Annotated in this window: 117 protein-coding genes, 1 tRNA gene and 2 pseudogenes (2 of these 120 only partly in view); 48 read left to right on the forward strand and 72 right to left on the reverse strand. The window is 70.1% G+C overall.

Going from position 1 to position 111,708, the window contains the following annotated elements:
• Positions 1-1,195, reverse strand: partial view of a sensor histidine kinase gene (locus tag FCL41_RS16170; RefSeq protein WP_137064676.1) — the 5' portion only. It extends 542 nt beyond the left edge of the window; 1,195 of the gene's 1,737 nt are visible here — the first part of the coding sequence; it begins with the start codon at positions 1,193-1,195; its stop codon lies off the left edge, out of view.
• 158 nt (positions 1,196-1,353) lie between these two features.
• Here FCL41_RS16170 and FCL41_RS16175 point away from each other — a divergent pair, with 158 nt between their 5' ends.
• A complete protein-coding gene (locus tag FCL41_RS16175; RefSeq protein ID WP_137064675.1) occupies positions 1,354-2,499 on the forward strand; it encodes an acyl-CoA dehydrogenase family protein in 1,146 nt (381 codons plus the stop codon).
• 331 nt (positions 2,500-2,830) lie between these two features.
• Positions 2,831-3,127: a hypothetical protein gene (locus tag FCL41_RS16180; RefSeq protein ID WP_137064674.1), complete on the forward strand. Its 297-nt coding sequence runs from the start codon at positions 2,831-2,833 to the stop codon at positions 3,125-3,127.
• A gap of 49 nt (positions 3,128-3,176) precedes the next feature.
• Here the strand turns inward: FCL41_RS16180 and FCL41_RS16185 are convergent, their stop codons facing one another.
• From FCL41_RS16185 to FCL41_RS16195, 3 genes are read right to left on the reverse strand one after another with little or no spacing between them, the layout of a single operon-like run.
• Positions 3,177-4,217, reverse strand: a complete 1,041-nt coding sequence (locus FCL41_RS16185; protein WP_137064673.1) for a glutathione synthetase — start codon at positions 4,215-4,217, stop codon at positions 3,177-3,179.
• Positions 4,214-5,416, reverse strand: coding sequence for a peptidase MATCAP family protein (locus tag FCL41_RS16190; RefSeq protein WP_137064672.1), 1,203 nt, complete (start codon positions 5,414-5,416; stop codon positions 4,214-4,216). The genes FCL41_RS16185 and FCL41_RS16190 overlap by 4 nt, the downstream gene beginning before the upstream one ends.
• A gap of 3 nt (positions 5,417-5,419) precedes the next feature.
• Positions 5,420-6,205 (reverse strand): N-formylglutamate amidohydrolase, encoded by a 786-nt coding sequence (locus tag FCL41_RS16195; RefSeq protein ID WP_137064671.1) that lies wholly within the window; start codon positions 6,203-6,205, stop codon positions 5,420-5,422.
• A 139-nt stretch (positions 6,206-6,344) separates the two neighbouring features.
• On the opposite strand from FCL41_RS16195, the gene FCL41_RS16200 reads away from it, so the two are divergent.
• Positions 6,345-7,079, forward strand: a complete 735-nt coding sequence (locus FCL41_RS16200) for a VIT1/CCC1 transporter family protein (protein WP_137064670.1) — start codon at positions 6,345-6,347, stop codon at positions 7,077-7,079.
• Positions 7,080-7,093: 14 nt separating this feature from the next.
• Positions 7,094-7,657: an RNA 2',3'-cyclic phosphodiesterase gene (thpR, locus tag FCL41_RS16205; RefSeq protein WP_137064669.1), complete on the forward strand. Its 564-nt coding sequence runs from the start codon at positions 7,094-7,096 to the stop codon at positions 7,655-7,657.
• Between the two features lie 15 nt (positions 7,658-7,672).
• Here thpR and FCL41_RS16210 read toward each other — a convergent pair whose 3' ends face one another.
• The 5 genes and pseudogenes from FCL41_RS16210 to upp all read right to left on the reverse strand — a co-directional run bounded on the left by FCL41_RS16210 (position 7,673) and on the right by upp (position 14,641).
• Positions 7,673-8,359: a potassium channel family protein gene (locus FCL41_RS16210; RefSeq protein WP_239021687.1), complete on the reverse strand. Its 687-nt coding sequence runs from the start codon at positions 8,357-8,359 to the stop codon at positions 7,673-7,675.
• A gap of 9 nt (positions 8,360-8,368) precedes the next feature.
• The gene (locus tag FCL41_RS16215) at positions 8,369-10,675 is read right to left on the reverse strand and encodes a hypothetical protein (protein WP_137064668.1); all 2,307 of its coding nucleotides are present in this window, start codon (positions 10,673-10,675) and stop codon (positions 8,369-8,371) included.
• Between the two features lie 120 nt (positions 10,676-10,795).
• On the reverse strand, positions 10,796-12,283 hold the full coding sequence (gene pntB / locus FCL41_RS16220; protein WP_137064667.1) for a Re/Si-specific NAD(P)(+) transhydrogenase subunit beta: 1,488 nt from the start codon (positions 12,281-12,283) through the stop codon (positions 10,796-10,798).
• Position 12,284: 1 nt separating this feature from the next.
• Positions 12,285-13,817 (reverse strand): Re/Si-specific NAD(P)(+) transhydrogenase subunit alpha, encoded by a 1,533-nt coding sequence (locus FCL41_RS16225; RefSeq protein ID WP_137064666.1) that lies wholly within the window; start codon positions 13,815-13,817, stop codon positions 12,285-12,287.
• Between the two features lie 183 nt (positions 13,818-14,000).
• A pseudogene (gene upp / locus FCL41_RS16230) lies at positions 14,001-14,641 on the reverse strand (uracil phosphoribosyltransferase).
• 122 nt (positions 14,642-14,763) lie between these two features.
• Here upp and FCL41_RS16235 point away from each other — a divergent pair.
• Together FCL41_RS16235 and tadA are read left to right on the forward strand one after the other, a co-directional pair.
• A complete protein-coding gene (locus tag FCL41_RS16235; RefSeq protein WP_137064664.1) occupies positions 14,764-15,270 on the forward strand; it encodes a tRNA adenosine deaminase-associated protein in 507 nt (168 codons plus the stop codon).
• Between the two features lie 3 nt (positions 15,271-15,273).
• Entirely contained in the window at positions 15,274-15,735 is a 462-nt protein-coding gene (tadA, locus tag FCL41_RS16240) for a tRNA adenosine(34) deaminase TadA (protein ID WP_275403744.1), read from the forward strand.
• Between the two features lie 86 nt (positions 15,736-15,821).
• Here the strand turns inward: tadA and FCL41_RS16245 are convergent, their stop codons facing one another.
• On the reverse strand, positions 15,822-16,166 hold the full coding sequence (locus tag FCL41_RS16245) for a hypothetical protein (RefSeq protein ID WP_137064663.1): 345 nt from the start codon (positions 16,164-16,166) through the stop codon (positions 15,822-15,824).
• 89 nt (positions 16,167-16,255) lie between these two features.
• Here FCL41_RS16245 and FCL41_RS16250 point away from each other — a divergent pair.
• Positions 16,256-16,345: transfer RNA gene (locus FCL41_RS16250), tRNA-Ser, on the forward strand.
• Positions 16,346-16,471: 126 nt separating this feature from the next.
• Here FCL41_RS16250 and FCL41_RS16255 read toward each other — a convergent pair.
• Complete coding sequence (locus FCL41_RS16255) at positions 16,472-17,401, reverse strand: calcium-binding protein (RefSeq protein WP_137064662.1); 930 nt, start codon at positions 17,399-17,401, stop codon at positions 16,472-16,474.
• A gap of 448 nt (positions 17,402-17,849) precedes the next feature.
• Between FCL41_RS16255 and FCL41_RS16260 the strand changes: the two genes are divergently transcribed.
• The 3 genes from FCL41_RS16260 (at position 17,850) to FCL41_RS16270 (ending at position 21,013) form a co-directional block, all read left to right on the forward strand.
• The gene (locus FCL41_RS16260) at positions 17,850-18,278 is read left to right on the forward strand and encodes a DUF4234 domain-containing protein (protein WP_137064661.1); all 429 of its coding nucleotides are present in this window, start codon (positions 17,850-17,852) and stop codon (positions 18,276-18,278) included.
• Between the two features lie 135 nt (positions 18,279-18,413).
• On the forward strand, positions 18,414-19,394 hold the full coding sequence (locus FCL41_RS16265) for a formylglycine-generating enzyme family protein (RefSeq protein WP_137064660.1): 981 nt from the start codon (positions 18,414-18,416) through the stop codon (positions 19,392-19,394).
• A 41-nt stretch (positions 19,395-19,435) separates the two neighbouring features.
• Positions 19,436-21,013, forward strand: a complete 1,578-nt coding sequence (locus FCL41_RS16270; protein WP_137064659.1) for a sulfatase family protein — start codon at positions 19,436-19,438, stop codon at positions 21,011-21,013.
• 28 nt (positions 21,014-21,041) lie between these two features.
• Here FCL41_RS16270 and FCL41_RS16275 read toward each other — a convergent pair whose 3' ends face one another.
• Positions 21,042-21,305 (reverse strand): metal-sensitive transcriptional regulator, encoded by a 264-nt coding sequence (locus FCL41_RS16275; protein ID WP_137064658.1) that lies wholly within the window; start codon positions 21,303-21,305, stop codon positions 21,042-21,044.
• Positions 21,306-21,365: 60 nt separating this feature from the next.
• Positions 21,366-23,630, reverse strand: coding sequence for an SCO7613 C-terminal domain-containing membrane protein (locus FCL41_RS16280; protein ID WP_137064657.1), 2,265 nt, complete (start codon positions 23,628-23,630; stop codon positions 21,366-21,368).
• A gap of 159 nt (positions 23,631-23,789) precedes the next feature.
• Here FCL41_RS16280 and FCL41_RS16285 point away from each other — a divergent pair, with 159 nt between their 5' ends.
• The 3 genes from FCL41_RS16285 to FCL41_RS16295 all read left to right on the forward strand — a co-directional run bounded on the left by FCL41_RS16285 (position 23,790) and on the right by FCL41_RS16295 (position 26,269).
• A complete protein-coding gene (locus tag FCL41_RS16285; RefSeq protein ID WP_137064656.1) occupies positions 23,790-25,190 on the forward strand; it encodes an MBL fold metallo-hydrolase in 1,401 nt (466 codons plus the stop codon).
• Position 25,191: 1 nt separating this feature from the next.
• Positions 25,192-26,004, forward strand: coding sequence for a sulfite exporter TauE/SafE family protein (locus FCL41_RS16290; protein ID WP_137064655.1), 813 nt, complete (start codon positions 25,192-25,194; stop codon positions 26,002-26,004).
• Positions 26,005-26,071: 67 nt separating this feature from the next.
• Positions 26,072-26,269 (forward strand): hypothetical protein, encoded by a 198-nt coding sequence (locus tag FCL41_RS16295; RefSeq protein ID WP_137064654.1) that lies wholly within the window; start codon positions 26,072-26,074, stop codon positions 26,267-26,269.
• A 22-nt stretch (positions 26,270-26,291) separates the two neighbouring features.
• Here the strand turns inward: FCL41_RS16295 and FCL41_RS16300 are convergent, their stop codons facing one another.
• From FCL41_RS16300 to FCL41_RS17570, 4 genes are all read right to left on the reverse strand, one after another.
• Positions 26,292-26,522, reverse strand: coding sequence for a biotin/lipoyl-binding carrier protein (locus tag FCL41_RS16300; protein WP_137064653.1), 231 nt, complete (start codon positions 26,520-26,522; stop codon positions 26,292-26,294).
• Between the two features lie 79 nt (positions 26,523-26,601).
• Entirely contained in the window at positions 26,602-28,137 is a 1,536-nt protein-coding gene (locus FCL41_RS16305) for a hypothetical protein (protein WP_137064652.1), read from the reverse strand.
• A gap of 9 nt (positions 28,138-28,146) precedes the next feature.
• Complete coding sequence (locus FCL41_RS16310; protein WP_239021886.1) at positions 28,147-28,758, reverse strand: carbon-nitrogen hydrolase family protein; 612 nt, start codon at positions 28,756-28,758, stop codon at positions 28,147-28,149.
• The gene (locus FCL41_RS17570) at positions 28,665-28,934 is read right to left on the reverse strand and encodes a hypothetical protein (protein WP_239021688.1); all 270 of its coding nucleotides are present in this window, start codon (positions 28,932-28,934) and stop codon (positions 28,665-28,667) included. The genes FCL41_RS16310 and FCL41_RS17570 overlap by 94 nt, the downstream gene beginning before the upstream one ends.
• A 109-nt stretch (positions 28,935-29,043) precedes the next feature.
• On the opposite strand from FCL41_RS17570, the pseudogene mobA reads away from it, so the two are divergent.
• From mobA to FCL41_RS16325, 3 genes and pseudogenes are all read left to right on the forward strand, one after another.
• Positions 29,044-29,560: pseudogene (gene mobA, locus FCL41_RS16315) on the forward strand (molybdenum cofactor guanylyltransferase).
• A gap of 25 nt (positions 29,561-29,585) precedes the next feature.
• Positions 29,586-30,569, forward strand: a complete 984-nt coding sequence (locus FCL41_RS16320; protein WP_137064649.1) for an NAD(P)H-quinone oxidoreductase — start codon at positions 29,586-29,588, stop codon at positions 30,567-30,569.
• Positions 30,570-30,618: 49 nt separating this feature from the next.
• Positions 30,619-31,287: a bacterial proteasome activator family protein gene (locus FCL41_RS16325; RefSeq protein ID WP_137064648.1), complete on the forward strand. Its 669-nt coding sequence runs from the start codon at positions 30,619-30,621 to the stop codon at positions 31,285-31,287.
• A gap of 65 nt (positions 31,288-31,352) precedes the next feature.
• On the opposite strand, the gene FCL41_RS16330 is transcribed toward FCL41_RS16325, so the two are convergent.
• The 4 genes from FCL41_RS16330 to serS are packed head-to-tail and all read right to left on the reverse strand — an operon-like array spanning position 31,353 to position 35,058.
• Positions 31,353-31,982, reverse strand: coding sequence for a hypothetical protein (locus FCL41_RS16330; protein WP_137064647.1), 630 nt, complete (start codon positions 31,980-31,982; stop codon positions 31,353-31,355).
• A gap of 32 nt (positions 31,983-32,014) precedes the next feature.
• A complete protein-coding gene (locus FCL41_RS16335; RefSeq protein ID WP_137064646.1) occupies positions 32,015-32,866 on the reverse strand; it encodes an HAD family hydrolase in 852 nt (283 codons plus the stop codon).
• Positions 32,867-32,870: 4 nt separating this feature from the next.
• On the reverse strand, positions 32,871-33,782 hold the full coding sequence (locus FCL41_RS16340; protein WP_239021689.1) for an HAD family hydrolase: 912 nt from the start codon (positions 33,780-33,782) through the stop codon (positions 32,871-32,873).
• Complete coding sequence (gene serS / locus FCL41_RS16345) at positions 33,775-35,058, reverse strand: serine--tRNA ligase (RefSeq protein WP_137064645.1); 1,284 nt, start codon at positions 35,056-35,058, stop codon at positions 33,775-33,777. Before serS ends, FCL41_RS16340 begins: the two co-directional genes overlap by 8 nt.
• A 34-nt stretch (positions 35,059-35,092) precedes the next feature.
• Between serS and FCL41_RS16350 the strand changes: the two genes are divergently transcribed.
• Positions 35,093-36,667, forward strand: a complete 1,575-nt coding sequence (locus FCL41_RS16350) for a bifunctional phosphatase PAP2/diacylglycerol kinase family protein (RefSeq protein ID WP_239021690.1) — start codon at positions 35,093-35,095, stop codon at positions 36,665-36,667.
• Positions 36,668-36,706: 39 nt separating this feature from the next.
• Here the strand turns inward: FCL41_RS16350 and FCL41_RS16355 are convergent, their stop codons facing one another.
• Positions 36,707-37,108, reverse strand: coding sequence for a DUF4446 family protein (locus tag FCL41_RS16355; protein WP_137064644.1), 402 nt, complete (start codon positions 37,106-37,108; stop codon positions 36,707-36,709).
• Between the two features lie 76 nt (positions 37,109-37,184).
• Here FCL41_RS16355 and FCL41_RS16360 point away from each other — a divergent pair, with 76 nt between their 5' ends.
• Positions 37,185-38,042, forward strand: coding sequence for a prephenate dehydratase (locus tag FCL41_RS16360; RefSeq protein WP_137064643.1), 858 nt, complete (start codon positions 37,185-37,187; stop codon positions 38,040-38,042).
• A 119-nt stretch (positions 38,043-38,161) separates the two neighbouring features.
• On the opposite strand, the gene FCL41_RS16365 is transcribed toward FCL41_RS16360, so the two are convergent.
• Positions 38,162-40,381 (reverse strand): M4 family metallopeptidase, encoded by a 2,220-nt coding sequence (locus tag FCL41_RS16365; RefSeq protein WP_137064642.1) that lies wholly within the window; start codon positions 40,379-40,381, stop codon positions 38,162-38,164.
• Positions 40,382-40,575: 194 nt separating this feature from the next.
• On the opposite strand from FCL41_RS16365, the gene FCL41_RS16370 reads away from it, so the two are divergent.
• The 4 genes from FCL41_RS16370 (at position 40,576) to FCL41_RS16385 (ending at position 44,121) form a co-directional block, all read left to right on the forward strand.
• The gene (locus FCL41_RS16370) at positions 40,576-41,088 is read left to right on the forward strand and encodes an acyl-CoA thioesterase (RefSeq protein WP_137064641.1); all 513 of its coding nucleotides are present in this window, start codon (positions 40,576-40,578) and stop codon (positions 41,086-41,088) included.
• Positions 41,089-41,149: 61 nt separating this feature from the next.
• A complete protein-coding gene (locus FCL41_RS16375) occupies positions 41,150-42,808 on the forward strand; it encodes an alpha/beta-hydrolase family protein (protein ID WP_137064640.1) in 1,659 nt (552 codons plus the stop codon).
• An 11-nt stretch (positions 42,809-42,819) separates the two neighbouring features.
• Positions 42,820-43,272, forward strand: coding sequence for a GNAT family N-acetyltransferase (locus FCL41_RS16380; RefSeq protein ID WP_137065343.1), 453 nt, complete (start codon positions 42,820-42,822; stop codon positions 43,270-43,272).
• Between the two features lie 33 nt (positions 43,273-43,305).
• Complete coding sequence (locus tag FCL41_RS16385; protein ID WP_137064639.1) at positions 43,306-44,121, forward strand: class I SAM-dependent methyltransferase; 816 nt, start codon at positions 43,306-43,308, stop codon at positions 44,119-44,121.
• Between the two features lie 18 nt (positions 44,122-44,139).
• Here FCL41_RS16385 and FCL41_RS16390 read toward each other — a convergent pair whose 3' ends face one another.
• From FCL41_RS16390 to FCL41_RS16400, 3 genes are all read right to left on the reverse strand, one after another.
• Positions 44,140-45,288, reverse strand: a complete 1,149-nt coding sequence (locus FCL41_RS16390) for an acyl-CoA dehydrogenase family protein (RefSeq protein ID WP_137064638.1) — start codon at positions 45,286-45,288, stop codon at positions 44,140-44,142.
• A 102-nt stretch (positions 45,289-45,390) separates the two neighbouring features.
• Complete coding sequence (locus tag FCL41_RS16395; RefSeq protein WP_170970162.1) at positions 45,391-45,798, reverse strand: nuclear transport factor 2 family protein; 408 nt, start codon at positions 45,796-45,798, stop codon at positions 45,391-45,393.
• Between the two features lie 27 nt (positions 45,799-45,825).
• Positions 45,826-46,755, reverse strand: a complete 930-nt coding sequence (locus FCL41_RS16400; RefSeq protein ID WP_212723051.1) for a methylenetetrahydrofolate reductase — start codon at positions 46,753-46,755, stop codon at positions 45,826-45,828.
• Between the two features lie 139 nt (positions 46,756-46,894).
• On the opposite strand from FCL41_RS16400, the gene FCL41_RS16405 reads away from it, so the two are divergent.
• On the forward strand, positions 46,895-47,575 hold the full coding sequence (locus tag FCL41_RS16405; RefSeq protein WP_137064636.1) for a GNAT family N-acetyltransferase: 681 nt from the start codon (positions 46,895-46,897) through the stop codon (positions 47,573-47,575).
• A gap of 158 nt (positions 47,576-47,733) precedes the next feature.
• Here the strand turns inward: FCL41_RS16405 and FCL41_RS16410 are convergent, their stop codons facing one another.
• Together FCL41_RS16410 and FCL41_RS16415 are read right to left on the reverse strand one after the other, a co-directional pair.
• Positions 47,734-48,933 carry an SGNH/GDSL hydrolase family protein gene (locus FCL41_RS16410; protein WP_138868075.1) on the reverse strand — a complete coding sequence of 400 codons (1,200 nt, stop codon included), beginning with the start codon at positions 48,931-48,933 and terminating at the stop codon, positions 47,734-47,736.
• Between the two features lie 62 nt (positions 48,934-48,995).
• On the reverse strand, positions 48,996-50,000 hold the full coding sequence (locus FCL41_RS16415) for a hypothetical protein (protein ID WP_137064634.1): 1,005 nt from the start codon (positions 49,998-50,000) through the stop codon (positions 48,996-48,998).
• Positions 50,001-50,036: 36 nt separating this feature from the next.
• Between FCL41_RS16415 and FCL41_RS16420 the strand changes: the two genes are divergently transcribed.
• The 9 genes from FCL41_RS16420 to FCL41_RS16465 all read left to right on the forward strand — a co-directional run bounded on the left by FCL41_RS16420 (position 50,037) and on the right by FCL41_RS16465 (position 57,798).
• The gene (locus FCL41_RS16420) at positions 50,037-50,528 is read left to right on the forward strand and encodes an FBP domain-containing protein (protein WP_137064633.1); all 492 of its coding nucleotides are present in this window, start codon (positions 50,037-50,039) and stop codon (positions 50,526-50,528) included.
• 47 nt (positions 50,529-50,575) lie between these two features.
• The gene (locus FCL41_RS17575; protein WP_239021691.1) at positions 50,576-51,505 is read left to right on the forward strand and encodes a GNAT family N-acetyltransferase; all 930 of its coding nucleotides are present in this window, start codon (positions 50,576-50,578) and stop codon (positions 51,503-51,505) included.
• A gap of 94 nt (positions 51,506-51,599) precedes the next feature.
• Positions 51,600-52,436: a hypothetical protein gene (locus FCL41_RS16435; protein ID WP_137064632.1), complete on the forward strand. Its 837-nt coding sequence runs from the start codon at positions 51,600-51,602 to the stop codon at positions 52,434-52,436.
• 106 nt (positions 52,437-52,542) lie between these two features.
• Positions 52,543-54,006 carry an APC family permease gene (locus FCL41_RS16440; RefSeq protein WP_217496785.1) on the forward strand — a complete coding sequence of 488 codons (1,464 nt, stop codon included), beginning with the start codon at positions 52,543-52,545 and terminating at the stop codon, positions 54,004-54,006.
• 65 nt (positions 54,007-54,071) lie between these two features.
• Complete coding sequence (locus FCL41_RS16445; RefSeq protein ID WP_137064630.1) at positions 54,072-54,482, forward strand: TOBE domain-containing protein; 411 nt, start codon at positions 54,072-54,074, stop codon at positions 54,480-54,482.
• Positions 54,483-54,489: 7 nt separating this feature from the next.
• Positions 54,490-55,251, forward strand: a complete 762-nt coding sequence (modA, locus tag FCL41_RS16450) for a molybdate ABC transporter substrate-binding protein (protein ID WP_137064629.1) — start codon at positions 54,490-54,492, stop codon at positions 55,249-55,251.
• The gene (locus FCL41_RS17580; RefSeq protein ID WP_137064628.1) at positions 55,248-56,060 is read left to right on the forward strand and encodes an ABC transporter permease; all 813 of its coding nucleotides are present in this window, start codon (positions 55,248-55,250) and stop codon (positions 56,058-56,060) included. Before modA ends, FCL41_RS17580 begins: the two co-directional genes overlap by 4 nt.
• The gene (locus tag FCL41_RS17585; RefSeq protein WP_137064627.1) at positions 56,057-57,121 is read left to right on the forward strand and encodes a sulfate/molybdate ABC transporter ATP-binding protein; all 1,065 of its coding nucleotides are present in this window, start codon (positions 56,057-56,059) and stop codon (positions 57,119-57,121) included. Before FCL41_RS17580 ends, FCL41_RS17585 begins: the two co-directional genes overlap by 4 nt.
• Before the next feature lie 107 nt (positions 57,122-57,228).
• Positions 57,229-57,798 carry a hypothetical protein gene (locus FCL41_RS16465; protein WP_137064626.1) on the forward strand — a complete coding sequence of 190 codons (570 nt, stop codon included), beginning with the start codon at positions 57,229-57,231 and terminating at the stop codon, positions 57,796-57,798.
• 27 nt (positions 57,799-57,825) lie between these two features.
• Here FCL41_RS16465 and FCL41_RS16470 read toward each other — a convergent pair whose 3' ends face one another.
• Positions 57,826-58,041: an amphi-Trp domain-containing protein gene (locus FCL41_RS16470; RefSeq protein WP_137064625.1), complete on the reverse strand. Its 216-nt coding sequence runs from the start codon at positions 58,039-58,041 to the stop codon at positions 57,826-57,828.
• Between the two features lie 137 nt (positions 58,042-58,178).
• On the opposite strand from FCL41_RS16470, the gene FCL41_RS16475 reads away from it, so the two are divergent.
• From FCL41_RS16475 to FCL41_RS16490, 4 genes are all read left to right on the forward strand, one after another.
• Complete coding sequence (locus FCL41_RS16475; protein WP_137064624.1) at positions 58,179-58,898, forward strand: hypothetical protein; 720 nt, start codon at positions 58,179-58,181, stop codon at positions 58,896-58,898.
• Positions 58,895-59,491, forward strand: a complete 597-nt coding sequence (locus tag FCL41_RS16480; RefSeq protein ID WP_137064623.1) for an RNA polymerase sigma factor — start codon at positions 58,895-58,897, stop codon at positions 59,489-59,491. The genes FCL41_RS16475 and FCL41_RS16480 overlap by 4 nt, the downstream gene beginning before the upstream one ends.
• Before the next feature lie 288 nt (positions 59,492-59,779).
• The gene (locus FCL41_RS16485; RefSeq protein WP_137064622.1) at positions 59,780-60,394 is read left to right on the forward strand and encodes a LysE family translocator; all 615 of its coding nucleotides are present in this window, start codon (positions 59,780-59,782) and stop codon (positions 60,392-60,394) included.
• Positions 60,395-60,442: 48 nt separating this feature from the next.
• Positions 60,443-60,919 (forward strand): GNAT family N-acetyltransferase, encoded by a 477-nt coding sequence (locus tag FCL41_RS16490; RefSeq protein WP_212723050.1) that lies wholly within the window; start codon positions 60,443-60,445, stop codon positions 60,917-60,919.
• Positions 60,920-60,922: 3 nt separating this feature from the next.
• On the opposite strand, the gene FCL41_RS16495 is transcribed toward FCL41_RS16490, so the two are convergent.
• The 14 genes from FCL41_RS16495 to FCL41_RS16560 form a co-directional block, all read right to left on the reverse strand.
• Positions 60,923-61,393 carry a VOC family protein gene (locus tag FCL41_RS16495; RefSeq protein ID WP_137064621.1) on the reverse strand — a complete coding sequence of 157 codons (471 nt, stop codon included), beginning with the start codon at positions 61,391-61,393 and terminating at the stop codon, positions 60,923-60,925.
• The gene (locus tag FCL41_RS16500; protein ID WP_137064620.1) at positions 61,393-61,848 is read right to left on the reverse strand and encodes an SRPBCC family protein; all 456 of its coding nucleotides are present in this window, start codon (positions 61,846-61,848) and stop codon (positions 61,393-61,395) included. The genes FCL41_RS16495 and FCL41_RS16500 overlap by 1 nt, the downstream gene beginning before the upstream one ends.
• Positions 61,849-61,885: 37 nt before the next feature.
• Positions 61,886-62,767 (reverse strand): hypothetical protein, encoded by an 882-nt coding sequence (locus FCL41_RS16505; protein ID WP_137064619.1) that lies wholly within the window; start codon positions 62,765-62,767, stop codon positions 61,886-61,888.
• A 1-nt stretch (position 62,768) separates the two neighbouring features.
• Complete coding sequence (locus tag FCL41_RS16510; protein WP_239021692.1) at positions 62,769-63,296, reverse strand: SigE family RNA polymerase sigma factor; 528 nt, start codon at positions 63,294-63,296, stop codon at positions 62,769-62,771.
• 127 nt (positions 63,297-63,423) lie between these two features.
• The gene (locus FCL41_RS16515) at positions 63,424-63,660 is read right to left on the reverse strand and encodes a hypothetical protein (protein WP_137064618.1); all 237 of its coding nucleotides are present in this window, start codon (positions 63,658-63,660) and stop codon (positions 63,424-63,426) included.
• A gap of 82 nt (positions 63,661-63,742) precedes the next feature.
• A complete protein-coding gene (locus tag FCL41_RS16520; protein WP_239021693.1) occupies positions 63,743-64,618 on the reverse strand; it encodes a sigma-70 family RNA polymerase sigma factor in 876 nt (291 codons plus the stop codon).
• Positions 64,619-64,669: 51 nt separating this feature from the next.
• On the reverse strand, positions 64,670-65,311 hold the full coding sequence (locus FCL41_RS16525; protein ID WP_137064617.1) for a dihydrofolate reductase family protein: 642 nt from the start codon (positions 65,309-65,311) through the stop codon (positions 64,670-64,672).
• Positions 65,312-65,332: 21 nt separating this feature from the next.
• Positions 65,333-65,698: a YciI family protein gene (locus FCL41_RS16530; protein WP_137064616.1), complete on the reverse strand. Its 366-nt coding sequence runs from the start codon at positions 65,696-65,698 to the stop codon at positions 65,333-65,335.
• A gap of 138 nt (positions 65,699-65,836) precedes the next feature.
• On the reverse strand, positions 65,837-67,429 hold the full coding sequence (locus tag FCL41_RS16535) for an ABC transporter permease (protein ID WP_137064615.1): 1,593 nt from the start codon (positions 67,427-67,429) through the stop codon (positions 65,837-65,839).
• Positions 67,426-68,361, reverse strand: a complete 936-nt coding sequence (locus tag FCL41_RS16540; RefSeq protein WP_137064614.1) for an ABC transporter ATP-binding protein — start codon at positions 68,359-68,361, stop codon at positions 67,426-67,428. Before FCL41_RS16540 ends, FCL41_RS16535 begins: the two co-directional genes overlap by 4 nt.
• Before the next feature lie 64 nt (positions 68,362-68,425).
• The gene (locus tag FCL41_RS16545; protein ID WP_137064613.1) at positions 68,426-69,589 is read right to left on the reverse strand and encodes a glycosyltransferase 87 family protein; all 1,164 of its coding nucleotides are present in this window, start codon (positions 69,587-69,589) and stop codon (positions 68,426-68,428) included.
• Between the two features lie 14 nt (positions 69,590-69,603).
• Positions 69,604-70,644 (reverse strand): alcohol dehydrogenase catalytic domain-containing protein, encoded by a 1,041-nt coding sequence (locus FCL41_RS16550; RefSeq protein WP_137064612.1) that lies wholly within the window; start codon positions 70,642-70,644, stop codon positions 69,604-69,606.
• Positions 70,645-70,872: 228 nt separating this feature from the next.
• Entirely contained in the window at positions 70,873-72,351 is a 1,479-nt protein-coding gene (locus FCL41_RS16555) for a DUF3352 domain-containing protein (RefSeq protein ID WP_170970161.1), read from the reverse strand.
• 263 nt (positions 72,352-72,614) lie between these two features.
• A complete protein-coding gene (locus FCL41_RS16560) occupies positions 72,615-74,249 on the reverse strand; it encodes a sulfatase family protein (RefSeq protein WP_170970160.1) in 1,635 nt (544 codons plus the stop codon).
• 164 nt (positions 74,250-74,413) lie between these two features.
• Between FCL41_RS16560 and FCL41_RS16565 the strand changes: the two genes are divergently transcribed.
• The 3 genes from FCL41_RS16565 (at position 74,414) to FCL41_RS16575 (ending at position 77,068) form a co-directional block, all read left to right on the forward strand.
• On the forward strand, positions 74,414-74,941 hold the full coding sequence (locus FCL41_RS16565; RefSeq protein WP_137064609.1) for an RNA polymerase sigma factor: 528 nt from the start codon (positions 74,414-74,416) through the stop codon (positions 74,939-74,941).
• Positions 74,941-75,678 (forward strand): hypothetical protein, encoded by a 738-nt coding sequence (locus FCL41_RS16570; RefSeq protein ID WP_137064608.1) that lies wholly within the window; start codon positions 74,941-74,943, stop codon positions 75,676-75,678. Before FCL41_RS16565 ends, FCL41_RS16570 begins: the two co-directional genes overlap by 1 nt.
• 220 nt (positions 75,679-75,898) lie before the next feature.
• Positions 75,899-77,068: a hypothetical protein gene (locus FCL41_RS16575; RefSeq protein WP_137064607.1), complete on the forward strand. Its 1,170-nt coding sequence runs from the start codon at positions 75,899-75,901 to the stop codon at positions 77,066-77,068.
• A gap of 397 nt (positions 77,069-77,465) precedes the next feature.
• Here FCL41_RS16575 and FCL41_RS16580 read toward each other — a convergent pair whose 3' ends face one another.
• Complete coding sequence (locus tag FCL41_RS16580) at positions 77,466-78,191, reverse strand: hypothetical protein (protein ID WP_137064606.1); 726 nt, start codon at positions 78,189-78,191, stop codon at positions 77,466-77,468.
• 277 nt (positions 78,192-78,468) lie between these two features.
• Between FCL41_RS16580 and FCL41_RS16585 the strand changes: the two genes are divergently transcribed.
• Positions 78,469-78,912, forward strand: a complete 444-nt coding sequence (locus FCL41_RS16585; protein WP_137064605.1) for a DUF488 domain-containing protein — start codon at positions 78,469-78,471, stop codon at positions 78,910-78,912.
• On the opposite strand, the gene FCL41_RS16590 is transcribed toward FCL41_RS16585, so the two are convergent.
• Positions 78,909-79,763 carry a hypothetical protein gene (locus tag FCL41_RS16590; RefSeq protein ID WP_212723049.1) on the reverse strand — a complete coding sequence of 285 codons (855 nt, stop codon included), beginning with the start codon at positions 79,761-79,763 and terminating at the stop codon, positions 78,909-78,911. The two genes, FCL41_RS16585 and FCL41_RS16590, sit on opposite strands and share 4 nt — an antisense overlap.
• Before the next feature lie 332 nt (positions 79,764-80,095).
• A complete protein-coding gene (gene dnaB, locus FCL41_RS16595) occupies positions 80,096-81,514 on the reverse strand; it encodes a replicative DNA helicase (RefSeq protein WP_137064604.1) in 1,419 nt (472 codons plus the stop codon).
• Between the two features lie 494 nt (positions 81,515-82,008).
• On the opposite strand from dnaB, the gene FCL41_RS16600 reads away from it, so the two are divergent.
• On the forward strand, positions 82,009-83,349 hold the full coding sequence (locus FCL41_RS16600; protein WP_137064603.1) for an MATE family efflux transporter: 1,341 nt from the start codon (positions 82,009-82,011) through the stop codon (positions 83,347-83,349).
• Positions 83,350-83,421: 72 nt separating this feature from the next.
• On the opposite strand, the gene rplI is transcribed toward FCL41_RS16600, so the two are convergent.
• From rplI to rpsF, 4 genes are all read right to left on the reverse strand, one after another.
• Entirely contained in the window at positions 83,422-83,868 is a 447-nt protein-coding gene (gene rplI / locus FCL41_RS16605; RefSeq protein ID WP_137064602.1) for a 50S ribosomal protein L9, read from the reverse strand.
• Between the two features lie 14 nt (positions 83,869-83,882).
• Positions 83,883-84,119 (reverse strand): 30S ribosomal protein S18, encoded by a 237-nt coding sequence (gene rpsR, locus FCL41_RS16610; RefSeq protein ID WP_101525917.1) that lies wholly within the window; start codon positions 84,117-84,119, stop codon positions 83,883-83,885.
• A gap of 100 nt (positions 84,120-84,219) precedes the next feature.
• The gene (locus FCL41_RS16615) at positions 84,220-84,825 is read right to left on the reverse strand and encodes a single-stranded DNA-binding protein (RefSeq protein WP_137064601.1); all 606 of its coding nucleotides are present in this window, start codon (positions 84,823-84,825) and stop codon (positions 84,220-84,222) included.
• Between the two features lie 117 nt (positions 84,826-84,942).
• A complete protein-coding gene (gene rpsF, locus FCL41_RS16620; RefSeq protein WP_135833554.1) occupies positions 84,943-85,233 on the reverse strand; it encodes a 30S ribosomal protein S6 in 291 nt (96 codons plus the stop codon).
• Positions 85,234-85,462: 229 nt separating this feature from the next.
• Here rpsF and FCL41_RS16625 point away from each other — a divergent pair, with 229 nt between their 5' ends.
• From FCL41_RS16625 to FCL41_RS16635, 3 genes are all read left to right on the forward strand, one after another.
• On the forward strand, positions 85,463-86,260 hold the full coding sequence (locus tag FCL41_RS16625; RefSeq protein WP_137064600.1) for a deoxyribonuclease IV: 798 nt from the start codon (positions 85,463-85,465) through the stop codon (positions 86,258-86,260).
• Positions 86,261-86,453: 193 nt separating this feature from the next.
• A complete protein-coding gene (locus FCL41_RS16630) occupies positions 86,454-87,626 on the forward strand; it encodes a lipid II:glycine glycyltransferase FemX (RefSeq protein ID WP_275403746.1) in 1,173 nt (390 codons plus the stop codon).
• Between the two features lies 1 nt (position 87,627).
• Positions 87,628-88,704 (forward strand): alanine racemase, encoded by a 1,077-nt coding sequence (locus tag FCL41_RS16635; protein ID WP_137064599.1) that lies wholly within the window; start codon positions 87,628-87,630, stop codon positions 88,702-88,704.
• Positions 88,705-88,723: 19 nt separating this feature from the next.
• On the opposite strand, the gene FCL41_RS16640 is transcribed toward FCL41_RS16635, so the two are convergent.
• From FCL41_RS16640 to FCL41_RS16725, 18 genes are all read right to left on the reverse strand, one after another.
• Entirely contained in the window at positions 88,724-89,347 is a 624-nt protein-coding gene (locus FCL41_RS16640) for a DUF4241 domain-containing protein (RefSeq protein ID WP_170970159.1), read from the reverse strand.
• A gap of 16 nt (positions 89,348-89,363) precedes the next feature.
• On the reverse strand, positions 89,364-89,558 hold the full coding sequence (locus tag FCL41_RS16645; protein WP_137064597.1) for a hypothetical protein: 195 nt from the start codon (positions 89,556-89,558) through the stop codon (positions 89,364-89,366).
• 122 nt (positions 89,559-89,680) lie between these two features.
• On the reverse strand, positions 89,681-90,403 hold the full coding sequence (locus FCL41_RS16650; protein WP_170970158.1) for a pentapeptide repeat-containing protein: 723 nt from the start codon (positions 90,401-90,403) through the stop codon (positions 89,681-89,683).
• A gap of 92 nt (positions 90,404-90,495) precedes the next feature.
• Positions 90,496-90,894, reverse strand: coding sequence for a hypothetical protein (locus FCL41_RS16655; protein WP_137064595.1), 399 nt, complete (start codon positions 90,892-90,894; stop codon positions 90,496-90,498).
• Entirely contained in the window at positions 90,884-91,447 is a 564-nt protein-coding gene (locus tag FCL41_RS16660; protein ID WP_170970157.1) for an RHS repeat-associated core domain-containing protein, read from the reverse strand. Before FCL41_RS16660 ends, FCL41_RS16655 begins: the two co-directional genes overlap by 11 nt.
• 175 nt (positions 91,448-91,622) lie before the next feature.
• Positions 91,623-92,018 carry a hypothetical protein gene (locus tag FCL41_RS16665; protein WP_137064590.1) on the reverse strand — a complete coding sequence of 132 codons (396 nt, stop codon included), beginning with the start codon at positions 92,016-92,018 and terminating at the stop codon, positions 91,623-91,625.
• Between the two features lie 93 nt (positions 92,019-92,111).
• Positions 92,112-92,501, reverse strand: coding sequence for a hypothetical protein (locus FCL41_RS16670; RefSeq protein WP_137064593.1), 390 nt, complete (start codon positions 92,499-92,501; stop codon positions 92,112-92,114).
• Positions 92,502-92,759: 258 nt separating this feature from the next.
• Positions 92,760-93,233, reverse strand: coding sequence for a hypothetical protein (locus FCL41_RS16675; protein WP_137064592.1), 474 nt, complete (start codon positions 93,231-93,233; stop codon positions 92,760-92,762).
• A complete protein-coding gene (locus FCL41_RS16680; RefSeq protein WP_170970156.1) occupies positions 93,233-93,868 on the reverse strand; it encodes an RHS repeat-associated core domain-containing protein in 636 nt (211 codons plus the stop codon). Before FCL41_RS16680 ends, FCL41_RS16675 begins: the two co-directional genes overlap by 1 nt.
• A 140-nt stretch (positions 93,869-94,008) precedes the next feature.
• A complete protein-coding gene (locus FCL41_RS16685) occupies positions 94,009-94,404 on the reverse strand; it encodes a hypothetical protein (protein WP_138868076.1) in 396 nt (131 codons plus the stop codon).
• Positions 94,405-95,588: 1,184 nt separating this feature from the next.
• Positions 95,589-96,482 carry an RHS repeat-associated core domain-containing protein gene (locus FCL41_RS16690; RefSeq protein ID WP_137064589.1) on the reverse strand — a complete coding sequence of 298 codons (894 nt, stop codon included), beginning with the start codon at positions 96,480-96,482 and terminating at the stop codon, positions 95,589-95,591.
• A gap of 157 nt (positions 96,483-96,639) precedes the next feature.
• Positions 96,640-96,942 carry a hypothetical protein gene (locus FCL41_RS16695; protein WP_137064588.1) on the reverse strand — a complete coding sequence of 101 codons (303 nt, stop codon included), beginning with the start codon at positions 96,940-96,942 and terminating at the stop codon, positions 96,640-96,642.
• Between the two features lie 146 nt (positions 96,943-97,088).
• The gene (locus FCL41_RS16700) at positions 97,089-97,721 is read right to left on the reverse strand and encodes an RHS repeat-associated core domain-containing protein (RefSeq protein ID WP_239021888.1); all 633 of its coding nucleotides are present in this window, start codon (positions 97,719-97,721) and stop codon (positions 97,089-97,091) included.
• A 63-nt stretch (positions 97,722-97,784) separates the two neighbouring features.
• On the reverse strand, positions 97,785-98,000 hold the full coding sequence (locus FCL41_RS16705) for a hypothetical protein (RefSeq protein WP_170970152.1): 216 nt from the start codon (positions 97,998-98,000) through the stop codon (positions 97,785-97,787).
• 238 nt (positions 98,001-98,238) lie between these two features.
• Positions 98,239-98,499, reverse strand: a complete 261-nt coding sequence (locus tag FCL41_RS16710; protein ID WP_137064585.1) for a hypothetical protein — start codon at positions 98,497-98,499, stop codon at positions 98,239-98,241.
• Between the two features lie 267 nt (positions 98,500-98,766).
• Complete coding sequence (locus FCL41_RS16715) at positions 98,767-98,997, reverse strand: hypothetical protein (RefSeq protein ID WP_137064584.1); 231 nt, start codon at positions 98,995-98,997, stop codon at positions 98,767-98,769.
• Between the two features lie 285 nt (positions 98,998-99,282).
• Positions 99,283-100,686 carry a glycosyltransferase family 87 protein gene (locus FCL41_RS16720; RefSeq protein ID WP_239021694.1) on the reverse strand — a complete coding sequence of 468 codons (1,404 nt, stop codon included), beginning with the start codon at positions 100,684-100,686 and terminating at the stop codon, positions 99,283-99,285.
• A 27-nt stretch (positions 100,687-100,713) separates the two neighbouring features.
• Positions 100,714-102,966, reverse strand: coding sequence for a transglycosylase domain-containing protein (locus tag FCL41_RS16725; RefSeq protein WP_137064582.1), 2,253 nt, complete (start codon positions 102,964-102,966; stop codon positions 100,714-100,716).
• 93 nt (positions 102,967-103,059) lie between these two features.
• Here FCL41_RS16725 and FCL41_RS16730 point away from each other — a divergent pair, with 93 nt between their 5' ends.
• The 3 genes from FCL41_RS16730 (at position 103,060) to FCL41_RS16740 (ending at position 105,757) form a co-directional block, all read left to right on the forward strand.
• Positions 103,060-103,722 carry a PadR family transcriptional regulator gene (locus FCL41_RS16730; protein WP_137064581.1) on the forward strand — a complete coding sequence of 221 codons (663 nt, stop codon included), beginning with the start codon at positions 103,060-103,062 and terminating at the stop codon, positions 103,720-103,722.
• Between the two features lie 29 nt (positions 103,723-103,751).
• Entirely contained in the window at positions 103,752-104,834 is a 1,083-nt protein-coding gene (locus FCL41_RS16735; protein ID WP_137064580.1) for an inositol-3-phosphate synthase, read from the forward strand.
• 146 nt (positions 104,835-104,980) lie between these two features.
• Positions 104,981-105,757 (forward strand): hypothetical protein, encoded by a 777-nt coding sequence (locus tag FCL41_RS16740; RefSeq protein ID WP_137064579.1) that lies wholly within the window; start codon positions 104,981-104,983, stop codon positions 105,755-105,757.
• A 65-nt stretch (positions 105,758-105,822) separates the two neighbouring features.
• On the opposite strand, the gene FCL41_RS16745 is transcribed toward FCL41_RS16740, so the two are convergent.
• From FCL41_RS16745 to FCL41_RS16755, 3 genes are all read right to left on the reverse strand, one after another.
• Positions 105,823-106,806 carry an RNA polymerase subunit sigma-70 gene (locus FCL41_RS16745; RefSeq protein WP_137064578.1) on the reverse strand — a complete coding sequence of 328 codons (984 nt, stop codon included), beginning with the start codon at positions 106,804-106,806 and terminating at the stop codon, positions 105,823-105,825.
• 27 nt (positions 106,807-106,833) lie between these two features.
• Complete coding sequence (locus tag FCL41_RS16750; RefSeq protein WP_212723048.1) at positions 106,834-107,316, reverse strand: VOC family protein; 483 nt, start codon at positions 107,314-107,316, stop codon at positions 106,834-106,836.
• 156 nt (positions 107,317-107,472) lie between these two features.
• A complete protein-coding gene (locus FCL41_RS16755; RefSeq protein ID WP_137064577.1) occupies positions 107,473-107,952 on the reverse strand; it encodes an SRPBCC family protein in 480 nt (159 codons plus the stop codon).
• 150 nt (positions 107,953-108,102) lie between these two features.
• Between FCL41_RS16755 and mgtA the strand changes: the two genes are divergently transcribed.
• The gene (gene mgtA, locus FCL41_RS16760; RefSeq protein ID WP_137064576.1) at positions 108,103-110,796 is read left to right on the forward strand and encodes a magnesium-translocating P-type ATPase; all 2,694 of its coding nucleotides are present in this window, start codon (positions 108,103-108,105) and stop codon (positions 110,794-110,796) included.
• A 9-nt stretch (positions 110,797-110,805) separates the two neighbouring features.
• Here the strand turns inward: mgtA and FCL41_RS16765 are convergent, their stop codons facing one another.
• On the reverse strand, positions 110,806-111,708 hold the 3' portion of the coding sequence (locus FCL41_RS16765; protein WP_137065335.1) for a CCA tRNA nucleotidyltransferase. 516 nt of this gene lie beyond the right edge of the window; 903 of the gene's 1,419 nt are visible here — the last part of the coding sequence; the start codon falls outside the window, past its right edge; its stop codon occupies positions 110,806-110,808.

Consider the following 111,708-nt stretch of genomic DNA (forward strand, 5'->3'; position numbering starts at 1 on the left):
CCTTGCCGATGGCCACCAGCGACCGCGCCCAGTCCCGGGGGATGTCCGGGAAGCCCTCGAGCAGCTCGAGGTGGCCGAGGATGACACCGATCGGGTTGCGCAGCTCGTGCGACATCGTCGCGATCAGCTGGCTCCGGTAGTCGTCGAGGCGCACCAGCTCCTCGCTGAGCTCCTGCTCACGGTCGTGGGCGCGGGCGTTGAGCACCGCCCGACCCAGGTCACGTCCGACGTCGAGGGCGGCCACGCTCTCGCTGGCCGTCCAGCGCCGGGTGTCGAAGGAGCGCACGATGACCAGCGTCCCGAGGAGCCGACCGGCCCCGCTCACCGGCACGAGCACGCATGTCCCGATCTTGGAGGCGTCCAGCAGCTCCTCGATCACCCTCACGTGGTCGGCGGCGAGGACGTCGTCCTCCCACACCTGACCGGGCTCGAAGACGATGACGGTGTCGTCGCGCCAGGCCTGCTCGACCATCCGTTCGAGGGCCTCGAAGAGGAAGTGGCCCCCGCGCATCTCGTCGGGGATCACGTCATAGGTGCCCGACTCGCGGAGGTGCACCTGGAAGTCGGTGGCCCCGAACCCTTCGCGCAGGGTGGTCTGCGCGAGCGCCAGCAGCTCCTGCAACCCCATCGCGTTGCTGGCCTGGCGGATCAGCTTGCGGGTGAGCTCGGCGAAGCGCACGCGCTGCAACAGCTCCTCCCGCTCGACCGCGTTGACGACGGCGCGGAAGGCCAGCTGCAGGCAGTCGGACAGCGTCAGGAGCATCTCCGCCTGCGGGCGCCGCCCGTCCTGGGGCTCGTCGAGGTGCACCACCGCCCGTAACCGATCGTCCTCGTCACGCAGCTCAGCCACGAGCACGTCGCCGACGCGCCACGCGTCCGGGCCCGCCACCTCGTCGACGCTCCGGGGGTGGTGACGTTCGAGCAGCGCGTCAGACTGCGGCGTACGCCAGTCGCGCGCGACGAAGGTGAACGCGCCGTACCTCGCTCCCACCCTGGCGATCGCGGCCACCGCGTCGTGGGGCCGGGCCCGGCCGACGAGGCGCTCAGCAGCCTCCGGATCGCCGTGGACGGCGACGACCTCGAGCATCCGGTCGGCGCGCAGCACCTCGATCACGCAGACCCTGAAGGGAGTCAGGTCGGCGATCGCTGCAGCGAACTGGGTCAGCGCCTCGCGATCGTCGGAGCTGCCCCACATGTCCGTCCGCGCGCGGTCGCCCGCGGTCGCAGTCGGTCGCCACCGGTCCATGAGGCACCCCCGTCGTCCCCTATTTGTGCCGCCCCTCACATCAAACAGCGCAAACAGGTGGTTGCCCACCCTTCGGACCCGGCGAATTTCTGGTTACTCTTCAGTACATGACGCGCGAGATCTACAACGAGGACCACGAGGCATTCCGAGCATCCGTCAAGGAGTTCCTCGACCGTGAGGTCGTCCCGAACCTCGACAGCTACACCGAGAACCACGGCCTCACCCGCGACTTCTGGCTCTCCGCGGGCGCCCAGGGCTTCCTCGGCCTGGAGATCCCCGAGGAGTTCGGTGGCTCCGAGGCCGGCGACTACCGCTTCAACGCCGTGCTCACCGAGGAGCTGGCCAAGGTCAACATGACCCTGCCGAGCTGCCTCGGCATCCACGCCGACATCACGGTGCCCTACCTGGTGCACCTGACCAACGACGAGCAGAAGAAGCGCTGGCTGCCGCAGGCCGCCTCCGGCGAGCTGCTCACCGCGATCGGCATGACCGAGCCCGGCGGCGGCTCCGACCTCGCCAACCTGAAGACCACCGCCGTGCGTGACGGCGACGACTGGATCCTCAACGGCTCCAAGACCTTCATCACCAACGGTGGCTCCGCCGACCTGGTCCTGGTCGCGGCCCGCACCGCCCCGGAGAAGAAGGCGAAGGGCATCTCGCTCTTCGCCGTCGACACCACGCTGCCCGGCTTCTCCGTCGGCCGGGTGCTCGACAAGGTCGGCATGGACGACTCCGACACCGCCGAGCTCGCGTTCGACAACGTGCGCGTCTCGAACGACGACCTCGTCGGCCCCCTCGACACCGGATTCATCTCGATGATGCAGTTCCTGCCGCAGGAGCGCCTCGGCTCAGCGATCACCAACCTCGCCCACGCCGCGCAGATCCTCACCGAGACGATCCAGTACGCCAAGGACCGCAAGGCCTTCGGCGTCTCGATCGGCTCCTTCCAGAACACCCAGTTCCTGCTCGCCGAGCTGACCACGAAGATCGAGGTCACCCAGGCCTACGTCGACCAGTGCGTGCTCAAGCACACCCGCAGCGAGCTCACCCCCGTCGACGCCGCCAAGGCGAAGTGGTGGACCTCGCAGGTGCAGTCGGAGGTCCTGGACCACTGCGTCCAGATCCACGGCGGCTACGGCTACATGAACGAGTACCGTGTGGCCCGCGCCTGGCGCGACGCCCGCGTGACGAAGATCTGGGCCGGCTCCAACGAGATCATGAAGATGCTGATCGGTCGCGACCTCGGTCTGTGACCCGGAGGCTCCCGGCCTCCCGCGGTCTGCTTGACGACAGGGCCCCGTACGCCACGGCGTACGGGGCCTTGTCACGCGTGTGGCACCCCCCGTTTCCGGTCCCGCACCCCCGGCGGCCCCGCTGGCAAGACGCGTGGCCCGCGGAACACCCACGTGCTTGGGTAGTCATCCACGCATCTCGGGAGGCGCCACATGCGACGGACCATCGGCCGGGCCACGTCCGGGCTCGCCTGCACGACACTCGCCCTCTCCCCGCCTGTCAAAGGAGGCGCGTGAGGAGGTCGTCGCCGACTACGACGGCCAGCGCGGCCTGCAGAGCAACCGTCACTTCATGAAGGACGCCGAGGCCTGGATGCGCTCCGGCGTCAAGGCAAAGGCCCGCGCTCCCCGTGAGGTGGCCGTCGAGGTCGTCGGGGTGGTCGACGCCGGCGCCGACCAGCTCCTGCTTGCCGCCGTCCGCGTCGACGTGGTCCGGCGCGACGGTCGCTGGGAGCTCGCCAGCGTCTCCGGACCCGCCGTGCGCGGCCCCTTCGACTCCGTCCTCGACACCGTGGCACCCCGGCTCGAGGGTCGGCACTGGCGTCAGCTGCCCCGCACCGGCAACGAGACTCCCGCCGACGAGGAGTAGTCGGGGCGCCGGCCGGGACCGACCGACGCCCCCGCTCCACCTTCGGAGGTCAGCTGGTCGCCAACCGCCGGTTGTCGATCTCCGGGTAGTGGAGTCGCGTGGCGACCTTGCGCTCCAGGTCCTCGATGATGCGCGGAGCGAAGTCCACGCCGTTGAGCTCCTGGGCGCTGCCCAGGCCACCGGGGCTGAAGACGTTGATCTCCATCAGCTTGTCGCCCACGATGTCGAGGCCGACCAGGAACATCCCGTCGGAGACCAGCTTGGGCCGCACGACCTCGACCAGCTCGAGCATCTCGTCGGTCACCTTGACCTTGACCGCCTTGCCCCCGGCCGACATGTTGGAACGGATGTCGCCGCTGGAGTTGACGCGGCGGAAGGCGGCGTACACGCCGTCGACCTCGAGCGGACGTCCGTTCATCACGAAGAGCCGCACGTCGCCGTTGACCGCGTCGGGCAGGAACTCCTGCGCGACCACGTAGCCGTCGCGCGCAATGGCCTCGATGATCTGGTTGAGGTTGGGCGACTCCTTGTCGTCGATCAGGAAGACGCCCGCACCGCCCGAGCCCTGCAACGGCTTCAGGACGGCCTTGCCCCCGAGGTCGTCGACGAAGGCGTTGATCTGCTCCTCGTCGCGCGAAATCAGGGTGCGCGGCCGCACGGCTTCGGGGAAGTGCTGGAAGTACGCCTTCGACAGCGCGTCGGCCAGGCTCGTGGGGTCGTTGACGACCAGCACCCCGGTGCTCGCGATGAGCTGGCCGAAGGCGACGCCGGCGTTGTTGGCCCACGGGGCCGACTCGGCGTCGTCCGCCGGGTCGTTGCGCAGCATGACGACGTCGAACTCCTCGAGCGCGATCAGCTGCTCCACGTCAGGACGTTGCACGTCGGCGAGGTGCTTCTTGGCCGAGCGGTAAGTGGCGGCGTCGCCGGCCCGCGCCTTCGCGGTGAGCGTGCCGTCGGGCTGGTAGGAGAAGTCGCCGATGCCCATGAACCACGCCTCGTGACCCATCTGTCGTGCCGCGACCGCCAACCGGTTGGTGGTGTAGTACTCCTGCTCGGTCTCGATCGCGTTGACCACGAATCCGATCTTCATGCGTGTCCTTCCACTAGTTGGCTCAGGTCTTCCACCCCTGAGGCCCACCCGAGTCGCTCGGTCGACGTCGGGTCGTCCAGGTAGCGCGGCAGCAGCCGCGGCGGTACGAGCGCTTCGCGCTCGGTCAGCTCGGCGATGAGCGGCAGGTCCTCCAGCGAGAACTTGCCCAGCCAGAGCAGGTCGAGGTCGCCATCGTCGGCGAGGTGGGCCAGCAGGTCGACGACGCCGCGCAGGTAGATCGCGTCCTTCGTCGTCCCGCCCGCCCGGAAGACGCGCATCACGGTGGTGAAGGCGCTGCCCTGCGGCACGCCCGCGGTGACCAAGGCGTCGTACGCCTCGGCGAACGACGCGCCGTCGACCATCCGGTGCACGGTGAGGACGCGGTCGGCGAGCTGACGCAGCCGAAAGGGCGTGAGGCCGCCGCAGGCCACCTCCCCGAGCACGGCGAGGCCCTCCTGGGTCTCGTCGTAGCCCGCGAGCCCGGTGCCCAGCACCTTGACCGGCTGGGCGTGGCCGTTGACGTGGGTGACGAGGTGGGTGCCCACCTCGTGGTGGAGCAGGGCGGCGGCGCGGTTGCGCTGCACCACGCTCTCGGGGCCGATCAGCAGCGTGTCCCCGGAGACCATGACGCCGTTGACGTCGGGACGGATCTCGGCGTGCATCTCGATGCCGGGCGCCTGCTCGCGGTAGTAGGCGATCTCCTCGCCTGCCAGGGCGCAGAACTCCTGCGCGTCGAGCGGGTCGGAGGGGGGCTCGACCGACGTGATCCCGGCCAGCACGCGCTCGGCGTGGTCGCGCAGCGACGGGGAGACGCCCCCGTAGAGCTCGATGCTGAGGGCGCGGAAGTCGGCGCTGCCGCGCGCCTTCAGCATCTCGAGCTGCAGGTCGAGCTCACGGTGCTTGGCGCGCAGCAGGTGGCCCAGGGTGCGGTCCTCGACGGTGGTGACGTCGATGCGGGCGAGCTGCTCCGCCAGGACCGTGGGTTCGTCAGCCAGCTCGCGGTAGGTGAAGACCGGCTCGCTCACCCGGCCGGCGAGGAACTCGCGCTTGACCTCCTCGCCGTCGACCGGCGTGATGTGGAGCAGGAAGCTGAAGCTCTCCGAGACCTGCGCGAGGGCGCGGTCGACGGCGAGGTCAGAGCTCGAGAAGGCGCCCGTCGGCGCGGTCGAGGAAGCGCCCGTCGGCGCGTCGGGGGTCATCACTCAACCGAGCTCGGCCAGGGACTTCTCGAGCACCGGCACCGTCGCGGTGAGCGCGGCCCGGAGCTCCTCCAGGTGGTCCTCGCGGAGCTCGCCGGTCCACTCGTCCATCCAGGTCTTCTTGAACTCCAGCGCGAGCACGCAGCCGACCCCGGGATAGCGGGTGTGGACGAACCACGCCAACGCCCGTCCCTTGAAGGCGACGTTCTCGCGGGCGTCGACCCGGTGGCCGCCCACGACCTGTTCGCTGAGGGCGCGGCAGAAGGTGTCCACCAGCGGCCCGAAGATCTCCTGGTTCACGCTGCCCGTGCCGACGTTGACCTCAGGGTTCTCCCCGATGGGCGCGCGCTTGCCGTCCGCGCCGTCGCGCCGGTGGTTGTACGAGTGCACGTCGAGCAGCACGAAGGGCCCGCGCTCGGCGACCTTGTCGAGGCGGCGGCCGAGGGCGGCGTACACCTCGTCGTAGACGGCCAGGCTGCGCTCGGTCAGCTCCTTCGAGAGCGGCGGGTTGCGCCACACGTCGAGGCCCCAGCAGTCGTCGGGCTCGCGGTAGACGGCCTCCTCCCGCGGGCGGTTGAGGTCGACCTCGAAGCGGGAGCGGTGGGTGACCATCCGGCTGGGGATCACCGAGGCGATCCGGTCGGTGTAGGGGTCCTCCTCCCGCAGGCGGGTCGCCTCGTCGAGCACCATCTCGGGGCGGAGCTCGGGGCGTACGTCGTGGCCTGCATGCACCGAGGTGGCGACCACCTGACCGTCCCAGGGGCCAACGAACTGCACGATCTCGTCCATGGGAGGCCACCTACCCCCGACGGGGTGAGGTTGAATCCTCAGCCAGCGCAGCCTCGCCGTCAGCCAGCGCAGCCTCGCCGTCAGCCAGCGCAGCCTCGCCTTCGTTGCAGGACCGTGGGTTCAGGACGACCATGAGGACGTGACCTTCGAGATCGGCACCGACGAGAACCCGCAGCACTGGCACGCCGACCTGGCGGGTGGGGTGTCCGGACGCCTCAACTGGTTGCGCGCGGCCGTGCTGGGCTCCAACGACGGCATCATCTCGACCGCAGGCGTGGTGATGGGTGTCGCGGGCGCCACGTCCGACGAGTCCTCCATCCTCCTGGCCGGCGTCGCGGCGCTCACGGCGGGTGCGATCAGCATGGCGGCGGGTGAGTACGTGTCGGTCTCCACGCAGCGCGACTCCGAGAGGTCGATCCTCGCGATGGAGAAGCTCGAGCTGGAGCGGATGCCCGAGACCGAGCGCGAGGAGCTCGTCGAGATGCTCCGCGACAAGGGGCTCACCGAGGCGACGGCCGAGCAGGTGGCCACCGAACTGCACGAACACGACGCGTTGGCGGCGCACGCCGAGGTCGAGTTCGGCATCAACCCGAACGACCTCACCAACCCGTGGCACGCGGCCTGGGCGTCGATGATCTCCTTCACGCTCGGCGCCCTGATCCCGCTGGTGCTGCTGGCCCTCCTGCCCGAGTCCGTACGCCTGCCGCTCACTGTCGTCGTGGTGGCGGCAGCGCTCGCGGTGACCGGGGCAGTCAGCGCCCACCTGGGCTACAGCCCGAAGGGCCGAGCGGTCCTGCGCAACGTCGTCGGCGGCCTGCTCGCCATGGGCATCACCTACCTCGTGGGGATGCTCTTCGGCGTGACGGTGGGCTGACCCGAGGGCTGCCCGTGCGCTGCTTCGTCGCCGTCGTCCCACCCCCCGTCGCCCTCGACCACCTGGACGACTTCCTGGAGCCGCGCCGCGCAGCCGCTGACTTCCGATGGACCGCTCCCGACCAGGTGCACCTGACCCTCGCCTTCATCGGCGACCTCGCCGAACGCCGTCTCGACGACCTGGTCGAACGGTTGGAGCGGGCGGCGAGCAGGCGGCGTACGACGTCGACGGCGATCACCGGCGGAGGCGCCTTCCCCCACGCAGCCGGCGCGAAGGTGCTGTGGGCCGGGCTCGACCTGGACGAGGACGACGCGGTGGAGGTACGCCGGATGGCCGACGGCGCCCGGGCCGCCGCCAACCGCGCAGGGGCGAAGGTGGCCGGGCAGCGCTTCCGCCCGCACCTCACCGTGGCGCGCTGCGGGCGGCCCACCGAGGTGAGCAGCTGGGTGAAGCTCCTGGACGCCTACCGCGGACCGGAGTGGACGATCGACGCGTTCACGCTCGTCGAGTCACACCTCGGCGAGGGGCCGCGTGGCCGCCCGCGGTACGAGGTCGTGGCTGACTTCCCGCTCGGGTGAAGGGCAGGAGCGGCGTCAGCTGCTGCGGCGCAGGACGGTCAGCCCGACCAGGCGCGAGACCACCATCGCGACGTAGAAGACGCCGATCACCTGCTCGACCATGACGAACGACCGGGCGTGGTCGACCACCGGATAGACGTCCGAGAGCCCGACGCTCGTGAGGGTCGTGAACGACAGGTAGAGCAGGTCGAACCACGCCAACGGCTCGGTGCCGTCCGGGCTGGTGGCGCCGACGAAGGAGCCCGGCCACACCACCTGGACGGCCGCGTACAGGTAGGCGAACGCCCAGGCCACCACGGTGAAGGCCGCGCCGGTGGCGAAGAGCTCGTCCTTGGTCACCGTGTCGTCGTGGAAGAGGTGGCGCAGCATCGACCACGACACGAAGAGGTAGAAGGGCACGTGGAAGGCCGCCGAGACCAGCACCACCGGACCGGAGTCGGGGGCCATCGCCTCGGCCACAGCCAGGCCCATCGCCGGCAGTCCGAGCAGGATCGCCACCCAGGTGAGCATCTGGGTGCGCCGCACGACCATCACGGCCGCGAGCACGGCGACCATCTGGAAGACCCCGGCCACCGCCCGCCCCACGGTCGACTCGTCGAGGCTCGGGTAGGAGAGCACCACCAGCAGCTGGGCGGCGAGCAGCACGGCCGAGGGATAGCGGGCCATGAGTGCCGGCAACGTACGCCGCTGGTCGGTGTCCACGTCGCGATCCTAGGGCCGAGCGTCCCTCAGGTTGCGCGCCATCTTCATGGTCATCACCATCTCCCCGAAGTCGGCGCGGGCCTTCGCCCGGACCTCGCGGGGGGTGATGACCCCGTTGTCCGCGAGGCGCACCAACCAGGGCTCGAGGTTCTTGGCCCGCACCAGGTAGCGGCCCGGAGCAACCGGCTCGACGTCCCAGTCCGACAGGTCGTGGGCCAACGAGAGGTGGGCGCCAGTGAGGAGTTGGATGCCCTGGACCTCGGGCACCCTGCTGCTGAGCAGGTGCGGAGCGATCCACGCCGGAGTCGTGAGCGCCGAGTGGAGCGGTGACGCCACCTGGTTGACCACCACCGCGCCATAGGTGATGTCGTCGACCCACGTGAGGAGACGGTCGGTGGCGACTGCGGCCTGCGCGAAGGGGTCGAGGTCCTCCCGCGCCTCGGCCCATCCACAGGTCGCGAAGTCGTGAAACTCCACTCGTGCGCCCTGCCCCTGCATCCGGAGGCGTGGGCTGTCGCCCTCGAGGTCGCGAGTGAGCACGTCGAGGGCGTCCTCGGTCGTGTAGGGGATCTGGACCACCCCCGCGGTGGACCCAGGTCCCGTCCAGGCGACCGCTGCCGTGAGCAGTCGCCGCGTCACCGCCGGGGCGACGCCCCAGCGAGGCAGGATGCCGCCGTGGCCAGGCCTGCGGTCCCACTCGAGGAATGGCTGCTCCGGCACGAAGGACATCACCGTGCACGCCGCCACCGGGGAGGGCGTGAGGTCCTCAGCCGTCGGAACCTCTGAGGGGCCGACGTGGGCCACCACGCCTGAACGCTCCAGCTCGGCCACCACTGCTGCCAGGCGCGCAGAGAAGTCGCCGTTGACCAGCATCCAGGTGCCACCGGCTGTGGGGCGTACGTCGACCCGGTCGACAGGGACGCCCTCCGCGTCGAGCGGGTAGGGCCGGGTCTCGGCGGCAGCCGCCACGGCGTCCTCCACGACAGCCGCTGCGGCACGCCGGTCAACTCCCTCGACCGTGACCCGCAGGTCGACCCATCCGTGACGGGCGCGGCCGCGTACGCCCGTCCAGTCGACCTCGACGCGACCCTGCCCCGGCTCGGGGGTCGAGTCGTGCCATGGCACGAAGGCGGGTTCGGGTGGGCTCTCCTCGTCGTCGTCCTCCGCGCTCAACCAGTGCGTCGAGTCATCGCCGGGGCAGAAGAGGTCAGCCCGGCAGGGGTCGCCGGGAAAGGGGCCGTACGTCCGTCCCGTGCGCGGCGTGACCTGGGACACGCGGGGCAGCACGGCGGCACCGAAGTCCGCCCGCGCCCGCGCCAGCACCTCGGTCGGCGGCCCCTCGGGGGCGAACCACGGGTCCAGGTCCCGGGCCTCGACGAGGAACCGGTCGGGGGCCACCGGGCGTACGTGCCACCCGGTGAGGTCGCTGGCTCGCTCCAGCTGGGCGAGGTTGAGCAGCTGGATGCCCTGCGCGTCCGGGATGTGGGAGCCCCAGAGCCCGGGGTGCTGACGCCAGTACCCGTGCGGACCGTCGCCGAACTCCGTCGCGCCGGGGAAGACCTGACGTACGCAGCCGTAGTCGAGCTCCAGCGCCGCCTCCACGAGTCGGTCGCGGGCGGCGTCCACCAGCGTCGTTGACGGTGCGGCTCGATCGAGGTCGGTCAGCGCCATGCGCCCGAAGGCGTCGAAACGCACCAGACGGCGCATCGCGCCCAGGTGCTCCGGCCACGCGGCGAGCAGGAGGCGCAGGGGATTGCGCTGGAGCTGGAGCGCCGTCACCTCGGCGGCGTCGGCTGCGGTCACAGGGACGGACGAGACCCGGCCCACGGTCATCGGGCGGCCGGCGGCCGCGACCCAGGCGGCGGCCTCCCGCAGCAGGCGTGCGGTGGTGGCGGGGTCGAGGCCCCACACCGCCTTGGGTCGACCGTCGGGGTAGGCGTCGAGGGGAGCCGGGCCAAGCGCGTACGCCATCACTGCCGCTGGGAAGGCCACATCGCTCAGGGTCTGGGGCGTGGGGTCCACCGGCGCTACCGTGATCCGTACGTCGTGCCCCCGCTCAGCCAGCCAGGCTGCCATCCGGTCGGGGGCCTTCGCGCCGTCGTTCACGCTGGCCAGCCAGACGTACGTCCCGCCGCTGGTGGGCAGGACCTGCCCGTACGTGTCTCCCGCCTGCGCCAACGCCTTGGCCACGAGGTCGGCGGCGGAGTGGCGATCGAGTCCGGGGACCGTCACCCACAGGTCGATGCCGACCCGATCCTGGCTGCTCCGTCGGTACTTGCGTTGGGCGATCGCTTCCTTGTCCACCATGTGGGTCATGCACGCATCGTGGCGGAGGGAGGCCTCCGTCGCCACCGGTTCTGCGCAGTTGACGTCAGAACGCGAACGAGGCCCCCACCCGATCGGATGGGGGCCTCGCCCTGACTCACGTGGCGCCGGTCAGGAGAGCGCCTTCACGATGTCCTCGACGCGGTCCTTCGCGTCACCGAAGAGCATCCGGCTGTTCTCCTTGAAGAAGAGCGGGTTCTGCACGCCGGCGTAGCCGGTGGCCATCGAGCGCTTGAAGACGATGACCTCCTTGGCCTTCCACACCTCCAGCACCGGCATGCCCGCGATCGGGGAGTTGGGCTCCTCGATGGCAGCCGGGTTGACGGTGTCGTTGGCGCCGATGACCAGCACGACGTCGGTCTCGGCGAGGTCGTCGTTGATCTCGTCCATCTCGAGCACGATGTCGTAGGGCACCTTCGCCTCGGCGAGCAGCACGTTCATGTGGCCCGGCAGGCGACCCGCGACCGGGTGGATGCCGAAGCGGACTTCGACGCCCTTGGCCTGGAGCTTGCGGGTCAGTTCCGCGACCGGGTACTGCGCCTGCGCCACGGCCATGCCGTAGCCGGGCGTGATCACCACGGAACGCGCGTTGGCCAGCACGTCGGCAGCCTCCTCCGCGAGGATCTCGCGGTGCTCGCCGTAGTCACGGGCCTCACCCTGCACACCGCCGTCGGAGCCGAAGCCACCCGCGATCACGGAGACGAACGAGCGGTTCATCGCCTTGCACATGATGTAGCTGAGGATCGCACCCGACGACCCCACCAGCGCGCCGGTGATGATCAGCAGGTTGTTGCCGAGCATGAAGCCCGCGGCCGCCGCGGCCCACCCGGAGTACGAGTTCAGCATCGAGACCACGACCGGCATGTCGCCGCCGCCGATGGCCGCCACGAGGTGGAAGCCGAGGAAGAGCGCGAGCACGGTCATCACGACGAGCGGGATGGTGCCGAGGTGCTCGTTGGCCTCCCCGTCGACGTTCATGAACCAGACCATCAGCGCCAGCGAGAGGACGATGACGGCCAGGTTGAGCCAGTGGCGCGCCGGCAGCACCAGCGGCGCCGACTTCATCTTCGCGCTCAGCTTGAGGTTGGCGATGATCGAGCCGGTGAAGGTGACGGCACCGATGAAGACGCCGAGGAAGATCTCGACGCCGTGGGCGCCACCCGCATCCTCCGGGTGGGCGAAGTAGGTGTTGAAGCCGACCAGGACGGCCGCCAGACCGACGAACGAGTGGAGCAGCGCCACCAGCTCGGGCATGCCGGTCATCTCGACCGTCTTCGCCTTGCGGGCGCCGATCACCGCACCGATGGCGATCGGGACGAGGATCAGCAGCAGGGTCAGGCCGACCCCGTGGCCGGCCTCCAGGTCGAGGCCCAGGGACGCGGCGGCGTCCTCGGCCTCCTGGCCGATCTGTGCCTGCTGGAGCGCCAGCAGGATGGTCGCCACCAAGGCGATGCCCATGCCGGCGATGCCGGCCTGGTTGCCGCGCTTGGCGGTCTCGTGCTTCGACAGGCCGGCGAGGGCGACGATGAAGAGGACACCGGCGACGACGTACGCGCCCTGGATCAGGCCCGAGAGCTTCTCGGAGGTCAGGAAGTCCATGTCAGTCCTTCCTGAACATCTCGAGCATGCGGACGGTCACCAGGAAGCCACCGAAGATGTTGATGGAGGCGACCAGGATCGCCACCACCGCCAGCACCGTGACCAGCAGGTTGTCGTTGCCGACCTGCAGGATCCCGCCGACCAGGATGATGCCGGAGATGGCGTTGGTCTCGGCCATGAGCGGGGTGTGCAGGGCGTGCGCCACGTTGGAGATGACGTAGTAGCCGACGAAGACCGACAGCATCAGCACGGTGAACTGCTCGATCAGGGTCGAGGTGGAGAACATCGCGACCGCACCGAAGAGCACCGCGGCGGCGGCACCGGCGTACACCTTGGTCCTGGGGTCGACCGGCTTCTTCTCCGGCTTGGCCGGGGCCGCCTCCTCGGGAGCGGCGGCAGGCGGCGCGGCGGAGACCTGCACGGGCGGCGGTGGCCACATCGACTCGCCGTCGAGGGTGACGGTGATGCCGCGCTGGACCACGTCCTCGAAGTCGAGGGTGACCTGACCGTCCTTGCCGGGGGTCAGCAGCTTGAAGAGGTTGACGACGTTGGTGCCGTAGAGCTGGCTGGTCTGGGCAGCAAGGCGGCCGGCCAGGTCGGTGTAGCCGAGGACCACGACGCCGTTGTCGGTGACCACCCGCTCCCCGGTCCTGGTGGCGGCGGCGTTGCCACCGTTGGCGGCGGCCATGTCGACGATGACGCTGCCGTTGCGCATGCCGGCGATGGTCTCGTCGGTGATCAGCTTCGGGGCAGGTCGGCCCGGGATCAGCGCGGTGGTGATGACGATGTCGGCGTTGCGCGCCTCCTCGTCGTACATCGCGGCCGTGGCCGCCTCCTGGGCAGCGGTCATCTCACGCGCGTAGCCGTCGGAGGAGACCTCCTGCTCCATGTCGACGTGCACGAACTCCGCGCCCATCGACTCGACCTGCTCGGCCACCTCGGGGCGTACGTCGAAGGCACGCACGACTGCGCCCATCGACGACGCCGCACCGATGGCGGCGAGGCCGGCAACACCGGCACCCACCACGAACACACGGGCGGGTGCCGTCTTGCCGGCGGCAGTGACCTGGCCGGTGAACATCCGGCCGAACTCGTGGGCCGCCTCGATGACGGCGCGGTAGCCCGCGACGTTGGCCATCGACGACAGCACGTCCATGGACTGGGCGCGCGAGATGCGCGGCACCGCGTCCATGGCCAGGGCGGTGACGCCCGCAGCAGTGAACTTCTCGATCAGCTCCGGGCTGCGCGCCGGAGCCATGATGGAGACCACCGTGGCGCCACGGCGCAGCAGTCCGATCTCCTCGTCGGTGGGGGCGTTGACCTTGACGATGACGTCGCTCGACCAGACCTGGTCGTGGTCGACGACGGCGATGTCCGCGTCGACGTACGCCTGGTCCGGCTGGTCCGCGGCTTTGCCGGCGCCGGACTCGACGACGACTTCATAGCCAAGCTTGGCCAGCTGCTCGGCCGTCCTGGCCGTCGCAGCGACGAGAGACTCGCCTGGCCACGCTTCCCGGGGGATCCCGATTCGCACGACTACCTCCTGTAGGGGCTCCCCCACCGTCGCTGTTCCTCGGGGGAAGGGACAGGGGTGGGGCAGCGTCAAGGTACCCGTCGGGGAGGGGCGGCGTCGGGGGGTCTCACGTGAGAGGGCTCACCCCTCACGCCTCGGCGGCCGCCGGAGCCGGATGGGGCGACCGGTCGACCGGGTCGTGGGTCAGTGCGCCACGCCGTAGAGGCGGTCGCCCGCGTCACCCAGGCCGGGCAGATGTAGCCCTTCTCGTTGAGTCGCTCGTCCATCGCGGCGGTCACGACCGAGACCGGCACGGTCAGGTCGGCGATCTCGTTCTCGAGGCGCTCACATCCCTCGGGGGCGGCGAGCAGGCAGATCGCGGTGATGTCGTCTGCGCCGCGGTCGACGAGGAAGCGGATGGCCGCGGCGAGCGTGCCACCGGTGGCCAGCATCGGGTCGAGCACGTAGACCTGACGGCCCGAGAGGTCGTCGGGGAGACGCTCGGCGTAGGTGTGCACCTCGAGGGTGTCCTCATTGCGCACCATGCCCAGGAAGCCGACCTCGGCCGTCGGGAGCAGCCGCATCATCCCGTCGAGCATGCCCAGACCGGCGCGCAGGATCGGGACGACGAGCGGGGTGGGGGTCGACAGCTTCACGCCCGTGGTCGGGGAGACCGGCGTGGTGATGTCGACGCTCTCCACGCGAATGCCGCGGGTGGCCTCGTAGGCCAGCAACGTCACGAGCTCGTCGGTGAGGCGACGGAAGGTCGGGGAGTCCGTGCGGACGTCCCGCAGGGTCGTGAGCTTGTGGGAGACGAGCGGGTGGTCCACGACCTGGGTGCGCATGGGGACAACCCTAGACGAAATGGCCCTGAACTCCGCGGTCGAGCAGCCCTTCTCGGGGTTGGCCCGGGAGCCGTTGTCTGTCAGTCTGGACGGGGTCCGGTGGTCCACGAACGAGGCGAGTCATGGCGGAGTCTGGATCGGTCACGCGGGTGGTGCACGACGACACCATCGACTTCGCGCTGGCCGCCTACGTCGCCGACGGGGAGTGGCACCTGGGCGAGCTCGCCGACACGACGCTGGTGTCGGTGGAGACGCTGGCCTCGGGGCTGCGACGCTTCGACACGGGTGGGGGGGCGCTCGCGATGGTCGGCGTCGACGAGGACTTCTTCGTCCTGGTGCGGGTCGACGGCTCTGCCACCCGCGCGCTGCTCTCCGACGTGACCGCCGCGCTGGAGTGGGAGATCGCCGAGTCGGTGGTCGACTTCCTCGGCCTGCTCGACCCGGAGGACGACGACCACGGGCCGGCCGGCGACCTCGGGATCGTGGCCGACCTGGGGATGCACGCCGACGACATGGGTGAACTGGTCGACGACGTCGAGCTCTACCCTGACGAGATGCTCTCCGACGTCGCTCACCGCCTCGGTTTCGGTCCCGCCTTCGACGACGCCGTCGGGTTCGAGGGTCCCTGAGACGTGGCGAGCAACCAGTGGGACGAGGCGATGCGCCTCGCCCTCGCCGAGGCCGACGCAGCGCTGGCGACCGAGGACGTGCCGATCGGCGCCGTCGTGCTCTCCCCCACCGGTGAGGTGATCGGCGCCGGACGCAACGTGCGGGAGGCCGACCACGACCCCACCGGCCACGCCGAGGTGGTGGCGCTGCGGGAGGCCGCGAGGGCCAGGGGCGAGTGGCGGCTCGAGGGCTGCACGTTGGTGGTGACCCTGGAGCCCTGCACCATGTGCGCCGGCGCCATCGTCCTGTCGCGTCTCCAGCGGCTGGTCTTCGGGGCGTACGACGAGAAGGCCGGCGCCGTGGGCTCGCTGTGGGACGTCGTGCGTGACCGCAGGCTCAACCACCGTCCCGAGGTGGTCGCCGGGGTGCTGGCCGAGGAGTCCACGCAGCGTCTGGACGCCTTCTTCGCGCGCCACCGGGGCTGAGCTCGACCGGCGGAAACTGGCGGCTGGGAGACGCTGGACGCCGTGTGGGCGTCTCCAGGTCGCCAGTTGCTGCCCGACGTACGTCGTCAGCTCAGCGCAGGCGGCTCGTCGCGACGCAGGGTGTCGATGACGATGACCGCCAGGTCCGGCTCCTCGGCGCGGTGCTGCCGGGCCAGGGCGAGCACGTCCTCGACCGCGTCCTCGAGGGTCGACACATCGTCGTCCTCGTTGAGGCCGCGGGTCCGGGCGATGATCGAGCCGGCGAGGTGCGGGGAGATCTCGTCGTGGGCGTACGCGAGGTCCGTCGCCGCCTTGACGCGCCACCGCGCTGCCGCGAGACGACGCGGCGAGACCGACGGCGTCCTGAAGTAGTAATAGACCAGCGCGGCGAGCACGAGGACCAGCAGCAACATGATCAGGACCCGGGGCATGGGGTGAGTCTAGGAGCGCCACCAGCCCACCAGCTCCGATGCGGGATCCGATTTAGTGACCGCCCGAGGGGTCCGGTAACGTTCGTCGCGGTGACGTGTCCGAGCGGCCTAAGGAGAACGCCTCGAAAGCGTTTGTGGGCGCAAGTCCACCGAGGGTTCAAATCCCTCCGTCACCGCCAGCAGTGAAGCCCCGTCCCAGGACGGGGCTTCACTCATTTCAGGCCGTAGGCGGTCGCGCCGGGCATCGTGGTCCGTGCCAGGGTCCCGGCCGGAGCGCTCCGGCCGGGACTCGTGGTCGCGCTGACTCAGTAGGGCCAGTCGTCCGGCGCCGACGTCCGGTAGACCACCGACTCACACAACACGCTGAAGTAGTCGCCCGTCGGCGTGCCGTTCGGCGCCACGATGTAGACGATGTCGTCGCCGTCGCCGCAGTAGACCGAGTCGGAGCCGGAGTCGAAGAGGACCCAGATCGTGTCGCCCCCGTCGCCGGTGGAGACGTAGTCACTGCCTTCGCCGAGGTAGACCAGGTCCTGGCCGCTGCCACCGTAGACGTCGTCGTAGCCCTCACCGTCGATCAGGGAGTCCGCTCCCGTCCCGCCGGAGATGCTGTCATCGCCTTCGCCGCCCTCCAGGTAGTCGCTGTCCGAGCCGCCGTCGAGCGCGTCGTTGCCTTCCTCGCCGAGCATGAAGTCGTAGCTGTCGCCTCCTTCCATGGCGTCGTTGCCGTCGCCGCCCCAGACCGAGTCGCCGTCGTTGCCGCCGCGCAACGTGTCGTCGTCGTCACGGCCCTGCAGCGTGTCGTAGCCGTTGCCGCCGTCGAGCACGTCGTTGCCGTCGGCGCCGATCAGCGAGTCGTCGCCGTTCTGGCCGAAGAGCTGGTCGGCACCCAGGCCGCCCCGCACGGTGTCGTGACCGTCGTTGCCGTAGCCACGGTCGTCGCCCGCGTCGAGCAGGAGCTCGTCGTTGCCGCGACCACCCCACGCCCCGTCGTTGCCCGCTCCGGCGACGAGGCGGTCACGACCCGCTTCGCCGTAGATCCGGTCGTTGCCGCCGAAGGCGCGTACGCGGTCGTTGCCGGCGCGCGCCGAGATCGTGTCTGCGCGCGGTGTGCCACGCAGGTTGTCTGCCTTCTTCGTGCCCACCATGACCGCTGCGTACGCCGATGGCGCGATGACGCAGAGGGCCAGGACGCTGATCAGCGCCGCCAGCAGTGGACGCTTCCCCCGAATGTCCATGATTGTTTCCGTTCCGTGTGTGCTCTGGGCCCGTGTGAGATCTGGGCAGGGTGCTTCCGGACCGCCGGGGACGATTCCCCGGCGGACGTGGTCGTGCGCAGCACGAGACGGCGTCGCCCTCGCGGCGGCGCTCACCACGTCGTACGTGGCGCCGGGGCGGCGGTGTCACCCAGATGTCGGACCGCGATGTGGCACCGTCGACGGAGTCGTCGCCGGTGGTCACGGCCGGAGACCGCAGTGGACCTTCCCCCGAAATGTCCACTTCCTGTCTAACCCCGCTGGAGCGCTGTGACCACCTCCCGCATTGGGGATTGGTCCAGACCACCGCCCGCGGACGCTGAAGCACCCGGGGCGAGGACGGTGGACTGGGCGCCCACCGTCGCCCCGAGGCACTAGCCTGCGGGCCGTAGCACTCCGTCAGCAGACCGAACGAAAACTCGAGGGAATCATGACCACCACTTCCGGATCCGCCCCGTACGCCCCGCCCGCCGGGGAGCAGTTCGCCGGCCCGGGCACCGGCCCGATCGGCCAGGTCCGCGGCACGGGCGTGGCGATCCTGCTGTGCATCGTCACCCTGGGGATCTACTCGATCTACTGGTTCTACAAGGTCCACCAGGAGATGAAGACCCACTCCGGCGCCGGCATCGGGGGCGTGCTCGCCCTGCTCCTCGCGATCGTCGTCGGCGTCGTGATGCCCTTCATCACGTCGCACGAGATCGGCGCCCTGCGCGAGCGCGCGGGCCAGGACCCGAAGGTCTCCGCCGTCACCGGGCTCTGGTACTTCCCCGGCGCCGCGCTCCTCGTGCTCCCGATCGTCTGGTTCGTGAAGACCAACGAGGCGATCAACGACTACTGGCGTTCGCAGGGCGCCGCCTGAGCGTCACGACTCTCCAGCCTTCCAGCGCCCCGTGCCACGATGCACGGGGCGCTGGTGCGTCTGCGACGCCTGTGCCTGGAGACGTACCGTTCAGAGAACCAGCGTCGAGAGCGCCCGCGTCGAGGAGGTGGAGGCATGTCGAACGACTGCTGCGGTCCCGCCCGCAACGATGCCCGCCCTGCCCCAGGGCCAACGGCCGACGCCTGGGTCGACGCCCCGCGTCCCGCCTCACCGAGCACACCGAACCGCAAGGGACAGGTCCTCGTGCCCGGTGGTGACTTCTGGATGGGCGACTCCTTCGGCGAGGGCTACGCCGGGGACGGTGAGGGTCCGGCGCGCGTCGTGACGGTGCCGTCGTTCTGGATCGACGAGACCACCGTGACCAACGACCGGTTCGCCGCCTTCGTCAAGGCCACCGGCCACGTCACCACCGCGGAGGCCGAGGGGTTCTCAGCGGTCTTCCACCTGGCGTACGACGGCGAGGCCCGGCACGTGCGCGGGCGCCCGGTCCAGACGCCCTGGTGGCTGATGGTCGACGGCGCCGACTGGCGCCATCCCGAGGGCCCCGGCAGCGACGTGACGCGCCGCGGCAACCACCCCGTCGTGCACGTCTCCCACGCCGACGCGCTGGCGTACGCCGCGTGGGCCGGCAAGCGTCTGCCCACCGAGGCGGAGTGGGAGAAGGCAGCCCGCGGCGGCCTCGACCGCGCGCGCTTCGTGTGGGGCGACGACCTGTTGCCCCGGGGCCGCTGGATGGCCAACCTCTTCCAGGGCGACTTCCCGACCCGCAACACCCTCGAGGACGGCTGGCTCACCACGGCTCCTGTGAAGTCCTTCACACGCAACGGCCACGGTCTGTGGCAGATGGCCGGCAACGTCTGGGAGTGGTGCGCCGACTGGTTCTCCCCCGAGACGCCGCAGCACCGCACCGACGACCCGACCGGTCCGGCTGAGGCTGAGACCCGGGTGATGCGGGGCGGCTCCTACCTCTGCCACGACTCCTACTGCCACCGTTACCGGGTCGCCGCGCGCACGTCGTCACCCCCCGATTCGAGTGCCGCAAATCTCGGTTTCCGCTGCGCCAACGACGCCTTGACCTCAGGGCTCAGCGGCTAGTCTCGACCGAGGCAGCACAGCACAGGCGAGATGAGAACAGCATGATCAAGCGGCCATGGGTGGTCGGAATCGCCGCAGCGGCGACCATGGCGACACTCGCCTCAGGGTGCACCGCCACCGACGAGGCGACGGCGAAGCCCGGCCCCGGCACCGCCTCCGAGGTGCCGCGTGCGCCGGAGTCGTCGCGCACCGACAAGCCCAACATCCTGCTGATCACCGTCGACGACGCCTCGGCCACCGACGTCCTCGACATGCCCCACGTGCAGCGCCTCATCGCCGACCAGGGGGCCACGGTCGACACCGCGGTGGCGCCGACCCCCATCTGCGTGCCCGCCCGCGCCTCCCTGCTGACCGGGCAGTACACCCACAACCACGGCGCGCTGGGCATCTCCGGCCCCTACGGCAGCGTCACGTCGTTCATGGGCGAGGACAAGGACGACGACACCCTGCCGGTGTGGCTCAACGAGGCCGGCTACGAGACCTTCTTCGTCGGCAAGTACCTCAACGGCTACGGCAAGAGCGACGAGACCGCGACCTACGTGCCGCCGGGCTGGACGCGGTGGCTCGCGAGCGTCGACACCACGACGTACGACTACGACAAGACCCAGCTCACCAACAACGGCGCCGTGGAGCAGGTCGAGACGACCTACAACTCCGACGGCTTCGGCGCGCGCGTCGACGACCTCCTCAGCCAGCCACGCCGCACCTCACGCCCGTGGTTCATGACCGTCAACTACGTGGCCCCCCACTTCGGCGGCCCGTGGGAGGACGACGACCCCAAGTACCTCGAGCAGGAGGTGCGGGGCAACGACAGCGCCCGGACCAACCCGCGCTTCCCCCCGACCCCGTACGTCCACCCCGACGACCGCGACACCTTCGCGACGCGCGACCTCCCCGACGACCCGTCGATGTTCTACGACGTGCCCGACCAGCAGGCGGGCCAGGAGCGCAAGTTCACGCCCAAGCCCAAGCGCCAGCGCTACCTGCGCGAGCTCAACCAGCAGCGGATCGAGTCGCTCCAGGCGGTCGACCGCGCGGTCGGGCGCCACATCGAGGTGCTGGAGGAGTCGGGGCAGCTCGACGACACCGTGGTGGTCTTCACCTCCGACAACGGCTACAGCGTCGGGCAGCACAACCTCGACGGCAAGCTCTTCTTCTACGAGCCGCAGCTCACCGTGCCGCTGGTGATCCGCGGCCCCGGCATCCCACGCGGGACCGACGTGGAGTCGGTCGTCACCCACGCCGACCTGCCGGTGACGCTGGCGGCGATGGCGGGTGCGACCCCGACCCGTCCGGTCGACGGCCTCGACGTCTCACGCCTGCTGGAGCGGCCGGAGGAGTACGTCGGCCGCGTGGTCCCGATCGAGGGATACGCGGTGGACGCCCAGACCGACCAGCGGCTCTACTCCGGCGTCCGGGTCGGCAACCGCTGGAAGTACGCACGCCTCAAGAGCGGCTTCGAGGAGGTCTACGACCTGGTCGAGGACCCCTACGAGCTCACCAACCTGGCCGAGCGTCGACCCGAGCTGACCTCACGGCTGCGCGCGCTCGACGAGCGCTACCGCGACTGCGCGGCGGCCACCTGTCCCCAGCTGGGCGAGGTCCCCGAGGTCGAGTGACCACGGGGCGCCCTCGCTCCCGGCCCTCTCAGGCCATCGACAGGAAGACCTTCTGGAGGCGCTGGACCTGCTCGTCGTCGATGCCGTCGCCGCTCACCAGGCACTGCTGCAGCCCGGTCGCGACCAGGGAGAAGCTCGCGCGCTGAACTGCCTTGTTGACGGCCGCCAGCTGGGTCATGGCGTCCTCGCAGTCGGCTCCGTCCTCGAGCATCCGGATCACGCTGGCCATGTGGCCGTTGGCCCGCTTGAGTCGGGCGATGACGCTCTTGATGTCAGTGGGGTCGATCTCCATGGGGGGCTCCTTCTCTCACCACGAGGTTACATCCCCCCTGGGGGATGATCCGGCGACTCCTCACTGCATGGCCTCGAGCCAGACGTACGTCCGCCGCCCGAGCGCGATCGAGTGCTCCCACAGCACCCCGATGACCAGGAGCACGGCTCCGGAGCCGACCAGCAGCAGGAACCCGGGCACGTAGGCCACCAGCGGACCGCCCTGGGTGACGGCCAGGATGCCGAGTGCCACCGCGCCCAGCACCACGGCCGCCTTCCACCGCCCGGCGATGCCGACGACGAGCAGGAGAGCCGCCGCCAGCGTGACCGCGAGCAGCCGCCACACCGGGCCGTCGGTGATCGCCGCCATGAGGCTGGGGAAGAGGCCGAAGACGATCGCGGGGGCCATCGTCAGGAAGGTCGGCGCCTTCCGGTCGCGCAGCCACTGCACGGCACCGAGCACGGCGAGCATGGCGGCGACCGGCAGCGCGTACCACTCCACGGTGGAGACGTCGCGGGCGACGAGCTGGACGTACAGCCCCGAGGCGAGCGCCAGGATCGCCAGGTAGGCGACCTCGAGGCGGCCCGGCAGGGCGGCGTACGCGACGAGCAACGCCCCGAGGACGACCAGCACTGTCGCGAGCACGAAGTCGTCGACGTCGGCGGCCGCGAGCACCGCCGTGACCGCGTAGACCGTGGCGGCGGCGAAGGCGAGCGGCTCCATGGCAGGGTTGCGGCTCTCCATCGCCGCCCAGCGGGCACCACCGGCGACGGCCAGCGAGAGCACGGCGCCGACCAGGGCGGTCACCGCCCAGGTGATCCCGTCGGCGTCGCGCAGCCCGACCAGAACGCCGGCCAGGAGTGACGCGTGAGCCAACGCGGCGATGAGGAGCGAGTCGCGGCGCACGGCCGTGACCACCGAGGGCACGGCCAGCGCGGCGGCCGGCAGCACCGGCAGCCACCAGGCGGCGGGACCGGCGCCACCGCGGATGAGCTGGAGGTCGAGCCCGCTCGCGTGACCGCCCTCGACCAGGGCGAGGAGCAGGACGAAGAGCAGGACCAGGGCCAGTCGCCCGATCCAGCTGAACAGGTCGCCCCACGTGAGCGGCATGCGGCCGCCCATCCCGTCCTGGCCGAGCAGCGCGAGCACCAGCAACGCCACGCCGACGGCGACCGCGACGACCGCCACCGCGCCGCGGGGGGCGGCGTACAGCGGGATGCCGAAGGTCACGAGGAGGCCGAGGAGGCCCACCATCCGCAGGGCGAAGCGGGTCTCCATCCGCAGGCCGGCGCGCGACTGGAGGACGAGCAGCGCGCTGGGCACCAGCGCGAGCAGGACCATCGCGGCGTAGCGCGCCGGGGTCGAGGCCTCGGCGGAGTAGCCGGTGTCGAAGGCGGCAATGAGGTGGATGAGCAGACCGAGGGCTGCGGAGAGCCACGGCGCGACGGAGGAGGGCGAGACGAGCCCCGTACGCCCGTCCAGGCGCACCGCGCCCCACGCCAGGGCGACGCTGATCCCGGCCAGCGCCAGGCCCGTGACGGAGAGGGCGAGGCCGTCGGAGTCGATCAGCTCGGCGCCGGCCCAGAGAGCGGCGAGCGCGAAGAGCACCGCGACGGGCCGGTAGATGACGATCCGGCGCAGGTCGCCCGCGGCGTCCCTGCGGGGCACGAGGGCGTCGAAGCCGAGCAGGAGCCCGGCCCCGAGGAGGCCCGCGACGGTCCAGTACTGCTCGGCCGGGAAGGCGTCGAGGCCCGCGAGGCCGAGGCGGTGCGCCGCTGAGAGGTCGAGCAGCACCAGTCCCGAGGCGATCACGGCTGCCGTCTCCGCCGCTGCCGGGAGGCGCTTGCGGGTGGCGAGCACGGCACCGCCCGCCGCGAGGCCGGTCAGCACGACCATGACCAGCGCCTGACCGACCAGGCCGATCAGGCTCCACACGACGAGCAGGAAGAACGAGAGGCCCGAGAGCAGCAGGAAGGCCGCCATGCCGAGCAGGACCTGCTGACCGCTCAGCGTCTTCTGGGCCGGAGCCGTCGGACTGGGCGCCGGGTAGGGGACCTGGCGGACGCCCGGAGCAGGGGGCGCCGGTCGCTGCGGGGTCCGTGCGAGCTCCTGGGCACCGGGGGGCTGCAGGAGCAGGGCACGCAGCCGTTTCGACTCGGCCGACAGCGCGCCGATGCGCTGCTCGACCTGCCACAGCTCCAGCGCCAGCGGCCCGGTGAGCCGGATCCCACAGGTGGGGCAGACCCGGGTGCCGAGGGGCAGCGTGGAGCGGCACTCCGGGCATGGGAAGGTCCCGGACGCTGTCTGTGTGGGGGCCGGTGGCGCAGGCGTGGAGTGAGGATCCATGGGCACATCCTCGTGGACTTGTCCGGAGCGGGGAATGGGCAGTGGTACTCATCGCTGTTCCCGGCCCCCTCCCGACCGGTCTCCACCGACGAGTCGCCACGGTTGACGGAGGGTGTTAACGTGGAAAAGAACCCCCCCGGGGGATAGGAAGGAATCACCGTGAACCAGCTCCGCACCGTCTCCGTGGTCCCTGTCGAGACCCCGAGCCTCGGCGACCGCAGCTACCTCGCCCACGACGGCGAGGTCGCCTTCGTGGTCGATCCGCAGCGCGACATCGACCGGATCACTTCCCTGCTCGACGAGCTGGGGGTGCGCCTGACCCACGTCTTCGAGACCCACATCCACAACGACTACGTCACCGGGGGCCTGGCACTGGCCGAGGCCACGGGTGCCACGTACGTCGTCAACGCCGACGACCCGGTCAGCTTCGAGCGTCACGGCGTGCGTGACGGCGAGGTGATCGAGGTCGGCTCGATGCAGGTCACCGCCCTGGCGACGCCGGGCCACACCTTCACGCACCTGTCCTACGCCCTGGCCCACGACGACGCTTCGGGCACGCCCGTCCACGTCGCGGTCTTCACCGGCGGCTCACTGCTCTACGGCGCCACCGGACGACCCGACCTGCTCGGGCCGGACCACACCGACACCCTCGTGCACCACCAGCACGCGTCGGCGCACCGCCTCGCCGAGCTGCTCCCCGACGCCACCGAGGTCTTCCCGACCCACGGCTTCGGGTCGTTCTGCTCGGCCAGCCAGTCCGACGCGACCTCCTCGACGATCGGCCAGGAACGCCGCAGCAACCCGGTCCTCACCCAGGACGAGGAGACCTACGTGGCCGAGCTGCTCGCCGGGCTCTCCGCCTGGCCGGCCTACTACGCCCACATGGCTCCGGCCAACCTGTCCGGACCCGAGGCTCCGTCCCTCGACCTCCCGGCCGAGGCCGACGCCGCCGAGCTGCGCCGTCGGATCGAGGCCGGCGAGTGGGTCGTCGACCTGCGCCACCGCACCGCCTTCGCCGCCGGCCACGCCCACGGCAGCCTCAACTTCGGCATCGAGGGCCAGTTCGCCACCTACCTCGGCTGGCTCATGGAGTGGGGCACCCCGCTCACCCTCCTCGGCGAGAGCGCCGAGCAGGTCGCCGAGGCCCAGCGCGAGCTCGTCAGGATCGGCATCGACCGCCTCGAGGCGCACGCCACCGGCCGACCCGAGCAGTGGACAGACGGTCCGCTGGCCTCCTTCGAGACCGCCTCCTTCGCCGACCTGGCCCAGGTGCGCCACCACCGCGAGGTCGTGGTGCTCGACGTACGCCGCGCCGACGAGTTCGGTGCCGCGCACGTCGAAGGGGCTGTCAACGTGCCGCTGCACGCCCTGACCCACTCGCTCGGTGACGTGCCCGCGGGCGAGGTGTGGGTGCACTGCGCGGCCGGCTACCGGGCCTCCATCGCGGCGTCGCTGCTCGCCGCGGGCGGTCGCCACGTGGTGGCCGTCGACGACGCCTTCGACAACGCCGGCGCGGTCGGCCTGCCCCTGGTCGGGGACGACGTGCGCGCCTCCGCCTGACGTGGCGACCGCGCTCCTGGCCATCGCCATCGGTCTGGCGATCGGCCTGACGTTGGGCACGCTCGGTGCCGGCGGGTCGATCCTCGCGGTGCCTGTGCTGCTGCACCTGTTCGACCAGTCCCCCTCGACGGCCACCACCGGGTCGCTCATCGTGGTCGGCGTCTCCGCCCTCGTCGGCGCGGCCTCCGCCCGCCGGGCCGGGCGGGCGCTGGTCGCCCGCGGCGTGGTCTTCGGCGCCACCGCGACCGGCGGCACCGTGCTCGGCGCCCTGGCCTCCACCCGGGTGCCCGAGGACGTGCTGACGGCCGCGTTCGCCGTGCTGATGCTGCTCGTGGGCGCGCTGATGGTGCGTCAGCTCGTCGACCGTGGACGCCAGCAGGAGGAGGCGGACGACTTCGCCGAACCCATCCTGACCTTCGACCCCCGCCTCGCGGTGAACTGGCCGCAAGCGGCCAAGGTGCTGGTCACCGCCACGGTGGTCGGCCTGCTCACCGGCTTCCTCGGAGTGGGCGGCGGCTTCCTCGTGGTGCCCGCCCTGGTGCTGGCACTCGGTCTCCCGATGCGCCACGCGGCCGGGACCTCACTGGTCGTGATCGCCCTGACCAGCGCCACGGCGCTGGCCACCCGCGCCGGCCTGGGCAGCCACCCCGACTGGGACGTCGTCCTCCCCCTCGCCGCGGCCTCCGTCGTGGGCGCCCTGCTGGGCACCCGACTGGCCGGGCGGGTCAACCGACGCGCGCTCTCCGGCGCCTTCGCGGCGCTCGTGCTGGCCGTCGGCATCTTCACCGCCGTCCAGGCCGTCAGCGGCCTGTGACCCGCACTCCACCTCGACACGACAACACCCCCACCGGTCCCACCCGGGACCACCGAAGGAGAGCCCCATGTGCCAGCCCACCGTCTGCAAGAAGTGCGCCAGGACCACCTGGAAGGGCTGCGGCATGCACGTCGCCCAGGTGATGGCGAACGTGCCGAAGGACCAGCAGTGCCCCGGCCACGACGGCGAGAAGACCGCCGAGGCCGTGAAGCCGTCCGCCCTGGCCGGTGGTGGCCTGATGAAGTGGCTCCGCGGCGAGAAGTGACCCGAGCTCAGTAGGTCAGGCCTCAGTAGGTCAGGACGAGAAGGACGTCGCCCTCCTGGACGACGGCCCCCGGCTCGAACCGGACGTCGGTGACGACCCCCGACACCTCCGAGAGCACCGGGATCTCCATCTTCATCGACTCCAGCAGCACCACGGTCTCACCGACCTCGACGGAGTCGCCGACGGTGACGGGCACCTCCAGGACGTTCGAGGCCATCTCGGCGGTCACGGGGAAGATCTTGTTGCGGGCCATGCGGGGGACGCTAAGCGTTACCCGCAGGTACCCGAAACCGGGAGCTCGACGCGACCCGCGCGCGCTCAGAGCACGAGAATCAGAGCGACGAGAAGCGGGGCGGCTCCGGGCGTACGGCGTGGGCCTCCTCGGCCGCCCGCGCCCGCGCCCCTCGCTGCCCGGTGAAGGCCAGGTCGAGCCGGATGATCAGGTAGCCCACGACGAGGCCCAGGGCGACGCTGTAGGCGGTCTGGAGGCCCGCCTCCACGTAGGAGGTGTCCAGGTTGACCAGGCGCTGGGCCACGGGCAGCGTGGCGGCCGCACCGAAGGCGCAGACCCACCACCCCTGACGCCGACGGGCTCGCATGTGGACGCCCCAGACCAGCGCGGGGACGCCGAGGAAGATCGTCAGCGGTCGAGGCACGGCGCCGATCGTCGAGCGCAACCACTCCGAGAGCTCGCTGCCGCTGGCCATCCCGTTGCCGGCATAGCTGCGCAGCAGCTCGGTGTAGACGAGGCTGACGGCCAGCACCAGGGTGCCGACCACGACGATGACCAGGCCACGCGTGCCGAGGCCGTGGAGGCCCGCGGCGAAGCGCCACACCAGCGCGAACATGAGCAGGAAGCCCACGGCCAACGTGACGTAGCCGAAGCGGGTGGTCGAGGCGACCGGCTCGAAGCCGACCGTCGCGAAGGCGCCGACGGAGGCGACCGCCGTGGCCACCACCACCTCGCGCACCGCCGCCGGGAAGGTGCGCGCCGGCACGGTGATCACCACCGCCAGCAGCCCGCTGACCACGCAGGTCAGCACCGCCGCCCCACTGCGCAGCACCTCCACGTCGGAGACAACGGCGGTCACGCCGATCGCGACCGCGAGGGCGGAGAAGACGACCTGGCGACCGCCGGTGCGTGCCATCACCGCCCAGGCGTACGTCGCGATCACGCAGACCGCACCCGCGCCGTCGAGCCACTCCGGGCCCCGGTGGAGGGCGGCTGCGGCGAGCAGGATGATCCCGGTGAGGCACACGCAGCCCCAGAAGAAGACGCGCGTCAGGGCCTCGCGCCGATGCGCGCGTGCGACCTCGGGGCTCTCCTCCTCGACGGCGGTCGGCATGGGCGGGTCGACCACGTAGCCCTCGGGGGCACGGAAGTCGGGGTCGGGCGCGGGGGGCAGGTCGAGCGGAGCCGGCGCCAGGTCGACGACGGGCTCCGCGACCGGGAGCACCGCTCCGACGACGGCGTCCTGGGAGACGTGGTTGACCACCGGCGCGCCGGGCGGGAGCACCGCCTCCGGCATCACCGGGGCCACGGCGGGCGGCACCACCGGCGGCACGACGGGGGCTGCAGGAGCGGGCACGACCGGCGGGACGCCGGGAGAGCCGATCAGCGCGGCACGGATGCCGAAGGGGTCGGCGTCCAGCAGGGGACGGTCGAGCGGGTCCACCTGCGGTGCCGACGACGCGACGGAGGCCGGCTCGGTCCCGAGCAGCGGTTCCTGGACGACGGGGATCGACGTCGTCGTGTCACCGGGACCGGCGATGCGTCGACCCGCGGGAGGCTTGCCGTGGCGAGTGACCTTGAAGCCACCGAAGCGGGACGGCTTCGGGGCAGCACGACGACCTGGGCGTTGGGACACGCAGTGAGGTTACCCGCGTCGGTTCGCCAACGAAGGGTTCACCTTGCGGGCACGGACCACCTGGTCGCGATCCAGGAGCGTCGCGACGTTGCCCTCACCACACCCGAGCTCGACCAGCACGTCGCCCATGGGGGAGACCACGGTCGAATGACCGGTGTAGCGGGGCTCCGGCTGCCCGACGGCGACCACGTAGACCGTGTTCTCTATCGCACGGGCATGGACGAGGGTGCGCCAGTGGTCGCGCTTGTGTTCGCCGGCGACCCACGCCGCCGGCAGCACCAGCACCTCAGCGCCTGCGTCGACCAGGGCCCGCGCCAGCTCGGGGAAGCGCAGGTCGTAGCAGGTCATCAGGCCCACCTTGAAGCCCTGGACGTCGATGACGACCGGCTTCCACTCACCTGCGCTCAGGCGCTCGGACTCCTTGTGGCCGAAGGAGTCGTAGAGGTGGATCTTGTCGTACTCGGCGTTGGCCTCTCCGCGCACGACCAAGGTGTTGAGCGGGCGCCGAGGATCGTCGGAGCGCCGGATCATCCCGGCCACGATGGTGATGCCGCGCTCGGCGGCGGTCTCCGTGAGGGCGGTGACGAACGGGCCGTCGAGGTCCTCGGCGAAGGGCGCCAGGTCGCTGTCGGGCTCCCGAAGTCGCGGGCGAAGACCTCCGGGAAGACCACGAGCTCACCCGGTTCGGCGTGGGCGACCAGGCCGCTCAGCCGCCGCCGGTTCTCCTCGGGATCCAGGCTCGACGCCGCCTGCACCAACCGCACCCGCAACGTCTGGTGGTCCTGTCCCGGTGCCATGCCCCCAGCGTAGACCCGCCCTCGGGCCTCAGGTGCCACGATGGTCCGCATGCCCGCCCTGCCCCCCACCTTCGGTGCCGTCGTACTCACCGGCGGGACGGGCGTACGCATGGGCGGGGCCGACAAGGCCGCGGTCGCGTTCCGCGGTCGTACGCTCCTCGACCACGCGCTGGCCGCGACCGTCGAGGCGAACGAGGTCGTGGTGGTCGGGCCGCCCACCGCCCGGCGTGCGGACCGTGCGCGAGGAGCCAGCGGGGGGCGGACCTGCCGCTGGCCTGCTCGCGGGCCGGGACGCGCTGTCGTCCGAGGGGGTGGCGCCCGAGTGGCTGGTGGCTCTGGCGGTGGACATGCCGATGGTGACCCCGGCGACCGTACGCCGCCTGCTCGTCGCCGCCGACGGGCACGACGGGGCTGTGCTGGTCGACGCGGAGGGTCACCGCCAGCTCTGCGTGGCGCTGCGCACCTCCCGCCTCGACGACGTACGCCCGGCGGACGCCCGCGGCCTCGGGTTCTTCCGGCTGCTCGCCGGGCTCGACCTCGCCCCGGTGGTCGCGCAGGGCGCCGAGGCCAGCGACCTGGACACCTGGGCCGACGTCGAGGCTCTGGAGTCACCGGACCGGACCTGACCGCACGTCCCGCTACCCTCGGGCCATGCGCGCCGTCACGATCACCGAGCCCGGAGGGCCCGAGGTCCTCACCGTCGTCGACCTGCCCGACCTCACGCCCGGAGCGGGTGAGGTCCTGGTGGAGGTCGTCGCCACCGCGGTCAACAAGGCCGACACCCTGCAGCGCAAGGGCTTCTACCCACCGCCGCCCGGCGCCTCCGACGTGCTCGGCCTGGAGTGCAGCGGCCGCGTCGCCGCGCTCGGTGAGGGCGTCACCGACTGGGAGGTCGGCGACGAGGTCTGCGCCCTGCTCGCCGGCGGTGGCTACGCCAGCCAGGTCGTGGTGCCGGCGGGTCAGCTCATGCCCGTGCCCGAGGGCGTCGACCTGGTCTCCGCGGCCGCGCTGCCCGAGGTCGCCACGACCGTGTGGTCCAACGTCTTCATGACCGCCGACCTCGAGCCGGGTGAGTCGTTCCTGGTCCACGGAGGCGCCGGCGGCATCGGCACCTTCGCCATCCAGCTGGCCTCGGCACTCGGGGTCAAGGTCTTCACGACCGCGGGCTCGACGGAGAAGCTGGCCGTCTGCGCCGAGCTCGGGGCCGACGTGACCATCAACTACCGCGAGGAGGACTTCCTGACCGTCGTGCGGGAGGTCACCGACGGACGCGGCGTCGACGTCATCCTCGACAACATGGGCGCGAAGTACCTCGACGCCAACGTCTCGGCGCTCGCCGACGACGGCCGCCTGGTGATCATCGGGATGCAGGGTGGCGTCAAGGCCGAGCTCAACATCTCCAAGCTCCTGGCCAAGCGCGGGTCGGTCATCGCCACCTCCCTGCGGGCGCGCCCCGACGCACAGAAGGCGCTCATCTGTGCCGACGTCGTCGAGCACGTGTGGCCCCTGGTCGAGGACGGTCAGGTCAGCCCGGTCATCCACGAGGTGCTTCCGCTCGCCGACGTCGCCCGCGCCCACCAGCTGATGGACGACAGCGGCCACGTCGGCAAGATCGTCCTCAAGGTCGCCGACTGAGGCCCTTCTTGGGGCTGACCCCTGACCGGACGCGAACTAGTGTGGGCTCATGACTGACCCCAACGCCCAGAACCCGTCCGGTCCCGGCCGGGACGACCTCGCGAGCGAGGTGCAGGTCGAGGTCCCCCAGGGCCACGTCCTGGTCATCGGTCCCGACGGGGAGCCCGTCGGCACCGTCCCCGCCGAGGTCGTCGCGCAGGCCCAGGAGGAGGCGGAGGGCGAGGACGAGTCCCCCTCCAGCGTCACCGACCTCGTGGAGCAGCCCGCCAAGGTGATGCGGATCGGGTCGATGATCCGTCAGCTCCTCGAGGAGGTGAAGTCGGCTCCCCTCGACGAGGCCAGCCGAGCCCGCCTCCGCGACATCCACCAGGCGTCCATCAAGGAGCTCGAGACGGGGCTCGCCCCCGAGCTGATCGAGGAGCTGGAGCGGATCGCGCTCCCCTTCACCGACAACGCCACCCCCTCGGACGGTGAGCTGCGGATCGCGCAGGCCCAGCTGGTCGGGTGGCTGGAAGGCCTCTTCCACGGCATCCAGACCGCGATCTACGCCCAGCAGATGGCCAGCAGGGCGCAGCTCGAGCAGATGCGTCGGGCGCTGCCCGGCATGGCGGCCGGTGCACAGCCCGGCGTCCCCGGTGCACAGCCCGGTCCAGGCCCGCAGCACCGTCCCCAGCCGGGTGGCGACAGCGGCCAGCCGTCCGGAGGCATGTACCTCTGACGGACGCGAGCCCCGGCCCATGGTCAGGGCTGAGCGTCAGGGCTGAGCGTCGGGCGAGGCCGACGTCAGTGGCGGTTGACCCGTCCGACGACGGCGAGGCCGAGCAGGCCGAGCAGGATCGCCGCCGCGCCCGGCGCCGCGAGACGCGCGAAGTCGTCGGGGGCAGACTTCTCCACCTTCGTACGGACGGCCTTCTCGGGGTCGGGCTCAGGCAGGCGCTCGCCCACGCCCAGCGACCTCTGCACGACGGCCAGGTCGCGCGGACGCAGCGGCCGCGTCCCGGCGCAGGACGTCGTGGTGGCGGCAGTCGTGGTCAGGAAGAGCCAGCGGTCACCCTCCTTCGGCTCGCCCAGGCTGCACGAGCTGCCGAGCGAGTTGGTGACCGTGACCCGCGCGCTGGACAACTCGCCCTTGAAGAGACGCTGGGCGACGACCTGCAGCTGCTGCTTGCCGTCGCTGGAGGTCGAGGTGCCCTGCACGACGCCGGTGTAGACGACGTCGGCCCGCTTGGTGAGCTTCTTGAGGTCCTGGGTCTTGCAGGAGCAGGCGGCCTGGGCGGGTGCCTGGACGGCGAGGATCCCGGCGCTCGCGACCAGGGCGACCAGGGCGGCCAGGAGCAGGCTCAGCCCGGCCCGCGGAATCGCCCGGACACGGTCTCCGTGGAGAGGTCGACTGACCCGGTCGGTGCGCGGCATGGCGACAGCGTAGCGCCGCCCCAGGGGCGAGGTCACAGCCCGAAGAGTCGCGCCAGCGTGCGGGCGACTCCGTCGGCGGCGTGGTGGGGTGCGACGTGCCTGGCCCCGGCGCGCAAGGAGGGATGTGCGTTCTCCATCGCGTACGCGTGCCCCGCCCAGTCGAGGAGCGGCAGGTCGTTGGGCATGTCGCCGAAGGCGACGACCTCGCTCCGGGTGACGCCGAGGTCGCCGCAGAGCTCCGCGAGCGTGGTGGCCTTGGTGACGCCCGCGCCGGAGATCTCCACGAGCGTGCCCACCGACGACCACGTGGTGGTGACCTCGTGGCCGACCGCTTCCTCGGCCAGGCGCCAGAACTCCTCCGGCTCCTGGGCCTCGTGGCGGGCGAGCAGCTTGACCACCTCGCCGTCGACCAGCTCCTCCAGCGGGGCGACGGGCACTCCGGGATCGGTGCCGATCTTGAGACGCGGCATGAAGTCGGGCTCGCGGGAGAAGCCAGTCGTCTTCTCGAGGGCGAACGTCGTCCCGGGCACCGCCGAGCGCAGCAGGCGAGCCACCCGCACCAGGACGTCGGGAGCGATGGTGCGCGCACGGCGTACGGAGTGGGAGGCGACGTCGTAGACGATGCCGCCGTTGCTGAGGATCGCCAGCCCGTGACCGCCGACCTCCTCCCACAGGTGCTCCATCCAGCGGATCGGTCGGCCGGTCACGAAGACCACGGGCACGTTGCGCTCCTCGAGCGCCAGCAGCACCTCGCGGGTGTAGGCGCTCACCGCGCCGTCCGGACCCAGCAGGGTGCCGTCGAGGTCGGTCGCGACCAGTCGCGGCGGCGCAGGGGGCGGGAAGGCTCCGTCCTCGTCCGCCTTCGGCGCGTCGCTGGTGGTCACCGGATCAGTCCCGGCCGAACCAGCGGTTGAGCTCGACGGCCACGCCGTCGTCGTTGACCGTGGCCGTCACGGCGTCGGCGGCTGCGCGGACCTCCTCGATCGCCTGACCCATCGCGACACCCCGGCCGGCCCAGGCCAGCATCTCGAGGTCGTTGCGACCGTCACCGATGGCGAGGACGTCGACCGGGTCGACACCCAGGGCGTCGCAGACGTGCTGCAGGCCCGAGGCCTTGGAGACCCCGGCCGGGGCGAAGTCCATCCAGGCGCTCCAGCCGACGACGTAGTCGGTGCCGTGCAGGCCCAGCTTGGCGGCGGTGTCGAGGAAGTCCTCGGCGGTCGACTCCGGGTCGCGCACCACGACGCGGTTGACCGGCTTGCCGACGATCTCCTCGACGGGCGTGATCACCTGCTCGCCGTTGAGCTCGCCCGGCGGGAAGGGCCGGTTGACCAGGTAGCCACCCAGCGAACGCTCCTCGGCCGCCACCAGGGCGTCGGGGTGGTGCTCCAGGATGGCGCGCACGGCGGGGGCCGCGTCGAAGACCTCCTCGTGCACGACCTCCTGCGGCGGGTAGCGGAAGATCACCGAGCCGTTGGAGGCGACGACCCAGAGTCGGTCGTCGACGTCGGGCGTCGGATCCTCCGGGGAGCCCTCCAGCGGGAGGTTGAGCAGGTCGGCGATCGTGGTCATGCCGTGCGGCGAGCGACCGCTGGCGAGCACGATGTGGGCGCCGGCGTCACGGGCGCGGTGGACCGCGTCGTACACGGGCTGGCGGATGGTCTCGTAGGGGACGTCCTGGCCGTCGACCCACGCCAGCAGCGTGCCGTCGATGTCGAGCGCGACCAGGGCAGGGCGCCACCCCGGGGCAGGTTCGGCGCCCGAGCGGGACACTTCCTGCTGGATCTGCGTCTCAGCCAACGGGGTTCACCGGTTCCAGGACCTCGCGTCCCAGCCACTTCTGCAGCGCCTTGGGCACGCGCACCGAACCGTCGGCCTGCTGGTGCGTCTCGAGCACCGCCACGATGGCACGCGTGATGGCCGTCAGGGTGCCGTTGAGCGTCGCGACCGGGACCGTCGATCCCTCGTCGGTCCGCGTACGGATGTCGAGGCGGCGCGCCTGGAAGTCGGTGCAGTTGGAGGTCGAGGTGAGCTCGCGGTACTTGCCCTGCGTGGGGATCCACGCCTCGAGGTCGAACTTGCGGGTCGCGCTCAGGCCGAGGTCGCCCGCAGCGATGTCGACGACCTGGTAGGCCAGCTCGAGCTTGTCCATGAACGCGCGCTCCCAGGCCAGCAGGCGCTGGTGCTCCGCCTCGGCCTCCTCGAGCGTCGTGTAGACGAACATCTCGACCTTGTCGAACCAGTGCACCCGGATGATGCCCTTGGTGTCCTTGCCGTGCGAGCCGGCCTCCTTGCGGAAGCAGGGGCTGAACGCGGCGTAGCGGCGGGGCAGGCTCGTGGCGTCGAGGATCTCGTCGGAGTGGTAGGCGGCCATCGCGACCTCGGAGGTGCCGACCAGGTAGAGGTCCTCGCCCTCGATCCGGTAGACGTCGTCGGCCGCCTGGCCCAGGAAGCCGGTGCCCTCCATGGCACGGGGCTTGACCAGGGACGGCGCGATCACCTGGGTGAAGCCGGCCTCACGGGCCTGCTCCATCGCCATGTTGACGAGGGCGAACTCGAGCTCGGCGCCCACGCCGGTGAGGAAGTAGAAGCGCGAGCCGGAGACCTTGGCACCGCGATCGAGGTCGATCGCCCCGAGGATCTTGCCCAGCTCGATGTGGTCGCGCGGCTCGAAGCCCTCGGCCGCGAAGTCGCGCGGGGTGCCCACGGTCTCGATGACGACCGAGTCGTCCTCGCCCCCCTCGGGGGTGTCGTCGTGGGTGAGGTTCGGCATCTCGCGGATGGCCGTCTGCCAGGCCTCCTCGGCCGCGTTCTGGGCGGCCTCGGCCGCCTTCACGTCGGCGGCGAGCGTCTTGGTGCGGGCCAGCAGCTCGGCCTTCTCCTCACCGGTCGCCTTCGGGATCAGCTTGCCGAGCTGCTTCTGCTCTCCCCGCTTGGCCTCGAAGGCGGCGATCGCCTCGCGGCGCGCGGTGTCGGCGGCCAGTGCCCTGTCGACGACCTCGTCGGAGTGTCCACGCTTCGCCAGGCTGGCTCGTACACGGTCGGGGCTCTCGCGCAACAGACGGGGATCGATCATGCTGCAAGGCTAGCCTTTGGGCATACTCGCTCGTGTGCTGGATCGAACCCGACCGAAGCTCCTGACCGCTGCCGGTGCGTGCGCGCTGCTCTTCGTCGCGCTCGCCTTCGCGGTGACCTGGGAGCGTACGCCGCTCGCCGGTCTCGACGACCTCGGTCAGGAGGCCGCGGCCTGGACGGCGCGCCACGACCTGCTGACCCAGGTGCTCCTGGTGGTGGAGGACGTCTTCAACACCATCGGGATGACGATCCTGACGCTCCTGCTCGCCGGCGCGCTGCTGTGGAAGAAGCACCCCCGTGCCGCGTTGATCACGGTCGTCGTGATGGCCGTGACCTCGCTGCTGACCACCGGACTGAAACTCCTTCTGAGCCGCGACCGCCCCGACTGGCAGGAGGCGCTCGGGCTGCACGACACGCTGAGCTTCCCCTCGGGCCACGCCTCGTCGATCACCGCCTACACCGCTCTCCTGGCCGTGCTCGCGGTGATCTTCGTGCGCAAGCAGACGATGCGGCGCATCGCGGTGACCGGACTCGGACTGGTCTGGCTCCTGGTCATCCTCGACCGGGTGCTGCTGGGGCGCCACTACCCCACCGACGTCATCGCCGGCGCGCTGCTGGCGCTGACCGTGCTCTTCGTGGCGCTCGTCTGGTTCGACCCGCGACCGCGGAGCATCGCGCAGAAGATCGAGCCGTTGCCGGAGGTCTACTCCTCCCGCAAGCGGCTCGCCGTCGTGCTCAACCCGATCAAGGTCGAAGACGTGGGCGCCTTCCGCGACCTGGTGACCAACCTGGCGCGGGACGCCGGCTGGCACGAGCCGAGCTGGCACTACACGACGGTCGAGGACTCCGGCACCGGGATGGCGGCCGCGGCCGCCGCGGACGGCGTCGACCTGGTCCTGGTCTGCGGCGGCGACGGCACCGTGCGCGAGGTGTGCGCCGAGCTCGCCGGGAGCGGGATCCCGGTCGGGATCATCCCCGCCGGGACCGGCAACCTGCTGGCGCGCAACCTCGACATCCCCCTCTACATCCGCTCCGCGATCGACGTCGGGCTCAACGGCCAGGACCGTGCCATCGACATGGTGGAGGTGACCGGCGACGGCATCGACACCAGTCACTTCATGGTGATGGCCGGCATGGGCTTCGACGCCGCGATCATGGAGGGCGTCAACGACGACATCAAGAAGCGCATCGGCTGGATGGCCTACATCCTGTCGGGCCTGAAGTCGCTGATGTTCCCGGCCGTGAAGGTCGAGATCTCGATGGACGGCGAGCCGCCCACCACGCACTGGGTCCGCACCGTCGTGGTCGGCAACGTGGGCTACCTCCAGGCCGGCATGCCCCTCCTGCCCGACGCGACCATCGACGACGGCCAGATCGACGTCGTGCTCCTGCACCCCAAGCGCTTCCTCTCCTGGGTGCCGCTGGCCGCCCGGGTCATGGTCCGGAGCAAGCGCACCGACTCCACGATCGACCGACTCACCGGGGCCTCGGTCTCGATCCGCGCCGCCATCGCGACGCCACGCCAGCTCGACGGCGACTCGATCGGCGAGGGCAAGGAACTCACGATGACCTGCGTGCCGGGTCGGTTGCTCGTGCGCGTTCCGCGCTGATCGGTAGAGCCGCGTTCCGCGCTGATCAGCAGAGCTGGGTCAGCCGCGCGCGTGCGCGACGGCCTCCTGCTCCTCCGGAGAGAGCTGGGCCTCGCTCGACCAGCTGCTGATCGTCTTGGCGTACGTCCGCGCCTCGCTCCGGCCGTGGATCGAGCTGAGCACCACGCCGTCGCCGGCGTCGTCGAGCAGCGCGACCGACCACGACAGGTGCCCGCCGACGTCGCCGAAGGCGTCGTACCGCACCACGGAGAGGTGTCGCAGCGCGCCCTGCGAGGCAGCCTGCAGCGCCGCCACCTCCCGGCGCAGGCCGACGACGTCCTCGGGCAACGGGGACGCGCCGGCGACGGCGGGGCGGGAGCCGGCCGTACGCCGCAGGGCGACGACCGAGAAGACCACGGCGACGACGGAGAGGAGCAGGGCGGGGACCGCGAGGTAGGACACGGCGGCAGCCTAGTCGCGGCTGGCCTGTGAACGGCCTCGACGCGACACCAACGGGCGGCGTGGGACAGTGGTCCGCGTGAGTGCCACCGAGAAGACCCGCCGCATCGCCTACCAGGGTGAGCCGGGCGCCAACTCCCACATCGTCTGCGCCCAGCACTACCCCGACCACGAGGCCGTCCCGTGCGCCTCGTTCGAGGACGTGTTCGCGGCCGTCGAGGGCGGCGACGCGGACCTGGCGATGATCCCGATCGACAACTCGCTGGCCGGTCGGGTAGCCGACATCCACCACTTCCTGCCCGCCTCGTCGCTGCACATCGTGGGCGAGCACTTCCTGCGCATTACCTTCAACCTGATGGCGCTGCCGGGTGCCGACGAGTCGACGATCCGCACCGTGCACAGCCACGTCCACGCGCTGGGCCAGTGCCGCAACGTCATCCGCGAGCTCGGCGCCAGGCCGGTCACCGCCGGTGACACCGCCGGAGCGGCCCGCGAGGTCTCCGAGTCCGGCGACATCACCCAGGCCGCTCTCGCGCCGCCGCTGGCCGCCGAGATCTACGGGCTCGAGGTGCTGCGTACGGAGGTCGAGGACGAGGACCACAACACCACCCGCTTCGTGGTGCTCTCGCCCGACTACGTCAAGGCGCCCGCGGGGCAGGGGCCGGTCGTCACGAGCTTCATCTTCAACGTACGCAACCTGCCGGCCGCGCTCTACAAGGCGCTCGGCGGCTTCGCGACCAACGGCGTCAACATGACGAAGCTGGAGAGCTACATGGTGGGCGGCGAGTTCGCCGCGACCCAGTTCCTCGCCGAGGTCGACGGCCACCCGGACGAGCCGGCCCTGGCGCGAGCCTTGGAGGAGCTGGCCTTCTTCACCACCGACATCAAGGTGCTGGGGGTCTACCCGGCTGCCCCGGAGCGCGCCCAGCGCACCTGAGCGCGGTTCACACGTCACCAGGGCACGACGGCCGCGAACGCGCCGACACCGCAAACGCAACGACGCCGGGAACGAGATCACTCTCGCTCCCGGCGTCGTCGTCTGCGCGACTCAGGGGGTCACTTGCAGCGACCGACTCCGATGTCGTCGATGAACCAGCCGAGGGCGTAGATGTTGACCGACGCCTCGGTGGCGATGCGGAACCGGACGAAGACCTTCTTGCCGCGGGCCTTCTTCGGGAACTTCACCACCGTGGTGCGGTAGCCACCGCTCTCACCGGCGAACGCGCGCTTGCCCGCGAACTTGGAGTTCAACGACTTCTTCGCAGACACCTTGTGCACCTTGTTGGGGTACTTGCCCTTGAAGACGTCGAACCACTTCTTGCCGTTGAGCGAGTACTCCACCCGACCGCCGTCGTAGTTCTTGCCGTTGTCGGTGTCGAAGAGGTAGGCGTGCTTGAAGCGCAGGAAGGAGCTCTTGTGCTTGGGCACCTTCACCTTCTTCTTCGTCCTGACCGAGTAGTCCTTCGACTTGCCCTTCTTGGAGTCAGGGAACCAGTTGCCCGGGCGGTCGAAGCCCCAGAGGTTCTTCTTGCCGGTGCTGGCGTAGGTCGCGTCGAAGCCCAGGTTGTTCGGGTTGCCGGGGGCGAACCACGGACGCTGCGCCTTCCACTTCTTGCCACCCTTCTCCAGACCGTCGGAGAAGCTCCACTTGACCTTCTTGCAGGTCTTCATGTCCTTGGCGTTGGAACGCGCGATGTCCATCTGCGTGGCCTTGACGGCCTTGTCGACCTGGGTGCAGTTGCTGTACGAGATGCCCTTCGTGCCGACCAGGTTCTTGCAGGCCTGGCGCAGCGCACGGGCCAGGTCCTGGTAGTCGCTGGCGGAGGTGAGGATGCCCGTGTTGGCCTCGTACCAGATCGCGGCAGTCTTGGTGACGCCCAGGCCGGAGACCGTCTGGCCGTTGAAGGAGCCACCGTCGGTCATCAGCGAGGCGGCCTTGTTGCCGACGCCGCTGTTGTAGTGGACACCGCCGTTGTCGCCCCTGCCGCGGTAGTAGAGCGGGTCGTTCATCCGCGCCGGCTGGTTGAACTGATTCGGGTTGGCCATGTTGCGGATCGCCCCGATCGGCAACGACTCGCCGAGCTTCCACCGGTCGGCGGCCGCGTCGTTGGGCGAGCTGGTCGCGAGGTCGACGAACTCACCGAAGATGTCGGAGATCGACTCGTTGATCGCACCGGACTGGTACGAGTAGAAGAGGCGCGAGGAGCGCTCGGTGACACCGTGGGCGAGCTCGTGGCCGACCACGTCGTCGGCGGAGGCGTAGCCCGCGCCGTAGGTCATCTGCGAGCCGTTCCAGAACGCGTTGGCGTAGGGGCAGCCGCTGTCGGGGTCGCAGTAGCGCACGGTCGAGACGAGGGGCATGCCCTTGCCGTCGATCGAGTCACGGTTGAACTGGGCCTTGAACCAGTCGTAGGTCGCACCCGAGTAGGTGTAGGCCTGACGGACCTCGGCGTTCATCGCGTTGACGTTGCCGCCCTCGGTGAGGACCGAGTTGGAGCACGGCACACCGTTGGGGGTGTTGCCCGCGTCGCAGACGCGGCGGTTCTTGGCCGCGTGGATCTCGTCGAACGCATCGACGATCGCGCCCAGCTGGGCGTCCACGAAGACCTGGCGACGGACGTGGTCGGAGTAGGAGACCTCGACCGCGTGGACGGTGCGAGCACCCGGCAGCTTGTCGCTGCCGATGATGCTCGGGTCGTAGACCTTCAGGCCCTCGTAGACGGCCGTGACCTGGCTCGGCTTCACGCCGGCGCCGCGGGCGACGTAGGCCTTGGCGGAGCGGACGGCAACAGCCTGGCCGACGGTGGCCCGGCCGACGTTGGGGGTGCTGGCGTCCGGAAGGACCTCGCCGGAGGCGGAGACGATGCGGTTGTCCTCGTCGAGCTGCACGGCGAGCTCGCCACCGAGCACCTCGACGCCGTCGATCTCCTGCACGACGCGCACGGTGGTGTTGCCGGTGACCTGCTCGTGGACGCGGTCGGCCTTCACCTCCGAGCGCCTGCCCAGGCCGAACTCGTTGGCGTGCTGCTCGACGAAGGCGCGCGCGGCAGTCTTCGGGCTCGAGGAGGCGCGGATGCCCTTCGGCGGAGCGAGGGGCTTGCCGGCCTTCGTCCCGACGAAGTTCACGACCCCGCCTTCGCCGTGGACCTCGGCGCGGGCCCCGAACCCCTCGTCGGACGGGGCCGCGGAGGAGGTCGACACGAGTCCCGTGGCGGTGGACACGGTCAGCGCGAGGATCATCCCCGCCGCAGCCGTGGTTCTGGTCAGTGGTCGCATGAGTTCCTTCTCCCCCAAAGACGTCGAGCGGACAGGCTTCGCATCGTATGCGGCTCGTCCGACAATCACACAGACTTAGGGGCACCTACTGGGGGGTACGGCTCCGAACGGCCGCATTCGTCCAGGATACGTCCGCTGGCCCACCCATCGGACCTTCGCTGGCGCCCTGCCGGCCCACGGCGGAGACTTCGCCGGTGAACCTCTACTGGCGCCTCATCTGGCTCGTGCTGACCACCAAACGACGCCCTCGGACTCTGTTGTGGGGCACCACCCGATCGCCCTTCCGGGTGCTGCCGAGCGACCTCGACGGCCTGGGCCACATGAACAACGCCAAGTACTTCGGCTTCATGGACCTCGGCCGGGTTGACCAGATGCTGCGCTCCGGGCTGTGGCAGATGTGCCAGGAGCGTGGGTGGTACTCGGTCGTGGCGAGCCAGACGATCCGCTACCGCCGCTCGCTCAAGCCGTGGCAGCGCTTCGACCTCCAGACCCAGGTGATCGGCTTCGACGAGAAGGCGATGTACATCGAGTCGCGCTTCATGCAGCGGGGCACGCTCGCGGCGCACGCGGTGGCCCAGGTCCGCTTCCTGCGGAAGAAGGGCGGAGACGTGGCGCCGGACGAGGTGAAGGAGCTGATCCCCGAGGCCCCCGAGCTCGACCTGCCCGAGTGGGTGAGCGCCTGGGCCGAGGCCGTGCGGCGCGCATGACCCACCCGGGCGACCGCTCCGACGGCTAGGGTCCGAGAAGGATTCCGCACGAGGAGCGGCCATGGACGAGTCGGCGCTGTTCTGGAAGGCCCTCGCGCGTCCCCGGCTCCTGGGCCTGGCGTTGGCACTGGTCGCCTTCCAGCAGTCGTTGGCACCGTCGCTGCTCGTGCGCGACTGGTACTTCCAAGGCGTGGTCAGCGGCGTCGCGGTCGCGGTGGGCTACGGCATCGGCGCTGGCGTCACCCGCCTCGTCGCGTGGGGCGTACGACGCTCGTCCTGGACCCCGCCGCGGCTCACGCGTCGCACTGACCAGCGGCTGCGGCTGGGCGTGCTCGTCGCCCTCGTGGGCCTCGTCGCGCTGATGTCCCGGCACGCCGTGGCCCAGCACCGGTGGACGTGGGAGCGCCTCGACCACTCGCCGTCGTCGTCGTGGCTCGTCTACGCCGGCACGATCGGCGTGACGCTGCTGGTGGCCGGCCTCCTCCTGGCCGTCGGCCTCGCAGTGGCCTGGCTGCGACGCTCGACCGCACGCGCCTGGGGACGGGTGCTCCCCCGCTGGATCGCCGGTGCCATGGCCACCGTCCTGGTCGCGTGGGCGCTGGCCTCGGCCCTGAACGCGTGGGTCTACGAGCGCACCCTCGACGGCCTCAACGCCAGCTTCACCCTGAGCGACCTCGAGATCGAGGACGGGGTGACCGCACCGGAGTCGATGCTCCGCTCCACCGGTCCGGCCTCCGAGGTGGCGTGGGAGGAGGTCGGTGACGAGGGCCGGCGCTTCCTCACCCGCGGACCGTCGGTGGAGCGGCTGCAGGAGTTCCGCAGCGACGGCGAGCCGGCCGCCGTGGAGCCCGTCCGGGTCTTCGTGGGCCGGGCGACGACGTCGGACCCCGAGGAGCAGGCGGGCCTCGCCCTCGAGGAGATGGAGCGGTTCGACGCCTTCGACCGCAGCGCCATCCTGGTGGTGGTCCCGACGGGCACCGGGTGGGTCAACGAGCAGATCGTGCAGCCGCTCGAGTACCTCTACGGCGGCGACGTGGCCACGGTCTCGGTGCAGTACTCCCACCTGCCGAGCCCCTTGGCCTTCCTGACCGAGTCGCACGCCGCTGGCGACGCAGGCGCCGCGCTGGTCGACGCCGTCCGTGAGCGGATCCAGCAGGAGCCCGAGGCCGAGCGCCCCCGGCTGCTGGTGGCCGGGGAGTCGCTCGGCTCGTTCGGGGGCGGCAGGGCGTACGCCTCCCTCGGCGACCTGCTCGCGGACGCCGATGCGTCGTTGTGGGTGGGGCCACCCGCCACGATGCACCTGCGCCGCGAGGCGGAGCAGCAGCGCGCGCCCGGCTCTCTCCAGATCAAGCCGGAGCTGGGGCCGGAGGTGCTCTTCGCCAACCGGGCCTCCGACATCACCGGCCACCCACGCTCGGTCTTCCTGCAGCAGGCCGACGACCCCATCGTGTGGTGGGACTGGCCGGTGCTCTGGGAGGAGCCCGACTGGCTGCGGGAGCCTCTCGACCCGGCGGTCAACCCCGACATGGAGTGGTATCCGGTGACCACCTTCCTCAACCTGGCCGTCGACATGGCCGTGAGCAACGCCTTCGAGGAGGAGCAGGGACACATGTACGGCACCCAACCGACCCTGGCGTGGGCGGCGATGCTGCAGCCTGACGGCTGGGACGACGAGCGGGTCGCCGCGCTGCGTACGACCTTGGCGGGGGTGCACCGGTGAGCCGGGCACCCGTGGGGGCGCGGGTGGCCGGTGCGGGTGAGGCCGCCACGATCGCCCGCCTCCTCCACGACTTCAACGTGGAGTTCGAGGCACCGACGCCGCCGGTCGGCGACTTCACGCGACGCCTCGGCCTCCAGCTGGGGCGCGACGACGTACGCGCGTGGCTCGCCGAGGCGGACGGGGATCCGGTCGGCTTCGCCCTCGCCACCCTGCGCCCCAGCCCCTACTACGACGGCGGCATCGTCCTCCTCGAGGAGCTGTACGCCCGCCCGGCCCGCCGCGGGACGGGCGTCGGGACCGCACTGATGGCGGCGCTCTCGACGTGGGTGCAGGAGATCGGCGCCGGGGAGGTGCAGATCAACGTCGACGAGGTCGACGTCGACACCCGCCGCTTCTACGAGCGGCTCGGCTTCACCAACGTCGAGGACGGCTCGCGGATGCTGTTCTACGTGCGCAAGGTGTGAGCGGTCCGCGCGCTCGCGGGAGAGGATCAGCCCATGACACGCCCCGCTGACGAGAACTACCTGCACGGCCACCACGCCAGCGTGCTGGCCGCCCACGGCGCCCGCACGGCCGAGAACTCCGCGGCCCACCTGCTGCCGCACCTCTCATCGGGCACGACCCTGCTCGACGTCGGCTTCGGGCCGGGCAGCATCACCGCCGGCCTGGCCCGGATCGTGGCGCCCGGTCAGGTGGTCGGCATCGAGGCCGCACCCGACGCGCTCGCTGCGGCGCAGGCGCTGATGGAGGAGCGTGGCGTCGACAACGTCGCCCTGCGGACCGGCTCGGTCTACGAGCTGCCCTTCGAGGACGGCTCCTTCGACGTCGTGCACTGCCACCAGGTGCTGCAGTACCTCACCGACCCGCCGGCCGCGCTGCGCGAGATGGCGCGGGTGGCCCGCCGGGTCGTCGCGGTCCGCGAGGTCGACTACGCGGTGATGCACTGGCACCCGGCCAACCCCGGCATGAGCGACTGGCTGGAGTGCTACCGCCGGATCGCGCGCGACAACGGCGGCGAGCCGGACGCCGCGCGCCACCTGCGCGCCTGGTCGAACGCCGCCGGCCTCCCCGCGCTCGGCGAGGTGAGCGTCGACGCCACGACGTGGACGTACGCGAGCCCCGAGGTGACCCGTTGGTGGGGCGACGTGCAGTCCGCCCGGATCCTGGAGTCGGAGCAGAACGCGAAGCTCAGGGCGCTCGGCCTCGACGACGACCGCATCGCCGCGATGGCCGCCGACTGGCGGGCGTGGGGCGAGCACCCCGACGCGTACTTCTCCATGGTCCACGGGGAGCTGCTGCTCCTGAAGGAGTGACCCGGGCGGGCGGTGGGCTCAGATGCCGAGCATCCGCCCGATGATCTCCTTCTGGATCTCGGTGGTGCCGCCGTAGATCGTCTGGATGCGGCTGTCCAGGTAGGCCTTCGCGATCGGGTACTCCATCATGTAGCCGTAGCCGCCGTGCAGCTGGACGCCCGCGTCGACGAACTTCTTCTGCAGCTCGGTGGTCCACCACTTCGCCATCGACGCGAGGCTCGCGTCGGCGGTGCCGGCGTTGAGCTGCTCAATGCAGTCGTTGACGAAGACCCGCGCGATGTGGGCCTCGGTCGCCATCTCGGCGAGCAGGAAGCGGTTGTGCTGGAAGTTGCCGATCGAACGCCCGAACGCCTTGCGCTCCTTGGCGTAGTCGAGGCAGAGGTCGAGCACGTGCTCCATCGCGGCGACCGCGATGACGGCGATGGAGATCCGCTCCTGGGGCAGGTTCTCCATCAGGTGGATGAAGCCGCCGCCGAGCTGGCCCAGGAGGTTCTCCTTCGGCACCACGACGTCGTCGAAGAAGAGCTCGGCGGTGTCCTGCGCCTTGAGGCCCATCTTGTCGAGGTTGCGACCACGGGTGAACCCCTCCATCCCACGCTCGACGACCAGCAGGCTGATCCCGGAGTGGCCGGCCTCGGGGTCGGTCTTCGCGACCACGATCACCAGGTCCGAGAGGATGCCGTTGGAGATGAAGGTCTTCGACCCGTTGAGCACGAAGTGGTCGCCCTTGTCGACCGCGTGGGTGGCGATGCCCTGCAGGTCGGAGCCGGCGCCGGGCTCGGTCATGGCGATGGCCGAGATCGTCTCGCCGCTCACCAAACCGGGCAGCCACCGCTGCTTCTGCTCGTCGGTGCCGAGCGCGGTGACGTAGGGGACGACGATGTCGCTGTGCAGGCCGAAGCCCAGTCCGCTGGCGCCGGCCCGGATGATCTCCTCGGCCATCACGGCGGTGTAGCGGAAGTCCTTCACGCCGGCACCGCCGTACGCCTCGGGCACGTCGAGGCAGAGCAGCCCGGCCTCGCCGGCCTTGAGCCAGACGTCCCGGTCGACCTGCCCGGCGGCCTCCCACGCGTCGTGGTGCGGCACGACCTCCTTCTCCAGGAAGGAGCGCACGGTGGAGCGGAAGTCCTCGTGCTCGGTCTCGTAGATCGACGGCCTGGTGGGCATGCGTACCTCCCTGCTCGAGGCGCGCACGCCTCACTGTGACAGTAGAACTGTCACAGTAGTCGAGAGGAACGTGACTGTCATCACCCCGCGACGTCTCGGCCGTCAGTCGGTCGCGAAGAGCGCCTCGGCCGCCCGGGAGTCGGCGTACTCCTCGAAGCGGGCGATCCGGCCGTCGCGCAACGTCACCACGAGGCAGACCGGGATGCGCACCTGCTCACCCCGCCGGTTGGTGCCCACGGTCGTGCCCTGGAAGACCCACCCGCCGTCGAAGACCTTCACCCGCGCCTCGGTCACCGAGAGGTCGGCGCCCGCGGCGTTGCTGCGCGTACGCGACGGCGTGCGCTGCACCTCGACCTCCCGCTCGCCGACGTTGTGCCACGTGACGGTGGGGTCGGCGTACAGCTCGTCAGGGGCGCGCTCGCCGGCCAGGAAGGCGGGCAGCCAGCGACGCGCGACCTCGAGCGCCTGCTCGACGCCGGCCTGGGTGGGGGTCTCGATGGTGACGTCCATGGGCGGCATCATCCCCCGGCGGGCGACTCAGAAGTCGCGGTACTCCTCGAGCCGCTTGCGGATGTGGCCCGCCAGCTCGACCGACGCCTCGATCTCGGCCTTGCGGATCGCCACCGACTCGACGTTGAAGCCGATCGGCAGCCCGAGCCGGTCAGCGAAGGCGATCAGCTCATCGGCCGTGGCCACGCACTGGTCGTAGGACTGCTGCAACGTGTCGGAGGAGTGGCGCAGGTCGTTCTGGACCCACCGGGGCACGTTGACGCCCAGCCACTCCAGGAACTCCAGCGTCTTCAGCGAGCCGCAGACCGAGAGCGTGAAGACCAGCGGCACCGGATCGACGCCGGCCTCGCGGCAGGCGTAGTGGTAGTCGGAGAGCAAGTCCTTGGCGGCGTTGACGTCGTAGACGACCTGGCTGACGAAGAAGCTCACGCCGGCCGACTGCTTGGCCAGCAGGCGGGCCTGCTCGTCGCCGCGGAGCTGGTGGCGCTCGGGGATCGCGACGCCGCCCAGCAGCAGGTCGGGCTGCAGCTGGCGACGCAGCTCCTGCGCCTCGGCCAGGCTGACCGCGACCTCCTTGTCGCGCGAGGAGGCGCCGACGAAGACGGTCATCACCCGCTCGGGGTCCTGCGCGCCGAGCCACTCACCGAGGTGGTCGGGCGTGTACTTGCCGACGCAGCGGTAGATGACGACCGGCTTCTTCCAGCCCTCGAGCTGCTCGGCGAAGTGGGCCGGGTCGAGGGTCGCGGAGTAGGGGAACGGGCGCTCGGCGGGGTTGCGGTCGGACTCGTCGTCGATGTCGTAGAGCACCAGGGCGTCGACGTCGAGCGGCTCGAGCCGCTGCACCGTGCGTTGGGCCACCTGACGGACGGCCTCCTGGGAGGTGCCGTGCCGCGGCGGGGTCATCCCGAAGAGCACGATGCCACCTCGGCGCTCGGCGATGCGCTGGCGCAGCTCCACGGTCGACTCCTTCTCGCTCGACGGCCCGGGTGCTCCAGTCTCGCACCGGGGACGAGGACCGACCGAAATGCGGCCATGCCCCGAGACCTCACGCCGATCGCCCTAGGGTGCGAGGAGAGGGCGAGCCGAAGGAGCCGGGATGTTCGAGCAGGTGAAGCTCAAGGACGGGACCGCGGCGTGGATCAGTCCGCTGATGCGCGACGACCGGGACCTCCTGGCCGCAGGTTTCGAGGAGCTCAGCGCCGAGACCAAGCGGCAGCGCTTCCTGGCCCCCGTCAAGCACCTCAGTGAGGCGATGCTCCACCACCTGGTCGACGACGTCGACGGGATCAACCACGTCGCCCTGGTGCTCAGCGCCGAGACCTCCCCCGACGTCTTCGACCCGGTCGCGATCGCCCGGATGGTGCGCTACCCCGACGTCACCGACACCGCCGACGTGGCGGTCACCGTGAAGGACTCGTGGCAGGGCCGCGGCATCGCCACCGCCCTCCTGGCCGCACTGGTGCGCCACCGCCCCGAGGGCGTCACGCGTCTGGTGACCGAGGTCGCTGGCACCAACGCGGCCTCGTTGGCCATGCTGCGTCGCCTCGGGCCGACGAAGGTCGAGCCCAACGGGCACGGGGCGTACGACGTCGAGGTCAACCTCGACGCCGCCCGTCAGACCCCAGGACCCACCTCCGAGCCCACCACCGAGCCGGCCAGAGAACAGGGGTCGCGGGTGCCGCTGGTGCGCCCGTCGGAGCACGCTCGTCCCAAGGTCGACCGGCAGTCGCACCACATGCTCCAGACCCGCGACCTCGTCTGCCCGTGGCTCAACTGAGGCAGCCACGGCGCGGCCGTGTCGGTGGCGAGCAGACGCGAGGGAGTCGGCGCATCTTCCGACACCAGGACTCGGTGTGACCCACGTCAGTCCCCTGCATCGGGCAGCGCCCGCCACGGGCGTACGACGTCAGCGTGCGCAGCGCGGACGACGCGGCATCAAGGTGCGCACCACGCGCACGTCCTTGTCACCCTTGTCGAGCAGCGTGACGACGACGCGTTGGCGACCGTCGAGCCGGCGGACCTTCTTCGCCCTGGTGGTGAGGACGAAGGGCTTCGCGCGGTCCAGGCCCAGGCGCCGGGCGCCCACCTTCCACACTCGACGCGGGCGACCGCACCCCTGCCGCCGGTGACGCGAGCCCGGACCGTACGACCCCGCTGCTGGCAGGTGACGCCGGCGCGCACCGTCTTCGCCTTCGCCTTCAGGGCGGCGAGCCGCTGCTTCTTCGTGGGGGTGGTCGGGGCGGGGGCAGGCGTCACCCGCTCCTCGGCGATCCGGGCGAGCAGGTAGTCGGCCGTCGCCTTCATCCCCGCACTGGAGGGGTGCAGCAGGGAGCCGTCGCCGAAGTCGTTGATGCCGCGGATCCACTGCTGGTCGGGCCAGGCGCAGACGGTGTGGTCGATGGCGCCGGGGATCCTGCGCTGGTCGACGAACGCCACGCCGGCGTCGCGGGCGACCTGCTGGAGCAGGTCGGAGAGCCGGTCGATCTGGCCCTGGAGGTAGTCGAACTCGGCCGGGTCCACAAGGCCGAGGAAGGTGCCGGGGCAGCCGCCCGGAGGCACGTACGTCCCGTAGCCGACGACGAAGACCTCGGCCTTCGGCGCCCGCTCCTTCGTGGCCGCCAGGCCTGAGACCAGACCCTTGCGCGCCGCCTCGAAGCGCGCCGCCAGTGGGTCGGGGCCGGCCCCGGGCACGCAACTGGTCTCGGCGGACGCCGCGCAGGCCCGGCCCAGCTGCACCAGGCCGATGTCGTTGCCGCCCATCGTCCCGAAGGTGACCAGCGTGGTGTCGGCGCTCAGTGCGTCGAGCTGCGGTGCGTTGCTGCCCTGCGACTCGGTGAAGTGACGGGTCGTCGCTCCGCCGCACGACGCGTCGACGTAGGACGTGACGTCCAGGCCCTCGGCGACCAGCGTGGCGAAGTTGCGCTCGCTGCGACTGCAGCCGACGGCTCGCTGGGGCGTGATCCCCGGCCCGGAGACGAAGGAGTCGCCGAACGCGACGTAGCGCTCCCCGCCCGGACCCTTGTCCCAGACCGGCACGTGCGCGGGCGGTTCGTCGGCGTGGGCCGGGACGGCCAGGACGGCCGTCGCGAGCGGGACGGTGGCGAGGGCCGTCAGGAGCCGGGCAAGGCGACGCATGAGCGAACCCTAACCAAGCATGACGCCGCTCACATCCGCGCGTCTGGCCCGCGTCGTGGCCGTCAGGGCACCCCCCGGAGGTCGTAGGTCTTCTGGCCCACGACGACGGTGAAGGTGGGGTCGTCCCACGACGGCCACTGAGGCAGCACGAAGAGCCCTGAGGGTGGTTCCACCACCACGGCCTGACCCTGACCGACCGGACCAGCGACCGGCGTGGTGTAGACGCCACTCCACGAACGGCCGCCGGACTCCACCCCGAGCCGGATCTCCCCCGCCTCGATGCTCTGGTCGAGGGCCAACCCGGCCTCGACGGCGCGGTGGGAGTCGAACGGGGCGAAGCGGAACTCGGCGAACGCCTGGCCCTGGCGTGGCACGTAGGTCCCGCGGTCGGCCAGCTGCACCTTGCGAGGGCGTACGACGCGCACGGTCTGGACGAACCCGTCGACCCGCACGCGCCCACGGGCCACCACCTCGGCACCGAACCGCTGGACGGGTCCGGACTTCACCCGGCCCACCGGCAGCGTGCGCGGCCATCCCTTCGGCGGTGCCACCCGGGGGTCCCACTCCCCTTCCTCGACCTTCCTGTCCTTCCCCTGCCCCTCGCCCGCGGGCCGCACCAGGGTGAGCGAGCGGCGTACGACGCCCGGCTGCACCGGCGACAGCGCAGTCGGCACCATCCGCACCGTCCCGGTCTCGGTCTCGGTCTCGGGAGCCTCCGGGGTGAACTGGACCTGGACCCACTCGGCGGCGGGGGTACCCAGGCCGCGGAACGGGCCACAGACCCCTTGCTGCTCCAGTGCTCCGGCGTCGTCGGCGATGAACCAGCAGCGCGAGTCGTCGGGGACCGCGACGACCTGGTCCCAAGACGACCATGCCTGCTGCCACATCCGGTCAGCCGCAGCCAGCGACTCGTCGACGTCGACGACCTCGTCACCGAGGAAGGTCCACCCGCTCGGCTCACCGGGCGGCTCGTCGTCGGAGGTGCAGGCGGTGAGACCGGCCAGCACCACCGCCGGGGCCAGGACGACACCCAGCCACCGCACGACGCGCTTCCCTGCACGGGCCACGTTGGTGACGCTAGCGCCCGTGGCACCCTGATCGCCATGGAGCCACTCACCCCCGAGGAGATCCGCGCCTGCTTCGTGAACTGCTCGAAGGGCGAGGCCAAGCGCCTGCGGCTGCCCACGGCGTACGACGCGATCCGGTGGGCCGACCTCGACTTCCTCGGGTGGCGTGACCCGGCAGCGCCCGGCACCGCCCACCTGGTGGCTCCGTGGCGCGGCCAGCTCACCGGGCTCGTGCTGCGGGTGGGCAACCGCGCCGGTCACGGGGGCCGCAAGAACATGTGCGCGTTCTGCCTCACCACTCACTCCTCCTCCGACATGGACCTGATGGTCGCGCCGCGCGCCGGTGCGGCTGGCCGCAACGGCAACACGGTCGGCACCTACCTGTGCGCAGACCTGGCCTGCTCGCTCTACGTCCGTCGACTGAAGCGGCCTGCGCGCGTGCAGCCCGAGGAGACGACCACCACCGAGGCCCGCATCGCCAGGCTCCAGGAGAACCTGGACGCGTTCGTCCGACGGGTCGTCTCGTGAGGCGGGCACCCGAGGGTGATGTGGCCCGACAGGGCACACTGGCATCCATGGCCTGGGACCGCTCCGCACTGACCGCCGAGGGCTTCGCTGGCTGGGTCCGCATCGCCGACCTGCCGCGCGCCGAGGTGCCTTCGGGCGCCGGCGTCTACGTCGTCGTCCGTCCCGGCGTGGCGCCGCCGCGCTTCCGCCCGACCAACCCCGGCGGCAGGACGAGCGAGAAGGACCCGACTGTCCCCGCGACCGAGCTGCGGGAGGCGTGGGTCGACGGCGCCGAGGTGATCTACATCGGCCGCGCCACGAGCGGCGTCGGCAAGCGCCGAGGGCTGGCCAAGCGGCTCGGCGAGCTGCTGCGCTTCGGCCGCGGCCAGACCGGCAACCACTGGGGCGGGCGCTACATCTGGCAGCTCTCCGACTCCGACGAGCTGCTCGTCGCCTGGCTCGAGACCCCTGACACCGACCCCGAGGTGGTGTCGGCCCAGCTCATCGCCCGCTTCGAGCAGGACTACGGCCGACTCCCCTTCGCCAACCTCGTGCAGGGCTCCACCGCCGCCTCCCGACTGCCGCAGATTCGCGCGGCGCGCGACGAGGACGTCGACGACGTCGTCGCGCTCTGGTCGCTCGCCGCCGAGAACAGGGGGCGTCCCGCCGACCGGCCCGACCTCGTACGCCTGCTCATCGAGCGCGACCCCGACGCCCTGCTGCTCGCCGTGGACGACGGTGAGGTCGTCGGCACCGTGATCGCCGGGTGGGACGGCTGGCGGGCCAGCCTCTACCGCCTCGCGGTCGCTCCCCAACACCGGCGCCGCGGCACCGCGCGCCTGCTGGTAGGGCGTGCCGAGGCACGGCTCAAGGCGTTGGGCGCCACCCGCATCCACGCCATGGTGCTGGAGGAGAACAACGACGGCAACGGCCTGTGGCAGGCGCTCGGCTACACCCCGCAGCCAGACTGGCGACGCTGGGTCAAGGCAGCTCGCTGAGTCGAGATTGCCGTGCTCGCAGGCCTCCACGGCCCCCGCGGCGAGGGTTACGCTGCCAGTGTCGCGCCGCCACGGCACGAGGAGGAGACCCCACATGTCCATCACCGTCCTTCACCGCCGTGCCCGTCGGGCCGCCCTCGCCCTCGGCCTGACCGCGACCCTCGCGCTCACGGGATGCTCCGACGACGACGGCGATTCCCCGGACGCCACGCGTGCCGCCGACGCCCTGGACCAGGCAGTCAGCAACTTCTCCGCCGAGGAGTCCGGCTCCTACACGTTCCAGCTCGGCGACGACAGCGACCCGTTGATGCGCAGCAGCGGTGAGTTCGACCTCGAGGACGACGTCGCGACGGTCGACCTGACGCTCTCCAACGGCCAGCGCCGCCAGCGGTCGCAGCAGGTGCGGCTGGGCGAGCGCAGGTGGTTCCGGACGGCGAAGCGCAACGACGCCGCGCCGGCCGGCTGCTGGCGCACGGGCTCGCCGCCCCGGGGCGCCAACCTCGCCGGCATCCCCCTGACCGGCTCCGCGGGACCGTTCGTGGCGCCGCCGGTCGTCGGCGTGGTCACGACCGCGGTCGGCGAGGAGTGGGTCACCGAAGCCAGCACGGAGGGCAGCAAGAGCAACACGGTGAAGGGCACCGCCGACCTATACGCCGTCGCGTCGACCCTGGGCAACGCCGTCGCCTCGCTGGGCATCTCCGCGGAGGACACCAGCGGCCGCGTCGACGTCACCTTCCTCCTGGACGGCGACAACGTCATGGCCTGGAGCACCGATCTCGTGACGGTGCTGAAGGGCCTCTCCGACGCCGGCGTGAAGCTGGACGGCGACACCCAGCGCCTCGTCGAGAGCGGCGCCGAGGTCCCGGTGATGGCCGGGTTCAGCAAGCTGGGTGACGACGTCGACGTCGAGGAGCCCACGCCCGTCTGTTGAGTGCAACCGGCCGCCGCCGGCGGCCACCACGTCGCGTGTCTGCGTCTCGCGTTTCAGGGGTACCGGCCGGGGGACTGGTCCCAGAACCACTCACCCGGAGGACCACGTGACGGAGAAGACCGCTGACGGCGACGAGCCGGTCAAGCTGAATCGCACCATCACGACCAGCCTGCTCTTCTTCTACGTGCTGGGCGACGTGCTCGGCTCCGGCGTCTACGTCCTGATCGGCTCGGTGGCCGGTGCCGTCGGCGGTGCCTTCTGGATCGCCTTCGCCGTCGGCGTCAGCGTCGCCGCGATCACCGGGCTGGCCTACGCCGAGCTCGCGACCAAGTATCCCCACGCCGCGGGTGCGGCGCTCTACGTCAACCGCGCCTTCCACAACCGCACCCTGGCCTTCCTGGTCATGGTGGCGTTCCTCTCGGCCAGCTTCGCGGCTGCCGGCTCCCTGAGCGTCGGCTTCGCCAGCTACTTCCTCCAGGTGTGGGACGCGCCGCCGGCCCTGCTGGTCTCCCTGGCCTTCTTCGCCCTGCTCGGCCTGATCAACTACATCGGCATCACCGAGTCGGTGTGGATCACGATGCTGATGACCTTCGTGGAGATTGCCGGTCTCGTCCTCGTCCTCATCATCGGCATCTGGTACGTCGTGCAGAGAGACCCCGACTTCAGTCGGCTCGTCCAGTTCGAGACCACGACCAACCCGATCTGGGCCATCGTGGGCGGCGTCGCCCTGGCGTTCTTCGCGATGACGGGCTTCGAGAACGTCGTCAACGTCGCCGAGGAGACCGTCGACCCGCACCGCGCCTTCCCCCGGGCGCTGGTGGGCGGGATGATCGCCGCGGGCCTGATCTACGTGGCCGTCGCGGTGGTGGCCTCGCTCGTGGTCGGTGCCGCCAAGCTGAGCACCTCCGACGTGGCCCTGCTCGAGGTGGTCAAGGCCGACGTCGTGCCGCTGCCGGTCACGCTCATGACGACGCTCTTCGCGGTGATCGCCTGCGTCGCCATCACCAACACCACGCTCGTGGCGGCGGTGACCGAGCCGCGTGTCCTCTACGGCATGGCCAACGAGGACGTCGTGCCGCCGATCTTCGCGCGCCTGCACCGCCGCAGTCCGTGGGGTGGGCCTGCTCTTCTCCTTCGCCGTGGTCGCCGGTCTCCTCGTGATCGGGACCCTGGTGGTCCAGGGCGGCGGCGGCATCAACCTCATCGAGCGCCTGGCGACGGTGACGGTGGTGCTCCTCCTCTTCATCTACTGCCTGGTCATCCTGGCCACGCTCAAGCTCACCGACTCAGACGTCTCGGACCGTACGTTCCGCGCGCCACGGTGGCTCCTGGTACCCGGGCTCCTCGCGAACGGCCTGGTGCTTGTCTACGTCGTGGTCAACGACCCCACGTCGCTGCTCTGGTGCCTCGGCCTCCTGGCCGTGGGAGGAGCCCTCCTCGTGGTGGAGATGTTCTCCCGGCCCCGCCGAGCCCGGGCGGCGGCTGCGGCCGAGGCCGAGGCCAACTGACCGGACCCTCCCACCCCCGTGCTCGCCAGGGACCTCCGCGCCACCCGGAACACCCCGGATGACGCCGGCGCAGGACAGGAAAAAAGGACGGATTCTCTGACTCACTTGCGGTGATAGCGTCGGTTTTGTGCCGCAACTGAGGATCACCGAAGCCGCTGCCCACCTCGGGGTCAGCGACGACACCGTGCGCCGCTGGATCGACCGCGGACAGCTCACCGCGACCAGTGACGAGGCCGGGCGCATGGTGGTCGACGCCTACGAGGTCGCGCTCGCCGCGCGCGAGCACGCGCGTACGCTCGCCCTCCCCTCCGGCGTCACGAGCTCGGCCCGCAACCGCTTCGTCGGGCTCGTCACCGACATCGTGACCGACACCGTGATGGCGCAGGTCGAGCTGCAGTGCGGCCCCTTCCGGGTGGTCTCCCTGATGAGCAGCGAGGCCGTGCGCGACCTGGGCCTCGAGCTCGGGTCGGTGGCGGTGGCCTCGATCAAGTCGACCACCGTCGTCGTCGAGACGCCTCGACCGGTGACCCGCCGGTGAGCCAGTCATGACCTCGGCCAGCACGGCGGCCCGGCTGCGGCTCCTCACCGTCCTGCTCCTGCTGGCCGTGGCACCGGGCTGCAGCCAGCCGGCGGAGGGCTCCACCACCCTGACCGTGCACGCCGCGGCCTCGCTGCGAGGGCCCTTCGAGGAACTCGTCGAGCTGTTCGAGGAGGAGCACCCCGACGTCACGGTCCGCCTCAACGTCGCGGGGTCGGCCGACCTCGTGGCCCAGGTGGAGGAGGGCGCCCCCGCCGACGTGGTGGCCACCGCCGACACCGCGACCATGGAGCGACTCGCCGCCGACGGTCTGGTCACCGACCCGACGCCCTTCGCCGCCAACACCCTCGTGATCGTCGTGCCGCGCGGCAACCCGGCCGACGTGGCCGGGCTGCGCGACCTCGCCGGCGACGTCGACCTCGTCGTGTGCGCGCCCCAGGTGCCCTGCGGCGCCGCCGCTGCCCGGGTCGAGGAGGCCGCGGGAGTCGCCTTCACCCCCGTCAGCGAGGAGCAGAGCGTGACCGACGTGCTGGGCAAGGTGCGGGCCGGCGAGGCCGAGGCCGGACTCGTCTACGTGACCGACGCGTTGAGCGCCGGCGACCACCTGGAGGTCATCGAGTTCGAGGAGGCGAGCGAGGCGGTCAACGTGGCTCCGGTCGCCGTCGCCTCCGGCAGTGAGCGCCCGGCTCTGGCGCGCGCCTTCGCCGACCTCGTCACCTCACCCACCGGCGAGCGGGTGCTGACCGAGGCGGGCTTCCGCCGGCCATGAGCGCGTCGTCTCCCGGGAGGGCCAGCAGCCGCCCGGACAGCGGCCTGCCCCGCTGGGTGTGGCTGCCCGCCATGCTCGGCGCGCTCCTGCTGCTGCTCCCGCTCCTCGCGATGACCGCCCGGGTCGACTGGGCCTCCTTCCCGGCGCTGGTGACCAGCGACTCCGCCCGCACCGCGCTCGCGCTCAGCCTGCGTACGTCTGCCCTCAGCACCCTGGCCTGCCTCGTCCTCGGCGTCCCGCTCGCCGTCGTGCTGGCTCGTGGGCAGTTCCGCGGACGCTCCCTCCTGCGCAGCCTGGTCATGGTGCCGTTGGTGCTGCCGCCCGTGGTCGGCGGCATTGCGCTGCTCGCGGCCTTCGGGCGGCGCGGCCTGCTCGGGGAGACGCTCGAGGTGGCCGGGATCCAGGTCGCCTTCACCACGACGGCGGTGGTGCTGGCGCAGACCTTCGTGGCATTGCCCTTCCTGGTGATATCGCTGGAGGGCGCCCTGGTCACCGCCGGGACCCGCTACGAGGTGGCCGCCGCCGGCCTGGGTGCCCGCCCCTCGACAGTCCTGCGTCGCGTCACGCTGCCGCTCACCTGGCCGGCCCTGGCGTCGGGCACGCTCCTCGCCTTCGCCCGGGCCCTGGGCGAGTTCGGGGCGACGATCACCTTCGCCGGCAGCCTCCAGGGCGTGACCCGCACCCTGCCGCTGGAGATCTACCTCCAGCGCGAGGTCGACCCGGACGCCGCTGTCGCGCTGTCGCTCGTCCTGGTGGCCGTCGCGATCGCGGTCATCGCGCTGACCCGTCGCACCCGGAGCGCGCTGTGACCAGCCTGTCCCTCTCGGCCCGCGTCACCGACCGCGACGTCGTCGTCGAGCTCGAGGTCGCGGCAGGCGAGACCCTGGCGCTGCTCGGTCCGAACGGGGCCGGCAAGTCGACCGTCCTCGCGCTCGCCGCCGGACTCCTGCGTCCCGACGACGGCACCGTCGCACTCGACGGGCGGGTGCTCACCGACGTCCGCGACGGGCGGACGCAGACCTGGGTGCCGGCGTACGACCGCCACGTCGCCACCCTGTCGCAGGAGGCGCTGCTCCTGCCCCACCTGTCCGTGCGCGCCAACGTCGAGTTCGGCCCGCGCGCGCAAGGACGCTCGCGGCGCGAGGCGCGGGCCGTCGCCCAGGAGTGGCTGGACCGGGTCGGCGTCGCCGACCTGGCGGAGCGACGTCCTGGCTCGTTGTCGGGCGGCCAGGCGCAACGGGTCGCGGTGGCCCGCGCACTGGCGGCGGAGCCCGCCCTGCTCCTGCTCGACGAACCGATGGCGGCGCTCGACGCGGCGGCGACCCCTGCGGTCCGGGAGACCCTGCGGCAGGTGCTGGCCGAGGTGACGTGCGTGATGGTGACGCACGACGTGCTCGACGCTGCCCTGCTCGCCGACCGGGTGGCCGTCGTCGAGGGCGGGCGGGTCGTGGAGCAGGGAGCCACGCCCGACGTCCTGGCGCGTCCGCGCAGCGTCTTCGGTGCCCGGATCGCGGGGCTCAACCTGCTGCGCGGCACCTGGCGGCACGACGGCGGATCGGGCGAGCTGGTGGCCACGACCGGCGAGCGGGTGCACGGCCAGGCGGAAGACCTCACCCCGGGAACCGCGGCGGTGGCGGTCTTCCGCCCGACCGCCGTCTCCGTCTACGCGCACCCGGTGCACGGCTCCCCGCGCAACACCTTCGAGGTCGTGGTGACCTCGGTGGAACCCAACGGTGACCTGGTGCGCATCCGCGCAGGCCACCTCGCGGCCGACGTCACCGCCCAGGCCGCTGCCGAGCTGGGGGTCCGACCGGGAGCGCGCGTCTGGTTCAGCGTCAAGGCGACCGAGGTGTCGCTGCACGCGTCGTGAGCGGGGGGTCCACGCCCATGGAATCGCTGTGCAGCCGCTCCTCGCGCCACTAGCATGGCCGCGGTCGCTCCGCCGAGCGTCCTGTTCCCGTGTCGAGGAGGACTGCCGTGAGGGTGCACCCTGCCATCGCACCGCTGCGCATCCTGCTGGTCCTGGCGTTGGTGGCGGTGATCGGCGTGCTCTTCTGGGCGTCGACGTCACCCGGGGAGAAGTCCGACGACAGCGACCGGGTCGCCGTCCCGACCGCTCCGAAGCCCCTCGAGGACAGCGTCGGCCAGGCCAAGGACGCGACCGAGCGCGAGCGTGAGCAGCGGGGTCCCGAGGGGTCCGACGGGTCGACGGACCTGCCCGCCGGCGATCCTGCCGACCTCCCCGGCGCCGGTGAGGATCCCGGAGCCGACACCATCCCGGTGACGGGCGCCCTCGACGACTACCAGGCCCCGGCCGACGCGGCGAGGAAGCTGCTGAGGGTCACCGAGCGCGTGAAGTACCTCGAGGGCTATCCCGACGCCGACCGGCTCAAGCACGCCGTCGTGGTCTGCGAGAAGGTCGCCTTCCAGGACTGGACGTGGCAGCAGCAGGTCGACGGCGACGTCGCCTTCGAGGTACCGCGGCGCTCAGCCACCCGGTTCGCCGAGCTGCTCGAGGGCGAGTTCTGCGAGGCCATCGGCCTCTGACCGCCCCCGAGCGCGACCCGGCTCAGCTCACCAGGTGAGCTCGATCTCCAGCTCGTTCCCGTCGCCCAGCTCGACCTCGATCTTGAGCTCGACCTCGTCGGGAACCGCAACGGTGAAGGTCTTGCCACCGCGCTGGAACTCCACCGAGTTGTGACGCGAGAGGGAGTCGGCCAGCGCACGCAGCTTGTCGGCGGCGGCCTCGCGGGACAGGCGCTGCTTGTCGTCGATGTCGAACAGGTCCATCAGGTGCTCCTTCGGTGGGTGGTCTCGGGCCCACCGTAGCGACCCGTTCCGCGGGAGCGACGGGGCGGCGCTCCGTGATCGTGTACCCGGCGGCAGGTGCGGCGCTATCGTGATCGCACCACCAGCGAAGGTCCTTGATGACACCCAAGCCCCCCGACCTGCGGCTGCCCGCCCCGGAGGTCGAGCCGCCCGACCACCTCGTGCACCAGCTGGCCGAGATGGCGCGGGCCAGCATGCCCAGCACCCCCGCCCGGTCGCGTCGTCGCGCTGGCGTGGTCGCCGGAGCCACCGCCGCCGCAGTCCTCGCCTCGGTGGGTGGCTCGTGGGCGACCGGCGTGATCGAGGTGCCGGGCCTGCCGTCCCCCATCAGGCACGCCCCCGTCGCCCCGGTCGTTCCCGAGGACGACGCCGGACAACGCGACACCTCCGGGCGCGGGAAACCCGCCGAGGAGTCCGAGGGGCGCGTCGGCGGTCCGGGCGACTCCCAGGGCGCGGCCGGGTCGGCCGACGGCGAGAAGAAGAGCAACGACGACAGGGCCGGGAAGAGCGACAGGGGCGACGGTCAAGGTCAGCCCGGTCAGGACGGCAAGGGCGAGCCGAAGGGCAAGGGCGACCCGAACGACAAGGCCGACAAGGGCGACAAGGGCGACAAGGACTCGGAGAAGCCTGGCAAGGGTCCCGGGGAGAAGCCCAAGAAGGACAAGGACCGGGACCGGGACGACGACCGGGACGACGACCGGGACGACGACCGGGACGACGACTCCGACCAGGGCAAGCACCAGGACAAGAAGAGCAAGTGGAAGCGCGAGCGCGCCGGCGACCCTGTCGTCGGGCCTGAGTCGGGCGTACGTCGATGAGCGACGACCTCGTCCTCCGGGCCCAGCAGGGCGACCCGGAGGCGTGGCGCGTGCTCTACCGCCAGCACGCCGGACGCCTCGTCGCGTGGCTCCGGACGCGTCCCACCGGCGACTCGGTCGCTGCTGCGGAGGACATCGCCGCCGAGGCCTGGTTCGTGGCGGCCCAGAAGATCGCCGACTTCGAGGGGTCGTCCTCGGACTTCGCCGGGTGGCTCTTCGGCATCGCGAGGCACATGAGCGCCACCGCGAGGCGGACCGCCGAACGCCGCGCCACCACCCCCGGTGACGTGTCCGACCTGTCCGACCTGGTCGGCACCGTGGCGGAGCCGCAGGCCGACGTGGCCGCCAAGGAGTGGGTCCGCGCAGCGATCTCCACGCTCCCGCCGCGCGAGCGCTCGGTGATCGGCCTCGTCGACGGCCTCGGCATCGACACCGCCACGGCAGCGGAGATCCTCGGCATCAACGCGGTCGCCCTGCGGGTCGCACGTCACCGTGGCCTCAAGCGGCTCAACAGCTCGCTGGGCGAGCGCCACCTCACCGTCGTGCGCGACACCCCTCCCCAGGCTGGTCCGGGGTCGGCCGCCGTCTCCTGACGCGGACGTCATCACGATCCGTACGCGGGACTGCGGCTCTCCTGATGACGTCGGGAGGACGCTGCGGAGACCCCGACGGGCGACGGGACCGCAGTCCCGCCGCCCGTCCTCCTGGGCGACGTCTCGGGGGGACGTTCGCTCAGTCCTGTGAGGGCGCACCCTCGGTGCTGACACCTCTTACCTGTCACCAGCGCGCCGAAGCGTTACATCGAGCCTGGAACGAGTCGCTGCGGACGTCAGCAGGCGCCCGGCGCACGTCACGCGGAAGGCCCCACCTAGCCTTCCCGCATGGAGCTCGCCCAGGTCGTCGCCTTCACCATGGTGACGTTGCTCTTCGTCTTCACTCCCGGCGCCGACTGGGCGTACGCGATCTCCGCAGGACTGCAGCACCGCAGCGTCACCCCGGCGATCACCGGGATGCTCCTCGGCCACCTGACGGCGACCCTGGCCGTGGCCGGTGGCGTCGCGGCGGTGATGGCCGGTGCCCCGGCGCTGCTCACGACGCTCACCGTCCTGGGCGCCGCCTACCTGGTCTGGCTCGGGATCGGCGTGCTGCGCTCCCCGGTGACGCCGCAGGAGGGCGAGGTCGTGCAGGGCTCGGCGCTGCGCCGGCTCGCCAAGGGGTTCGGCGTGAGCGGCCTGAACCCGAAGGTGGTGCTCCTCTTCCTCGCCGTGCTGCCGCAGTTCGCCGACCCCGCCGCGGCGTGGCCGGTGCCGGCGCAGATCATGGCGCTGGCGAGCATCCACCTGGTCGCCACCGCGATCGTCTACACAGCAGTCGCCGTGGGGGCGCGGGTCGTGCTCGCCACCCGGCCGGCCGCGGCCCGGGCGGTGAGCCGCTTCTCGGGAGCGGCCATGGTCGGCATCGGCGCCTACCTGCTGGTGGGCCAGGTCGCAGCCTGAGCCGGAACCTCTTCTCCACCCCGCCCGGCGGGTCTAGCGTGGCGCAGCATGAGCCTCGTAGGCCTGCGTGACCTCACCGACGGCGACCTCGACCTGCTCTTCGTCTGGGAGCAGGACCCGCGCGCCCGCGCGATGGCCGCCTTCACCCGGCCCGACGTGGGCGACCGCGAGGCGTTCGACGCGCACCACCGCCGGATCCGCGACAACCCGGACCAGACCCTTCTGGCCGTCGAGGCCGACGGGGAGCTCGTGGGCACCGTGGGGAGCTATCCGATGGAGGGCGACCTCGAGGTCACCTACTGGATCGACCCAGCGAAGTGGGCCGCGGGTTCGCCTCAGCCGCTCTGGGGGAGTTCCTGCAGGTCGAGCGTCGGCGCCCGTTGTCGGCTCGCGTCGCCGAGCACAACCTGGGCTCGATCACCGTGCTGGAGCGCGCCGGGTTCGTGCGCGTGGGCGAGGAGACGTCGTACGCAAGAAGGCCTGGGCCGCGAGGTCGTCGAGCTGGTGCACCGGCTCGACGCCTGACCCCTACCCGGTCGACTCGACCGGGGACCAGACGCCCAGCTCGTTGCCACTGGGGTCGACGAAGTGGAGGCGGCGACCACCCGGGAAGTCGTACGGCCCGGCGACGACGTCGCCGCCCGCGGCCACGATGGCCTGCTGGGTCGCGTCGAGGTCGTCGGAGTGGATGAGCACGAAGGGTCCGCCCACCGGCCTGGCCGCGGGCTGGACGACCAGACCACCGACCTCCTCCTCGCTGCCGTCGAGGATGCCGGCGTAGCCAGGGCCGTAGTCCACGAACGTCCACCCGAAGGCCGCCTCGTAGAACGCCTGTGCCGCCACCAGGTCGGTCACGGTCAGCTCAACGTAGGAGAAGGCGTGGTGCGGTGGCTGGCCGGGCGCCCGGGCCGGGGACTCCGTGCTCGACCCCACCTCCGTGCTCGACCCCACCTCCGTGTTCGACCCCACCACGGAGAGTCCGCGCCGGTCGACGCTCATCAGGCCGCCACCCTGACCGCGCCAGCGAGACCTTCGCGACAGCCGCGCATCATCTCGTGGTGGTTCCAGTGCAGCGCCGGCCGCAAGAGGCGTGAGGCGAGCCCGAGCCAGCCGTACGTGCGTACTTCCTGCTGGAACTCCACCCGGGTGCCGCCGCGTTCCTCGCTGAGGTCGAAGCGCACCCAGCCGACCAGGTCACCGTCGACCTCGACCTGCAGCCGCTCGGTCGAGCGCGTGGTGGCGATCAGCACCAGGTCGAGGACGTAGGGCAGGCGGGAGCGGCAGAGCACCCGGGCACTCTCACCGCCCAGCGCCGCGACGGCGACGACCTCGGGCCACCAGGTGGGGTAGGCCGCCAGGTCGTCGAGCACCGCCGCGACGTCGATCGGCGAGGCGTCGACGAACCAGGTCTCGTGGAAACGGTGCTCATGGAAACGGTGCTCGGTGGCGGTCACGAGGCGGTTCCTACCCCGTGACCGCCACCGTCAGTCCTCAGTCAGCCGGCGGGGCGTCCATCTTCATGCCCGCGTCGAACGAGTCGTCGGCGTTGATGAAGTCGAGCGCCTCAGCGGCTGCGGCCACCTCGGCCGTGACCTCGTGGGCCCACACCGGGTCGGTCACGACGGCCTGCATCTGTGCCGGGGTGATCGCCTGGGCGGTGCCGGTCGGCACTGACGCGCTCAGGACCACCCGGAGGTCGCGTGAGGAGCTCAGCACCTCGGCGACCAGCCGCGTGCGCCCGGGCTTGTCGGAGCGGTCGGTGTAGGTGCGCAGGATGTCGCCGTTGGGCAACGTGGTCACCTCACAGTCGGTCCCCTCATAGTTGGGGTCGGAGCAGTCGTCGCCGATGTCTCCCCCGAGGGGGCCTCCGAAGGCACTGAGCCTCTGCACGTTGAGCCCGATCTCCGAGCGGCCGACGGCATTGGTCAGGGTCAGCGAGCCCAAGGTCTGGCTGTTCCTCTCCGCAGGGATGACGACGTTGCCCGCCTCGTCGACCAAGTCGCCGCCGCCCTGACCCTCGAAGTCGTCGGCCGTGCCGCCCGGAGCCGTGTAGGTGCTCACCAGGTCGTTGAGCAGCCACGCAGTCGTCCGTCCGGTGATCGGCACGAGCTCGGGCGCCGGCGGGGTCGACGGGGCCGTGGGCTCGGCGGCGGGGGCGACCACGTTGGCCGGGTCCGAGGTGCCTCCGAGTCCGGTGAGGGCCCATCCCCCTACGGCGAGGAGGCTGACGGCGGCGGCGGTGCCGACGGCCGTCAGCGACCGGGCGAGGCGGCGCTTGGCCAACCCCTGCCGGCGGGCGGAGAAGGCGAGGGAGTCGAGGTCGGGGCGCACGCCCGTCACCTCGTCGTGGAGCTGGTCGTGGATGGTGGTCATGTCAGTCCTCTGTGTCGGCGAGTGTGGGATAGAGAGCACGGAGTCGAGCCAGCGCACGCGAGCTGCGCGTCCGGCAGGCCGACTCGCTGAGGCCGAGCTGGGCGGCGGTCTGGGTGACGCTGAGGTCCTCCCAGTAGCGCAGCACGACCACGGCCCGGTCCTGCGGAGCGAGCGAGTCGAGCGCCTGGAGCAGCGAGAGCCGGAGGTCGGACCCCTCACCGCGCCCGGGCGCGTCCACGGTGATCGGCAGCTCGACCACCCGCTTGCGACGGCGCTCGGCGAGGTAGAGACGCGTCATCATGGTGCGGGCGTACGCGACAGGGTTCTCGGCCCGGGAGACGAGGCGCCAACGCGCGAAGACCGAGGCGTACGTGCTCTGGAGCAGGTCCTCGGCCTGGTCACGGTCCCCGCAGAGGAGGACCGCTGTCCGTAGCATCCGGGCGCCGGTGGCGTGGACGAACTCCTCGAAGCTCCCCGCGCGCACCTCGGTCCCGATCTCTGTGCCCCACTGGGCTGTTGTTGTGCTCACACCCTTCTAGAGGGACCGGGCGGTGGAAATGTTGCAGATCCTCCCCGAGGAGGTGCCCGGCGGCGGCGACCTGACCCGTCGCCACCGCCGCCATTCTGCCCGCCAACCGTCGCGGCGGGTGGTGGAATCAGTCCTCCGGCAGGGCAGCGAACGCAGCCTTCATGTCGCGGTACCACCCCAACGACTGCTTGGGGTGCTTCCAGCGGCCCTTCATGGCGTCGCGCGCCTCCTGGTGGGTGGCGTCGCCGGCCTTCTCGGCCTGCTTGAGGTGCTTGTCCTGAGCGGCGATCACGTCGTCGGCGCTCTCGCCACGGTGCGGGAGGTCGCAGGGGCCGCCGAACTGGCGGCAGGTCATGGTCTTCATGGCAGTTCCTCTCTCGGGACGGTGGCGGCGAGAGCCGCCTTCACCCGGCTGACGAGCCGGGGGTGGGAGATGTGACGCGGGCTCAGTTCCATCGGTCGGCGCCCTTGCGGCGTACGACCTCGGCCAGCGTCTCGGGAGCAGCGCGGAAGGTGATCTGCTCGACGCGCCCCTCGCGCAGCGTGAAGTCGAAGACCACCCTGGCCTGCCCGCGGTCGAACCAGGCCGACGCCGGACGGTCGCCGACGAAGACCGCGAGTGCGGCGTGGGCGGCGCCGTTGAAGAACTGCGCCACTGCGTCGCGGCCCTCGATCCGGTCGGGGGTGCCGACGAGCACGGCGGCCCGGTCGGCACGGACCACGGCGTCGGGTGCCAGCAGGGTCAGCAACCGCTCGAAGTCGCCCTCGCGGGCGGCCGCCATGAAGGCGTCGACGACCTGCCAGTCGGCCAGCGCGTCCTCCGCGGCAGGCTGGGCGACCTTCGCCCGGGCCCGCGAGGCGAGCTTGCGAGCGGCCACCGGGGTGGTGTCGAGGACGCCGGCGATCGTGGCGAACTCGAAGCCGAAGCTGTCGTGGAGCACGAAGGCGACGCGCTCCGCCGGGGTCAGCCGGTCGAGCACGACGTGCAGGGCGACCCCCACGGCGTCGGCCAGGGCCACGTGGTCGGCGGGGTCCTCGGCGCTGGAGCCGGCGGTCACCTGCGCGACGCCGTGCTCGTGCTCGGCGAGGTCGTCGACGAGCAAGGGGCTGCGCGCCTTCAGGCGGTCGAGGCACAGCCGCGTCGTGACGGTGGTCAGCCAGGCCGGGAGGCTCTCGATCGCGGCATCGGTGCGGGCCAGGCGCAGCCACGCCTGCTGCACGACGTCCTCGGCCTCGGCGTGGTCGCCGAGGACCTTGCCGGCCAGGCCGACCAGGCGGGGTCGCTCGGCCTCGAAGGCGGCGGTCTGGTCGATGGTGCTCACTGGGTGCTCCCTCTCTCGGTCGGGTCGGTCCTGGCCTGACGAGCGAGCCCCTCAGGACGTGACCAGGGGCGACTTCCGGGTGAACACGAGATGCGTGACGCCGCTGGGTGAGGCGGTCGTCTCGACGTCGTACGCCTCCTCGAACCCTTCGAGTCCCTCCCACAGCTGCGTCCCGCGGCCCAGCACGATCGGCACCTGCACCAGGTGGACGTGGTCGACGAGCCCGGCGCTGATGAAGTCGCGCGCCACCGTGGCGCCGCCCCCGATGCGTACGTCCTGACCTCCGGCCGCCTCGGAGGCGATGCGCAACGCCTCGGCCGGGGTGGCCGTGAGGAAGTGGAAGGTGGTGTCGCCCATCTCCAGGGGCTCCCGGGCATGGTGGGTGAGCACGAAGACAGGGGTGTGGAACGGAGGCTCCTCGCCCCACCAGCCACGCCAGTCGGGGTCGTCCTGCCAGCCCGGCGGGCCGAACTTGTGGGCGCCCATGATCTCGGCGCCGATGCCGCGCCAGTACTGCTGCGCGAAGGCCTCGTCGACCCCCGACGTGCCGTGCTCGGGGTCCCAGACCCGGGTCGCCATCATCCACGCGTGCAAGCGCTGGCCCGCGTGCCCGAAGGGCGTCTCGAAGGACTGGGGGTCGCCAGCCGCGAAGCCGTCGAGGGAGAGGGAGAAGTTGTGGATCCGGGTGGCCATCGGGCCTCCTTCCGGGAGGGTCTAGTCCTGCACGGCCTGGTCGACGCCGTGGCGCTGGGTGGGGTCGTCCAGCAGCTCCCGGACCTCCTGCGCGCAGCGACAGGCGACGGCGATGCGGTGCGCCCACTCGTAGGCATCGGCGGGGCTGTCGACGTCGATGATGGTGAAGCCGGCGAGGTTGGCGGTGATCAGGGCATAGCTCGCGATCAGGGTGCCGTCGGGCTCGACCACCATGGTGTCGTAGCCCTTGGGTCCTCCGCCGAAGAGCCAGACGCCGGCGTCCTTCGCCGCTGCCGTGACCTCGGCGGCGTCGGTGACGACCTGGCGCAGGTCCTCGGCGGCGAAGGTGACCGAGTCCTCGGTGAACGAGATCAGGTATCGCGTCATGCCGCTCCTCGCCCCCGGGGGCACCGCGACACGTCGCGACGCCCTGTCTGCGACCTGTCTACACCCGCGCGGACGTCAGGGGAATGGCACGTCCAGTCCTGCGGCGCCGCCCCGGGGAGGAGGCGGCCCTGGTCGCCGTCACATCAGGTCGCGGCGTCGAAAGCCGGCGAAGGCGATGGCCAGGAAGGTGAGGATGACCAAGCCCAGCCAGCCCAGGGCGGACCAGTCAGGGTCGGTGGCCGTGACCTGGGGGACGTGACGCAGGGGGCTGATGTCGAGCGCCCAGTCGGGCAGCTTGAAGGTCGGTCCGAGGATGGTCAGTCCGAACGTCGCCACCACGCCGACCCACCCCAGCATCCGGACCGCAGGGCGAGCGCCCACCGCCGCGAACGCAATGCTCACCAGGATCCACACGGCCGGGACGGTGGCCGTGGCCTGGAGGACGACGTCGCCGACGTCGGTCGAGCTGTCGCGCGCGTGGGCGACCACCCCCAGGGCGGTGCCCGCGACCAGCATCGCGGCCCCTGTGCCGGCCAGCGCGACGAGTGCGTTCGAGGCCAGGTAGGTGTGGCGCCGCAGGGAGGCGGCGAGCAACGGTTCCACCCGGTGGTCCACCTCCTCGGCATGGATCCGCAGCGCCACCTGGACACCCATGGTCGCGGCGATGATCGCGATGATCTGCAGGATCGTGGCCACGAACGCGAACGTCAGGTCGGAGGGACCCTCGGCTCCGGAGGTGAGGACCTGGCCCATCCCCGGGTTGCCCGCGACGAGCTCGCCGACCGAGGTCGCCACGGTGCCGAAGAGCGCTCCGAGCGCGGCGAACGCCACCAGCCAACCGACCAGCGAGCTGGCGTTGAGCTTCAGTGCCAGACCCCAGACGTGGCCGGCGACTCCGGCCTCACGAGGTCCGGGGCGCTGCGCGACCATCCCCTGGCCGAAGTCGCGACGTTCCTGCAACGCGAACCCGACGGCCACCAGCACGATCGCGAGCCCGAGGGCGAGGAGCAGGGGCCAGGGGTTGTTGTCGGCGCCGGGTCCGCTCTCCTCGAGCCAGCCGTAGGGAGTCACCCAGGTGGCCCAGTCGGGCGCGTCGGAGATGTCGACGTAACCACGCAGCACGTAGGCGATCCCGAGGGTGGCGACGCCGAAGGTGGAGGCGGCGCGGGCATCTGCGCCGAGCTGCGCGGTGATGGTCGCCACCCCGACGAACATCAGTCCTGCGGCGGTGTACGACGCTGACAGGACGGCGGTGGAGGCCACCCCGCCACCGCACAGGACGGTGACCAGGAAGCAGACGACTCCGAGCGCGACCGAGGCGATGGAGGCGATGGCCACCGCGACAGCGAGCCGCGACGTCCGGGCGATGACCCCCGACGCGATCAGCTCGGCCTGACCGGAGTCCTCGTTGGCGCGACTGTTGCGCACCACCGTCAGCACCGCCATCAGGCCGGTGAAGAACGCACCGAGCTGACCCGCGCGCCAGCCGTTGAACCCGTCGGCCGTGCTGAGGTCCTTGGCGGGTCCGAAGACCAGTGACAGGGCCGGGTTGGCCCCCAGGGTCCTCGCCAGGGCCACCCGCTCCTCGGGCTCGTCGAAGATCCACTCGTAGGCCAGGATCGAGGTCGCCGACAGGACCGTCACGATCGCCACCCAGGGGACGACGTTGCGGACGTCCTGGTGCAGCGACACCTTGAGCAGCGGTCGTACGCCCGCGAGGGGCACGCTCATGGGCGGGACTCCGGGTCCGCCAGGTCGTCGGCGTAGTGGCGCAGGAAGAGGTCTTCCAGCGAGGCCGGCGTGACGGTGAGGTGGGACATCTCGTACGCCACCAGCTCGGCCATCGCCGCGTTGACCCGCCCGGGCTCGACCGTCGCGGTCAGCCGGTGGTGCTCGTCCAGCACGACGTCGTGCAGCTCGCTCAGCGAGCTCGGGTCGGCGGGCGGCCTCGCCAGGGTCGCGTTGATGGTGACCCGGGTCTGGCCGCGCAGCTCGTCCAGGGTGCCGGTCTGGACGATCCGTCCCTGCCGGATGATGCTGACCCGGTCGGCCAGCGCCTCCACCTCGCTCATGATGTGGCTCGACAGCAGGATGGTGCGCCCCTTCGCCTTCTCCTTCGCGATCTCGTCCTGGAAGACGGCCTCCATCAAGGGGTCCAGCCCCGAGGTCGGCTCGTCAAGGATCAACAGCTCGACGTCAGCCGCCAGCGCCGCCACGATCGCGACCTTCTGGCGGTTGCCCTTGGAGTACTGCCGACCCCGCTTGCTGGGCTCGAGCTCGAACCGCTCGATCAGCTCGTCCCGGCGCCGCGCGTCCAACCCGCCGCGAAGGTTGCCGAGCAGGTCGATCGCCTCCCCACCCGACAGCGCCGGCCACAGCACGACGTCCCCGGGCACGTACGCCAGTCGTCGGTGCAGCTCGACGACGTCGCGCCACGGGTCCCCGCCCATCAGCTCGACGGTCCCGCCGTTGGCGCGCAGCAGACCCAGCAGCACCCGGATGGTGGTGGACTTGCCCGACCCGTTGGGCCCCAGGAACCCGTGCACCTCTCCCCGCGCCACCGTGAGGTCGAGCCCGTCGAGCGCGGTGAAGGAGCCGAACTTCTTCACGAGCCCCTCGATGCGGATGACGGGGCGGTCCGCCTGCCCGGACGTCTGGCTCATCAGCCTTCTCTCCTCGCGGGGCGACGGCCGGCATCAGCAGACCGTCGGAGGACAACGCTGTCGTTCAACGATGGTGCGCACACGCCGTGCAGTCTGGCAACCGTCGACGAGCGACGACCCCCAGCGCCACCACGCCGAGCACCACGTAGGGACCTGAGGCGGCCACCTGGAGCGGGTCCCACGAGAGCTCGGAGTCGTTGCCGGGGAGCGCCCACACGGCGTACGTCGCAGTAGTCGCCAGCACCGTGAGCAGGAGCAGCCACGAGCGTTGCCACCCGAGCACCAGCATCGGCACGCACCAGACCCAGTGGTGCGTCCACGAGATGGGCGAGACCAGGAGCCCGGTCGCGGCCATGGCCACCAACCCGCCCAGCTCGTCGCCGGCGCGGCTGGCCCGGAGAGCCACGACGGTCCCCACGAGCAGGACGGCGAGCACGACCACGAGCGTCACGGCGAGCTGCCAGGCGTCGGGGTCGCGGTCTCCGAAGGCGCGGACCAGCCATCCCCGCACCGACTGGTTCGACACGTTCTCGGGCCGCCCGGCCCGTCGGTCGTCGACGAGGTGGCGCGTCCAGAAGTCCCACGTCGCACGGGGAGCGACGAGCGCTGACAGCGCCACCGTGCCGACCGCCGTCACGGCGGCCGTCGCCCCGGCCCGGCGGGGCCCGGCCAGCAGCAGGTAGACGATGAAGATCGCCGGAGTCACCTTCAGGCCGGCGGCCAGGCCGGTGCCCACGCCGGCCCACCGCGTGTCTCGCAGCACGGTCAGGTCGGCGAGGACGAGGGCGACGAGCAGCAGGTTGACCTGGCCGAACCCGAGGGTGGACTGCACCGGCTCGCACCACACGGCGACGGCGAGCACGCCCGCCGTACCGATGGTCAGTCGGCGGCCCTCGACACCGGCGAGGCGGAGCGCGAGGTGACCCACCACCGCCAGCAGGAACACGTTGGCGAGCACCGATGCCGGCTCGAGGAGCCCCATCGGCAGGAAGGTCGCCGGCACGAAGACCATCGCCGCGAACGGCGGGTAGGTGGCGAGACCCGTCACCCCCGGAAGGGGGCCGTAGAGGTCCCACCCGTGCCGCAGTGCCATGCCCTCAGCGCGGTAGATGCCCAGGTCGTAGAAGTCGGGTACGAGGTCGCCCTGGATCGTCCGGAGCGCCAGGAGGCAGGCCACCGACACGGCGGCGAGCGTCCAGGCGATCCTGGGAGTCAGGGTCGGCACCACGCGGCGGATGGGGCTCAGTCGCGGAAGAGCGCGACCTTGAGCGCGCCGGTGTCGGAGGCGCGCTCGAAGACGTCGTAGCCGTCCTGCATCTCCTCCAGGCCGAAGCGGTGCGTCACGAAGCCCTCGGTGTTCACCCGACCTTCGCCCATCAGCCGCAGCAGCGTGGGGGTGGAGTAGGTGTCGACCAGCCCGGTCGTGATGGTGACGTCCTTGATCCAGAGGTCCTCGAGGTGCAACGTCACCGGCGAGCCGTGCACGCCGACGTTCGCCACCGTGCCCCCCGGGCGCACCAGGCTGGTGCACAGCTCGAACGTCGCCGGGATGCCGACGGCCTCGATCACGGTGTCGAAGCCCAGCCCTTCGGTGTAGGCCTCCAGCTCGGCGCGTACCTCGTCCGGGCCGGGGACCGCGAGGTCAGCCCCGAAGTGCACCGCCGCCTCACGCCGGCTGCTGGCAGGGTCCACGACCACGATGCGTGAGGGAGTGAGCAGCCGCGCGGTGATCACGGCGGCGAGGCCGACGGGGCCTGCCCCGACGATCACCACGCTCGACCCGGGCGCCACCCGGCCGTTCAGCACGCCGACCTCGTACGCCGTGGGCAGGATGTCCGCGAGCAGGAGTGCCTGCTCGTCGGGGATGGTCTCGGGGAGCTTGTGGAGGCCACGGTCCGCGAAGGGAACGCGCACCAGCTCAGCCTGGGTGCCGTTGATGAGGTGGCCGAGGGCCCAGCCGCCGCCGCGCAGGCACTGGCCGTCCTGGTTGGCCCGGCAGAAGCGGCAACGGCCACACCCTCCGACGCAGGAGACGAGCACCCGGTCTCCCACCTTCACCCCACTGACGCTGGTGCCGATCTCCATCACCGTGCCGACGGCCTCGTGGCCGAGGATGGTTCCCCGGGTCACCTCGGGCACGTCGCCCTTGAGGATGTGGAGGTCGGAGCCGCAGATGGTGACCGCGTCCACCCTGACGAGCGCGTCCTCCGGGCTCTCCACCGTGGCATCGGGGACGTCCTTCCAGATCCGTCGTCCGGGGCCGTCATAGGTCATCGCCTTCATGGTGCTCTCCTGGGTTGGGGGCTCGACACGTCGAGCCTCCGTCCGAAAGAGGGGTGCACGGCACGGTCCTAGGACCCGGTGGGCCGTGACCTTTGCCTCCGTCCTGCCTGACGTTGTCCCCGTCATCCGCGGCGAACAGGGGGTCAGCGTCGATCACGGCCGCGGAGGCCGTGAAACGCCGAAGGGCCACCGTGACCGGGTGGTCACGATGGCCCTTCTGGGTGGGTCTCAGCGCAGCGACAACCGCGCGGTGAAGGTGGAGCTCTCGGCGTCGCCGGAGACGGAGAACCCGAAGGCGTCGAGGGGTGCGAAGCCGCGGTCGGGGTCCTCCTCGGCGGTGACCAGCTCGTCGAAGAGACGGCCGATGTCGACGAACCCGACCGCGGAGGCGGTGGAGGCGTCGGCGACGACCTTCCTGAACCGCTCGTTCCCACCCAGGCCTCCGGCCTCGGCCAGGGCGAGCGCGTCAGCGGAGGAACCGGCGACGTAGTGGTCGGCGCGAGCCTCGGCGTACACGTCGTCGGCAGCGGCACCGGTCTCGCCCACGAGCGTCTCGATGAGGGACAGGACCCTCGCAGCGTCGGCGGTGCGGACCTTGCCGAAGACGGTGAGGTCCTCGGGGTCGCCGGGGCTCATCGTGGCACCGGCGGCCAGGTCGGTCCCGAGGATCGCGCGAAGGTCGTCGGGCAGGTCCAGGTCGAGCCTGCCCTCGGCCTCGGCGAGCATCTCGTCGGTGACCGCGCCGCTCTCGGCGAGGGAGTCGTACAGCGAGACCGCCGCCTCGCCCAGCCCGGAGACCGACACGGCAGCCACGGTGTCGGCGGGGAACTCGTTGACCAGGCCGGTGCCGGGCACGGAGGCGGGCTGCTCGATGCCGGTGGAGAGGTCGAGGGCCTTCGTGACGAACTCGATGTGGTCGGACTGGGCGTTGATGCCCATCACGAGGCTGCCGGTCGGCTCGAACTTGATGGGGTCGGCCGCGTCGGTGTCCACGTCGTAGAGGTCGAGGAGGTCCGCGGTCACGTCTTCGGGCATGGCGTCGTAGGTGGCCTCGACGTCGGCCCAGGCGGTGACGATCTGGTCGCCGCCGAGCGCCTCGATGTCGCCCTGGTAGTCGGCGTCGGCGGCGAGCACCTGCTCGGTCCCGGCGACCTCGTCGGCGATCTTCTGGTCCTCGGCGATGACGACGTAGTCACCGCTGACGGCCCATGCGACGTCGTCGATCTCCTCGGCGCTCGGCGGGTCGGTCTCGAGGTCCGACGCGGCGCTCGCCTCGACCTTCTCCAGCCCGGCCTGCATCTTCTCCTCGTCGGTGAACTCGACCACCATCACCGGCGTGACGCTGTCCTGGCCGTCCGGGATGGCCGCGAGGGCTGCCCGGTCACCGAGCCACGGCTTGATGTCCTTGTCGTAGTCGATGCCGTCCAAGCTGTCGGCGAAGAGCGGCTCCAGGAGGTCGTCCTTGATGCTGTCCTCCGAGGAGACCTCGACGTCCTCGAACTTCTTCGACAACTTGTAGAGGTTGACCTTCTGCCCGGCGGCGGGGTCCATGTCGACCTTCACGAACGCGAGCGTGTTCGCAGGGAGGACGTCCTCAGGCTGGGCTCCGCCCCCGGACAGGAACGAGGTGGCAGCGAAGCCGCCCACCGTCAGGGCTGCGACGCCCACGACGCTCGAAGCGGTGATCATGAGGCTCTTCTTGGTCATCGGTGTCCTTGGTGCGGCAGGGGCAGTCGTGCCCGGCATGCACGGTCAGCCCGCGCAGGCTCCCCGGGGAGACGCGGGCACGCACCCGCATGCCTGGGGAGGTCGGAAGAACCTCGAAGCGATTCTTGATCAGCACCACGGTGCAGCGCTCGGTTTTCAGATTTGTGTGACCAAGGCGCCGTCCTCCGCTGGCGCCGAGCAACCGGCCGCGTCAGGCGTGGCCACCCAGGACCTGCTGGAGGACGGTGACGTGCGTACGCCTGTCACTGCGCGGCCTCGTTGATCCTCTCGTTCGTCTCTCGCAGCTCGTTCAGCCTCGCGGCGTACGACGGGTTCTTGGCGAGGTTGCTGAGCTGGTACGGGTCGCTGACGAGGTCGAACAGCTCCTCGTGGCCGCGGAAGTTCACGTACGTCCACTGGTTGTCGACGCGCACGCCGGTGTAGAGCGGGTCCGGCTTCGTCGGGCCAGTGTGGTGCGGCCACCCTGACAGCGGGATGGTGCGCGAGACCTCGCCACGCTTCAGGTACGGACGGAAGTCGACGCCGTCGACCGTGCGGGTCGGCCTTGCGTGGGCGATCGCAGCCCACGTGACCGGGATGTCGGCGTTCGTGACGGGCGTGGAGACCTTCTTGCCCTTCGGGATGCCGGGGCCGCGGAGCGTCATCGGCACCTTGAGCGACTCCTCGTACCAGAACAGCTTGCCGGAGAGGTTGTGCTCGCCGTTGAAGTAGCCGTTGTCGGAGGAGAACATGACGATCGTCCTCGACAGCTGGCGGGTCTTCTTCAGCGCCCTGATGTGGGAAGCGACCGCTTCGTCGACCGCCAGCAGCGACTCGAGCCGCTGCTGGTAGGACTCACGCATCGCTCTCCGGCCCGTCGCCGAGCGTGGGGTCGCGGACCTGGGGAAGATCTTGTCGGGGTGGACTCGCATCATGTTCGGCTTGTTCGGCAGGTTCACGAGCCTGAACGTGTTGCGGTGACGCTTGGCCGGCGAGGGGCTCTTGACGACGTCCTTGGCGAGAACGTCCTTCCAGGTCTCCGGGTCGTCGGGGTCGCGGGGTCCGCCGTGGTGCGGGGCGACGTAGTTGACCCACATGTACCAGGGCTTCTTATTGCTGGACTTCGCGTTGATCTTCTCGTTCGTGCGTCGAGCGAACTCGTCGGTCTGGTAGCGCTTGCGGCGCTCGAGCCTGCCGTTGTCGTTGATGACCGTCGTGGAGTAGTTGTAGGTCGCAGCAGCCGAGCCCTGCCAGTTCGACCAGCCCGGCGGGACGTACCTCTGCGTGGTGTGCGTGCCGTACCCGTTCAGGTACTTGCCGACGAAGACGGTGTCGTAACCGGCGCGACGCAGCCACACGGGCAGCGTCTCGCGGTCCATGAACGAGGCGGCTCCGCCGTAGGGCCCGCTGATCGACAGGGCGCCGTGGCTGGCGGCGTACTGACCCGTCATCAGCGTCGCGCGGGCAGGGACGCAGATCGGTGTGGGCGCGATGCCGGACGTGAGGGTCGTGCCCTGGTTGGCGATGAGCCTGCGCGTCTTCGGCATGTACGCCAGGTCAGCCTGCGTGGCGTCGTCGGCGGTGATCATCAAGATGTTGGGGCGCTTGGACGCCTTCTGCGCAGCCTGCGACACCCCGGAGACCAGTGCTCCACGGTCCTGCGCGGAGGCAGAGGCTGGCGGGGCGACGACGGCGACGCACGTCGCCAGGGCAGACGTCGCCAGGGTGATCCCGAGGACCGGGTGGGAGCGTGGCTTCACGGGAACCTCCTCGTGATCGGCTCGGACGTGGACGGCCAGGAGCCCGTCCAGCGAGACCCCGTTCTCGAGCTGCTGGTACGCCCGTACGCCGTCCGAACCCTTGCCCTCCACGGTCTCACGGAGGTGCGCATACGTCACGGTGTGCGGGGACGGGGACGTACGCCACCGATGGCGCCCGCCCCGGCCGCTCGCCGAGGTCGTGCAGATGGATCGATTTCGCGCCTGAGGTGAGGCAACCACTTCCATTCGGCGTACGTCACTGTGGTCGAGGGGCGATGCTCGACCCTCGGGAAGGAGTCGCGATGGCGCGCCGGGACGAACAGGGGTTCGTGGAGTTCGTCGACGCCTACGAGGGGCGTCTGCGACGTGCGGCCTTCCTGATCACGGGTGACTGGGCGCTCGCCGACGACGTCACTCAGGAGGCGCTCGTGCGGATGTACGTCGCACTGCCCCGCCTGGGCCAGGTGGAGAGCCTCTTCGGGTACGCGCGCCGCACCGTGGTCAACGTCGCCATCGACGCCGCACGCCGCCGCGGGACGCGGGAACGCTACGAGGCGAAGGAGTCGGTGCCGCCGCCGCTGCCCGACGTCGCGGGGGCCCACGCCGACCGCACCGCGGTCATGGCCGCGCTCGGCGGGCTCGCGCCCCGGCAGCGGGCGGTGGTGGTCCTGCGCTACTTCGAGGACCTCAGCGTCGCGCAGACCGCCGAGGTCCTGGGTTGCTCGCAGGGCACCGTGAAGAGCCAGACCGCACGCGGGCTCGACGCCCTGCGCGGCGCACTGGTCGGGGCCGGTTGGCACCACGAGGTGGAACTGGAAGTGAGTGAGTGATGGTCGATCTCAAGAACCTGCTGGACGACGCCAGCCGCCAGGACGGGCGCGCAGTCGACGCCCTCGACGTCGTCCACGCCGGGCGTCGCCGCGTACGACGCCGTGGCGTCGTGCGCGCCGGTGCCGCCCTCGCCCTGGTGCTCGTCGTCTCCGCGACGGCGCTCACCGTCCGTCCGTGGGAGTCGGAAGAGCCCCGCCTGCTCGAACCCGTGAGTCCGCCGGCACCGAAGGTCAGCCCAGTGGCACCGAAGGACAGTGAGTTCACGTCGCCCGGCTCACTGCTGGACATCGGCGAGACGGCACGGGTCCCGGTCGAGCACGCCGATAGGCGAGGCAAGGTCGAGCTCACCGTCACGGCCGTACGTCGCGGCGACACCGCCGACCTGCTCGCGGACCCCGAAATTTCCGCCGATCTCCGCCAACGCCTCGAGACCGGGCAGATCTGGTACGTCGACGTCACGATCAGGTACCTGTCCGGGAAGATCGGTGGCTACTACCTGGACTCCGACGTGGAGCCGGTGCTCCGCGGCGGCGGGGGGCACAACCAGGTGAGCTACCTCTTCGACTTCGCGCCGTGCCCGTCGCTGGGGCTGTCGAGTCCGCCGGTTCCCGGGGAGAGTGTGAAGGACTGCGTCGTCTTCCGGACCCCGCCGGGCACCGACGTGGTCGGGTTGCGCTGGGGGCCGTTCGAGACCCCTTACTTCGTCGGGACCGAGAAGCCGGTGGTCTGGCGCTAGGCGTCCTTGGTGGCTGCTCGGCCCCTCACTGCTGGACGACCAGCACTGGCTGGGCGAGTGTTGCGAGCTAAGGCTGCATCGGTTCCTGCCGGAGGCGAATAGCCCCAATGTGCGGAAGGATCCGCAATCCTCGCCAGCCGACGGCGTGTTGTGGCCAGAGCCACCGTAAGTCGTCGCGATCGCCTGCGGACGCGCCGGGCGGCACCTACGCTCGTTGCCCATGGACTGGATGCTGTGGCTCGAGGCAATCACAACCCTGGCCACGGTCGCTGCGGTCGCTCTGGCGTGGTGGGCCATCCACCTCGCCCGGGACGCCGTGGAGCTACAGCGCAAGGCCACGCTGCAGGACGTGACCGTCAACGTCCGCCGGGCCCTCGCCGATCTCACCACTGCGACCAGCGAGTTCAACGCCGAGCTACTGCCTTACTGGAAGGTGAGGTCGGCGGAGCACGCGCCTGTCGAGCACCCGGACCGAGCAGCTGTCATCGGCGACGCCTGGGTCCAACAAGAGATCAAGGTGCACGCCCAGGCCCACCTGATGACCGGACTGGGACGGACCCTCGTCTCTGAGCTGAACGCGATGTACTCGTTCGCGCCGCACGCCTGGGAGAAGGCGGAGATCAAGCGCCTTGAGGCGTGGATCCTGGGGTTCACCCAAGCCGCTTGGTTCGCGCCGTACTCCGCGCTCGTCTCAAGCGATGAGTTGTCCGACTCACCGTTCAGCATGGTCGACTGGCTCCTCAAGGAGTCCTACGGAGGACTCCGGGAGTTCGCCATTGACTCGCTCTTCAACGAAATTCCCGGTTTCCCGCGGGAGGACGCCGCCAACGCCGCCAGCGCGTTCTTCGCTGCGGCGGAGAGCCACGTCGTGGACGCCGTGAACAGCGCGGTCGACCGTGCTGCACAGATGGTCGCGGGCGACCAGTCGCTTAAGGAGTTCCGGTCGAAGCAGTTCCTCGAGGGGGCACTCCCAAGTGCCGCGAAGGGGACTACCTCGGCAGCGGACGACGAGGCGGGGGCGGCCCCGAATCGGCAGTTCCGCTTCCGGCTCCGAGGTGGAAACATCCACGAGGGCACGCTGCGCATTCTCATGTCCCATATCGCCACCGACTACGCCGACTACACGTTCGATGAGCGGGTCGCCCTAGCGCGGCGCCAAGTCTCTGCCCTTCACTTCACCCGAAAGGCACAGGCGGACGGACCCGAGCGTGGCCCGCGCTACCTCGTCACGAGCGCATATGAGCCCCACACGTCCGTCCCCCGGCCCGAGGGCGCACCGATCATCTGGGTAGACCCGGACACGGAGGGAGACTTCCTCACCTCCTTCGGCACGCTGGAGCCCATGGATGTGCGCAAGACCGCGGGCAAGGAGACGACACCTCACGCATAAAAGGCTGACGCGCTCAGGTGCAAGCACAGCCGCCTTGTCTGCTTCAAAACGCTGCCACCGTACGAGAGCACGTCGAGCCAAGGCGCCTCGCCGAGTCGAAGGTCGATGCCCTCGAACTTTGACCGGTCCACGCCCCGGGGGAGTCGTTCGTTAGCGTTGAGCAGCCACCGATATGGAGTCGAGGAGCCGGCCGAGCACAACGCAGAGGTTTGGCGTTTGCCGAGCTTGACGAGTGCGTCGACAAGCAATGACCTTCGCACCTTGATCGCCCGTGCAGGTCAGCGTGATCCCACAGGTCACACACGTGCTCCCCGATCAGGAGGCCACAGTGGGTGGGGTCACCATTCGGTTGCCTCTGAGGTTTCAGGCACCGCGATTGACGTCGGAGTGAACGAGCTCAGCCAGCAGCTTCACGAGCTTGGCCTTGAAGGTGTCGTCGCTGAAGAACTTCTCGGTCATCTTGGTGTGCGCGACCCGCGTCGAGCACGGCGCCGGTCACGGCGTCCGAGAGGTCTGGGGACTCGACGAACTGCTTGGACGTGTTGGCGGCTGCCTGGGAACGCACCGTGGCGTTCTCGCCGAGGACGGTGACGAGGCCTTCGACCCAGGAGCGTTGCTGACCGGGTGTGAAGTCCTCGCCGTCGAAGAGGGCGTTGACCTTGGCGAGCACTTCCTCGAGCAGCACCATGTGGGGGTCGCGGGACTGACCCGAACCGGCGGCGGTCATCGGCATCAGTGCCACGGTCTCGCCGGAGTTGAGGTCCAAGGTCTGGTCCTTGGCTCGGGCCTGCTTGATGTGGGTCAACTCGACCGAGGACAGGTCGATGATGTCGGAGGCCTCGGGGCGTACGAGGCGGCCCTTGAGCAGGCGTAGGAAGAGCGCGAGCTTCTCCAGATCGGGGTCCTCGTAGTTCACGATCTGGCTGAGGAAGTCGTAGAGCCGCACGTAGGAGCCGACGTCCTTGCGGAACAGCTCCAGCTCGTCCACGCGGGCCTTGTCCTTCGTCGCCTGGGCGGCGTGCCAGGCGTCTGCGAACCGGGCGGCGGCCGACCCGAGCGGCGCGTAGGAGTCCCGGCACCAGGTCGGTCCGGGACTTACCTCGGCATTGTGCCGCGCTGGCACACTCGGCTCATAGGACTCGCCAGTTCTGGTCTTAGGCGACCCGGCCATGCCGGGAGGTACGTCCACGTCCGATTGAGTCAGCGACTCGCTTGGCCTACCATTCACCGCAGGTAGCTAGGGTTGCAACAGTTCCCGGTCGCAGATTCGAGTCGCCCACGCTCAGGCGTGGGCTTCGCCGTCTCCGGCCTCTTCTCCCAGCTCCACCAAGCTGTCGGAGCCGTAGGAAACAATCACCTCTACTGCTGGCCTACGTCGACGAGATCGGGAGGACACGCCCATGACCCATGGCATCGTCTCCGTTGGATACGAAGGTCGCGGCATTGACGACTTCGTTGCCGCCCTCGTGGAGGCGGGCGTCCAGACCGTCGCCGACGTACGGCTCAACGCAATCAGCCGCAAGGCGGGCTTCTCCAAGACCCGCCTCCGAGATGCCCTGGCCGCAGCCGGCATCGACTACCGCCACATGCGGAGCCTGGGGAACGCAAGGGAGAACCGCAGCCCGTTCTGGGAGGGCCGCGTGGACGAGGGCCGACGTGTGTTCCGCCAGGCCATTACGAGCCCGGAGGCCGAGTCTTCTCTCCATGAGCTCTCCGCACTGGTGCGCGACCAGGTCGTCGCTGTGCTCTGCTTCGAGACCGACGTCGAGAAGTGCCATCGGAAGGTGATCATCGACGAGATCGTCGGAACCACCAACGCGCCAGTCGCGGCACTTCCCGTCTAAGTCGCCTTCTTCGGGTAGTAGACGCCGAGGATGCTGAACGTCTGCGGACGCTTGGCCTGGTTGCCGACGTAGAACGCGACGTCGTTGCCCGACGCGCAGATCTCGTCATAGAACCGCTTGCGAATCGCGGCTGTCGCATCCGCGTCGGAGCGGTTCCACAGGTGCCGCTGGAGCGCGACGAACTCCCAGTCGATGATCGACTGCTCGTGGGTTGTGCACTGAGGATCGGCGCAGCGCCGCTTGTAGAAGCCCCGGTAACGAGGTGGCTCGAGAGGCGTCTTGTCCTGGGCCTCCTCGAAGACGTCGAGCTCGAGTTGGTTGACGTAGGCGTCGATCTTCGACTGCTCTCCCTTGCTCCATCCGGGATGCGGCTCCAGTCGGAACCCGAGGATCTCGGTCGGCCGCACGAGAGCCAGTGAGCGAGCTCGTGCGTCAGCGCTCGCAGCGTTGCGGATACGGCACATGGAGTCGTCGATGATGGGCTCGAGAAGTTCCTGCCGCCGCCGCCAGGGCGGCAGGTGGGTCTCGACGCGGAGGGTCGACATGTTCGGCTTCCACGACTCCAGCCGGGCTTCACCGGCGGGCTGGCAGTCCACCGTCACGATGTCGTACTTCTTGAAGGCCTCCGTCGCTGCAGGAAGATGCCGGAAGTTGATGGGATAGAGCCGGATCCATCCGGTCGCGCCGTAGGGACCGAGCAGGACGCCAGCTACGCAGACCGTTTCGCCATGGGTCTGCGACGGATTCGGGGCTGCCTTGACCGTGATCAGGACCCGGTGGCGCGCCGGGCCGGACGGCTTGCTCGCCGGGTGCTCGAACGCGTCGCCAAACAGTGTCTCCATCACCATCACACCCACCAAGCCTTGATCGAGTCGTCAGGCCCCGAACGTAATGCTCAGCACCGACACTTCTTGGCAGTTCGCGAATAGGTCCGAGAACACCGCGCGACGGGGCGCCCGAACGCTTACGGGCCGTGAAGATCAACTGGGCGGGGGCTTGTTGACAGCGATCCGAGTCGTTCGAGCTTTCCCTGCGACATCTCTGGGCAGAGCGCCCCATCGCGTCGAACAACTTCTTGTCAGTCACGGCCCGTGGAATCTCGCCCCTCGCGCACCCCAATCTGCAACGGTTTCAGATTCAGCGTGCAGATTGCAGACTCACCAATCGTCGGCACGGGCAGTCGTCAGTGCGCCATGTCCACGAAGCGGCTGTAGTGGCCCTGGAAGGCGACGGTGATGTCACGCGTCGCGCCGTTGCGGTGCTTGGCCACGATCAGGTCGGCCTCGCCGGGGCGGGTCGACTCCTTCTCGTAGACGTCCTCGCGGTGGAGCAGGATCACCATGTCGGCGTCCTGCTCGATCGAGCCGGACTCACGCAGGTCGGACATCATCGGGCGCTTGTCGCCGCGCTGCTCGGGACCACGGTTCAGCTGCGAGAGCGCGATGATCGGGACCTCGATCTCCTTGGCGAGCAGCTTGATCTGACGGGAGAACTCCGAGACCTCGAGCTGACGCGACTCGACCTTCTTGCCCGAGCTCATCAGCTGGAGGTAGTCGATCACGATCAGCTTGAGGTCGTGCTTCTGCTTGAGGCGGCGGGCCTTGGCCCGGATCTCCATCATCGTCATGTTGGGTGAGTCGTCGATGTACATCGGCGCGGCGGAGACCTCGCCCATCTTCTTGGCCATCCGCTCCCAGTCGTCCTCGGTCATGTTGCCGGTACGGATGTGGTTGAGCGCGACCTTCGCCTCGGCCGAGAGCAGACGCATCACGATCTCGGCGCGCGTCATCTCCAGGCTGAAGAAGACGCTGGTCATGTTGTTGTGGATCGACGCGGCCCGGCAGAAGTCCAGGGCCAGGGTCGACTTACCCATCGCGGGTCGGGCCGCGACGATGATCATCTGACCGGAGTGCAGACCGTTGGTGAGCTCGTCGAAGTCGGCGAACCCGGTCGGGACGCCGTAGACGCCCTGCTCACGGTTGGCGATCGCCTCGATCTCGTCGAGGACGTCGTTCATGATGTCGCTCAGCGGGACGTAGTCCTCCGCCGCGCGCTTCTCGGTGATCTTGTAGACCTCGGCCTGCGCCTGGTCGACGACGTCGTCGACCTGACCCTCGCCGGCGTAGCCAAGCTGGACGATCTTGGTGCCCGCCTCGACGAGCCGTCGCAGCATCGCCTTCTCGCGCACGATCTCCGCGTAGTAGCCGGCGTTGGCCGCGATCGGCACGTTGGCGGCGAGCGTGTGCAGGTAGGGAGCGCCGCCCACCTTGGCGAGCTCACCCCGACGCTGGAGCTCGGCGGCGACCGTGACCGGGTCGGCGGGCTCGCTGCGGCCGTACAGGTCGATGATCGCGTCGTGGATCTGCTCGTGGGCGGGCCGGTAGAAGTCGACTCCGCGCAGCACCTCGGAGACGTCGGCGATGGCGTCCTTGCTCAGCAGCATCGAGCCCAGGACGCTCTGCTCGGCGGCGTTGTCCTGCGGCGGCGTACGGTCGTTGGCTCCGCGCGGAGCGTGGCCCGGCTCGTACGACGCGGGGCCGTCACCCCAGTCCTCGAACGACGGCTCTCGGGGGCCGAGCAGGTCCTGCTCAGAGATGCTCATACGGTCCTCCGGACACGTGGTGACGATTGCTGACGCGGGCCGCACCGAACCCCGCGCTCCCACGCTAGAAGGGGGCGCCGACAGAACTGCGGACGTCGCGAACGTACGCGCCGAAGGGCCCTCGCCACCACCGGCGTATCCACAGGCCCTGTGGATAACTTGGGCATGAGCGGTGCACCATCCCCAAGAAGTGCCCTGCATCTGTGGGGTGGCCTGTGCACAACTACGTGCAGGTAGGGGTGATACCGCCCCTGACCTGCACAAATGCAATCCACAGCCTGTGTAGGAAAAGATTGTCGCCACTGTTTTCTCGGCATGTGAACTGCTGCACAAAATTGTGGCAAAGCCGCTGAATCCCTGCCCGTGCATGTGATATCCCAAGGCTCTCCACAGGGTCTGGGGAGGGCCCTCGGGGGCCAAATTCGGCTCTGACCTGCGGTTTTACCTCGAGGGTGGTCGTGACGCAGGTCACACTCTTCTCATACCTAAACTCAATGACTGTGCACACGACCGATCGGCAGATCCTCCGACTCGCCATTCCGGCGTTCTTCGCCCTGGTCGCCGAGCCCCTCTTCCTGCTCACCGACACCGCCATCGTCGGGCGCCTCGGCACCCCGGAGCTCGCCGGCGTGGGCATCGCCGCGGTCGTCATGCAGACAGCCGTGGGCCTGTGCGTCTTCCTGGCCTACGGCACCACCGCAGGTGTCTCACGACACCTCGGGGCAGGCGACTCCCGCCGAGCCCTCACCCTGGGTGCCGACGGGATCTGGCTGGCGGTGGGCCTGGGCGTCCTGGTGACGACCGTCCTGCTCGCCTCCTCGCGGCACCTGATCGCGGCCTTCGGCGTCGGGGACACCGTCGCGGGCTACGCCGGGGACTACCTCAGCATCGCGCTGCTGGGCATCACGCCCCTGCTCGTCATGCTGGCCGCCACCGGAGTGCTGCGCGGGCTCCAGGACACCCGCACGCCCCTGTGGGTGGCGGTCGGGGGCAACGCGATCAACGTGGTGCTCAACCTCGTCCTCGTCTTCGGCTACGGCCCCTTCCCGGCGCTGGGGGTGGCCGGCTCCGCCCTGGGCTCGGTGATTGCGCAGGTCGTGAGCGCCGCGGTGCTCGTCGCCGTGGTGGTCCGCGCGGCTCGCGCCGAGGGCGCCTCGTTGGCCCCGGACCTCGCCGGGATCCTCGACGCCGGACGCGCCAGCGTGCCGCTGGTCGTGCGTACGCTCGCCCTGCGCGCCGCTCTCGTCGTCGGCGCCTGGGCGGTCGCCAGCAGCGGAGACCCCGAGGGTGAGGCCGTGGCAGCCCACCAGGTCGCCTTCACCATCTGGACCTTCCTCGTCTTCGCGCTCGACGCCATCGCCATCGCCGCCCAGACCCTGACCGGTCACGCCCTCGGCGCGGGCGACCGCGAGGCCACCCGGGGGCTGACCCGTCGGATGATCCGTTGGGGCTGGGCCTCGGGGATCGTCGCCGGTCTCGTGCTGGCGGTGGCCAGCCCGTGGCTGGGGCCGCTCTTCACCCCGGACCCCGCGGTCCACGAGCTCCTGGTGCCGATCCTGCTCGTCGCCGCCCTGAGCCAGCCGATGGCCGGCGTCGTCTTCGTCCTCGACGGGGTGCTCATCGGGGCCGGCGACGGACGCTTCCTGGCGTGGGCCGGCGTGTGGACGCTGGTGGCGTACGTGCCCCCGGTGCTGGCCGTGCCGCTGGTGGCCACCCAGGCGCAGTCCCTGCTGTGGATCTGGGTGCTCTTCAGCGGTCTCTTCATGGGCGTGCGCTGCGCCCTGCTGCTGCAGCGCTCCCGCGGCGAGAAGTGGATGGTCCTCGGGGCCGACTGAGGGCAACAAGCAGCAAGCACAAGGGCCCGCCCACCCCGGAGGGTGGACGGGCCTTGCGTCAGACGCCGTAGGTCAGGCAGAGGTCACGTTGAGCGAGACCTGGGCGGTCACGTCGTCGTGCAGCTTGACCGACACCGCGTGGGTGCCGAGCGACTTGATCGGGTTGCCGAGGACGATGGTGCGCTTGTCCACGGACTCACCGGCAGCGGTGGAGAGAGCCTCGGCGATGTCGTTGGCGGTGACGGCGCCGAACAGGCGACCACCCTCACCAGCGCGCACCTTGAGCGCCACAGCGGCACCCTCGAGCTTGCCCTTGATCTCCTCGGCGTGGGCCTGGTCGCGGACGGCGCGCGACTTGCGGGCAGCCTTGATGGCGTCCACAGTCTTCTCGCCACCCTTGGTCCAGCGAATGCCCTCGCCGCGCGGGATGAGGTAGTTGCGGCCGTAGCCGTCCTTCACCTCGACGATGTCACCGGGGCCACCGAGGCCGGTCACTTCCTGGGTCAGGATGAGCTTCATGTTCCTGGCTCCCTTCAGCGTCCGGTCGAGGTGTACGGCAGGAGAGCGACCTCGCGGGCGTTCTTGACTGCCATGGCCACGTCGCGCTGGTGCTGGACGCAGTTTCCGGTCACACGACGCGCGCGGATCTTGCCACGGTCGGAGATGAACTTGCGGAGCAGCGTGGTGTCCTTGTAGTCGACACCGGTCGCCTTCTCCTTGCAGAACTGGCAAACCTTCTTCTTGGGCTTGCGAATCACTGCCTTGGCCATTGTGGTGCTTCCTTTCTAGAAGCCCGGCCGTGAGGCCGGAATGGTTGAGGTGTATTCGGATGGGTTGACGGACCTGGCCGTCAGGGAGCCGATCTGGCGATCAGAACGGGGGCTCGTCGGAGCCGACGCCCGGAGCGCCCCACGGGTCGGGCTGTGCGCCGCCACCCTGGGAGCCTCCGCCGCCGAAACCGCCGCCGCCCTGGGGCGCCTGCGGGGCCGCCGGAGCGCCCCACGGGTCGTCGGCCTGCTGGCCGCCGCCGAAGCCGCCGCCCTGCTGGCCGCCGCCGCCGCTGAAGCCGCCACGGTTGCCGCCGCCTCCGCCGAAGCCGCCGCCCCCGCCGCCGGAAGCACGCGTCACCTTGGCGGTGGCGTACTTCAGCGAGGGACCGATCTCTTCGACCTCGAGCTCGACGACCGTGCGCTTCTCGCCTTCACGGGTCTCGTACTGGCGCTGCTTGAGCCGTCCCTGCACCACGACCCGCATGCCCTTCTGGAGCGACTCGGCAACGTTCTCGGCTGCCTGACGCCAGATCGAGCAGGAGAGGAACAGCGCGTCGCCGTCCTTCCACTCATTGGTCTGCCGGTCGAAGGTCCGCGGCGTGGACGCGATCCGGAAGTTCGCCACGGGTGCACCCGAGGGGGTGAAGCGCAGCTCCGGGTCGTCGACCAGGTTGCCGACCACGGTGATGACGGTCTCGCCTGCCATTCAAGGTCTCCCTTGGTTAGTCCATCGGTTGGTGTTGCGGGGTGTGAATCCGCCACTGGCTTGCCGAACGACATCGTTGCCGATGTCGCCGACGTCTATGAAGGGTTGTGCACAAGCTCAGCGGTTGCCGGGCTTGATGACCTTCGTGCGCAGGATGGACTCGTTGAGGGTCAGCTGGCGGTCGAACTCCTTGACCGTGGCCGGCTCGGCCTCGATCGAGATGACTGCGTAGATGCCTTCGGCGTTCTTCTTGATCTCGTAGGCGAGACGGCGGCGTCCCCACACGTCAACCTTCTCGACGGTTCCACCGTCGGTGCGGATGACGTTGAGGTACTTGTCGAGCGAAGGCTCGATCGTGCGCTCTTCAAGACTGGGGTCGAGGATGACCATCACTTCATACTTACGCAAAGCGGTCTCCACCTCCTCTGGACTCAGGCGGCCACGGACTTTCCGTGGCAGGAGGGCTTGCGTTCGCGGCGCCGATCCACTGGACGGACCGAGCCACGGCTCCCGGCGGTTCCCCCTATTGAGGAGGACACACAGAGAACTGGAGCAGGTTACCAGCGGCGTCGAGCACCCGGGGAATCCACGCACAGGCCCACCCGGAGCCGTCGGCGTCCGCCCCTAGGCTGGCCGCATGACTTCCTTCGCCATCGGTGCCCACGTCGCCTCCGACGACCCGGTCCAGCACGCGCAGGCGCGCGGCATGTCGGTCGTCCAGATGTTCCTCGGCGACCCGCAGAGCTACAAGGGCCCGGTCGTGGAGTACGCAGGCGGAGCGGAGGCGCTCAAGGCGGCGGCCGAGGAGGCCGGGGTCGACATCTACGTGCACGCCCCCTACGTGATCAACGTGGCCACCACCAACAACCGCATCCGGATCCCCAGCCGCAAGCTGCTGCAGCAGCACGTCAACGCGGCCGCCTCGATCGGCGCCAAGGGCCTGGTCGTGCACGGCGGCCACGTCAACAAGACCGACGACCCCGAGAAGGGTTTCGACAACTGGCGCAAGGCCATCGAGGCCACCGACCTCGCCGTGCCGGTGCTCATCGAGAACACCGCCGGTGGTGACAACGCGATGACGCGCCACCTCGACCGCATCGGCCGCGTATTCGAGGCAATCAGCAGCGCCGAGGGGGCCGACCGTGTCGGCTTCTGCCTCGACACCTGCCACGCCCACGCCGGCGGCAACGACCTGGAGACGGTCGTCGAGAGGGTGCGTGCGGTGACCGGACGGATCGACCTCGTGCACGGCAACGACAGTCGCGACGCCTTCGACTCCGGTGCCGACCGGCACGCCAACCTCGGCCACGGGCAGATTGACCCCGACCTGCTCGCCACCGTGATCCGCGCTGCCGGTGCGCCGGTCATCCTCGAGACCCCCGGCAGCGTCGAGGACCACGTCGCCGACGCGAGCTGGCTCACCTCCCGCCTCTGACGGGCTCGCTGAGGAACCGAAATCCCCGTTCTTGCGTCATAGGTCACAACCTGACGCGTTCCACCCATGTACGCCTCGGGTCGAGGAGGCGGCGGCGGACCTGTCCCGCGGGGGCGGACAGGTCCGCTGCCGCGTCCGGGGGCCGAGGAGCAGCGCCCCCTCGCAGCCGGGACCTACGGGTAGCCTCGGGGCCGTGTCTTCCCGCCAGCTCGCCCAGCCCCTGACCCTGCGTGCAGTGACTCCCGCCGAGCACCTCGCATTCATCCGTACCCAGCCGTCCGCCTCGTTCCTGCAGGTCCCGGCGTGGGGGCCGGTGAAGTCGGAGTGGCAGCACGAGTCGCTCGGATGGTTCCGCCCGGGTGCCGACGGCGAGGAGATGGTCGGTGCGGCGCTCGTGCTCTACCGCCAGCTCCCCAAGGTGAAGCGCTACCTGGCCTACCTGCCGGAGGGTCCCGTCATCGACTGGGCCTCCTTCACCGACCCCGACGCGCGGCTGGGCGACTGGCTCGACCCGCTGAGTGCGTACCTGAAGAAGAAGGGCGCCTTCGGCATCCGCATCGGGCCGCCCGTGGTCACCCGCCGGTGGTCGGCGGCGCAGATCAAGGAAGGGGTCTCCGACCCCGCCGTCCGTCGTCTCGACGACATCGCGCCCCTGGAGCGCACGCCCACCGGTGCCGCGATCGTCTCCCAGCTGCACGAGCTGGGCTGGCAGCCGCAGGCCGCGGAGGGTGGCTTCGCCGCTGGCCAGCCGCAGTACAACTTCCACGTCCCGCTGACCGTCGACGGCCGCGCCAAGACCGAGGACGAGGTCCTCAAGTCGATGAACCAGCTCTGGCGCCGCAACATCAAGAAGGCCGCGAAGGCAGGCGTCGAGGTCACCCGCGGCACCCGTGACGACCTGGCGGCCTTCCACGAGCTGTACGTGCACACCGCCGAGCGCGACCACTTCACGCCGCGGCCGCTGTCGTACTTCCAGAAGATGTGGGACTCCCTCACTCCGGAGGAGGACGACCGCTTCGTGCTCCACCTCGCCCGCCACGAGGGCGACCTGGTCGCCGCGACGATCTCGATCCGCGTCGGTCAGCATGCCTGGTACTCCTACGGCGCCTCCTCGACGGAGAAGCGCGACGTCCGTGGGTCCAACGCCGTGCAGTGGGAGATGATCCGCAGCGCGCTCGCCGCCGGCGCGACCGTCTACGACATGCGCGGCATCACCGACACCCTCGACGCCGACGACCCGCACGTGGGGCTGATCCAGTTCAAGGTCGGCACCGGCGGGGAGGCCGTCGAGTACGTCGGCGAGTGGGACCTGCCGATCAACCGCCCGATCTACGCGGCGTTCCAGCTCTACATGAAGAGGCGATGAGATGACCCTGACCCTCCACGTCGACGGACCCCGCTGGCGCGAGCACCTGGTGGAAGTCGCCGAGCGCACCCCCGGACTCGTCCCGGTCGCCAAGGGCAACGGCTACGGCTTCGGCCTGGGGCGCCTCGCCAGGCGTACGCAGTGGCTCGCCGACCGCGGTGTGGGCACCGGCCAGACCTGGGGCGACGTGCTCGCCGTCGGGACCTACGACGAGGTCGCCGAGGTCGCCGACCGCTTCCACGGCAGCATCCTCGTCCTCACCCCGTGGCGTCCCTTCGGCGCAGCCCTCGAGGTCGACCCGGCGTTCGCGGGACGGGTCATCCACACGGTGAGCCGCGCGGAGGACCTCGCCGCCCTGCTCGAGCGTCAGCCCGACGCCCGCTACGTGCTCGAGCTGGTCACCTCGATGCTGCGCCACGGCATGACCGGCCGCGACCTGCGCGGCCTGGGCGGGCTCACCGCCCGGGGCCGCCTGGAGGGCATCGCCCTGCACCTCCCGCTGGCGCAGGGCTCCCACCTCTCCCAGGTGCAGCGACTGATCACCGACGCCGTCTCCGCCGACCTGCCCACGCGCACGCTGTGGGTGAGCCACCTGACCGACTCCGAGCACGAGCGGCTGCGCGCCTCCTACTCCGACTACACCATCCGACCGCGCATCGGCACCGGTCTGTGGTTGGGCGACCGCGGCGCGTTGAAGGTCACCGCGCAGGTGCTCGACGTGCACCCGGTCGAGCGCGGCGACGTCTTCGGCTACCGCTCCCGTACGGCGCCCAAGAGCGGCCACGTGCTCATCGTCTCCGGGGGCACGGCCCACGGCATCGGCCTGGCGGCGCCCTCGGGCGACCTCTCGCTCAAGTCCCGGGCCGCCACCCTGGCCCGAGGCGGCCTGGACGCCGTCGGCTTCGTCCGCTCGCCCTACTTCATCGGCGGCAAGCAGTGCCTCTTCGCCGAGCCGCCGCACATGCAGGCCTCGATGCTCTTCCTGCCCCACGGCTCACCGGTGCCGGCGGTCGGCGACGAGATCGACGTACGCGTGCGCTTCACCACGACGTCGTTCGACCGGGTCGAGATTTCCTGACCCCTCGTCAGCGGCCCTGCTACACGGGCTGCGCCCCGTCGAGGATCTTGAGGTCCACCAGCACCGCGACTCCTTGGCCGTCACGGTCGAAGCCGACCCACGCCGCGTACTCGTCCGGGCCGTCCGGCACCTCGAACACCACGGCGGCGACCCGGCCCTGCACCTCCATCGTGACCACCTGCTCGGCCAGCGCCGCGTCGAAGACCCGCTTCATCTGCGCGTCGTCCTCGAACACCTCCTGCAGGAGCGCGGCGTCGGTGATGTCGTAGAAGGCGCCCAGTCCTGAGTCACAGTCGAGGTGGACGTGCTCCTCGGCCTGGACTACCGGTTGCCACGTCGCGACGTCAGCGAGCCGACCGATCGACGCGGCGCATGCCATCGGCTGCGGCTCCGTGCCGCTCCCACGGGGAACGTCGATGGTGCTCAACGTCGTTGGCCACTCACCCTTCCCGAGGAGGACCGCCGGGAACTCCGGGGAGACCTCCGGGAACCAGGGATCGGCGATCGCCAGCATTCCCCACGGCAACTCGATCGACGGCCCGGCCACCGCCCGCAACGTCACGGTCCGCTGAGCACGACCCTCCTGCTCGGGCAGCACGAACCGGTCACCGAAACGAACGAGGTCGGACGGTTGTGTCGTCACTCGCACTCCTCCATCATCATGGGTCCTCCGTGTCATGCACTTCTGGTGTCTCACTCGGATCACTACGTCCTGGGATCGACAGGAGGGCGAGGATCATGAAGAGGGATCCGGACTGCACCATGGTCAGGGGCGTCAGGGCGATCGCTGCGACCAGCAGCACAGCCAGGACCACCACCACCTGGAGGAGCGGGTCTGACTTGAGTCGCTCCATGGTCTCCCCCATCTGCTCTCACACGTGGCATGGCCCCGCACGACACGGTCCCACGATCGGTGGGCGACAGCAGCGGATCCGCCACCGACGTTCGACCGGTTCGAGGACCGCCGGGGCCCATGTCAGCCATCGGGCAGTTCCACCGCGATCAGCGCGCGCCACATCCGCCTCCACGTGCCATCCATCAAGGGGTCGTCCAGACGCACGACCTTGGTGCTCTGCACGTTCGCAGGCTCGAGGTCGACCCAGTAGAACTCCAACCACCGCAGCAGCTCCGGGTCACTCCCATCCTGCTCGAGCCTGCTGCGCAGCGCCCGCATCCGGTCCGGCACGCGGTCGACACGGACGTGGTGCTCGTCGCGCGGCCACAGTTGGTCATCCACCGGCACCTCGGCAGACAGCCCCATCCCCAGCAGGTCTGCCCGGCTGAAGTCGTTGCCGATGATCACGTTGCGCGGAGCACCCGGCTCGTCCTCACGACCCCACAGCGACAGACTGTCGACCGTGCCGATGAAACGGTTGCGCACCAGGTCGACGGCGAAGAAGTGAGCGTTCCACCGGCACGAGTCGAACGTGCAGTCCTCGAACCTGACCCGCCGGGCGAACACCCTCCTCAAGTCACAGCGGGTGAAGACGCACCTCGTGAAGCGAGACGCAGCATCGGGATCAGGCAACGGGCTCCCCAGGTACCAGTCGAGCCTGCAGTCGACGAACTCGCTGTCCACGAAGTCGCAGTCCCGGAAGGACAACCAGTCCGGCCCATCCTTGATCCGCTCGAAGCGCACGCCCTCCAGCCGGCGGCCGTCAAACCGCCACTGCACCCCATCGCGCGGACGCTTGCGCACCACAGTCCCGGGAGGCAGGTCGGGTCCCTCGACGAACATGCTGGACTCCTCTCGACTCACGGCTCAGAAGAACCAGCCAGGCCAACGGTAGGTCACCCCCATCGCGTCGACGTACTGCTTGCCCTGGTCAGGCGAACGCACCCGAGAATGAGACCGACCGCGAGAACAGCCCACCCGAAGGTCACGACCCACTCGCTGCGCAGTGCCGCGACCGTGCCCTTGATGATCGCGATGGCGACCAAGGCCAGGACCACCTTGACGCTCACACCCGTCAGGTCGGTCCCTCGACTCCCGCTCGCGCCACGGGGTCCCGCGCCGAGGTCCGTCAGCACCATGACAAGTGCAAGCACCAGCATCGCCAAGGTCACGGCCAACGCCAACGGCAGCGGCCACCGCTGGTGGGTCTCCGCGATCATCATCGATGTCGTGAGCACGAGCCCGGCGACGACGAGACGTTCAGGAGCCGCGGGCGCCTGTCTCCTATTTCGCATGGCAGGCTCCACCAGGACGTATCGACATCGCATAGTCGACGAACGCCACCAACGCTGTGCCCGCCTGCGCATAGCGCGCGGCTTTGAGTGCCAATGCGTTCGCGAAGTGGACCGTCGAGAACTGCGCTGCGACGAACCCCGCGCCTGTCACCAGTGTGGTGAACACTGAATAGCGACAACCGATGGTGACCTGACCATAAGTTGCGATGTCCCGGAACAGTCGCATCACGCCTGTGATCACCACATTGTTCGTCGTGCCGATGGCAGCGAGCGCGGCCGCGTCGTAGGAGCGACTCGAACCCCCTTCCGCCACGGGCGCGTAGCTGACCGCCATCTCCCCCGTGGGGTCGACGTACGAGTAAGGCTGGTTGCCCACGTACGGATACCAGTTCAACGCGTCCACCGGGTCCTCAGACGCGAACCGACCCACCCCGGCGTCGTACCAGCGGGCCCGGGCGAAGTGCATCCCCACGTCACCGTCCCACGCGTGACCGGTGTACCCGTAGACGTCACCCAGGCCCACCGCACCCGTACCGGCCGGCTGACCGAACACCGAGTACGCCGAGGACGACACCACCCCGCCGCACGCCGCACACCGTCTCACCATCAGACGTCGACTGCAGCGGATCACCCGAAGGCGCCGTCACGAACGTCCAGACCAGCACCCCCGAGCACACCGACTCCGAGACCCGGTCGTCAGTGCACGGCTCAGGCGCCGCGTCCGTCGATCACGAGGACGTCGCACGGGAGCGTAGGAACAGCATGAGGGCCGTGCCCACCGTCAGAGCGCCAAGCGACACCAACGACACCAGGAGCCTCCCGTCCCAGGCGGCGGCCACCATCGTCCAGCCCAACCCCACAGCCACGATGCCGATGAAGAGGTGATCCGAGAGAGAAGCCGCTTTCGGTGACTGCATGCGCGGTCGACGTACGACCATCCAGACGACCAGCGCAGCCACCACCCCCACCCAGGCCATCCCCAGCCAGAACGTGTAGTGGTCAAGGTCGGAATCGAGCCCCATGAACCACAACACCATCGCCCACATCGCCAACGGCGTGAGCAAATGGTCCCGCTCGACACCAGCCCTGGATGTGGAGGTGCCGACGCCTCGGTCAGTTGCCACAACTGCCCCGCCTCTTGAGGTGGTCGATGTAGGTCTTGAGCCAGTGCGCCTCCGCTGCATCAGACGTCACCGGCAGCCGAAAGCTGGAGACAATCACGGCTCTTCCAGCTCGTCGCCACCATCGTGGCTGAGGGTCGACACCCGCCCGCCTTGTGGAGACCGTGGCGGAATCCAGGCAACCAGAGTCAGGAGCAGAGCTGGAAGTACCCACCACCCGGCTCCTGAGGCGTCATCGAGCCAAGCGTCGATGAAGCCCCAGATGCACACCCCTACGCCGATGAGCCAAGGCGCCATGCCGACACCCGTGCCCATGCCGATCTCTCTCAGGAGGAGGACCAACCCCACAGAAACAGCCCAGGGGACGGCCATCGCGACGAGGTCCCATGCGCCGACCTGCGGCCACGAGAGCACTGCCACCGCCACGTACGCGGCCATCAACGCGAACCCGATGCCCCAGAGGTGCACGCGTGACTCAGACGCCACGGCCACATGCTCCGTTGGTCGTCATGCTGGACACGTAGCTAACCGCAGCGCTCACGAACTCCGCCAATGCGACGGCCGCCTTCGTGTAGGCCGCTGCCTTCGCACTGATGTTCGTGTACTTGAGAACATCTTTGAAGAGCACGGACACGCTCATCGACCCCGCAACGACGAAGTCCCCACCATCAGCAGCTTGGCTTTTGCGTAGACCATCGCTCCCCGGTCTGCGGACATCGCGAGTGAGGATGCCCGTTGGGCGACTCACAGGGCCTCGAGGGAGGCGGCACCCAGGATGAGGAATCCGCTCAGAACGAGCAGTGCGCCATAGGCCCCGTCCTTGGCGGACCGGCGGCGCGCTCCCAGTAACGCCCCGAGGACGACCGACAGACACCCGGCCAGCAACAGCACGGCCCACGGCGGCACCGCCTCACGCATCGCCACCGGCGGGAGAGTCACAGCAGCGACGGCCAGCATGCCCCGCCCATGCGGAGACGGCAATCCCTGCTTCCCTTCCGTCTCTGGGTCGGCGAAGCCTCCCAAAGCGAACACTGCCTCCTGTGCCACCACCAGGGCGACCGCCCCCAGCATGACCGCGAGGACAACGAACAGCAGCGAGGCCCCACCCGCCAGGCCCGACACCGACGACGCGATGCCGAAACCCGGGACCAGAAGTACCGGCCAGGCCCTGGCGGGAACCTCCCACAGCCCCCCCGCCGACGAGTGGTCCACTGCCATCAGTCCTCACACGTCGAGCCCAGAGCCAACAGCTCGGTGGTCAGGAACCAAGCCAACTCCGCCAGAAGCAACTTGGAACGTGCGTACACCGACAACCCTGGGGTCACATTGGCACCCATCAGGATCCACACCGCTGTCGCGTGAATGGCGAGGAGCTCCGCCCCGTCGCCATAAGCCTGACGCGCGCATCCTCCCCAGGGATTTGATGAGGCCAAAGAGGAGAGCAACGAGTATCCCCCCAACGCCCCGCTCGTGAAGTAGGTGACGATCAGCGCACCGGTAGACCCGATGATTCGCATCGCGGGGTCGAGGATCCGGGCGTAGAAGACCGCCACCTCGCCCGTGGGATCGGTGAGATCCATGGATCGGTTGCCCACGTACGTGTACAGGTTCATCGCGTCAATCGGGTCTTCCGAGGCAAAACGCCCCACCCCGGCGTCGTACCACCGCGCCCGCGCGAAGTGCATCCCCGCGTCACCGTCCCACGCGTGACCGGTGTAGCCGAACGCGTCACCCAGACCCACCGCACCCGTACCGGCCGGCTGACCGAAGACCGAGTACGCCGAGGACGACACCACCGCGCCGGCAGAATCCAGCGTCCCCGTCCCCGTCACCGATCCCAGTCCGTCCAGCACGCCGCACACCGTCTCACCCTCAGCGGTCCAGCGCAGCGGATCACCGAAGGAACCGTCACGGCCGTCCAGACCAGCACCCCCGAGCACACCGACTCCGAGACCCGGTCGTCAGTGCACGGCTCAGGCGCCGCGTCCGTCGATCACGAGGACGTCGCACGGGAGCGTAGGAACAGCATGAGGGCCGTGCCCACCGTCAGAGCGCCAAGCGACACCAACGACACCAGGAGCCTCCCGTCCCAGGCGGCGGCCACCATCGTCCAGCCCAACCCCACGGCCACGATGCCGTTGAAGAGGTGATCCGAGGGAGAAGCCGCTTTCGGTGACTGCATGCGCGGTCGACGTACGACCATCCAGACGACCAGCGCAGCCACCACCCCGACCCAGGCCATCCCCAGCCAGAACGTGTAGTGGTCAAGGTCGGAATCGAGCCCCATGAACCACAACACCATCGCCCACATCGCCAACGGCGTGAGCAAATGGTCCCGCTCGACACCAGCCCTGGATGTGGAGGTGCCGACGCCTCGGTCAGTTGCCACAACTGCCCCGCCTCTTGAGGTGGTCGATGTAGGTCTTGAGCCAGTGCGCCTCCGCTGCATCGGACGTCACCGGCAGCCGAAAGCTGGAGACAATCACGGCTCTTCCAGCTCGTCGCCACCATCGTGGCTGAGGGTCGACACACCAATCCCTCGCCCCCTGTCAGGCGGCTCTTGGTCTCAACCCCTCCCCGACGGACGCGACGATGGACCGCGATCGTCGTTGACGGTGGGGCCCGTGGGCCCGTCCTGCAGTTGCCTCGCTGCAACCAGCGCAAGAACCGTCAGATGCAGCGCACCGAAGAGGCTCACGACCCACAACGCCGGTAACTCCGCGTGTCGCCCCGCGCTCAAGATCCAGAGCCACACCCCCGCAGTCAAAGTCTCTCCCACCAAGGTCCCCCAAGGAGCCTTCCGATCACGTTTCCAGCGCGCCAGCGTCCACTTGAGGAAAAGGACAATCAGCAGCGCTAGAGGCAGCCATGCCACTCTCTGATCGACGCCAGGAATGGCCGAAGTCAGGAGCTGACTCGCCACCACGCCCTGGTAGGTCCAGACGCCCATGAAGATCGCGATCCACCCATACGAAGCGGCCAGCCGGTCCCTGGCCATGACTGCGACAGCAGTGGCCACCCCCACGACCACAGTGAGCCACGCGGATGACATCGCCCCGGCGGAGGCGAGGACCACGGCAGCGACCCACCAGCGTGTGTGACCAGATCGGGCGTCCACACGCGTCCTCGTAGATGGCTCCGATCCCAGTCCGCCCAGCATGCTGCACACCGTCCCACCTTCCGCGGTCGACTGCAGGGGATCACCCGAGGGAGCCGTCGCGCACACCGTCCAACCGTTGTAACCCACGTGGTCACCCGACCATCCGAAGACCGGACCGCCTGGACCCGAAGCGCACCTTCGCGTCTGCGCCATCGATGCCTGGCCGCGGAGAAGTGGAAGATGCCCCCAAGGCAGCCGTGGGCCCAGGGAGAACCCTCAGCTCGGTGGGTGGAACTCATCCCGTCGTCGCAGTTCCCGCCACACCAATCCTGTGAAGAGCAGAATGATGAGGACAGACGCCAACTGCGAATACCAGGCTCCTGGCATCAGAGCGAGTTTGGCGAGGAGTATTCCCACCACCATCACGTACGCCGCCAGGAGGGGGCGCTTGGAACTCCGTTCTCCCCCCATGACTACGCACCGCCGCCTGCGTTGCATGAGCCTCCAGCACGGAGCGATTCAAACGTGATGGCCCAGAAACTTGCAGTGACGGTTGTGTCCCACAGGCACGCACGATTGACGCCGTGCTTGCCCATGCCGATCAGCTGGGGAAGAAGCGTCAAAGCACCAAACGCAGGCACCGCGACGTATTGAGTCGCCTTCGCGAAGTCAGCCCCAAACTGACTCGTGGCCGCGACTTCGACGGCGAACTCGCCCGTCGGATCGTGATAGTCCAGTGGCTGGTTGCCCACGTACGAATACAGGTTCATCGCGTCCACCGGGTCCTCAGACGCGAACCGACCCACCCCGGCGTCGTACCAGCGGGCCCGGGCGAAGTGCATCCCCGCGTCACCGTCCCACGCGTGACCGGTGTAGCCGACCGCGTCACCCAGACCTACCGCACCCGTACCGGCCGGCTGGCCGAAGACCGAGTACGCCGAGGAAGACGCCACCGCGCCGGAAGCATCCAGCGTCCCCGTCACCGACCCGAGACCGTCCAGCATGCTGTACACCGTCTCACCATCGGACGTCGACTGCAGCGGATCACCCGAGGGAGCCGTCACGAACGTCGACACCAGCACCCGCGGCTCACCGGCCGTCTGGCGCCACACCGCCGCCACCGACGACCCGTTGTAGCCCCACGTGGTCACCCGACCGTCCGAGGACCGGGTCGCCTGGACCCGCATCCCGGCCGCGTCGTAGCGGTAGCGCACCGTGGCACCCGACGGCTTCACCAGCTCGACCAGCCGGTGCTCGGAGTCCCACACGAACCGGGTCGTCGCGCCCGAGGCCCGCACCTTCTTCGACGTCAGGTTACCCTCGCCGTCGTAGGTGTAGTCGTGCTTCGCATCGCGCACCAGGCACACACGGTCGCCCCATTCTTCTCGGTGGCCGCGTCTGCCACGATGCTGATCGCGGACACCAGGAAGCCAGTGGCCGCTGCTGTGTCAAAGGGGGTCCCGGCAAGACAACTGGCCGTCGCTCTGGATCGGTTTGGGCACCTGACGGATGTCACCGAACTGCTCATGCCCCTGCGGCCGCACCGAGCAGCATCAGCAGGACCCCCGCCGTCAGGAAGAGCGGCACAGCCACCGGAGCAACTGAACGTCGCCAGTGGGCGACACCGCCGAGGACCAGGCTGACGACACCCGCCATCCACATGGACAGACGGGCATCGACCGACACCGACGACACCGCCGCCACCACGAGCACCACCGCGAAGAGACCAGTCAGGCGCACTCGCTCCGCGGACGGGCGCCCCGAGCGCGTGTTACGGTCCCGCTCCGGCTCCTCGGTGAGCCAGCCGATCATCAGCATTCCGATCACGATCAGGACCCCGAGATACCACCAAGTGGGTCCTAGGGCGATCTCATGGGCGGCCACCGCCAGGACGAAGCCGGTTTCACCTCCCCGCCACCGCTTGAATCTGGTTGTGCCACCTGTTGGCTGACTCGTCGGCACGTCATCGCGTGTCACAGGTCCACACACCTCGTCCTCAGCCCGTTCAGAGTGGTGGCAACGGCCAGCACAAACTCCGCCATGAGCCACTTGGACATCCCGAAAATCACAGCGCCCCTCTGGGTAGGAGCGGCCATGAGAATCATGACAGCCTGAACGTGGAGGGCAGACCATGCCACCCCCGAGAGGTAGTCATTCCCTGCACAACCTCCCAGTCGATCATCGTTGGGAAAGTGCTTGAGGAACGAATGAGCCGCCATGACACCCGAGGTGAAGTACATGACGAACCACGCGCCCACACTGCCGACAATCCGCATGCCGTTGTCAAGGAAGCCCGCGTAAGAGAACGCCATCCGTCCAGTCGGATCAACCCAATCCATCGGCTGGTTGCCCACGTACGGGTAAAGGTTCATCGCATCCACCGGGTCCTCAGACGCGAACCGACCCACCCCCGCGTCGTACCAGCGGGCCCGGGCGAAGTGCATCCCCGCGTCACCGTCCCACGCGTGACCGGTGTAGCCGAACGCGTCACCCAGACCCACCGCACCCGTACCGGCCGGCTGGCCGAAGACCGAGTACGCCGAGGAAGACGCGACCCCGCCGGAAGCATCCAGCGTCCCCGTCACCGACCCGAGACCGTCCAGCATGCTGTACACCGTCTCACCATCGGACGTGGACTGCAGCGGATCGCCCGAGGGAGCCGTCACCGCTCATGTCCCTGCGACCGCACCGAGCAGGATCAGCAGTACTCCTGCCATGAGGAAGAGCGGCGCAGCCAGCGGAGCGGCGGAACGCCGCCAGTGGGCCACACAGCCGAAGACCAGGCTGACGACACCCGCCACCAACATCGACCAGCGCGCGTCGAGCGACACCGACGACACGGCCGCCACCACAAGCACCACCGCGAAGAGACCGGTCAGGCGCACCCGCTCCACGGAAGGGCGCCCCGAGCGCGTGTGGCGGTCCGTCTCTGGCTCAGCCTCCGAAATGGCCACACCGATCATCCCGACTCCGCAGACGACTAGGAGCGCCAAGAACCACCAACTAGGTCCCCACGCAATCTCCCGTGCTGCCCAGGCCAGGATGAGCCCGGCGAATAGCGCCGACCCACGACTGTCTCGATTCACACCACCCGTGCGCTGACTCAACATGCGGGGGTTCCCGTCACCGGTTCTCACACGTCGTCCTCAGCGAGTTCAGAGCGCCACCTATTGCCACCGCAAGTTCCACCATCAGCAGCTTGGCTCTTGCGTAGACCATCGCTCCCCGGTCTGCGGCCATCACTCCTGTGGTGGAGTACGCGACGATCAAGGCTCCCGTGGTGCCGACAAGCCGCGCGCCACTGTCCATCAGGCCGCCGTAGAAGACCGCCTCCCCACCGGCAGCATCCAGCGTCCCCGTCACCGACCCGAGACCGTCCAGCACGCTGCACACCGTCTCACCATCGGCTGTCGACTGCAGCGGATCGCCCGAAGGAGCCGTCACGAAGCTCTGGACCAGCTCATGCTGGTTTGCTGGACAGGAGGGGAACCCAGGCGAGCAAGGTCAGGAGGAGCGCTGGAAGCGCCCACGCTCTCAGGACGAGAACTATCAGCACTGAACCAGTCCACGGGACAGACAACGCGACGAGGTCCCACACACCGGCCGCCGGCCACGACATCACAGCGCCCACCGCGTAGCCACCGGCAGCGGTCAGTCCTTGGACGGGCGGTTGCCGCGCCGCAGCCGAGCCCACCGCACGAGTCCGACGATGCCGACGAGACACCCGATGCCGGTCACCGTAACTCCGATGCCCAGCTTGGCACCCATACCGTTTCTCTGCACGTCGTCCAGCGCCAGACACAGCCAGAACAGCGAGGAGAGACTGAGTGCAAGCATGAAGACGGCAAACTCACCGCTCCGCTCGAAGTCGCTCTCACTCATAGCGACTCGAGCATGTCTCTGATGCCGCGTTCCCGGCGACCAGAACTCCGGTTTCTACCCAGAATGAGGGATAAGGGGTCTAGACCTACTGTCCTCGTCCCGAAAGCAAGAAAAAGCACCAAATGGCAGGTTTTACCCCGTCTCAAGTGGGCATACTGCGCTCGGTCTCGCGCCATGTCTCGGGGATGGCGCGACTCGGACGGGCACTGATTCGTCAGTGCACCGCTGACCGGACGAGAGTCATCCCGACGCCCCGCGGCTCGCCCCTACGCTGCGGGGCGTCTCTCATTTCTGGGTCGCGGGCCGCGCATCCACCAGTGCTGACTCGACGGCAGGATCACGGCCGCCCACGGGATCCTCGTCAGGGTCGAGCACGCCGCGGACCACCATCGCGACCAACCACAGCTGCGCGGCGATGCGCAGCGCGATCGCCGCCCAGTAGATGACCGAGTACTCGCCCTGGGCCGGATCCAGGAGGCCGCCGAGCCACCACCAGACGGCGGCGAAGTAGAAGATCTCACCGGCCTGCCAGATGAGCAGGTCGCGCCACCTCGGGTGGGCGAGCACGGCCAGAGGCAGCAGCCACAGGACGTACTGCGGGGAGTAGACCTTGTTGACCAGCAGGAAGCCGGCCAGGATCAGGAAGCCGAGCTGGGCGAAGCGCGGTGACTGCGGGGCCTTGAGACCCAGCACCAGGACGCCGACGCACCACAGCAGGAAGAAGGCCCACGAGCCGTCGTTGATCAGGCCCACGTCGATCCAGGTGCCCGGGCCCATCATCTGCTGGACCATCAGCCAGACCGACCCCAGGTCGGCGCCACGGTCGGAGTTGAACGACCAGAACACCTTCCACTGCTCCGGACCGGTCAGCAGGGCTGGAGCGTTGGCGAGCAGCCACGCCACGGCGGCACCCAGGAACGCTCCCGCCAGGGCCGTCCACCGACGACCCCGCAGGCAGATCACGAGGACCGCGCCGAGCAGGAAGAGTGGATAGAGCTTGACCGCCGTCCCCACTCCGATGAGTACGCCGGTGAGCACCGGCCGGTCCTTGGCCCAGGCCCACGCGGCCCCCGCGACGAAGACCACGGCGAGCAGGTCCCAGTTCATGATGCCGGTGACGGCCAGCGCAGGGGCCAGCGCGAAGCCGGCCGCGTCCCACGGACGTCGCCGGGTCACGCCGGCCATGAACCAGGTCGTCAGCAGGGCGACCAGGGCGAAGCCAACGGCGTTGACCGCGACGTACAGGGTGCCTTCGCGGGGCATGTCACGCGCGGGGTCGTCGACGTCGGGGGCTCCGCTGAGCGCCCAGGTGACCACGCCGGTGCCCCACGCCCAGTAGGAGATCCCGGCGGGATACTCCATGACCTCGAACTCCGCGCGGACCTCGGCGTCGTCGGTGTAGGGCCAGTGCAGGTCGGCCATGCCACGCAACCCGTAGAGGAAGGGCAGGTCGGAGTAGCACATGTGGGTGTAGCGCAGGGTGTTGTCCTGCCACTCGTCAGCAGCACACGGCGCCTTGGCGAGCATCCCCGCCGCGAACGTCAGGGCGGTGAGCACCAGCAGTACGCGCACCGGTGACCACCACGGGTGACGCCCGGCCCGCTGGCCCATCGGGCCCCCGACCGACTCTGACAGCGCGGCCACCGTCGGGTCGTCGTGGGTGGGGTGCACCCACGACGACTCGCTCACCGTCCCTCCCTGCGGCGAGCCCATGCCTCAGTCCTGACGCTCTAGGCGCAGGGGAGGCTTCGGCGTGCCGTTGAGTTCATCCGGTGTGGGCGTGGGTGTCGGCACCGGTGTGGGTGTCGGGGTGGGCGTCGGCGTCGGAGTGGGCGTCGGCGTGGGGGTCGGCGTCGGGGTGGGCGTCGGCGTCGGCTTCGGCTTCTTCGACGGCTTCGGCTCCTGCGACGGCGCCGGGCGCGGCTGCGGGTTGCTCGGCGGGGTGTAGCTGCCCTTCGTGGACTCGCCACCGTCGAGGAACTCCGGGTCCGGGAAGTCCTCCACCTCCTCGCCGTCCATCAGCCGATCCATGATGGCGGTCCAGGTCTCGGTCGGGTAGCGCCCGCCGTAGAAGGAGGGCAGCCAGTCGTCGAGCTGGTCGTCGCCGTCGCCACGGACGTACATCACCGCGGTCGACAGCTGCGGCGTGAAGCCGACGAACCAGGACGACGACACGTGCACGTTCTCGCGGTCGGCGCCAGCAGTCGCGGTGCCGGTCTTGCCCGCGGCGGGGCGGTTGATCTTGCGGGCGGTGGAGCCGGAGCCGTTCTTCACGACGTCCTCGAGCGCGTACACCGTGTCGGCGTTGACCTCGGGGTCGATGGCCTGGCGGGTCTCGACCTTGCGGCTGAACGAGGTCTCGCCGTCGGCCTCGACGACCTTGGCGACCACGTGGACGTCGGCACGCTCACCGAAGTTGGCGAAGGTGGCGTAGGCGTTGGCCATGTTGATGGGGCTGACGCGCGCCTTGCCGAGCGTGATCAGCGAGTCCTTCGGGCTGAGGTCTCCGGTCCGCATCGGGATGCCCGGGAACTCCGTGTCGGCCTCCTCCGGCGGGAGGCCGGCACGCAGGGCCGTGCGGTAGATCTTGCGCGGACCGTCCTCCATGGAGGCGGACATGTCGACGAACGCGGTGTTGGTCGACTTCGCGGTGGCCGTGGTCATCGAGACGTAGCGGCCCATGTCGGACGCGCCCTCGCCGGCGTTGTAGACCTTCAGGCCACCGGGGTAGACGTAGGGCGAGTTGCCCTGGAAGGAGTCACGCAGGCTGAAGCCCTCCTCGATGGCGGTGGCCACCGTGAAGGCCTTCATCGTGGAGCCCGCCATGCCGCCGGTCGCGGCCCAGTTGATCTGCGACTGCAGGAAGTCCTGGCCACCGTAGAAGGCGCGCAGGCGTCCGGTGCCGGGCTCGACGGTGGCAGCACCGACGTGGAGCTGCTTGTCGCCGAAGCCCTCGGGACGCGCCTCGACCACCGCCTCCTCGACCTGCTTCATCATCTCGTCGTTGAGGGTCGTGGTGACGCGCAGGCCACCGCCGTCGATCTGCTCCGGCGTGTAGCCCAGCCGCAGGAGCTCGTCCCTGACGAGCTTGAGCATGTGGCCGCGCTGTCCGCCCTGGGCGGACTGGGCCTTCTGCTTCGGGAAGGCCGGCAGGCGCTTGGACGCGCGGGTCGCCTTCTCGGCGTAGTCCGGGTTGTCGGCGGCCATCCGGCGCAGGGTGTAGTCGAAGCGCTCCTTCAGCTCGGCCTTCGCCTCGGGGCCGTTGGAAGGGTCGAGCGCGTTGGGGCTGTTCAGGACGCTGGCCAGCACCGCGGACTCACGCAGGTTGATGTCCTTGACGTCCTTGCCGAAGTACGCCTTCGACGCGGCCTGGACGCCGTAGGCGCCGCGGCCGAAGTAGATGGTGTTGAGGTAACCCTCGAGGATCTCCCGCTTGCTCATCTCACGCTGGATCTTGAGCGAGAGGATCGCCTCCTTCGCCTTGCGGGTGAGGCGCTGCTCACTGCTCAGGTAGAGGATCTTCACGTACTGCTGGGTGATCGTGGACCCACCCCCGACCGTCTCGCCGGCCTTCGCGTTGGAGAAGGCGGCGCGCAGGATGCCCTTCGGGTCGATGCCCGAGTCGGTCCAGAAGGTCTTGTTCTCCGCGGAGACGACTGCGTCCTGGAGATGCTGCGGCATGTCGTCGAGCGGCACCGCGACGCGGTTCTGCTTGACGTAGCGTCCGATCTCCTTCTCGCCGTCGTCGTAGTAGACGAAGGAGGTCTGGCTCTTGAACTCAGCGTTGGCGTCGGGCAGGTCGATGGTCGTGTAGGCGATCAGGAACGCGCCGACCGCGCCGACCGCGCCGAGCAGGCCGAGGGCGCACAGCCACAACAGGACCTTGCGCGCGCGCTGACCGGCCGACTTCTTCGGCTTCCGGGGCCGACGGGTGACCGCCTTGCCGGGGGCTCTACGGGAGTTACTCACGGGAGCAAGGGTAGAGGGCCGATCGAAGTCCGCCCATTGTTCGACCAGACACCCGCGCTGGACCGATCCGGATATATCGCTACGATAGATCGCATGTCACGACGCGGCGAGACGATCGAGCTGGCAGTCCTCGGGCTGTTGCACGAGGGTCCGCTGCACGGGTACGAGATTCGTCGGCGCCTCAACCTCATGCTGGGGTGGGGGCTCGGACGAGTGCTCTCGTACGGGTCTCTCTACCCGGCCCTGAAGAAGATGTCGCGGGGCGGCCTGATCAGCGAGGACGACTCCGTCCCCACCCTGGTCACCGGGCGTCCCCGGATCGTCTACCGGGTGACCGACGACGGCCGCGCGGCCTTCGCGCGACTCATGTCGGAGGCGGGACCGTCCGCCTGGGAGGACGACGACTTCGGGATCCGCTTCACCTTCTTCGCCTCGGCGCCCACCGAGATCCGGCTGCGGGTCCTGGAGGGCCGGCGTACGCGGCTGGAGGAGCGCCTGGCGCGCGTCAGGGCAGACCTGGAACGTTCGCCCCGGAAGGCCGACCGGTACGCGTCGGAGTTCCACCGGCACCGCATCGAGTCCGTGGAGCGCGAGGTCCGCTGGCTCTCCGACCTCATCACCGCTGAACGCGAGCGGCACATGGGCCGGGAGGGCGGCGGCCGGGCAGCGGGTCGACCCGTGCACCACCCCGAGCAGACCCCAGAACGACAGCCAGAGCACCAAGGACACACGGGTCACGCCCTTCCCGGCGCGTGACCCCCAGCCAATTGATCAAGGAGAGCCCCATGAGCTCAGTACGAGTTGGAATCGTGGGCGTGGGCAACTGCGCCACCTCGCTCATCCAGGGCGTGGAGTACTACAAGGACGCTGACCCGGCGGGCACCGTCCCCGGGCTCATGCACGTCAAGTTCGGCGAATACCACGTCTCCGACGTGAAGTTCGTCGCAGCGTTCGACGTCGACGCCAAGAAGGTCGGCTTCGACCTCTCGGAGGCCATCACCGCCTCCGAGAACAACACCATCAAGATCGCCGACGTGCCGCCCCTGGGCGTCACCGTCCAGCGTGGCCCGACCCTCGACGGCCTCGGCAAGTACTACTCGATGACCATCGAGGAGTCCGACGCGGAAGCCGTCGACGTCGTGCAGGCGCTCAAGGACGCCGAGGTCGACGTGCTCGTCTCCTACCTCCCGGTGGGCTCCGAGAAGGCTGACAAATTCTACGCCCAGTGCGCCATCGACGCCGGCGTCGGCTTCGTCAACGCGCTGCCCGTCTTCATCGCGTCCGACCCCGAGTGGGCCGCGAAGTTCGAGGCTGCCGGCGTCCCGATCGTCGGTGACGACATCAAGTCGCAGGTCGGCGCCACCATCACCCACCGCGTGATGGCGAAGCTGTTCGAGGACCGTGGCGTGACGCTGGACCGCACCTACCAGCTCAACGTCGGCGGCAACATGGACTTCAAGAACATGCTCGAGCGCGAGCGCCTGGAGTCCAAGAAGGTCTCCAAGACCCAGGCCGTCACGTCCAACCTGACCGGCTCGCTGGCCGGCCTCACCGACAGCCGCAACGTCCACATCGGTCCCAGCGACTACGTGGCCTGGCTCGACGACCGCAAGTGGGCGTACGTCCGCCTCGAGGGCCGCGCGTTCGGTGACGTCCCGCTCAACCTGGAGTACAAGCTCGAGGTCTGGGACTCGCCCAACTCGGCCGGCATCATCATCGACGCCGTGCGCGCCGCCAAGATCGCCATGGACCGCGGCGTCGGTGGCCCGATCCTCCCGGCCTCGGCCTACCTGATGAAGTCGCCGCCGGTGCAGATGGCCGACGACGAGGGACGCGCCCAGCTCGAGGCGTTCATCATCGGCGCCTGAGTCCTTCTGCCTCCCGACAGGCCTTGGTGTGCTCCGGCACGCCAAGGCCTGTCGTCCATTTTGGCAAACGAACGATCGAGCGTAAGTTTGGATTCAGTCCACCCGTTCGGCGGGATCTCGGGGACCGCCATGCTTCAGGAGCCACGATGCCCCCCGAGTTGTCCTCCGCCGACTCCACGCCCGTCGCCAGCGTTGTCCCGTCCCGCCGCGGTGTCCTGGCCGGCGCAGCCTGGAGCATCCCGGCGGTCACGATTGCCACCGCCGACAGCGTGACCTCAGTGGGCTACTCCTCGCAGCCCTCCGGCGGCTGGACGACGCTCGAAGGGCCCGGCGCGTACAACGTCAACGGCCGTCTCCACGTGGCGGACCCGAGCCTGGGCGGCACCCCGCAGCACCTCGTCGACTACCCCGACAAGGTGGCCTCGCGCCGCACCCTGGCCGGGCGACGCACCGTCTCGTGGACGATGAGCAGTGGAGCCGGCGGCTTCTACTGGCGCCCTGACGTCACGGGCGCCACCCGCGGCACCACTCACGACCTGCCCGCGGTCCCGGCGCGGTCGACGCCGGTGGGCGAGGACGTCTTCCTCCCCCTCGACAAGGACCGTCTCATCCGCGGCACGACGTCCCACTCGCCCGGCGTCACCATCGACTCGGCCTACGCAGCCATCGTCGGCGACGACTCCGTGGCCACGGTCTGGTACACGCTGGCAGGCAGCAACAGTCACTTCGAGTGGCGCCCAGACGGCACCGTCACCCACGTGACCCCGGCATCGGTGAGCGGCAACCCCGGCTCGATGGGGGCCCTGGGCTACGGGTACTTCCGCCGCAGGAGCCTGTACTACTTCGGCGGTCAGGAGATCTTCTGGGGTGACGCGAGGCCGTACGTCACGTCCTCCGGGACCGGTCTCTTCGGCACGAACTGAGACCCCACGGCCCCCTTGGTGTCATGCGCTTGGCACACAGGGGCCCGCCACTGGCCGTCCCAGGGTCAGGCGTCGAGGACGAGCGGGAGCCCGGCCAACCTGAAGAAGTGGGGGTCCAACCAGCCGACGACGTCGTCGACGAGTCCGTCAGGGCTCACGGTGAGCGCCTGGAACTGGAACGCCTCGTACTGGCGTCCCTCGCGCAGGTACATGCCCAGCGCCGGCTGCCCGTTCGAACGGGTGGTGAGGTAGCGCAGGTCGCCGGCCGCTCGGGCCGGGCAGTGCGTGAACGAAAGCAGGGCCGCGTCGCGGGCGCCGACGTAGTGGCGGTCGAAGGGCGGCATCTGCCACGTCACCCCCTCGGACATCGAGGCGACGATCGCGTCGAAGTCGTGGGCCTCGAAGGCGTCGACGAAGCGGCGTACGGCCTCCCGCTCGACCTCAGTGTCGACGCCCGCCACCCGGCCCCCGGGGAGACCATTGCCGATCCCGGCCCGTCCGCGTTGGAGCGCCGAGTTGACCGCGGCGACCGACGCGCCGAGCACCTCCGCGGTCTCCTCGGCGGAGAGCTGGAGCACCTCGCGCAGCAGCAGCGCCGCGCGCTGGTTGGGCGGCAGGTGCTGGAGGGCCGCGATCCAGGCGATGGTCACGTCCTCCCGGGCGAGCAGCTCATCCTCGGGGGTGGGCGTGGCCTGCTGCCAGAGCACGGCGTCGGGCAGCGGCTCCAGCCACGCCTCGTCACGCTCGACCAGCTCGGCCGTCGGGTCTCCCGGCGGAGCCCCAAGACTCTGGGGCAGCACGCGCCGCGACGCCGCGGTGAGGGAGGAGAGGCAGGTGTTGGTGGCGACCTTGTACATCCAGGTCCGCACCGACGAACGCCCCTCGAAGGTGTGGAACGCCTTCCACGCCCGCAGGTAGGTCTCCTGCACCGCGTCCTCGGCGTCGGCCAACGACCCGGTCATCCGGTAGCAGTGCGCCAGGAGCTCCGTACGCAGGTGCGACGTCCGGGCCGCGAAGTCGCCCTGCCGCCCGACGTCATCCTCGCCCATGACTCTCCCCCTCACCCACGGCCGCGGTCAGCCGAACGCCCCGGCAGCGGTGGCCTTCTCGACGTCCATCCACAGGATCTCCCAGATGTGGCCGTCGAGGTCGGCGTAGGAACGGCCGTGCATGTAGTCGCCCGCCTCCTGCTTGCCGACCTCACGGCCTCCGGCGGCCACGGCCGCGTCGACGAGCCTGTCGACCTCCGCGGCACTTGCGGCGTCGAGGCAGGTCAGCAGCTCGTGGCTACCGGGCTCGGTGGTCGAGCCCCGGTGGAAGGTGGCGAAGAAGTCGCGGCGCAGCAGCATCGCGTAGATGTTGGGGCCCAGCTGGAGCGCCAGGGCCTCCCCGTTGCACAGCTGCTCGTCGAACCCGTAGCCCACCGCCGTGAAGAAGGCGCGGGTGGCGTCGAGGTCGGCGACCGGCAGGTTGACGAAGACCATCGCGTGGCTGAGCCGGTCCGGAGCGGCGGCGTCTGTGCTGGTCCGGGTGGTGTGGGTGCTGCTCTCGGTGCTCATGTCTCTCCCCTTGTCGTGTCGGCCCCGGGGTCGGGGCCCTCACCGTGTGGACCGACGGGAGAGCCCGAACTCATCGCTGCGAGCGGAACTTCGCGCGAGTACCTCCCTCCCACAACCCGGGCCACGCCTCGACGCACCGCTCGACGGGGCCTTGCGTCACTGCTCCGCGAGGTGCTTGACCCTGGTCAAGGTCTGCCGCATCCCTGCCTGGAGCTCGGCCTGGAAGACCGCCTGACCGCCCAGGAACCGGTCGGTCAACGAGATGGACAGCTCGCTCAGCCCCTTGGGGGCCTCACGACGCTGCACCAGGCGGGTGCCGGTCGGCGTCGGCTGGAGGGTGAACGACCAGGTGGTGCGGTTGTCGTCGATGCGCCAGGCGATCTCACGCCCCGGCTCGTAACGCACCACCCGGGAGCGGGTGGGCCACACCAGCAGGCCGCGGCGGTTGACGTTGAGCAGCCGGGTCCCTTCGCGGATCTCTCCGCCGCGGACGAAGCTCTTCACGACCTGGGGGCTCCACTCCGCCAGGCGCGGCAGGTCGCTGACCAGGGGCCACACCTTCTCCGGTGGAGCGGCGACGTCGACGGAATGCTCGATGTGCTTGAGGACCAGGTGTCGGGTGCCGTCTGTCGCCATGACGGTCAGTGTCGCGGGTCATCCCGGCGTCGGCAAGGTGTGCGGGCACCCCGCTGGTCTTGCCACTGGGCCATGTCGCCGACGCCCGGCACGGCGTACGTTGGGCGGTGACGAGGCAGCTGCGCTGGTGCGACGACAGGCGGTCCCGACATGATCGACGCCGACGGATCGCAGGCGAACGCGCCCCGCAGGGACGAGCGCACGGCAGACACGGTCACGGCAGACACCGTCGAGGCAGACCCGCCGCCGACCTACTGGGCGTTGCCCGTCGACGAGGTGCTGCGCAGGGCGGGGACCACCGAGTCCGGGCTCGGCGCCGAGGAGGCCGCGCGCCGGCTGGATGCCGTCGGACCCAACCGCTTGGCGCCCACGCACCGGGGTTCGTGGCTGCGGGCGCTGGCCAAGCAGTTCACCGAGCCGATCATCCTCATCCTGATCGCCGCGAGCGTGGTGTCGATGGTGCTGCACGACGTCACCGACGCCGCCATCATCCTGGCGATCGTGGGCCTCAGCGGGCTGCTCAGCTTCTGGCAGGAGCACCGTGCGTCGGTGGAGGTGCAGCGGCTGCTCGACATGGTCCAGGTGCACGCAGACCTGCGGCGCGACGGCACGCCGGTCGAGGTGTCGCTGGAGGAGGTGGTGCCGGGCGACGTCGTGGTCCTCAACGCCGGCGACGTGGTGCCGGGCGACTGCCGGGTGATCGAGGCGGACGCACTCCAGGTGGACCAGGCGGCTCTGACCGGGGAGACCTTCCCCGCGTACAAGCACCCCGAGCCCACCGGTGAGGACGCCGAGCTCGGGGAGCGGCACAGCGCGCTCTTCCTCGGCTCCCACGTGGTCAGCGGGCGGGGGCTGGCCGTCGTGGTGGCCACGGGGTCGCACACCGAGCTCGGAGGGCTCTCACGGCGCGTGGCGCAGGAGGCCCCCGTGACCGGGTTCCAGCAGGGGATCCGCCAGTTCGGGATGATGCTGGCCCGGGTCACCGGGATCCTGGCGGTGGCGATCATGGCGCTGAACCTGGTGCTGGACCGCCCCTTCACGGAGTCGCTGCTCTTCTCCCTCTCCCTCGCCGTCGGGCTGACCCCCCAGATGCTCCCGGCGATCGTCGCGGTCAGCCTGTCGCGCGGAGCACACCGCATGGCGCGCGAGCAGGTGATCGTGCGTCGGCTCGACGCGATCCAGGACTTCGGCGCCATGGACGTGCTGTGCACCGACAAGACCGGCACCCTCACCGAGGGCGCCGTGCACCTGCACGCCGCGCTGGACACCACCGGCACCCCGAGTGCGCTGGTGCAGGAGCTGGCGGCGGCGAACGCGGGCCTGCAGGACGGCTTCGCCAACCCCATCGACACCGCGATCCTCGCCTCGCACCCGCTGGACCCGGCGTACCGCGCGGTCGCGGAGCTGCCCTACGACTTCAGCCGCAAGCGGCTCAGCGTGCTGGTCGACGCACCCGACGGGCGACAGCTCGTCTGCAAGGGCGCGTACGACTCCGTGGTCGACGCCTGCCGTGTCACCGACCGTGTCACCGACCGTGCCGCGCTGGACGCGCACTTCGCCCAGCTGAGCCAGGAGGGCTACCGGGTGCTGGGCATCGCGCGGCGGAGGCTGCCCGACGTCGACGCCGTGACCCTGGCCGACGAGCAGGACCTGGAGTTCATGGGGTTCCTCGCCTTCGCCGACCCCGCCAAGGCGGGCACCCGTGAGGCGCTCGGCGAGCTGCGGGCAGCCGGGGTCAGCGTCCGCATGATCACCGGCGACAACCGGCTCGCGGCGGCACACATCGCCGCCGAGGTCGGGATGGACGTCGGCACCGTGCTGACCGGTCGCGACGTCGACGAGCTGGACCACGAGCAACTGGTGCGCCGGGCGCAGGAGGTCGAGGTCTTCGCCGAGATGGACCCGCTGCGCAAGGAACGGGTCATCTCCTCCCTGCGGGACTCCGGGGCGACGGTGGGCTACCTCGGCGACGGGATCAACGACGCCGCCGCACTGCACCTCGCCGACGTCGGGATCTCGGTCGACACCGCGGTCGACGTGGCCAAGAACGCAGCCGCCATCGTGCTGCTCGACAAGGACCTGGCCGTGCTGGGGCACGGCGTGCGACTGGGACGCCAGACCTTCGCCAACACCCTGAAGTACGTCTTCACCACGGTCAGCGCCAACTTCGGCAACGTGGCCAGCATGGTGGTCGCCTCGGCCTTCCTCCCCTTCCTGCCGCTGCTGCCCCGGCAGCTGCTCCTGCTCAACTTCCTGTCCGACATCCCCAGCACCACCATCGCGGTCGACAACGTGGACAGCGAGCAGCTGGAGCGCCCCCAGCACTGGGACCTCCGCTTCGTCCGCGACTTCATGGTGGTCTTCGGCCTGCTGAGCACCCTGTTCGACCTGCTGACCTTCGCGGTGCTGCTGCACGTCTTCGACGCCGACTCGACCCTGTTCCGGTCGGCCTGGTTCGTCGGGTCGACCCTGACCGAGCTGGCCGTGCTGATGGTGCTGCGCACCCGACGCCCCGCGATCCGCAGCCGTCCCGGGTCGGGTCTGGTCCTGACCTCCGTGGCCGCTGCCGCGGTCACCCTCGCGCTGCCCTTCGTGCCCGGGTTGTCCGGGCTGCTGGGTCTCGACGCCCTGCCGGCCAGGGTGGTGGTGGCCCTGTTGCTGATCACCCTCGGCTACGTGCTGGCGGCCGAGGCACTCAAGCGACGCTTCTACCGGTCGTCGCAGCAGACGCCTCGCCCCGGCGTACGCAGGCCCGGGCGGGAGCGCCTGCTGCACGTCATCCGCGAGCACGGAGGGGTCAGGCGCACCCGGCCCACGGGCGTCCCGCCGGGCGCAGGGGTCTGACCGGGCTGGTCAGCCCTGTCGGGCCGCCCACCAGTCGAGCAGGGCCTTCGTGGCGGCCTCCTCGGACATCGGACCCTCGTCCATGCGGAGCTCCAGCAGGAACTTGTACGCCTGCCCGACCTCGCGACCGGGCGCGATGCCGAGGATCTCCATGATCTGGGTGCCGTCGAGGTCGGGGCGGATGGAGGCCATCTCCTCCTGCTCCGACAGCTGGGCGATGCGGGCCTCGAGGTCGTCGTACGTCCGTCGCAGGCGCGCGGCCTTGCGCGCGTTGCGGGTGGTGCAGTCGGCGCGGGTGAGGATGTGCAGGCGCTCGAGCTGGTCACCGGCGTCGCGCACGTAGCGGCGGACGGCAGAGTCGGTCCACTCACCGGAGCCGTAGCCGTGGAAGCGCAGGTGCAGCTCGACCAGCTTGCTGACCGCGTCGATCTGGTCGTTGGAGAAGCGCAACGCCTTCATCCGCTTGCGGGTCATCTTGGCGCCGACCACGTCGTGGTGGTGGAAGGTGACGGTGCCGTCATCGACGAACTTGCGCGTACGCGGCTTGCCCACGTCGTGCATGAGGGCGGCGAAACGCGCCACGAAGTCGGGGCCGCCGAGGCGGTCCTCCTGGTCGATGGTCTGCTCGAGCACGGTCAGCGTGTGCTCGTAGACGTCCTTGTGGCGGTGGTGCTCGTCGCGCTCCAGCGCCAGCGCAGGCAGCTCCGGCAGGACCAGCTCGGCGAGCCCGGTCTGCACCAGCAGGGTGAGCCCCTTGCGTGGCCACGGCGCACAGATCAGCTTGACCAGCTCGTCGCGCACCCGCTCGGCGGAGATGATCTCGATGCGCGGGGCCATCTCCGTCATCGCCTCGACCACCTCGGGCGCGACGTCGAAGCCGAGCTGAGCGGCGAAGCGGGCGGCGCGCATCAT

The organism is Nocardioides jishulii, assembly GCF_006007965.1.
GTDB lineage: Bacteria > Actinomycetota > Actinomycetes > Propionibacteriales > Nocardioidaceae > Nocardioides > Nocardioides jishulii.

Coding starts and splice junctions, on each gene's coding strand:
- FCL41_RS16175 (WP_137064675.1), top strand. CDS start 1,354: ATGACGCGCGAGATCTACAACGAGGACCACGAGGCATTCCGAGCATCC.
- FCL41_RS16180 (WP_137064674.1), top strand. CDS start 2,831: ATGAAGGACGCCGAGGCCTGGATGCGCTCCGGCGTCAAGGCAAAGGCC.
- FCL41_RS16185 (WP_137064673.1), bottom strand. CDS start 4,217: ATGAAGATCGGATTCGTGGTCAACGCGATCGAGACCGAGCAGGAGTAC.
- FCL41_RS16190 (WP_137064672.1), bottom strand. CDS start 5,416: ATGACCCCCGACGCGCCGACGGGCGCTTCCTCGACCGCGCCGACGGGC.
- FCL41_RS16195 (WP_137064671.1), bottom strand. CDS start 6,205: ATGGACGAGATCGTGCAGTTCGTTGGCCCCTGGGACGGTCAGGTGGTC.
- FCL41_RS16215 (WP_137064668.1), bottom strand. CDS start 10,675: ATGACCCACATGGTGGACAAGGAAGCGATCGCCCAACGCAAGTACCGA.
- pntB (WP_137064667.1), bottom strand. CDS start 12,283: ATGGACTTCCTGACCTCCGAGAAGCTCTCGGGCCTGATCCAGGGCGCG.
- FCL41_RS16235 (WP_137064664.1), top strand. CDS start 14,764: ATGGCGGAGTCTGGATCGGTCACGCGGGTGGTGCACGACGACACCATC.
- FCL41_RS16245 (WP_137064663.1), bottom strand. CDS start 16,166: ATGCCCCGGGTCCTGATCATGTTGCTGCTGGTCCTCGTGCTCGCCGCG.
- FCL41_RS16255 (WP_137064662.1), bottom strand. CDS start 17,401: ATGGACATTCGGGGGAAGCGTCCACTGCTGGCGGCGCTGATCAGCGTC.
- FCL41_RS16260 (WP_137064661.1), top strand. CDS start 17,850: ATGACCACCACTTCCGGATCCGCCCCGTACGCCCCGCCCGCCGGGGAG.
- FCL41_RS16265 (WP_137064660.1), top strand. CDS start 18,414: ATGTCGAACGACTGCTGCGGTCCCGCCCGCAACGATGCCCGCCCTGCC.
- FCL41_RS16270 (WP_137064659.1), top strand. CDS start 19,436: ATGATCAAGCGGCCATGGGTGGTCGGAATCGCCGCAGCGGCGACCATG.
- FCL41_RS16275 (WP_137064658.1), bottom strand. CDS start 21,305: ATGGAGATCGACCCCACTGACATCAAGAGCGTCATCGCCCGACTCAAG.
- FCL41_RS16280 (WP_137064657.1), bottom strand. CDS start 23,630: ATGGATCCTCACTCCACGCCTGCGCCACCGGCCCCCACACAGACAGCG.
- FCL41_RS16295 (WP_137064654.1), top strand. CDS start 26,072: ATGTGCCAGCCCACCGTCTGCAAGAAGTGCGCCAGGACCACCTGGAAG.
- FCL41_RS16300 (WP_137064653.1), bottom strand. CDS start 26,522: ATGGCCCGCAACAAGATCTTCCCCGTGACCGCCGAGATGGCCTCGAAC.
- FCL41_RS17570 (WP_239021688.1), bottom strand. CDS start 28,934: ATGGCACCGGGACAGGACCACCAGACGTTGCGGGTGCGGTTGGTGCAG.
- FCL41_RS16320 (WP_137064649.1), top strand. CDS start 29,586: ATGCGCGCCGTCACGATCACCGAGCCCGGAGGGCCCGAGGTCCTCACC.
- FCL41_RS16325 (WP_137064648.1), top strand. CDS start 30,619: ATGACTGACCCCAACGCCCAGAACCCGTCCGGTCCCGGCCGGGACGAC.
- FCL41_RS16330 (WP_137064647.1), bottom strand. CDS start 31,982: ATGCCGCGCACCGACCGGGTCAGTCGACCTCTCCACGGAGACCGTGTC.
- serS (WP_137064645.1), bottom strand. CDS start 35,058: ATGATCGATCCCCGTCTGTTGCGCGAGAGCCCCGACCGTGTACGAGCC.
- FCL41_RS16365 (WP_137064642.1), bottom strand. CDS start 40,381: ATGCGACCACTGACCAGAACCACGGCTGCGGCGGGGATGATCCTCGCG.
- FCL41_RS16375 (WP_137064640.1), top strand. CDS start 41,150: ATGGACGAGTCGGCGCTGTTCTGGAAGGCCCTCGCGCGTCCCCGGCTC.
- FCL41_RS16385 (WP_137064639.1), top strand. CDS start 43,306: ATGACACGCCCCGCTGACGAGAACTACCTGCACGGCCACCACGCCAGC.
- FCL41_RS16390 (WP_137064638.1), bottom strand. CDS start 45,288: ATGCCCACCAGGCCGTCGATCTACGAGACCGAGCACGAGGACTTCCGC.
- FCL41_RS16395 (WP_170970162.1), bottom strand. CDS start 45,798: ATGGACGTCACCATCGAGACCCCCACCCAGGCCGGCGTCGAGCAGGCG.
- FCL41_RS16405 (WP_137064636.1), top strand. CDS start 46,895: ATGTTCGAGCAGGTGAAGCTCAAGGACGGGACCGCGGCGTGGATCAGT.
- FCL41_RS16410 (WP_138868075.1), bottom strand. CDS start 48,933: ATGCGTCGCCTTGCCCGGCTCCTGACGGCCCTCGCCACCGTCCCGCTC.
- FCL41_RS16420 (WP_137064633.1), top strand. CDS start 50,037: ATGGAGCCACTCACCCCCGAGGAGATCCGCGCCTGCTTCGTGAACTGC.
- FCL41_RS17575 (WP_239021691.1), top strand. CDS start 50,576: ATGGCCTGGGACCGCTCCGCACTGACCGCCGAGGGCTTCGCTGGCTGG.
- FCL41_RS16435 (WP_137064632.1), top strand. CDS start 51,600: ATGTCCATCACCGTCCTTCACCGCCGTGCCCGTCGGGCCGCCCTCGCC.
- modA (WP_137064629.1), top strand. CDS start 54,490: ATGACCTCGGCCAGCACGGCGGCCCGGCTGCGGCTCCTCACCGTCCTG.
- FCL41_RS17580 (WP_137064628.1), top strand. CDS start 55,248: ATGAGCGCGTCGTCTCCCGGGAGGGCCAGCAGCCGCCCGGACAGCGGC.
- FCL41_RS16470 (WP_137064625.1), bottom strand. CDS start 58,041: ATGGACCTGTTCGACATCGACGACAAGCAGCGCCTGTCCCGCGAGGCC.
- FCL41_RS16475 (WP_137064624.1), top strand. CDS start 58,179: ATGACACCCAAGCCCCCCGACCTGCGGCTGCCCGCCCCGGAGGTCGAG.
- FCL41_RS16480 (WP_137064623.1), top strand. CDS start 58,895: ATGAGCGACGACCTCGTCCTCCGGGCCCAGCAGGGCGACCCGGAGGCG.
- FCL41_RS16485 (WP_137064622.1), top strand. CDS start 59,780: ATGGAGCTCGCCCAGGTCGTCGCCTTCACCATGGTGACGTTGCTCTTC.
- FCL41_RS16490 (WP_212723050.1), top strand. CDS start 60,443: ATGAGCCTCGTAGGCCTGCGTGACCTCACCGACGGCGACCTCGACCTG.
- FCL41_RS16495 (WP_137064621.1), bottom strand. CDS start 61,393: ATGAGCGTCGACCGGCGCGGACTCTCCGTGGTGGGGTCGAACACGGAG.
- FCL41_RS16505 (WP_137064619.1), bottom strand. CDS start 62,767: ATGACCACCATCCACGACCAGCTCCACGACGAGGTGACGGGCGTGCGC.
- FCL41_RS16515 (WP_137064618.1), bottom strand. CDS start 63,660: ATGAAGACCATGACCTGCCGCCAGTTCGGCGGCCCCTGCGACCTCCCG.
- FCL41_RS16525 (WP_137064617.1), bottom strand. CDS start 65,311: ATGGCCACCCGGATCCACAACTTCTCCCTCTCCCTCGACGGCTTCGCG.
- FCL41_RS16530 (WP_137064616.1), bottom strand. CDS start 65,698: ATGACGCGATACCTGATCTCGTTCACCGAGGACTCGGTCACCTTCGCC.
- FCL41_RS16535 (WP_137064615.1), bottom strand. CDS start 67,429: ATGAGCGTGCCCCTCGCGGGCGTACGACCGCTGCTCAAGGTGTCGCTG.
- FCL41_RS16540 (WP_137064614.1), bottom strand. CDS start 68,361: ATGAGCCAGACGTCCGGGCAGGCGGACCGCCCCGTCATCCGCATCGAG.
- FCL41_RS16550 (WP_137064612.1), bottom strand. CDS start 70,644: ATGAAGGCGATGACCTATGACGGCCCCGGACGACGGATCTGGAAGGAC.
- FCL41_RS16555 (WP_170970161.1), bottom strand. CDS start 72,351: ATGACCAAGAAGAGCCTCATGATCACCGCTTCGAGCGTCGTGGGCGTC.
- FCL41_RS16565 (WP_137064609.1), top strand. CDS start 74,414: ATGGCGCGCCGGGACGAACAGGGGTTCGTGGAGTTCGTCGACGCCTAC.
- FCL41_RS16570 (WP_137064608.1), top strand. CDS start 74,941: ATGGTCGATCTCAAGAACCTGCTGGACGACGCCAGCCGCCAGGACGGG.
- FCL41_RS16575 (WP_137064607.1), top strand. CDS start 75,899: ATGGACTGGATGCTGTGGCTCGAGGCAATCACAACCCTGGCCACGGTC.
- FCL41_RS16585 (WP_137064605.1), top strand. CDS start 78,469: ATGACCCATGGCATCGTCTCCGTTGGATACGAAGGTCGCGGCATTGAC.
- dnaB (WP_137064604.1), bottom strand. CDS start 81,514: ATGAGCATCTCTGAGCAGGACCTGCTCGGCCCCCGAGAGCCGTCGTTC.
- FCL41_RS16600 (WP_137064603.1), top strand. CDS start 82,009: ATGACTGTGCACACGACCGATCGGCAGATCCTCCGACTCGCCATTCCG.
- rplI (WP_137064602.1), bottom strand. CDS start 83,868: ATGAAGCTCATCCTGACCCAGGAAGTGACCGGCCTCGGTGGCCCCGGT.
- rpsR (WP_101525917.1), bottom strand. CDS start 84,119: ATGGCCAAGGCAGTGATTCGCAAGCCCAAGAAGAAGGTTTGCCAGTTC.
- FCL41_RS16615 (WP_137064601.1), bottom strand. CDS start 84,825: ATGGCAGGCGAGACCGTCATCACCGTGGTCGGCAACCTGGTCGACGAC.
- FCL41_RS16625 (WP_137064600.1), top strand. CDS start 85,463: ATGACTTCCTTCGCCATCGGTGCCCACGTCGCCTCCGACGACCCGGTC.
- FCL41_RS16635 (WP_137064599.1), top strand. CDS start 87,628: ATGACCCTGACCCTCCACGTCGACGGACCCCGCTGGCGCGAGCACCTG.
- FCL41_RS16645 (WP_137064597.1), bottom strand. CDS start 89,558: ATGGAGCGACTCAAGTCAGACCCGCTCCTCCAGGTGGTGGTGGTCCTG.
- FCL41_RS16655 (WP_137064595.1), bottom strand. CDS start 90,894: ATGCGAAATAGGAGACAGGCGCCCGCGGCTCCTGAACGTCTCGTCGTC.
- FCL41_RS16675 (WP_137064592.1), bottom strand. CDS start 93,233: ATGGCAGTGGACCACTCGTCGGCGGGGGGGCTGTGGGAGGTTCCCGCC.
- FCL41_RS16700 (WP_239021888.1), bottom strand. CDS start 97,721: ATGCTGGACGGTCTCGGGTCGGTGACGGGGACGCTGGATGCTTCCGGC.
- FCL41_RS16715 (WP_137064584.1), bottom strand. CDS start 98,997: ATGAGTGAGAGCGACTTCGAGCGGAGCGGTGAGTTTGCCGTCTTCATG.
- FCL41_RS16730 (WP_137064581.1), top strand. CDS start 103,060: ATGTCACGACGCGGCGAGACGATCGAGCTGGCAGTCCTCGGGCTGTTG.
- FCL41_RS16735 (WP_137064580.1), top strand. CDS start 103,752: ATGAGCTCAGTACGAGTTGGAATCGTGGGCGTGGGCAACTGCGCCACC.
- FCL41_RS16740 (WP_137064579.1), top strand. CDS start 104,981: ATGCCCCCCGAGTTGTCCTCCGCCGACTCCACGCCCGTCGCCAGCGTT.
- FCL41_RS16745 (WP_137064578.1), bottom strand. CDS start 106,806: ATGGGCGAGGATGACGTCGGGCGGCAGGGCGACTTCGCGGCCCGGACG.
- FCL41_RS16750 (WP_212723048.1), bottom strand. CDS start 107,316: ATGAGCACCGAGAGCAGCACCCACACCACCCGGACCAGCACAGACGCC.
- FCL41_RS16755 (WP_137064577.1), bottom strand. CDS start 107,952: ATGGCGACAGACGGCACCCGACACCTGGTCCTCAAGCACATCGAGCAT.
- mgtA (WP_137064576.1), top strand. CDS start 108,103: ATGATCGACGCCGACGGATCGCAGGCGAACGCGCCCCGCAGGGACGAG.